This window comes from Halomonas sp. DQ26W (assembly GCF_003339685.1).
Lineage (GTDB): Bacteria > Pseudomonadota > Gammaproteobacteria > Pseudomonadales > Halomonadaceae > Halomonas.
In genome coordinates this window covers 57,672-166,100 of record NZ_QPKI01000005.1, presented here as the reverse complement: position 1 = coordinate 166,100, position 108,429 = coordinate 57,672, and the positions used below count along the sequence as shown (strand labels likewise).

Here is a 108,429-nt window from a genome sequence, read left to right as displayed (position 1 = left end):
CAGCTGTTGGAGCGCTGCTCTGCATCGCGACTGGCGCCGGCAGGCGCCCCGGCGGAGGCCACGGCGTTGGCGGTGATCGCCAACATGGGCAACACCGCCGGGAGGCTAGCGCCTCCAGTCGTGATCTAAAGATGCTCCTACAAAGGGGAAATCGCCTGCCCGCCTCTTACCGCTGCTTCGCTAGCCACCTGTCCAGCGCATTGGCGAACTCACGTCGGTCGGTGTCGCTGTAACCCTTGGGGCCGCCGGTGTGTTCGCCGCTGGCGCGCAGCGTCTCCATGAAATCCCGCATCTGTACCCGCGCCTTGATATTGCCCTTGTCGAGCATTTCGCCACGGGTGGTCATCACCGCCGCGCCTTTTTCGATGGCCTCCAGGGCCAGCGGCAGGTCCGAGGTGAGCAGCAGGTCACCGGAGGCGAGGCGGGCGACGATCTCGTTGTCGGCGGCGTCGAAGCCTTGGCTCACCGCAAGCGATTTGACGCAGCGTGAGGGCGGCAGCGGAATCGTATGGTTGGCCACGAACCAGGTGGGGGTATCGGTACGCTCGGCGGCGCGCACGATAATCTCGCGTGCCACTTTGGGGCAGGCGTCGGCATCGACCCACAGGGTTGGCATTGGCAGGCTCCTTGATGAGGGGGCATGGCCGTTAGCGTGGAAAGTGCTGGCCAGGGGAAAGCACCGATGGTAGCATGCGCCCTCCTCGCATGTGCTGACCCCGCCATCATGACGATTCGCCGGTGCTGAAGTTGCCCGAGCCGAATCACCGAGACCTGCGGTCATCTACCGACAGTGTCCGAGATGTGAAGATGGAGCGCCACCAGATGCCGCCAACAGGCGACATCGGCGCAGAAAGGTCGCCTTAGCGGTTCGCAAGCCCCAGGGCGCGAACCGGATGCCAGGTGCGACCGGCGTCCCCGATACCGTGACTCGCTCTGCCCTTCGGCCAATGATGGCCCTCGACAAGCGCAGTGCGCCCGACCGTTGTTTTGCGTCGGGGATGCCTCAATGTGATTTTGCCGGCCACTGCCGGCCTACCAAGGTGTGATTGATGACCTCGACTTCTGTCGCTTCGCCGAGCTTCGGCGATCTTGCTCTGTTGCCTGCCGTTCTCTCCGCTGTGGAAACACTGGGCTACGAAACTCCTTCGCCCATTCAGCTGCAGACCATTCCTGCCCTGCTGGAAGGGCGTGACATGCTGGGCCAGGCCCAGACCGGCACCGGCAAGACCGCTGCCTTTGCGCTGCCGATTCTGTCTCGCCTGGAGCTGACTCGCCGTGAGCCCCAGGTATTGGTCATGGCGCCGACCCGTGAACTGGCCCAGCAGGTAGCCGTGTCGTTCAGCAAGTACGGCCAGAACCTCAAGGGCCTGGAAGTCGCTACCCTGTGCGGTGGCCAGGAATACCGTGAGCAGTTGGGCGCCCTGAAGCGCGGCGCCCAGGTCGTGGTCGGCACCCCCGGCCGCATCATCGATCACCTGGATCGCGGTAGCCTCAAGCTCGACGGCCTTTCTGCCCTGGTGCTCGACGAAGCCGATGAGATGCTGCGCATGGGCTTCATCGACGACGTCAAGCGTGTAGTCGCCGATACGCCCAAGGATGCCCAACGGGTCTTCTTCTCCGCGACGCTTCCGGCCGAAATCGAGCGCATCGTCAATCGCTACCTGGTCGATCCTGTCAAGGTCATGATCGAAGCCAGCGTGGGTACTGCCGCCAGCATCGACCAGCGTCTGGTGCGCGTCGAAGGCGGTGCCAAGCTGGAAGCGCTGTCGCGCATCCTCGAGGTCGAGCCGGTCGATGGCGCCATCGTCTTCGTGCGGACTCGTGCTGCCTGCACCACCCTGATGGAGCAGCTCTCCGCCCGCGGCGTGAACGTGGCGAGCCTCTCCGGTGACCTGGACCAGAGCCTGCGCGAGCGCACCATCACTCGTCTCAAGCGCGGCAAGGTCGATGTGCTGATCGCCACCGACGTGGCCGCCCGCGGTCTCGACGTGTCGCGGATCACGCACGTCATCAACTATGACCTGCCCCAGGACAGCGAAGCCTACACCCACCGTATCGGCCGTACTGGCCGTGCGGGCCGGACCGGCATCGCGATCACCTTCGTCGGCTCTCGCGAGCTGCGCAAGGTGCGCTGGATGGAGCAGGCCACCGGTCAGCACATGGCCGATATGCCGATCCCCGACGAAGCCGCCATCCGCGCCCATCGGGATGATGCCTTCTTCCTGCGTACCCAGGGTGCACTGACCGCCGGTGCTGAAGAGCAGCGTGCGCTGATCGAGCGCCTGGTCGCCGAAGGGCACGACCCGGTCGAGCTGGCCTGTGCCTTTGCCGCCATGGCCCGCGCCGACGAAGCACCCATCGGCCGCATGCAGCCGCCGCGCAAGGAGCGTACCGAGCGTGCACCTGTATCACGCGACGGCAAGCCGGCGCGTCGCGAGCGGGGCCCCAGCGAGGGCATGACCCGCTATCGCGTCGCTGTGGGCCACAAGGATGGCGTCAAACCGGGCCAACTGGTCGGCGCTCTGGCCAATGAGGGTGGCATCGAAGGTGCCCGTATCGGTCGCATCGACATTCGCAACGCCTTCTCCGTGGTGGAGTTGCCGAGCTCGCTGCCGGCCAGCATCCTCGACAAGATGGCACGGGCCCGTGTCGCCGGTCGTCCGCTGGAAATCAGCGAAGATGCCGGTGCTACTGCCGAGCGTGCTCCGCGCCGCCGCCAGGACGGTGACGCTCCGATCCGCCGCCGCACCAGCGCCTGATCGCTGCCGGGCACAGGTCCGGCAGGCGTGAAAGACGAAGCCCTCGTACCGTTCCGGTACGAGGGCTTTCTTTTGGTTCTTCACACTTTGGCGTGAATCTGCTCTGCACAGACTGCATTGTGGAAGGACGCTTCGGCGATAGCGACGCAGGCGCTCCTTGTTGGAGCGCTCGGTTCGGCGCCCCGACTCTGCACCGCGACTGGCGCCGATAGGCGCCTTGGCGGGCACCACCGGCGCATGAACGTTTCACTGTTGGAGCGCTGCTCCGCATCGCGACTGGCACCGATAGGCGCCTCAGCGGAGGCCACGGCGTTGGCGATGGTCGCTGGCACTGGCAACCCCGCCGGGAGGCCTACGGCCTCTTCACGCCAGTCTGCGTAGAACCTTTCTTTTATGCGCAGGTTCGTGAAATGCTGCTCAGGCCCGACGACTTTCCAGCCGCGTGCCCAGGGCCCGCATGAACTCGCTGCCCGCCACAAGCTGTTCGCTCTCGATATACTCGTCGGGCTGGTGTGCCTGGGCGATGCTGCCTGGGCCACAGATCAGCGTGGGTAGGCCGACGCGCTGGAACTGGCCGGCCTCGGTGGCATAGGCCACGGCGCCGCTGGGCCGTTCGCCGAGCAGCTCGCGACACAAACCGAGCACCTCGGCATTGTTGTCGTCAGCCAGCGCCGGCACCGTGACGTTGAGCGCCTCTGTGACGATGCTCGTTTCCGGGGCGATGCGCTGCATTTCAGCCTCGAGCTTTGCGGCAGAGGCATTCACACGGCTGAGCAGATCCTCGAAGCGGTCCTGGGGCAGGTGACGGATTTCCCAGTCGAAGGTGCATTCGCGGGCCATGATGTTGATCGCGGTCCCGCCGGCAATCTTGCCCACGTGCAGGCTGGAGTGGACGACGTTGAAGGCTTCGTCCACGCGCCCCTCGGCACGCAGCTCGGCCATCACATCCTCGATCTTCGTCACCAGCCGGGCAGCCACATGGATGGCCGAGACACCCTGGTTGACCTGGCTGGAGTGAGAGGCAAGGCCGGTCACGGTGGTACGCAGGTTGGTGGCGCCCTTGTGAGCCACCACCGGCTGCATCAGGGTCGGCTCACCGACGATCACCGCGATGGGGCGCGGATGGTTGGCCATCAGTTGGTCGATCATGCGCGGGGCACCGAGGCAGCCGACCTCCTCGTCATAGGAGAAGGCGAGGTAAATCGGCTTCGTGAGCTCCTGCTGCACCCAGCTCGGCACCTCGGCCAGGGCGCAGGCGATAAAGCCTTTCATGTCGCAGGTGCCGCGTCCGTAGAGACGCCCATCCTCCTTGTCGACCAGAGTGAAGGGGTCTGTGCTCCAGGGCTGGCCCACTACTGGCACCACATCGGTATGGCCGGACAGAACAACACCGCCTTCCACCGCAGGGCCAACGCGCGCCAGCAGGTTGGCCTTGCTGCCGTCATCGTTAACGATCCGCCAATGCTCGACATCGTGTTCGTCGAGATAGGCCTCTACGAAACGAATCAGGTCGAGATTGGATTCGCGGGAAACGGTGGCAAAGCCCACCAGGCGTTCAAGCAGCTCGGCTGCTGTCATGATGCTCTCCTGTCCTTGTATTGCCGTTAGCCTACCACGCTCGTGTTTAGCGGACAGGCCAATGGTGGTTGGCCGCGTGCCGATCATTTCTGCTATTCCGAGGCACATCAGGAGGATTCTGCCAGCAGGCTATAGAATTCTAGTATCTAATTAAGAATAGCTATCGATAGATTGTTGAAAATCAAATCCCGTACCATCTGATAAAGCTGTTATACCTGTAATACCTGTTCTTACATTAAGGAAAGGCCAAATATTTGCCTCACTGACCATCATGGAGCGATAGATTTTTTTCATTGAGGCTGCAGCCAAAAGACGTAGTAATACGTGGAGAGCGATATGGATCAGAAAGTCGACAGCACCGGGGGCAAGTGCCCCGTCATGCATGGATCTCGAACCAAGCCAGGAGACTCGGGCAAGTCGATCCATGACTGGTGGCCCAATCTGCTGAATCTGAATATTCTTCATCAGCACCCCCCGAAATCCAACCCGTTGGGCGGGGAGTTCAACTATGCCGAGGCGTTTGAGCAACTCGATCTGGCAGCGGTGAAGAGGGACCTCGAGACCCTGATGACCGACTCCCAGGAGTGGTGGCCGGCTGACTACGGGCACTATGGCCCGTTCTTTATCCGCATGGCGTGGCACAGCGCGGGCACCTACCGTGTGGGGGACGGCCGGGGTGGAGCCGGCACCGGCTCACAGCGTTTTGCTCCGATCAACAGCTGGCCGGATAACGGCAACCTGGACAAGGCGCGTCGGCTGCTGTGGCCGATCAAGCAGAAGTATGGCAACAAGCTCTCCTGGGCCGATCTCTATATCCTCACAGGCAACGTCGCCCTGGAGTCAATGGGCTTCAAGACATTTGGCTTCGCTGGTGGCCGCGAGGACATCTATCAGCCGGAAGAAGACATTTACTGGGGGGCCGAGGAGGAGTGGCTGGCTACGAGTGACAAGGCCAACAGCCGTTACAGCGGTGAGCGCGAACTCGAAAACCCCCTGGCCGCGGTGCAGATGGGCCTCATCTATGTGAACCCGGAAGGCCCGGATGGGAATCCGGATCCTCTGTTATCGGCCAGAGACATTCGCGACACCTTCGCGCGCATGGCCATGAACGACTACGAGACAGTAGCGCTGACCGCCGGCGGCCACACTTTCGGCAAGACACATGGCGCCGGTGATCCCGGTCACGTAGGCCCGGAGCCCGAAGCTGCCCCTATTGAAGCCATGGGGTTAGGCTGGAAGAGCGACCACGGCAGTGGCAAGGGCCGCGACACCATCACCAGTGGCCTGGAAGGAGCCTGGACCCCGACGCCTACCCGTTGGGACATGAGCTACTTCGATGTGCTGTTCGGCTATGAATGGGAGTTGACCAAGAGCCCGGCCGGCGCTCAGCAGTGGCAGCCGAAGGGTCTTGCCGAGAAGGACATGGCGCCGGATGCCGAAGACGCCTCCCAGCGTGTGCCGATCATGATGTCCACTGCGGACATGGCCATGCGCGAAGATCCGGAGTATCGCAAGATCTCCGAACACTTCCACAGGAATCCTGAAGCGTTCGCTGACGCCTTCGCCCGCGCCTGGTTCAAGCTGACCCACCGCGACATGGGACCGAAGGCGCGCTATCTCGGCCCGGAAGTGCCGGCGGAGGACCTGATCTGGCAGGACCCGGTACCCGCTGTCGATCATGAGCTGATCAATGCACGGGACATTGCCGACCTGAAGGGCAAGATCCTGGGCTCCGGGCTCTCCGCTGACGAACTGGTGTATACCGCCTGGTCGTCGGCCTCTACCTTCCGCGGCTCCGACATGCGTGGCGGCGCCAATGGCGCGCGTATCCGCCTGGCCCCGCAGAAGGATTGGGAGGTCAACCAGCCCGAGCAACTGGCCAGGGTGCTGAAGACCCTTGGCGGTATCCAGAACGACTTCAATTCAGCCCAGGCAGGCAGCAAGAAGGTGTCGTTGGCCGACCTTATCGTGCTGGGCGGCTGTGCCGCCATCGAGAAGGCAGCGAAGGATGCCGGTCACGACATCGAGGTACCGTTTACGCCGGGTCGCACTGACGCCACCGATGAGCAGACCGACGCCGAGTCCTTCGAGTGGCTGCGCCCCGAGGCCGATGGCTTCCGTAATTACTACCGGGCACGGTTTACCGTCTCTGACGAGGAGATGCTGGTCGACAAGGCCCAGCTGTTGGGGCTCTCCGCACCTGAAATGACCGTGCTGGTGGGGGGCATGCGTGTGCTGGATGCCAATTACGGCAAGTCACGCCACGGCGTATTCACCAGCAGCCCCGGCACGCTGAACAACGACTTCTTCGTCAACCTGGTCGACATGAGCACGGAGTGGCAGCCGTCCTCGACCGATGCCGATGTATTCGAGGGCCGCGATCGCAGCAGTGGCGAGTTGAAGTGGACGGGAACGCGCGTGGACCTGGTGTTCGGCTCCAACTCCCAACTGCGAGCCATCGCCGAGATCTACGCCCAGGACGATGCCAAGGAGAAGTTCGTCAAGGACTTCGTCTCGGCATGGAGCAAAGTGATGAACGCGGACCGCTTCGACCTCGCCTGATAGCAGTCAAGCGAGAGGTGACAGGGGTGCCCCGGCAACGGGGCGCTTTTTTAATTTGAAAGGGAACTGCCAGGGAGGTCACCTACATGGTCTATGCTGAATGTGAATCCTTGAGCAGATTGAGGAGATGGGCATGCTGAACAAGCTGGGAATAGCCTTGTACTTTCTCTTTTGGGCAGCAGCCATCGTTGTGCTTTTCGCTCTGATGGCTGGCCTGGTCTATCTGATCGCTATCGATCAACAGCCCATAAGCTGGAATCTTGTCTCAGGCAGCCTGTTCTTTATCATACTTGCCGGAATTTTCTGGGTCTGCGCCCAGGTAGCAAGGCACTGTCTGACAGATGGAAGCTCAGCGCCACCGGACAGGCATGCATCGCCTTGATGAGAGCGTTCAAGGCCTGGAGGCCGATAGATAGAACGAAGGCCGAGTGAAGTGTCACTCGGCCTTTGTCATTTTGGCTGTAGGGTTACGGCTCATAGTGCTTCATGAGCTGGCTCCTGAAAGTGTTTGATGGCAGGCTAGGCAGGCACCAGTAAAAAGCTGCCGGTAGAGCAGCCCCTGGCACGGGGTCGGGAATACGCATGCAGGGATAACAAGACCGTAGCAATAGCGGAAACTTCGCTTTCCTGGCCGGGCACGATCCAGTCTTTCTTGATCTTTCCTCAAGTGCAGAGCATGCCTTTGTGCATGACCCCAATACCACCCTGATCAAACTTCGCCAGCTCGGCGAGGCAGTAGCCCAGGACATCGCCGTCAGCATCGTCGGCCACAGTCGCCGTGCCGCCCTGGGCGAGGCGTTGATTCCCTTCGAGCAGCGGGTGCGCGACGCCATGCGGCGCATCTACGCCCTGCATGCCTGGACACCCAGCCAGCGCAAGTGGCTCGACCGCCTGGCCAGGCAGCTGACTCACGAAGTGGTGCTCGACCGAGCCTTAATCAACCATCGCTTCGCCGATCATGGTGGCCTGAAGCAGCTCGATGCCCTCAACGACGCCCTCTGGGAAGCGAGCTGACGTGTCCATGGCGTCGACATGTCGCAGTGACATGTTCGCGAAACGCGATTTTTTCGACACGTCCCCAGAGCATGTCGATGGCACGAACATATCGGCAGGCAAGGAGAGCGCGAAAGTAAAATAGCGCAGGGCCTTATTTTATTTTCAGCTACAAATTAAAATAAGCCGCATCCTTATTTTAATCGAACCTCAGGTGAATCCATGGATCGCGGGCTGACAGGCCACTACGTAGACAGTATTGCTGGTGGGGTGCGCTGCGAAGCGTTCCTGCCCGATCCGCTGCCACCCCAGCCGCCCCTGACGCTGGATGGCAAGCTACAGCAGCGCATCAACCACGCCATGCTCTCCCTTGGGCGCCTCGACGCCATCAGCACCCTGCTGCCTGAAGCCTCGCTGTTTCTTTACAGCTATGTGCGCAAGGAAGCGGTCATGTCGTCGCAAATCGAGGGCACCCAGTCCTCTCTCAGCGACCTGATGCTTTACGAGATGGAGGGCATGCCGGGCGTGCCCATGGATGATGTGCAGGAAGTCTCCTGCTACGTGAATGCGCTGACGCTCGGCGTGCAGCGCATACGCGAGGGATTTCCCATCAGCCATCGACTGGCCATGGAGATGCACACCGCCCTCATGAAGTCGGGACGCGGTATACACCGGGGGCCGGGCGTGTTTCGCAGCAACCAGGCCTGGCTGGGGGGGCATCGCCCCGACGAGGCGGTTTTCGTTCCGCCGCCGCCTCAGCATCTCGCCGAATGTTGGGCGGCGCTCGAGCGCTTCATCAACGACATTCCCGAAGCGACGGACCCATTGCTCAAGGCCGCCCTGACCCATGTGCAGTTCGAGACCATCCACCCCTTCATGGATGGCAATGGGCGCCTGGGGCGCCTGCTGATTCCGTTGATCCTGGTAGAGGCCGGCATTCTCAAGGAGCCGCTGCTTTATCTCTCCGTATTCTTCAAGCAGCATCGGCAGACCTACTACGAGCGGCTACAGCAGGTAAGGGTGACCGGCGACTGGGAGGCTTGGCTGCTTTTCTTCGTGGATGCCGTTGCGTATACGGCCACTCAGGCAGTGGCCACTGCCCAGCAGCTCAACAAGCTGCGCGAGCAGGACAAGGCCCGCCTGGCAGAGCTGGGTCGTCAGGCTGGTTCGGCAGGTCTCTTGCTGGATGCGCTATTCCAGCAACCCATCGCCAACATCAATCATCTATGCCAGCGCACAGGTCTGACACCTGCGACAGTCGGCAAGTTGCTCACCGCATTGGAAAAAGAGTTCGGGATCGTTAACGAGCTTACCGGGCAGAAGCGTAATCGAATCTACGCCTATCGTGCCTATATCGACATTCTCAATCAGGATCCCTTATGACCCAGAGCGACATCGTTCAGAAGCTGTGGAACCTCTGTTTCCGCCGAAGCGCTGCTGGGCGGATCAAGGTGGAGAAGGCCAGGCAGAAGCCCGCGGACCGGCGGCGGAAGAAGAGTGCAGCGGAAACGACAGGCTAGTCGCCATATCTAGAAATCAACCTGTCGAATGGAGGGGAGGGAAAACCTATGTTGAATCGATCAGCTCTATTACTGCGCTACAAGGCCCCTGCCGTGCAGTGGATCAATGACGCCGACCCTGCCCCAAGTGGCAGGGCAATAACGGCTGAAGAGGTCAATCGCGACCGCACCGTCTATCTGGTCAGTGATGAGGTATCCGCATCGCCGACGAAGGTCAGGCAGTGGGTCAAGGCCAACTGGCGCAACCTGTTCGAGTCGGAGCTGGAGGCGTGGTACACCGCCCCTTCGCTTTGGCCAAAGCGTACCCTGAAACGTTTCGATGAGTGGTTTGAGGTCGAGTGTCACAGCATGATGATCGATACGCTGGGTACGCCCATCGTCGACGATGAGGCGGCAGAATAACCGGGAGACGCCATGAAGCCCTTTTCCATCCTGCTGATCCGAGTGCTGGGCCTTTACCTCTTTCTGAAGACACTGTTCTCGGTGCTACCAGCGCTGATCGGGCCCATGGGCAGCGAGTTCTGGTCTGCGGCGATGTTACCGATGCTGATTGCCACGGTGGCCGTGCCAATGGTGGGGGGCGTATTGCTGTGGTGCTTCGCCGGCCGCCTGGCGGGCAGGCTGCATGGCGATGGCGAGGTTCGTGTCAAGGATGACGACCTGGTGCGGGCCGGTACCTTCCTGATTGGCGTCTATCTGGTGGTGCGCCACGTCGGCGTGTTGGTGGGGGTGTACTCTACGTCCGGTGCCGTGGCCTATGACGCCTTGGTCGTCGTGGTCGCGGGCCTGGGCATGATGCTGGGCGGAGGTGAGAGACCGGGTGGAGGGAAGGCACCTTCGGTAGCGATGGCGCACTCGCTGATCGCATCAGATGCCTGACATAAGGAAATCGATGGAAGCAATTATCTGCTCTCTATAGCTGCCAAGATCATGAACGGCTTTGCCGAGACGTTTCCTTTCGATACCTGCAAGCTCCTGTGTCATGGCGACATAGCGCCTGCCGTCGATTTCGAGGCTTGGATTCAGATAAGAAAGGCGCATGTTTTCGGCTAGGTCGGCAGGGCAAAGAGGTACGACCACGGTCGTTCGGAGTTCGCCAAGCAAGTCACTCTGGATATCGAGAAGGTAGGGGTAACGTTCACGCGAGGCCGGGTTGCGGTTCTGGTAGGCGTGGAACTGGGTCATCAGAATTGCCGCTCGTTATCACCGAAGGTGCCGTGCTCCTCCGTGTATTGATTGTAGGCACTGATGGCGTCAGCGTTTTCTCGCCGCCACCGCTCGCGCTGCTCCGCACGCACCTTTTCAGATAGGGCGTTTTCGAACGTCGCTGACAGGTTGACCCCGAGATGCCTCGCCTGCTGAAGCAGGTCGCTGTTGATGCTCACGTTGGTGGCCTTCTTAGGGGCTTGTACATCGTAGGGCTGGCTCATTGAAATGGCCTCGCAGGGACTATGCGCATAAGATATGCGCATAGTGTTCGTTCGGCAAGGTTGGATGTCGTATCTTGTAGCGTGGTGCTATGAAACTTTCCAGCCTGGTAGCTAACATTCTTGCCAGCGAGCTCTGCTGGCTCTGGACCTGGCCCCCTCGGCTGTCTCATGGTGGTGTGCCGATCATCCGTTCCAGCTCACGGTTGAAGGCCTCCGGCCTGGCCATGTGCAGGAAGTGGTCGGTATCTTCCATGATCACGGCGTCGAACTCGGGCAGCAACTGCCGGTTGGCTTCGGTGTCGGTCGGCCACAGGTCGGAGTTGATCGCCATCACGGGTATCGTCAGCTCCCTGAAATGCCGTGCCGCTTCACCATCGGCATGCCGCGCCAGCATAGCTTCCATGGCACTGATGGCCACCTCCGGCGGAGCGGCCGCCATGTCATGCATGACCCAGTCGCGGAGCTTGGGGTCGGTGCTCTCGATGAACATCGATGCCACGAACTGGCTCGCGGCCGGTGCAAAGTCTTGCTGTAGCGGGTCCAGCGTCCCGTCGCGCTGCTCCTGACTGATCTCCGCAGCCACTTGGTGGAAGGTGTCGACGCCGACGATTCCGATCACGCGCTCCGGCAACAGGCGTGCCGCTTCCACGCTGATCGGCCCGCCCATGGAGTGTCCGATGAGGATCGCCTGTTCCACTTCCAGGTCGTCCAGTACCGCCTTCATGTCCTCCCCGAAGGCCGGCGTAGTGAAGGACTCACGCTCCAGGCCAGAGTGGCCGTGCCCGGCAAGGTCGAGCGTCACCACTCTATGAGTCTGCGAAAAGTACGGTAGCTGCCCGCGCCAGTACCGCCCGTCGCAGCCCCAGCCATGAATGAAGACGAGCGTCGGTTCGCCGCTGCCCTGCACCTCGTAGGCAATCGGTACTCCGTCCGCCGACTCGGCCATCCGCGGCCAGTTGACTTCGTCTGCCAGCGCCGTGCTGGCAAGCGCCAACAGCAGCACCAGGCCCAGGTAACGCATGCCGTGCAATGCAAATCCCCTCATGACGCCTCCCTCGAGTTTTACCTGACTCATCCAGCATAGCCGAGCCAGCCGCGTCGTTTCGCGGAACTTGCGATCTGCTACCCCCCGATCGAAAACAGGCCGCCGATCATGGATCGGCGGCCTGGGATGTGGCGTCATCGTGGCCCCCGGCGGGGGCAAAGGCTTACTTGGCCTTGGGAGTGGCTTCCTTGACGGCCTTGGTGGCGGTCTCGGTAGTCTCTTTGGCGCTTTCCTTGGCCTGCTCGACGCTGTTTTCGGTCAGCTTCTGGCTTTCCTGAGCGAATTCCTGCTGCAGGGTTACTACCTTCTCGGCATCGCCCTTCAGGCGCTCAGTCAGGTCCTGGACCACCTGCTGCTGGCCTTCCAGATAGCTCTTCAGGCCTTCGGCGTCCTTGACCTCTGTCAGGCTGCGCAGTTGCGTCAGGTTGATGTCGGCATAGGCTTTGGTGGCCTCAAGCTGGGTATTGATCAGCTTTTCGGTGAAGTCGACGGAGAGGGCGGCGAAGGCGCGCGCCGGGGCGAAGAAAACGGACTCAAGCTGGGCGGTGTCAAATTGCTTGGCGTCGAATGCGAATGCGTTGGTCATGATGAGAACCTCCGGGGTTCTGAATGCGATGGAACGGGAGATTTCCGTTATGCTGCATTGCACAATAACAGGAATTTTTGTGCAATGCAACATAGTCCGGGAATGACGCCCCACTGACTCGTCCGAGGATGGCGCCCCACCCTGGTCCAGCTCATGGGCCGAATTCCACAACCAGCGACGAAGAAGCCGAAAAATATAGCCGATTACCATGCAAGGCGTTTGCTGCTGGCCCCCTCATCGCGCTGGTTTCAAGGTATGGTGGTGGTAGCACGAAGACGCACCGAGCCGGCCTTGGCAGGTGTTGTTCTGTTTTCTTTGATATAGGAGAAGCCCATGCAAGATATAAGACGTCTTGAGGTTGGCATGACCACAAAGATTGGTACTGATCAGGTGAAGGAGCCTGAGGTGGGCAGGGAATATGTCCGGGGGCTCGATTCCAATAGCTGGCTCCTGTTTACCGAAGATCCGGCTGAGGATCGCCCAGTTGTTGTTCGCATTGATAGCATTGACGGTGATGTGTGCCACTGCACGGTCACAAGAAAGCTAAGTTGATTGCAATTGTCCTGATGCATATTGAAAAATGTCTATCGGGGTAGGGAGTTGGAGGAAGTGAGTCGGCTGCCGGGTCAACTCCCGGCGCACCGAGCTATTCTCTTCAAGCACTCACCAGTCTTGCCCGGCTGGCGCCGTTGCCCAGCGGCTCCACCTTAATCTGCACCGGTATGCGTTCATGCATCTCCTGGATGTGAGAGATCACGCCGACGCGCCGTCCCTGGGCCTGCAGGCCGTCGAGGGCGTCCATGGCGAGTGCCAGCGACTGCGGGTCGAGGCTGCCGAAGCCTTCGTCGATGAACAGCGACTCGATCACCAGGTTACCCGAGGCCATCGAGGCCAGGCCCAGGGCCAGTGCCAGGGAGACGAGGAAGGTTTCGCCGCCGGAGAGGGAGTGCGCGGAGCGCTGCTCGTCGCCCATGTCATGATCGATGACCAGCATGCCCAGCGGGCTGCCGCCCCGCGCCAGGCGATAGCGTGGGGCGAGGTTGGCCAGGTGGGCGTTGGCGTGGTCGAGCAGCAGTTCCAGGTTGTAGGCCTGGGCGATGCGGCGGAAGGCTTTGCCGTCGGCGGATCCGATCAGTTCGCTGATGCGCCCCCAGCGGTGATGCTCGGTGCGCGCCGCTTCCAGTTCGGCCTGGCCAGCCTGTTGGCGTGCCCGGCGGCGGTCGTCGTCGCGCAGGGCGTGAACGGCGTCGTCCCGCCTTCGTTGGGCCTCCTGCAGTCCGGGCTCAAGGGCTTCCCGTTCAGCGGCCAGGGCTTCCCGGCGTCTGGCGATCCTCGCTTCGCACGCTTCGCCCAGTAGCTCTTCGTCGCTTTCGTCATCGGCCAGCCCCTGGGCGCGGCGGTGGCGAAGCAGGGCGGTGCGGCGTTCGGCCAGGGTGGCGGCGGCGCGCTGTCTGGCCTCGTCCGCTGCCTGCAGCCGGGCTTCGTAGCGGTCGGCTTCCTCCTGAGGCTGGGCCAGCAGGCGGGCGAGGGTGGTGTCGTCCAGCTCGGGGTGCGCCTGGCGCCACTCGCCGAGTGAGCGGGCGAGCTGGTCGCTCTCTTGCTGCAAGGTGCCGAGCTGCTGCTCCTGGTGGTCGAGTAGCTGAGTCAGGCGCTGCAGCTTTCGTTCAGCAGCATGTTGGCGGCTTAAGGCGGCATCCAGGGCCTGACGGGCCTGGGTCTCGGTGTGGTCGAGTCGTTGCTGCCAGGCCTCTGGCGTGGCGTAGTCGCCGAGCAGGGTGCGCAGGGCGGCGGCGGTCTCGTCATGCTGGCGCTGCAGGGCGGGGCGGCGTGCGTCCAGGTCGGCCAGCCGTGCCTCGGCGTTGGTCTTCTCGGTCGTCAGGCGCGTCAGCGCCAGCTCACCCTGGCGCAGCGACTCCTCCAGCGGTGCCAGTTCGGCCTCGGCGCGATGGAGCCGTTCAAGGGTGGCCTGGTGGGTATGGCGCTCGTTGCTGCTGTTCTGGCGCTGCAGGTTCAGCCAGGCGTCACGCTCGTCCGCCGCCACGGGGGTCAGTTCCTCCGTCAACGGGTGGGTATCGAGTGCCCGGCGAGCCGCTTGAAGACGCGCCTGTCCTGCCGGCTGCTCGTTCTGGTGCTGCTGCAGGGTATCCCGCACCACCTTGTACTGCGCCTGCAGCTCCTGGTGGGCATTCAGTGCCTGCTCGCAGTTTTTCCGGGCGTCATCGAGCTCGCGCTCCTCTTCGGCCTGTTGGGCGGCGAGCTGGGCCGCCTCGGGGGTGGCAGGGGGATGCTGGCGCCAGGGGTGGTCGCGCCCACCGCATACCGGACAGGGCTCGCCTTCCTGCAGGCCTTCACGAAGCATCACCACGCTGTCGCTCCGGGCGGCCCGGGCCCGTTCGATAAAGGCGCTCAGGCTGTCGTGGTGTGACTTTCGCGCTTCCAGGCGCTGGCGGGCGGCCTGACCCTCCCGGGTCAGCACCTCCAGGCATTCATGGGCTTCGGCAAGGCGCGTTTCGCGCTGCCGATGAGCGCGCTCGGCCTCGTGATATTCGCGCCAGACGCCCTGCAGTTCGCCCAGGGCCAGCTGGCGGCTGGCGGCCCTGTCGTGGGCCTGCTGAATGGCCTGGCGGGCGGCAGGCTGGTAGGTGTGGCACCCCATCAATTCGGCCAGGGTGGCCTGCCACTGGCGCTGCTGCTCGAGCCGCTGCTGCTGCTTTTCATGCTCCTGGCGGTGCTGCTCGCGGTGCCGAGCGGCCTGCTCCCGAGCACGCTCGCATTCGGCAGTCAGCTCAGCCAGTTCGCGCCGCCGCTGGGTCAGGGCGTGGTGCTGTTCACGTGCATGGTTCAGGTCGGGCTCGGCCTTGCGGCGCGCTTCGTTGGCCGCCTCCAGGGCCAGGGCGGCCTGGCGGTGGAGGCCGGTAGCGTCCTGTGCCTCCTGCTGGGCCCGAGCCAGGGCCTGGCGGGTGGTGTCGCGGGCATGCTCTGCCTCGGCGATCAGCCCGGGCAGGCGGGCCTGACGGGAGAGGTCCTGGCGGTGGGGAGCCATCAGGCGGCGCCACTGGTGGTCGGCACGCTGCTCAGCCAGCGCTTGCCAATGGGTGTCGGCTGCCTGCTGCTGGTCCAATCCCTCGACATGGGCCGCCTTGAGGTGGGCGTCGTCGCTGTGCCAGCGCTGCAGTGCCTTGAGCGACTCCTCCTGCCTTTGCAGGTGAGTGAGGGCTTGCTGGGTGGTCTCGGAGTCGTGTTCCAGCTCGGTTCGCAGCTCAGGGGCCGCGGGCAGATCGTCGGCCAGCCTGGCCTGCAGGGCATCGACGACGCCCTTCGCCTCCTTGGCGCGGCGATAGGCGGCCATGGAGATGGCGGAGTACTCGGTGGTGCCGGTCAGGCGCTCCAGCAGGTCGCTGCGGTCGTTGTCGTCGGCCTTGAGGAAGGCGGAAAATTCGCTCTGGGCCAGCAGCACGGCACGGGTGAACTGCTCGAAGCTGAGCCCCAGCACCTCGGGCAGGAGGCGGTCGAACTCCCGCTTCTGTGCGGTGAGAAGACGCCCGTCCTCGAGGTTGGTGAGCGATTGCTCCGCCGCCTGCAGGCGGCCTTCGGCCTTGTCGCGTGCCCGGCGCACCGCCCAGCGTGCGCGATAGCGATGGCCATCCCGGCCGAGGAAATCGACCTCGGCGTAGCCGCCAGCCGCACCGCGACGCAGCAGGGTGCGCGGGTCGAAGCTGGTCACGTCGCTGTCGCCGACGTCGGGCAGGCGCGTCTGGTCCTGGCGTGCCCCACGCAGCCGCGGGGTATTGCCGTAGAGCGCCAGGCAGAGGGCGTCGAGCAGGGTGCTCTTGCCGGCGCCGGTGGGGCCGGTGATGGCAAAGAGACCGGCGTCGGCCAGCGGCGGCTGAGTAAAGTCCAGCTCGTGGCTGCCGGCCAGGGAAGCGAGGTTCTCGAGGCGAATGGCAAGGATCTTCATGGCGTGCCTTCCTCCTCGGGTGACGTGTGATGCAGCACTTCCTGGCACAGGGCGTCGAAGTCGCGCAGGGTGTCGGCGTCCGGCATTGCGCCGTAGCTCTCCTGCCAGGCACGTTCGAACAGGGCGCGGGGGCCCAGGCTTTCCAGCGTTACCCGTGCCTCATGGCCGGTGCCGGTAGCGGCGGGAAAGCGGGTGTGGATACGCAGCAGGCGCACCGGGCAGTCGGCCAGCGCCGTCTCGATACGGTGGCGCAGGTCGGGGCGTGGAGCGTCGAGGTCGACGCGCACCTCGAGCCAGGGCCAGCGCTCGCGGGGAAGGGTGCTCTCGGCCGAGGCTTCATGCTCCTCTTCCTGCTCCGGCAGCGCTTCTTGTCCTTCACGTGGCAGGGCCTCCAGCTCGGTCAATACCTGGTCCAGGGGGGCGGGGCCGACACGCAGGAGTTCCACCGCGCGGGGAATGGCAATCGACTCGCTGCCGACCAGTGACTCGCCCTCGAGGGTGACCTCCACCACCTGGTGTGGATAGTTCACCTCGCTGAAGTCCATCGGCAGGGGGCTGCCGCTGTAGCGGATGCGCGGCTCGCCGACCTGCTGCGGACGGTGCAGGTGGCCCAGTGCCACGTAGGCGATGTCGTCGGGAAACAGCGCCGCCGAGATCGACTCCTCGCCGCCGATCACGATGGGCCGCTCGCTGTGTTCGGAGACCTTGGCGCCGCGCAGATGAGCATGGCTCATGGCCACCAGCGCCTGACCCGGGCGGCGCTGCCGACGGGCGGCGTCGATCAGCTCACGATGGACGCGCTGGATGCCGGCGATATAGTCGCCTTCGTGTTCGCCGTCGGCGGCATTCTGGCGTCGGTTGCCGGTGACCTCTGCGGGGCGCAGGAACGGCAGCGCTAGGCACCAGGCGCGTGTCTCGCCGTCGGCGTCGGTCAGTGGCACCAGCAGGCGCTCGGCGTCGAGGCTGCCGTCGTCGCACCAGCTGACCCGGCCGAGGGCATGGGCATTGAGGCGACGCATCAGCGGGCCGGGCAGTTCGATGCGGCTGCCGCTGTCGTGGTTGCCGGCGATCATCACGATATCGAGCCGTGGCAGGCGGCGGTGCGCCTCGACGATGAAGCCGTAGAGCTGCTCCTGGGCGCGCAGGGAGGGGTTGACCACATCGAACACATCGCCGGCGACCAGCAGGGCGTCGGGCTTTCGCGCCTCCAGGGTCTGGAGCAGCCAGTCGAGGAAGGCACTATGCTCGACATGGCGCTCCTGGCCGTGGAAGGTCTGGCCCAGGTGCCAGTCGGCGGTGTGGATCAGTTTCATCGAGCCTCTTCCCTGCTATGGTGACCAGCGACATGGAAGCGACAGTCTACGCGAGACGCAAGGACGAATCAGGAGGCTCGAGCATGTCCGTCGTAGCGCTGCATGACTGGAATCTGACCCCGGAGGAAGCCATTGCCCTGCAGAAGCGCCTGACCGATCGGCTGGCCTCGAGGCGTGAAGAAAAAAGCCACTGATTGCCGCGTTGGCTTTGCATTGCGTGTCGCCGCGTTCGACCATGGGACTCCCTTACCTGCCGAGCTCTGCCATGACCACCACGACCAGCCCCGCCCTTGCCGCGACCCGTACCTGGGTCGAGAGCTTCGTGGTCGCCCACGACGTCTGCCCCTTCGCCGGGCGCGAACTTGCCCGTGACACGATTCGCTATACGGAAGAGGAGGCCAGCGAGTGGGAGCCTGCCTTGCTGGCGCTGATCGAGGAGTGCCATCGCCTCGACGAGATCCCGGCGATCGAGACCACTTTGCTGGTGCTACGACATGGCCTGGGGGATTTCGACGACTATCTCGATTTCCTGGCCGTCGCCGAGGCGTTGATGGCCGATCAGGGCTATGCGGGCATCTACCAGCTGGCCAGCTTCCATCCCGACTACTGTTTCGAGGATGCCGAGCCTGACGATCCTGCCAACTACACCAATCGCTCCCCATGGCCGATGCTGCACCTGCTGCGGGAGGCGAGCCTCGAACAGGTGCTGGCGCACTATGCCGACCCCGAGGCCATTCCCGAGCGCAACATCGAGGTGATGCGCCACCTTGGACCGGCTCACCTGGCCGCCAACCTGGCGAAGCTGCGTGACAAGAACGCTATCTGAACAGCATTCTGGCAAAGAGATGTATTTGGAAATAATTTCCATGTAATTGCGCAAAAGGGATGGCGAAGACAAGCCCATGCGCTATGGTGAGGGATGGTGGCGGCAGCCTCTGTCGTTCTCGCCATTCTTAATTGACCAGTTCCCATCATCGCAAGGAGTCGACATGAGCATGAAGAAATCCGCTAGCGCTGTCTGGCAGGGTAGTCTCAAAGAGGGACGCGGTCAGGTTTCGACCGAGAGCGGTGCACTCAAGGAGGTGCCCTACAATTTCGGCCAGCGTTTCGAGGGCAAGCCGGGGGCCAATCCGGAAGAACTGATCGGGGCGGCCCACGCCAGTTGCTATTCGATGGCGCTGTCAATGATCATGGGTGAGGCAGGTCTCGAGCCCGAGAAGATCGAGACCGAAGCGACCGTTACGCTGAGCCAGGACGATGGTGGTTTCAGCATCAGCGCCGTCCACCTCAATACCCGGGTGCGCAGCCCCGGTGCCGATCAGGCCGCTTTCCAGGAGGCCGCCGACAAGGCCAAGGCGGGCTGCCCGGTCTCCAAGCTGCTGAATGCCGAAATCACCCTGGATGCCAAGCTGGAAAATTGATACCTCCCTGACAATGACGACTGCCAGCGGCCACCTTCGGGTGGCCGCTGTCGTTCGGCTTCCTGATTAAGCATAAGGCTCAGCAGACGCCTTGGCGGAGACGGCAAGGTTGTTGGGTATCGCCAGCGCCGGCAACACCGCCGGGAGGCCTTTGGCCTCCAGTCGTGATCTAAAGATTCTCCTACAGGGTGGTAGTCGCCAACCTTGTTGGAGCGCTGCTCCGCATCGCGACTGGCGCCGACAGGCGCCTCGGCTGAGGCGGCAGCGTCAGTGGTGATCGCCAGCCCATGGCAACACCGCCGGGAGGCCTGCGGCCTCCAGTCGTGAGCTGAAGCTACTCCTACAGTGAGGAAGTCGCCAACCTTGTTGGAACGCTGGTTCCCATCGCGACTGGCGCCGTCAGGCGCCCGCTGTCGTTTGACTATCATTCGGCTTTCATTAAGCGCTCAGGCGCGGACATGCCGCGACGGGCTGCCTCGACCAGGGCATGAATTAGTCGCTGCTGGGGCCGGTTGAAGATCAACCACTCCGGATGCCATTGCACGCCGATCAAAAAATCGTGCTCCCGGGATTCGATGCCCTGGACCAGGCCGTCCCGATCGCGGGCCACGATTTCAATGCCCGGCCCGGTCCGCTGAACGGCCTGGTGGTGAAGGCTGTTGATCCGGCACCAGCTTACCTTGAGGATTCGATGCAGCTGGCTATCGGCGACGATGTCCACCGTCTTGCGGGGCAATACGGTGCGGCGCCGCTTCAGCCCTTCATGGGTGGTATAGATATCCGGATCAAGGGTCCCACCTAGATGCACATTGAGCAGCTGGGCACCCCGACAGATACCCAGTACCGGCTTGCCCAGGGGGACGAAACGTTCGATGAGCTCCAGTTCCAGTTCGTCCCGCTGAGGATCGACCCGGACATCGAGCTGGACCTCACCGCCGTAGAGGTGAGCCTGGATATCGTCACCGCCGCCGATGATCAGGCCGTCGAGGTGCGCTGGCTGCGGGCGCGAGGGCGAAAGCCTCAGCGGGTGGCCTCCGTGGCGCCATACGGCGAACCAATCGAACCACCAGGCGATGCGACTTTTGTAATCCGAGGTCGTGATTCCGATGAGGGGGCGGGTCATGAGGGGGTGCGGGCCTCCCGGATCCAGTCTCGCAGCTTGCCAGCCCAGCGGGTCAGCCGCGACCGAGTGTGATAGATGACGTAGGCCTCGGCCCGCCTGGTGAGTTCGTCATGGTCGGCAGCGAGGCGCTCGACTTCTACCCAGCGATTCCATTCCACTACGGCACCCCAGCCGAACTGTGACAGCTGAGCATTGGGCAGGCGGTAGTGGAAGGTCGGGCGCGCCTTGACCAGTTTGTTGTGGAGCAGTTCGTGCGGGTAATCGGGCCTGAGATAGGCGAACAGAGGGTAGAGGTCCAGCTCTCGGTTGCGGGTCGGGTTGAACTCGATATAGTCGGCGATCAGGCCATCGAGATCCGGGGCATAGCCTAGAGCCAGCACCTTGAGAGCGTAGGGCTTGGGAAAGGGGTTGGCATGGGGCAGCACCTCGCGGGTGATATCAATATCGATCTCTTGGCGCAGCCACTCGGCCATCAGCAGGTAAGCTCGAAGTTGGCGTAGAATGTCAGCGACGTCCAGTCTGGCCACTTCGGGGTTGAGGTGCAGGCCGAAGCCATAGAGCAGGCTGGCATCGGTGCCCTTGGCACCATGGCTGTAGAGCGCCTTGAAGAGAGCGTCCAATTCGCCGAGCTCGTCCCAGGGCACTGGTGGACAGACGATTTCAGTCGGCACCAGGCCGGTGACCACATCGCCGATCAGTTGACGTGTCCGGTTATGGAAATCCACTCGCATCTGATGGCGTTGCCGCTCCCACTCGCTGTCCATGCGCGGCACTTCCTCGAGCAGCTTTGCATCGGGGTGGGCATATTGTGTGTCGAGCTCAATGACGAAGGTGCCCCAGCGTGTCCCTTCCACCTTGAATCGATGGGGGCTCACCACACTGATCTCGCCTCCGAAGAGGTTGAGTACCAGCTTGGCGGTTTCCTGGGGTGGTAGGCCGGCAAATTCGATTTCGACACCCACACGTCGAGTTCTACCCTGGTAACTCTGTGGTGTGGGTGGTGATTGAGGCAGCATGGAGGCATCCTGTGCGAGTCGCGCGATCTAGGCCGCCAGCCTAGCATAGTGCTGAGCAGGCTCGGAGGAATCGGTGCTGGCTGGCTGATGTCACAGGGCGGGACCGCGAACATGGACAAGGAGTGGAGACGTAATGCCAGGTGGTTTCTTTCAGGCGGTGGCGAGTGTCAGGCGAGGTGGCAGCAGCTGGATCTGGTTGCCGCTCATGTTTGCCTTTTTCGCCCTTGCCCTCGGTGGTCCGCTGAATGCACAGACCCTGCCGCTTGGCGGGCTGGGGGCAGGCGAAGATGCCGCGGCCCATGACCCCGAGGCGTTCCAGCAGTCGCTTAACGATGTGATCGGCACGCTTGAGGATGCCCAGCAGCGCGAGGCGCTGCTCGAGAGCCTTCGCGAGCTGCAGCAGGTACATGCAGAGCGGGCCGATGAGGTCGGCGGACAGCGTCAGGGGCTGCTCGGTGCCTTGGCGGAGACGTTCAGCGAATTGGGCGAGCAGGCAGAAGCGGGCGAATCGCCGATCGACGACTGGCGACGTCAGCTGGAGCAGGGCTGGGGGGACCTCCGTGACTTGATGGTCGAGACCGGCAGTGCTGAGACGGCGCGGTTCATGATCGAGAGTGCCGTGTTGCTGGCGATCTGGGTGGGGCTGCTGGTTATCCTGATCGCCCTGGGCAGGCTGCTGTTCGTGAGGCGTGGGCTACCCCTCGATCTGCCGCGGGATCCGCGCGGCTGGGTGCTGGCGCTGCACTTTCTGCGGCGCATGCTGCCCTGGGCGCTCGCCTTCGTCCTGATCATGGGCCTGGCCCAGGTGTTGCCGCCCAGCTCCGGTCGAACCCTGGCGGTGATCGTCGCCTACCTGGCGTTGTGCGGTCGCACCCTGTCGGTGATCGTGGAGAGCGTGGTATCGGTCTTTACCAGGGGGCATCGTTTCATTGCGGTGCTGATCCTGCAGCAGCGTGCCCTGCGGATGCTGTTCGTGATCGGTGCACTGATCGCCCTTGGCGATGCGCTAAATTCGGCCCGCTTGTCGCTGATGGTGGGCGATGAGCTGGCGGCGCTAGGCTCGGTGCTGGCCAATATGCTCGCGGCCATGCTCAGCATTCGCTTCATTTTCAAATTCAAGCGCCCGATAAAGCACTTGATCCGCAATCGCTCCTGGCGAGTACGCCGTGATGGCGGCACCACCATCGAGCTGGCGCGTATCGTCGGTGGGCTGTGGCATGTGCCGGCACTGTTGATCGTGGTCGGCTCGCTGTTGGCGATCTTTGTCACCGTTGGCGATGTCGGTGCCGCACTGGCCCGCTCGATCGTCTCTGCCGCTCTACTGGTGTTGACGCTGGTGATCACTGGCTTGATTCAGCGCCACGCCGAGCGTCGCACCAAGCGCCGCATCAGCGAGTACCAGCGTCGCCTCGAACGATTCGGATATGCGCTTTCGCATGTGGTTGCCTGGATCGTCTTTGTCGAACTCTCGCTGCAGGTGTGGGGTGGCTCGTTGTTCGGCATAGGTCAGGAGGGGGTGGCCGGCATGCGTATCGGCCAGGCGCTGCTGGCGCTGGGTTTCACCGTGCTGCTGGCGTGGTTGGTGTGGATATTTGCCGATACCGCGATCCAGCGGGCACTGGTCTCCTCGGGGCGTTCCCGTGGCCGCCGGGTCAACCAGGCACGAGCCCAGACCATCACGCCGATGATCCGCAACGTGATCTTCGCCACCATCGTCATCATTACCGGTATCGTGGGGCTGGCCAACCTGGGGGTGAACGTCACGCCGTTGCTGGCCGGTGCCGGTGTTATCGGCCTGGCGGTGGGCTTCGGTGCCCAGACCCTGGTTCAGGACCTGATCACCGGGATATTCATCATCATCGAGGATTCGCTGGCGGTGGATGACTTCGTCCAGATCAATGGTCACATGGGTACCGTCGAGGGGCTTACCCTGCGCACCGTCAGGCTGCGAGACCTGGACGGTATCCTGCATATCATCACCTTCAGCGCCATCCAATCTATCCACAACATGTCACGGCATTTCGGTATCGCGCTGATGCGCATCCGCATACCGCACACCATGAAGATCGACGGTGCCATCACCTTGATGCATGACACTGCCCAGGAGCTGCGCCAGGACCCGATGATGCGTCACCATATATGGTCGCCGCTGGAGATGCAGGGTGTCGACCGCTTCGATGAGGGTGCTGCGGTGCTGCGCATGCGCCTTCGTACCGCGCCGGCCATGCAGTGGGACGTGTCACGTGCCTTCAACCTGCTGCTCAAGCAACGCATGGAGGCCCAGGAGATCGATCTGGGCATGCCACGGCTCAGCGTCAGCATGGAAGGTCACCCCGGCGATGACATGTCCGCCGTGACAGAGTCGAGCGGTAACGGCATGCAGGGACGCTTCCGTGATGCCAAGGGGCGCGAGCCCGGCGAGGCGAGTATCGCCGACCCGCTGGGTGACAAGAGCCCTCAGAAGGCCTCCCCCGAATAATGCCCCATGCGTTGACGAACAGGCGTATCGTCAGCGCAGGGCGTTGGGTGGAGCCGTGGCAAGGAGTCCACGTTCCGCCGTACTATGAAACTAGATTCAGTGAAACCAGATTCGGCCACCATCGAAGCCAGATACGGCCCCCATCGGCCCCTGTACCAGGAGCAGCGACGACGTGATCACCGTCGAGCGCAAGGATAGCTTCCATCTAAAGATTTCCCGCGTACTGCGGGAGGAGACCTCGCACCGAGTGGACGTCTTCCTGTTCGTGCCTGGCGAGCTGGGACTGAACGTTCACGTCATTTCCGAGGAGGCCTTCTACCACAGCGCCATTCACAGTAAGCGCACCTATTACAGCGACAAACACCACCTGCCGCTGGTGCTCAGTCGGCTGGCCAGCCGTGGCAAGCTGACCAGTGACCAGTACCGGTTGAGCCTCAGCCTCTACGCCTACCAGTACGTCATCGCACTGGAGCGCTCAACCCAGACCCTGCTGGACACTGCTCGAAAAGTGAAGGAGGAGGCAAAGCGCCAGGACAGCCGGGAAGAGACGGTCGCTGAAGGCGAACCGGCTGCTGCGGAGGGTGAGCGAGCAGAAGAGACGATGACCCTTGCGGTGCGTCTGAGTGAACAGCTCGAGGAGCTGTGTGAACTTGCCCAGGGCATACTTCGCCGCCTGCGTCGCAACCGGCCCGGCAGTGAGAAGTTGTACAAGTATTACGCCAATATCGACAATTACCTTTCCTGGTTCACTGAGCAGCAGCTGCTGGCACTGGTGGCCAACCTGCCTCGGGGCAAGGGCTTCCGTTCGATTCGCAAGCGGCTGCTGGCGATCTGCACTGCCGAGAGCGACTATCGCGAGCAGGAGGAGTACAACTCCCGACGCGTCACCCATGATCCCACCCGGATGTCCAACAAGATGCGGCTGCTGCGGCGGCTGATTGAACACCCGGTGACGCTGAAGCAGCAGAGTCAGGAACTGGGTGGTGGCGAGCAGAAGGCGGTCAAGGGGCTGGCCACGGCTGTGGTGATGATCTTCGTTTCGCTGGGGCTGCTCCAGGCTCGTGCCACCCTCGGTGACATCACGGCCCTGCTCGTGCTGGTGATAGCCGTTCTCTATGCCATGCGCGAGGTGTTCAAGGACGACCTTCGCAATACGCTGTGGCGCTGGTTGCGCAAGGGTCGTCCGAAGTGGCGACGCCAGTACCTGGACGCCACCAGCGGGGCGCTGGTGGGGCGACAGCTCGAATGGTTCGACTACAAGCGATTCGGCAAGCTCGATGAAGATATCCAAAGGGTGCGCAAGCGCAATGTGGCACAACGCGAGGAGGTGGTGCTCCACTATCGATCGAGTTCACGCATGTCCCCCACCCGTTTTCTCAGTGGCTATGAGAAGACCCGTGAAACACTGTCGCTGGATCTATCGCTGCTGGCACGTCTGATGGACAAGGGCGAGCACCATGTCTATCGCCTCAAGGAGGGACAGGTGACCCACGAGTCGGTCGAGAAACGTCATCTGCTTAACCTGGTCATACGTGAGGAGGGCGTCAATACCCGCCCCGTCATTCAGCGCTGGAAGATCGTCATGAGCCGTTCCCGGATCGTCGATGTCGAGCAGGTTCATCATGAAGGTGGAGAGAAGGGGGAGTGATGCTTAGGCCATGGCGGCATCGGTTTATGAAAGGAGGGTTGCTGCACATCTAGTCGCTGAAAATTCTTGTCTGCTAATGTAACTGTCAGAGTGTGGTTTGTGAGAGCCGCTGTGTCAGACTAGATTCTTGATAATATCGTCCCGTTTTCCTTGTTCGGAGATGCCACTATGCAAGCCGTTGATGTCATGACCGCAAAGGTCATTACCGTATCGCCCGATGCCGATGTTCGCGAAATCGCACAGTTGCTGCTGGACAACAACATCAGCGCCCTGCCCGTGGTGGATGCGGACCAGAAGGTGCTGGGGATTGTCAGTGAGGGCGATCTGATGCGACGGGTCGAGAACGGCACCGACCAGCGCAAGTCCTGGTGGCTGAAGTCGATCTTCGCCGGCGCCAACAACGCCAGTGAGTACATCAAGTCCCACGCGCGCAGGGCGCACGAAATCATGACCCCCAAGCCGGTGACCGTCACCGAAGACGAGTCACTGCGACGCATCGCCAAGCTGCTGGAACGTCACCATATCAAGCGGGTACCGGTGGTTCGCGATGGTCGTCTCGTCGGTATCGTCAGTCGCGCCAATCTGTTGCGTGGTTTTTCAGCCCACACCGGGGAGGGTGAGCCTTCTGTCACTGCCGATGACCGGGAGATCCGCGACGCCATTATCAAGGAAATCGATGAACATACCGGAGTCTGGGTCGACCGTATCAACGTCATCGTGACCGATGGCGAGGTGCAACTCTGGGGGCTGGTCGAAAGTCAGGAAGAGAAGATGGCAGCGCAGGTGGCTGCCGAGAACATGAGGGGAGTGAAGACGGTGGAGAATAACCTGGGCATGGTGCCTCGGGGTGTCGGCGGCTACTGACCCGGCGGGCGACCGGCAAGCGCCCTGAACAAACGGGGCGGCCTCATGGCCGCCCCGTTCGATTCATCCATTCCATTCATCGTCGCCTGTATCCGTCAGTCGACCTGCCGGAGCGCAGCTTCCAGGCTGGCCAGGCTGCGTTCGAGATGGTGCAGCTTGTCCAGGCCGAACAGACCGATGCGAAAGGCTTGATAGCCCTCGCCTTCGTCACACATCAGCGGCACCCCGCCCGCCACCTGGACACCGGCGGCGGCAAACTTGCCGACGATGCTCGTATCACGGGTGTAGTAGACCACGACACCGGGGGCCTCGAACCCGGGAGCTGCCACGCTGCGGAAGCCGTACTTGGCCATCAGCGAACGTACACCCTCACCCAGCACCCATTGCTCCTCGCGGACCTTGTCGAAGCCGTAGGCGGCGGTCTCCGCCATGATGTCGCGAAGTCGTGCCAGGCCGTCGGTGGGCATGGTGGCGTGGTAGGCGTGGCCGCCGTTCTCGTAGGTTTCCATGATGGTGAGCCACTTGCGCAGGTCACAGGCAAAGCTGGTGCTGGTGGTTTCCTCGATCCGCTCCCGGGCCAGTTCGGAGAGCATGACCATGCCACAGCAAGGCAGGCCGCTCCATCCCTTCTGGGGCGCGCTTAACAACACGTCGACACCCGTCTCGCGCATATCCACCCAGAGCGTGCCGGAGGCGATACAGTCGAGGACGAAGAGTCCACCCACGGCATGCACGGCTGCTGCGATACGCTTGAGATAGTCGTCCGGTAACAGGATGCCGGCAGAAGTCTCGACGTGAGGGGCGAAGACGACGGCAGGGCGCTCGTCGTAAATGGTGCGTTCGACTTCCTCGATAGGCGCCGGGGCAAAGGGCGACCGTGGATCGGCCGGGTCCACTCGGCGTGCCTTGAGTACCGTGATGGAGTCCGGAATGGCGCCCATTTCGAGGATCTGTGACCAGCGGTAGCTGAACTGGCCGTTGCGCACGATCAGGCAGTGCTTGCCGGTAGCGAACTGGCGCGCCGCGGCTTCCATGCCGAAGGTACCGCTGCCGGGTACAATCACGGCACTACGCGCCCGGTAAACTTCCTTGAGGGTTGTGGAAATGTCTCGCATCACGCCTTGAAAGCGCTGTGACATGTGATTCAGCGAACGGTCGGTATAAACCACCGAGTACTCGAGCAGGCCATCGGGATCGACATCGGGTAGCAAGCCGGGCATTTCTTTCTCCCTGTGTACAGTTCGGGTCATCTGAGTATGCAAACTCTAGAGGATATTCCCATTGACGGCCATGAACCAGCACCGGTGACAGCGGTGGCCCGTTGTGTACAGGGAGGGGTTGCCTAGCCGGGACGCACATTTACATGCCGCCCCGGTGTGAGGCCGGGTCAGGGGCGGCAGAAGTAGACTTTCGCCGGTGGGATATTGATGGGCTCGAAGCCGCACTCCACGGCGGAGAAGACCTGACGCAAGTCAGGCAGGACCTTGGGTGAAAATTGATAGACCAGCATGGCCCCCTCCGGCAGCAGTGCTTCCCGGCTTCCCTCGAGGATGCGTTCGCGTACCTCCGCGGGCATGGTGCTGAAGGGAATGCCCGCCACCACGTAGTCGGCGGCGGGCAGGCCGAGTCGATCCAGTTCTGCCTGGATCGTTTCGGCAGAGCCACTAATTATTTGCAGGCGGGGATCGAAAATGGAGCGCTGCAGGAAGTCGACGAATTCTTCGTTGGTCTCCAGTACCACCAGTGTCGCTTCCGGATGCAAGCGACTCAGGATCTCGCGGGTGATCGTGCCGACGCCGGGACCGTACTCGACGATGACACGAGCGCGCTCCCAGTCTACCGGTTCGAGCAATCGCCTCACCAGATAGGGTGAACTGGGAATGATCGAGCCCAGCATGCGGGGGTGCTTGAAGAAGTTGCGTGCGAATAGCGACAGCTGAGCGCGTCGCTCGGATCCTGCCATGACCGAGGGTCGGTCTTGAGCCGTCATGGGCTAGCCTCCTGATTTCCTGCGTAACATGACTCCACTCTAGGCTAGCGGGCGCACGTGGGAAAGGACGCTTTGTCTTGCGGCTCCGTTCGACACGCTTCGGCCGGGATTTTCCAGCGGCGTGGCATGGTCAGGACAGGCGCTGGAAAAAGTGTCTACGTCTAAAGATGATGTGAAATATACTTGACGGAAGGTTGGTAGATGCATAGCGTGGAATATGGATATTTCTTGTGAACGTCGGTAATTATTGTCGTCACAGCACCCATTTCTAACCGCGGGTGAACCCATGCCAAACAACAAGACTAGCGAGACGTCCCACTCGGCGTCACCACTGGTTCGTTTCGAAGCGGTACAGAAGACCTTCGATGGCGAGAACCTGGTGGTGAAGGATCTCAACCTCACCATCAATCAGGGGGAGTTCGTTACCCTGTTGGGGCCTTCCGGCTCCGGCAAGACAACCTGCCTAATGATGCTCGCGGGCTTCGAGGTGCCCACCAATGGCGACATCTACCTGGGCACCCAGCGCCTCAACAGTGTGCCTCCCCACAAACGCAACTTTGGCATGGTCTTCCAGAACTATGCGCTCTTCCCCCATATGACGGTGGAAGAGAACATCCGCTACCCGCTCAAGACGCGCAAGATGCCCGTTGCCGAGGCCGACCGCAAGGTGGCCGAGATACTCGACATGATCAAATTGGGCGAATTCGCCCGGCGCCGCCCGACACAGCTTTCAGGTGGACAGCAGCAGCGTGTCGCCCTGGCGCGCGCCCTGGTCTTCGAGCCGCAGCTGATACTGATGGATGAGCCCCTCGGTGCGCTCGACAAGCAGCTGCGCGAGCACATGCAACTGGAGATCAAGCAACTGCATGAGCAGCTCGGACTGACGGTGGTGTTCGTCACCCATGACCAGAGTGAAGCACTGACCATGTCAGATCGCGTGGCGGTATTCGACGACGGCATCATCCAGCAGATTGACACCCCCAGCAATCTCTACGAATACCCGGCGAACGCTTTCGTTGCTCAGTTCATTGGTGAAAACAATACCCTGCCTGGCCGCATCGAGTCGGTGGAAGGGCGCCAATGCCGGGTCAACTTCGGCGAGGGTTTGAATACCGGTGCGCTGATCGGTCCGAACCTGAGGGCTGGCGATGCCACTCGTCTGTCGATACGTCCCGAGCGCATCAAGCTCAATGGTGCGTCACGGCAATTACCCAATCGCTTGCAGGCCCGGGTACGAGAGTTCATCTACCTCGGTGACCACCTGCGGGTGCGGTGTGAAGTTGCCGGCAACGACGACTTCGTCGCCCGCGTCCCCGTGGATGATTTCACCAGCAGCATGCAGTCGGGCGATGTGGTGGAGCTCGGCTGGCGAGACGAGGACGTTCGCGCGTTGGACGCCTCATGACTGCATTGGCCGTGCCGTGTGCAGGCAATGCTTCATACCAACAACAAGGTCCTAGTGACCGGGAGAAAGATATGACTCACAGCCGATTCCCACTTTCGCGCCTTGGCCGCAGCGTTGCCATCGGCAGCCTGCTGACGGCAGGGCTGGCCGTTTCCACCGGTGCCCAGGCATTGACCGTCATCTCCTTCGGCGGTGCTTCTGGCGATGCCATGCAGAAGGCCTACTATGGCCCCTTCCAGGAGAGCACGGGCATTAGCCTCACGCCGGGGGACTACAACGGTGAGCTTTCGCGAATTCGTGCCATGGTCGAGACCGGCAATGTCAGCTGGGACCTCGTGGAGATGGAGTCTCCCGAGTTGGTCCGCGGTTGTTTCGAAGGACTGTTCGAACCCATCGACTGGGGGCGACTTGGCCTGGGCAACGAGCTGATCGATGCTGCCTTCGATGAGTGCGGCGTGGGTACCTTCGTCTGGTCCACGGTGCTCGCCTACGATGCCGACGCGCTGGATACCGCACCTACCTCCTGGGTCGATTTCTGGGACGTGGAGCAGTTCCCTGGCACCCGTGGCCTGCGCCGCGGCGCCAAGTACACTCTGGAGTTCGCGCTCATGGCCGATGGTGTGCCGGCCGGCGATGTCTATGAGGTACTCGAATCGCCGGAAGGCGTCGATCGCGCCTTCGCCAAGCTCGATGAGATCAAGGAGCACATCCAGTGGTGGGAAGCAGGTGCACAGCCGCCCCAGTGGCTGGTTGCCGGTGACGTGGTCATGACCTCTTCCTATAACGGACGCATTGCCGCCGCGCAGGAAGAGGGCAGCAACCTGGAGATCGTCTGGAACGAGAGCATCTACGACCTCGACTACTGGGCTATCGTGTCGGGCAGCGAGTATGTCGACGAAGCTTACGACTTCATCACCTTCGCCAGCCAGCCCGAGAACCAGGCCGTCTACTCCAGCGAAATTCCCTATGGTCCGGTGCATCCCGACGCCATCGCCCAGCTCGATGAGGAGCAGGCGCGGCGCATGCCCACCCATGAAGAAAACATGCAAGGCGCACTGGCTGTGGATACCGCCTTCTGGGTCGACTACGGCGAAGAGCTGGAGCAACGCTTCAACGCCTGGGCGGCACGCTGATCCCACGACTACGGCAGCGGCTTTCCGGCCGCTGCCCCGCTTTCTGCCGGCGTCTCCCGGCAATTAGGGTCACGCTGGCTATCATCAGTGGGAGAGGGTCATGACCACGACCATTGCTGCTTCGGAGTCACCGCCCAGACCGGCAGGCACTCTCAAGGCACAACTGCGACGCGCAGAACGTCTGCGTAAATGGAAGGCATTTGGCCTGGTTGCACCGCTGGCACTATTCTTGATTGTCGTCTTCGTCATGCCTATCGGCAGTATGTTGTGGCGTAGCGTCGACAACAGCGAACTGGAATCGGTCATGCCGCTTACCACGGCCGGCCTGCAGCGGTGGGACGGAACCGGCCTGCCCGATGAGTCCACCATGGCAGCTTTCGCCGAAGAGTTGCGTGATTCGCGTCAGGGCGGCGGGCTGGGGCGCATCGGTCGCCGCCTGAACTATGAGGATACCCAGTACCGCAGCCTGCTGATGCGTACGCTGCGCGGCCTGCCTGCGAGTATCGATGCCGATGACAATTGGACCGCCACCCTGATCGAGATAGATGAGGCCTGGGGCGAAACCGCGACGTGGCTCGGTATCCAGCGTGCGGCACCGCCGACCACGGACCGCTATCTGCTGGCGTCGGTCGATCTCGAACGAGGCGAGTCAGGCCAGATCCAACGTATCAGTGAAGGCGATCGTCTCTATCAGACGGTATTCCAGCGCACCATGGTGATTGCCGGCGGTGTTACCCTGATCTGCCTGGCGCTCGGGTTTCCCTTGGCTTACTTGTTGGCCACGCTGCCGGCGAAGACCAGCAACCTGCTGATGATATTCGTGCTATTGCCATTCTGGACGTCGCTGCTGGTACGCACCGCTGCCTGGATCATACTGCTGCAGTCCAATGGCCTGGTGAACCAGTCGCTGATAGCTACTGGGGTGATCGACTCTCCGCTGCAGTTGGTTTTCAACCGCATCGGCGTGTTCTTTGCCATGGTGCATATTCTGCTGCCGTTCATGGTGCTGCCGCTCTACAGCGTGATGAAAGGCATTTCGCCCAGCTACCAGCGTGCCGCCGTGTCGCTGGGGGCACACCCCTTTGCCGCCTTCTGGCAGGTCTATGTTCCTCAGACGGTTTCCGGCATTGCGGCAGGGACTATCCTCGTTTTCATCATGGCGCTGGGCTACTACATCACTCCGGCACTGGTAGGCGGACCGGCCGACCAGATGGTCAGCTACTACGTGGCCTATTACACCAACAGCACCAATAACTGGGGTATGGCAGCGGCACTGGGCAGCATCCTGCTGGTGGTCACGCTGATGCTCTACCTGGTTTACCACCGTCTGGTGAACCGCAAGCAGCTGATCAGGAGCTGAATCCATGGCACTGCCTCCCTATGCATCAACGGTGGAAAGGATCTGGTTCTGGGTCTTCCGCGGCTTCTGCGGCCTGGTCCTGCTGTTTCTGATCACGCCGGTGCTGGTGATCATTCCGCTATCGTTCAGCAGCAGCTCCTTCCTGACCTATCCGCTGCCGGGCTTCTCGCTGCGCTGGTATGAGGCCATCTTCAACCCATCCGGCCCTTGGATGGACTCGTTGAAGAACAGCCTGATCGTGGCACCATTGGCTACCCTGCTGGCGATGACCTTCGGTACCCTGGCTGCGGTAGGACTTAACCGCGCCGATTTTCCCGGCAAGGGCCTCCTCATTGCGCTGTTGATCTCGCCCATGGTGGTGCCGCTGGTGATCGTCGCCGTGGGGATGTATTTCTTCTTTGCCCAGGTGGGCCTGCTCAACTCCTATGCAGGGCTGGTCCTGGCACACACGGTGCTGGGTGTGCCCTTCGTGGTGATCACCGTGAACGCCACCCTGCAGGGCTTCGACTTCAACCAGATGCGCGCTGGGGCCAGCCTTGGCGCGAATCCGCTGCGGGTGTTTTTCACCGTGGTGCTGCCGCAGATCGTGCCCGGAGTGGTCTCCGGTGGGCTGTTTGCCTTTGCCACCTCCTTCGACGAGGTGGTGGTGGCGCTGTTCATCGCCAGTCCCACCGAGCGCACCCTGCCAATCCAGATGTTCTCCGGTATTCGCGAGAACATCAGCCCGGCCATCGCCGCCATGGCCACCATCCTGATCCTGCTGTCGACCCTGCTGCTGGTGACCATGGAGCTGCTGCGTCGGCGCAGTGAGCGGCTGAAAGGGGCAGTATGATCAGCGAATCCAGGAATTCCGTTTCGACACCCACAGCGCCCCGCCTTGCGGGGCGTATTTCGCTTGGATCGTATGTGACGGTCTGACAGGTCGCTCAAGCCGGGCATGCCCTCACCCCGGTGGAGCAAGGAAAGTGCGGGCAGGAGGCGACATGGGCCGGGCTACGACCTGCGGCGGCGGATGGCATTCCGTTTATTAGAGCCGTTCCCGGTATCCATGGCCTGCACGTCAATGCGGGCCACTCGCAATGGACTTATGCTGCGCCGCCTGGATCGCCGTGAGGGCGATGGTATAGACGATGTCGTCCACCAGGGCGCCGCGGGAGAGGTCGTTCACCGGCTTGTTCAGCCCCTGTAGCATCGGCCCCACGCTAACGACGCGGGCGCTGCGCTGCACCGCCTTGTAGGTGGTGTTGCCGGTGTTGAGGTCGGGGAAGACGAACACCGTGGCGCGCCCGGCTACCAGTGAGTCGGGCGCTTTCTGGCGGCCGACACTCTCGATGGCGGCGGCGTCGTATTGTAGCGGCCCGTCGATCAGCAGGTCTGGTGCCTGCTGGCGTGCCAGTTGGGTGGCCTGGCGCACCTTTTCCACGTCGACCCCGCTGCCCGACTCGCCGGTGGAGTAGCTGATCATGGCGACCCGGGGCTCGATACCGAAGGCCTGGGCGGAGCGGGCGCTCTGGATGGCGATCTCGGCCAGCGCCTCGGCGTCGGGATCGGGATTGACCGCGCAGTCACCATAGACCACCACCTGCTCCGGCAGCAGCATGAAGAAGATTGACGATACCTGGCGATAGTCGGGTGCAGTCTTGATCAATTGGAAGGCCGGGCGCACCGTATTGGCTGTGGTATGGATCGCGCCCGAGACCAGGCCGTCGACCTCGTCGAGCTGCAGCATCATGGTGCCCAGTACCACGTTGTCCTGCAGCTGATCCTCTGCTGTCAGTGCGTTCACCTTACCGCCGCGCCGTTCGACCATGGGTGCCACGTAGCGAGAGCGAACCGACTCCGGGTCGATGAACTCCAGCCCGTCGGGAAGCTCGATGCCGCGATTACGCGCGACCTCCTCGACCTCCTCGCGACGGGCCAGCAGCACGCAGCGGGCGATCCCACGCTGCTGACAGATGGCGGCTGCCTCCACGGTGCGCGGCTCGCTGCCCTCGGGCAGGACGATACGGCGGTCTGCCTGCTGGGCGAGCTTGACCAGTTGGAAGCGGAAGGCCGAAGGCGACAGCCGGCTGGTATAACCCTGGCTCAGATGATCCTTGAGCCACTGAAGATCGATGTGCTCGGCCACGAAACGTGTTACCTGTTCAGCGCGCTCAAGGTCGTCCATGGGAATGTCGTTACCCATGCGACCCAGGTCCTTGGCCGTGGTGAAGCTGTCGGTATCTACCGCCAGCACCGGCATGCCGGTCTTCAAGGCAGGACGACACATCTCGATCATGTTGTCGTTGGGCATGTAGCTGTTGGTCAGCAGCACACCGGCCATGGGTACACCGTTCATGGTGGCCAGCGCCGAGGCCAGCACGATGTCATCACGGTCTCCCGAAGTGACGATCAGGTTGCCGGGGCGGAAGGCGTGGAGGGCGTTGGCGGCACTTCGAGCGCAAAGGCTGGTGGAGAGCACCCGGCGGTTGGCGGCGTCGCCTTCGCTGAGGAAGCGAGCGTTCAGGGCACGGGCCACGTCGATGACCCGCGGGGCGATCAGGGCGGCGTTATACGGCACCACGCCGATCAGGTGGAAGCGGTCGGTAGCCAGGGCTGGCGAATAGCGGCGCAGCTCTGCCAGCAGGCACTCATCGACATGCATGCCGCCGCCGGGAGCGAGCACCGGCGGCGCTTCGCTGTCGTGCAGGTTGCGCATGCGCATCAGGATGCAGCCCAGCGTCCGAGTGGAGCCGATGCCACCGAAGGCCTGGGCATGCATGTCTAGTTGCTCGGCCAGGGCCTGGGGTTCGACCGTGTCTCCGCTACCTACCAGGATGATGCGGGCATTTAGGGCGTGGGCCAGTTGGGTGTTTAGCTGGGTGGCGTAGGTGCCGTGAGCCGTCGGCACCACTCCTTCCACCACGATCAGCTCCGGTGCCGAGCCCGCCTGGCGCTCGATTGCCTGGTCATGCAGCTCGATCACCTGCTCCATCAGCACATCGAGCCTGTCCTGGCGCAGCAGCCGCTCCATCTCGGCCTGGGGCATGGGTGGCGGTGCATCCAGCCCTAGGGTGCTGCTGACCAGGGCGGTGGAGCGGTCGGGCCCGGGACCGTTGAGCTCGTCCTGGCGAAACGGTTTGAGGAAGCCGGCCTTGAGGCCGATGGTGTCGAGGGCTTGCATCAGGCCCAGGCTGGCCGATGTCAGGCCGACACCGATGCTGGTCGGCACCATCAGCAGGACCTGGGGTTGCGGGTTGGCATTGCGAGGTGTCATGGGGTGGTCTCGTCCAGTAGCTGGCGGGTTTCCGCGGCAATGCGGCCCTCTTCATCGGTGGGGATGACCCAGAGACGCGGTGCCGCCAAGTGTCCGCTATCGATGCGTCCCTCGCGTCCGCGCACCGTCTCGGTGTTGGCGTTGCGATCCAGGACCAGGCCGAAGTGGGGCAGGTGGCCGATTACATTTTCACGTACCAGCGCCGAGTTCTCGCCGATGCCGCCGGTAAAGACGATACCGTCGAGGCGGGGCAGGGCGCAGGAGAGTGCGGCAAGGGACTTGGCAATGCGATAGCAGAACACTTCGATGGATAGCCGGGCATTCTCGTGCCCCGCCTGGGCAGCGGCCTCCAGTTCGCGCATGTCGTTGGTCAGTCCGGAGAGCCCCAGCAGGCCGCTGCCACGGTTGAGGACCTCATCGATCCGTTGCAGGCTCCAGCCGAGTTGACGTGCCAGGTGTGCGTGCAAACCGGGGTCTACATCGCCACTGCGGGTGCCCATCGTCAGCCCCTCCAGGGGAGTCAAGCCCATGCTGGTGTCAAGGCTGCGACCCTCCCAGACGGCGCAAGTGGAGCAGCCATTGCCCAGATGCGCCGTCAGCCAGCCCCCCGCGATGCCGCTCAGGGCATCGGCACGTGCGCTGACGAAGGCGTGACTGGTGCCATGGAAGCCGTAGCGGCGTATGCCATGGTCGCGGTAGAGCGCTTCCGGCAGGGCGTAGCGAAAGGCGCGTGGTGGCATGGACTGATGAAAGGCGGTATCGAATACGGCCACCTGAGGAAGGTCGGGAAACAACGCGCGCGTGGCCGCGATACCCTCCAGATTGGCGGAATTGTGCAACGGGGCCAGGGCGGCGGTTTGATCGATGGCGGTAACCACGTCGTCGTTGATCAGCGCAGCCCGTGTGAAGTGCTCGCCACCGTGGACGATGCGGTGGCCGACGACATCAGGTCGGCGGCCCTCCAGGTGCTCGAAAATGGCTTCGAGCGCCCGAGTATGATCGGCACCGGGAAGGATCTCTTCGAAGTGCTCGCCGCGGCTGTCAATGCCTTTCAGGAAGGCGTCGCTGCTCCCCACCCGCTCAGCAACGCCGGCGAGACGCGGCTGGCCCTCGGCACCAGGCACCAGGGCGTACTTGATCGAGGATGAACCACAGTTGATGACCAGTACCGAAGACTTCATCGGCTCTCCGTTGGAAGTGGATAGGGGGGTGGCGTAGGTGCTAGACCTTAGTCTATCACGTGCTCCTTTGCAGGCTATCTTTCCATTTCTCCATTGACTGGGGCAAAATCGGCGTGTCTTTATGTAATGTTGCTTCATCGAGCGTGTCTGCATCAAGCGCAGCCAGAGTCGAATGAGCTCCAGCTTAAAAACGCTGGCTTGCTGAACCTGCTTCTTTAACCTCAGGAAAAACCTCGATGGCGACACCGTCCTCGACGCTGGCCGTACCCGATTTGTTGCCCCGTCATGTTGCCGTCTTGCTTCTGGCCGGTGTCGCCACACTGTTTGCCGGCAATCATGTGGCCGCCCGGCTGGCCTTCGATGAGGGTACCGGGCTGTTGCTGGCCGTGCTCGTCCGCTCCAGCGTTGCGCTTGCCGTGCTCCTGGTGTTGTTCCTTGCCCAGGGCAAGCGCCTGGCTCTGCCTGCGGGGGCAAGGCGCTGGCAGCTGCTGGCGGGGCTGATGGTGGCGGTACAGAGCCTGTGCCTCTACTCGTCGGTGGCTCGCATACCGGTTGTGGTGGCGTTGCTGCTGATGAACACCTTCCCCATTCAGCTGGCACTGCTGACCTGGGTGCTGGGAGGGCTGCGTCCCACGCTGTGGGCGGCATTGATCATGGCCGTGATACTGGCAGGACTGGTGGTGGTGCTCGATGTGCCTGGCCTGGTGGCTTCACCCCAGGCCCTGGGAGAAGAGTGGCTGGCCGGCGTGGCTTTCGGTCTCGGCGCCGCAACCGCCTTTTCTTTTGCGTTGTGGCTCACCGAGCATCGCCTTGCCGAGGTGGGCAGCACCTTGCGCAGCCTGCTCACCATGCTGACGGTGCTTGTCGCTATGCTGATGGCTGGTGCAATCGACCTGGTACCCGGCGGCATGGCGCTGCCGGCGAGCACGACCGGCTGGGTGGGGCTGGTGGCACTGGCCGTGCTTTACAGCGTGGCGTTTTCGGTACTCTTCATCAGCGTGCCGCGGTTGGAGATGGCCCGTAACGCCCCGGTCATGAACGTCGAACCGGTTGCCTCGCTGGTGCTGGGCTACCTGGTGCTGGGGCAGATGCTTTCCGGCGTGCAGTTGATCGGTGGTGGTATTGTGCTGGGCGGCATCGTGCTGCTGAGTGTGTCACGTACCCAATAATGCTCGGCTTGGTCTGCAGAGCAGGCGACCGCAGCCGGTTTCCTGGCAGAGCCCAGGCTATATGGTTCAGCTCGCCATATAGGGAAGCAATGTGGCAAGGGAAAACAGCAGTCCGCTGGTGGCAAAAACCGAACAGAATGCCCAGTGAAACCAGTTACGGCCGGTACGTTGGCGCTTGATTGCCTGAGTGATCGCGATATAACTGAAAATAGCTGAAAGTGTAATCAACCAGATCATGATGCTCCTCCTGTCGATATTTTTCGGCTTCGCGACGGTGAAGCCGAAAAGAGTCTGATCACCGCCTCTGCTCGGTCGGCAAGCAATTCGGGACATTCGCTTAGTGCGGCTTCGAGTTCCATGGGTCTGCTGCTAAGGGGAAAGGCGGCGGTGACGCCTTCTGCATAGCTGTCCTTCCAGCCACCATCCAAACAGCCGGCAAGAATCACGACCGGAACATGGTGGCGCTTGGCCGCTCGAGCGATGCCGATGGGTGTCTTGCCAGCGAGGCTCTGGCCATCGAGTCGACCCTCGCCGGTAATGACGAGATCAGCTTTGTCCAGGAGTTCTTCGAAGTCGACCTGCTCCATCACCAGTTCTATACCTGGGCGCAGGCTGGCGTTGAGAAGTGCGCGGGCGGCGAACCCCATGCCACCAGCGGCGCCGGCACCGGGCACATCGCGATAATCCTTTCCCAGGGCTTGTGCTACGTGGTCGGCAAAGTGCCCGAGCGCGGCATCGAGGCGTTCCACATCCTGTGACGTCGCCCCTTTCTGTGGGCCGAACACTGCGCTGGCGCCCCGACTACCTGTCAGTGGATTATCGACATCCACAGCCGTTTCCACGGTCAGTCTTTTCAATCTCGGGTCGAGGCCCGAGAGGTCAAGACAAGCGAGGTCTGCCAGGGCGGCACCACCAGGCGGAAGAGGTTGGCCTCGGGAGTCCAACAGGCGCGCGCCCAATGCCGTAAGCATGCCCGCACCACCATCATTGGTGGCGCTGCCGCCAAGCATGAGCAGCAAGCGTTCCGCCCCAGCATCCAGCGCCGCGACAATCAGTTCTCCGACTCCCATGGTGGTACTATGCAGGGCCGTTCGTTCATCAAGGGATAGCGCTTGCAGCCCACTCGTCTCGGCGAGTTCGATGTACGCCGTTCGATCGCTTTCCTGCCAGCCCCATTCCGCCTTGGCGGGTCTGCCTAGTGCATCATGGGCATCGGCTTCGCAGCGTTGCGCGCCGGTAGCGGCCACCAGGGCGTCAAGGGTGCCTTCGCCACCGTCTCCCATAGGGCATGAGACAATTTCGGCGTCCGGCATTGCACGCCGTAGCCCTGCTGCCATGGCCGTAGCGGCATGGCGTGCACTCAGTGCGTCCTTATAACTATCCGGTGCAAGGACAACTCTCATACCACCTCCGGGTCATAGGCCAAACAGGTCTGCCTTGGGAGGCATACCCACCTCTTCGACCAGCGCATGGACGCTGTCGAGCAGCTCGCGGGAGGGGTACTGGCCGTCGCAGGCCTCCAGCAGTGCCTCGACCTGAGCGACGCTGTTGCCGCTGGCCACCAGCGAGGTCACGGCCTCATGGGCGAGGGCAAACTTCAGCGCGAAGCGGGTCCAGGGTTCGTTCGGTTCGCCGATGCGCTCGCGGATCTTCTCGAGCAGCGCATAGCGGGAATCCCAGCCGGCACGGAGCTTGAGGTCAGTCTCGGGCAGCCCCTTACGGTCGATGCGCTTGTCGGTCAGCATGCCCTGCAGCAGGGGGCGAATGGCGAGAAAGCCCTTGCCCTCGCGCTTTAGTCGGTCGAGCAGCGGCAGGGCCTCCGGCTCGATAAGGTTGAAGAAGTGGGCCACTCCGTCGTAGACGCCGGTATCGAGCGCCGCTGTGGCGTACCCCGTGGTATGGGGGAAGGTGATCAGGTGCCCGACCTTGCCCTCCTGCCTGAGCGCCTCAAAGGTCTCCTGCAGCGGGCCCACCATGTCGGGAAGGGCGTCGATCCGTCGCTGGTCCCCGGCTTCTGCATAGGCTTCCGCCTTGGGCACATGGGGGCCACGCTGGAGATGCTGGACGATGGCAATGCGGTCGGCGTGCAGGTCCCGCAGTGCGTCCTCCACGCTATCGCGCAGCACCTGGGGGTCGAACCCGCCCTCTTCGTAATCCGGGCTGGTCATCTTGATGACGTGGTGGATCTCCTTGCGCTTCGGATGCTGGGCCAAAATGTCGCTGAGCATCCAGCGGGTGCCGTAGTCGCCGCTGGAGTGGATGCAGTTCACCCCGCCGGCCAGTGCCGCCTCCAGTGCACGGCGTCCCTCGCGATTCTGTGCTTCCTCCTGCTCACGGTCGTGGGACTCGGTGAGGGTGACATGGGAGGCGGTGCTGGTGAATCGCATGGCACCAAAACAGATTTCCGATAGCTGAAGGTCGCTGTTACCGAACTGTCGATAGCGCATCATGACCTCGATATTGTCGTTGTGTACGAGTGTAGTGAAAGGCCGGCATTGACTAGCCGGTCAGCGGGTTTGCTTGAGGTACTTGTAGACCGTGCTGCGCGATACTCCGACTTCCCGCGCCACTTTCGATACGTTGTAGAGGTGCTGCACGCAGGCCCGCTGGATCCGCTCGGCCAGCAAGCGCTGCCTGGCCAGGTGCGTGGACTGACCCGATTCCGGCGTCGAGGATGCCGCAGCCGGCCGCTCCGGGGAGGGCGACGACGCAGGATCCGCCGGTGGCTGGCGATGTGGTTCGGGTATCCCGATCAGATCGGCCATCTCGAAGGTGGCCTGGACCTCCTTGCGGGTGATTTTTTCACCGTCGTTGAGCACGACCATGCGGGTGAGAAAGTTGCGCAGCTCGCGGATATTCCCCGGCCAGTCGTGTTGCAGCAGCTCATCCAGCCCGCAGCGGGTCAGCCTCACCCCGGGGTCGACCTTGGCGAGGATGTACTCGGCCAGGTCCACGAAGTCGGAGCGCTCGCGGATGTTGGGCAGCTGGATCGAGATTGTGCTGAGGCGATAGAACAGGTCGGAGCGGAAGGCACCCATCTGCACGGCTTGCTGAAGGTTGGCATTGGTGGCCGCCACCAACTGAATATCCACCTTGACGTCCTGGGCACCCCCCACCGGGCGGTAGCGACGGGTGTCTAGTACCCGTAGCAGCTTGACCTGGGACGCGAGCGGCAGTTCGCCCAACTCATCCAGGAAGATGGTGCCGCCGTGGGCCTGATGGAAGAGGCCGTCGGCACCACCCTTGCGCGAGCCAGTGTAGGCGCCATCCACGTAGCCGAACAGCTCCGCTTCCACCAGGTTTTCCGGAATGGCACCGCAGTTGACCGGCACGAAATTTCCCGCCCGTCCGCTGGTCTGGTGAATGTGCTTGGCGAAGACCTCCTTGCCGGTGCCGGTCTCCCCGGTGATGAGGATTGGCAGGGAGCGTTTCACGGCATTGGTGAGGTATTTGAGTCGTTCGATCAGGTGGGGATCGTTGGCCACGAAACGAGACCCATGGCAGGGGTCTTGTGCAGTGGAGACGCCGGAGCGGGCGGTAGCCACCTCGGAGTTGTCCTCGCCAAGCGTGGGCGATGGATCTTCCCCCGGCTGGGGCTGAAGGGTATGCGTGGTCTGCAGGCGGTTGGTATTCTCGATGGTCAGAAAATAGTGGCTTCCCACATGGTCCGCCACCATGACCTCCCCCTCGGCCAGCACCCGGTCGATTACAGTGCCGAAGGGAGTGGTGAAGATGTCGTTGAAATGATTGCCCTCCGCAAGCTGCATACCATCCAGGATGAACAGGGCTTGTCGGTTGGCGGCCAGCAGCTGGCCACTGGTGTCCAGGGCAATCAGGCCCGCACTCACCGTATAGCGGTACTCGCGCCGGCTGTGGAAGGAGAGGATCAGCTGATCTTGATAGTGATCGCGGAAATACCCCATCTCGATAGTCTTGGCGGAGAAGTTCACCAGTGCCAGGGTGTGGGGCGGCCGCGGGCAGGAGTCCGATGAGGCATCGAGAATGGCGATGATGCGCCCGGCAGGGTCGAAAACCGGCGCCGCCGCGCAGGTCAGAGTCTTGTAGCGGTCCAGATAGTGCTCGCCGGCATGCACCAGCACCGGGTGCCGGGCCAGCGCACAGGTACCCAGCGCATTGGTGCCCTGCAGCGATTCGCGCCACAGTGAACCGAGCCGGATATTGCGCTCGCGGGCCACGCGCTTGAAGTCTTGATCGGCCCGGGCATCCATGATCAAGCCATTTTCATTGGCCAATGCCACGGCGAAGCGCGTGCCGGCGATCTGGCCGTAGAGCAGGTCGAGTTCGGCGCGGGCGATGCGACGAATGACGTCGAGGCGCTCGCGCTCCTGGCGCAGCTCCACCTGGCTGACGTAATCCAGGTCGGGCTGATCGCTGGGTGACAGGCCAGCCTCACGGCACCGCTCCCAGGAGCGCTCGATCAGTTCCTGCTGCGACAGACCTCGTGCCGCAAGCTTGCTCGTTGAGCCGCTGGAAATAAGCGACAGCCGCTCGCTATCATCCGCGAAAAGCATGGCGTGCTCCTCTTCACTGGGCAGCACAACAGCCGACTGCCCAATATCTTTGTTATTATGTAACAATACATAGAAGGGTTTGCTCTTGGGAAGTTAACCATGCATGAAGTTTAGGTGTATACGTAAGATATTTGCCATGTCATGTGTTTGTAATATCCCTTTTATCGCATCATCGTCTTATTGATCCGCCCACGACATACTCGAATTACCTAAGTGGCATCGGTGCTTGGTCCCCTTCAGTGCCAACGGAGAAAACATCGTACTCCCGGGTGCCTGACTCTTTCTGTCCGGTAATCCCTACCCAGCCGTTGGCGCCCACGTGCTCCGGCTCGATATCCTCCACGTCGTAGTGCCACCAGTCCGGCTCTGTCTCGCCGTCCCGCCATGCTCTGGCCTTCACCTGCAGCGCACCGTCAACCGCCTCGACGCGAACGCGCAGCCAGCACCAGGCGTTGGGCTCCCAGGGAAAGAAGCTCTCTCCCCAGATTCGCGCCACGCCATGGGGCCGCTCGGGGCCACGTTGGGCTTCACCCTCCGGGTTATAGACGATAAGGAACAGGGTCTGGCGTTGTTCGAGCTTGGGCGCTTCGTGCATCACCAGGCCATGATTGGCGCCCTTGAACAATTCGCAGGTCACGCCCTGCTCGGTACCACGTACGCCTTCGCCATCGCCCCGCACGATGACCCCAAGCCGCGCATCGCCGCTGGTGCTGCGCATGCGGGTCAGCACCTCATAGCTCGCGGCTCCCCGAGGCACCCGCTCCCAGGCCCAGGCGCGTCGGTTATTGGTATTTATCTGATGCCTCAGCAGCTTGCCACCGATGGCATCTGGCGCTTCCAGGACCTCGATTCGATGCTCACCGGGAATCCAGGCATCTCGCCAGTCGGCCGGCGCCTCGCCGGTGGGGTAGTCGGAAAAATCTGTCAGATATTGCGCCATGGCGTCAGTGTCCTAATTGCTGGCAGGAAAAGACCTGCAGAGGGAAAAACCCTGCCACAGCTGGAATGGCGCGATGGCAGGTTCAGGTCTGAAACAGCTGACTCGCTGTCGACCACGACATCAGGGCGCGTCGAACGCCTCAATGAATCGATCGATCTCGTCATCGCCGACGTCCGCCTCGGCAATGATGCCGAACAGGGCGCCTACCTTTATCTCGTCGCCCTCCTTGGCGAGCCGGCGGCGCAGTACACCGCTGGCTGGCGCTTCAAAGGTGTTGTTGATCTTCTCGGTCTCGATGTCGACGATCTCGTCGCCACGCGACACTTCGGCACCCTCTTCGACGTGCCAGGTGGAAATGCAGCCATCCTGCATCGACAGGCCCCATTTGGGCAGCGTCAGGGCAGTAATTCGTTCCGACATCATGCACCCTCTACCAGTGACCGGGCCGTATCGCGGATGCGCTCAACGGACGGGATGTAGTGGGCTTCCAGTGCCGGTGAGAACGGCACGGGCGTATGCGGGGGCGAGACCAGGCGTATCGGTCCCTTGAGCGCGTCGAAGGCCTGCTCCGCCACCAGCGCCGAGATATCGGTGCCGATATTGCAGCGCGGCGAGGCCTCGTCGACTACCACCAGGCGACCGGTGCGACGCACGCTGGTCAGAATTGCTTCTTCGTCTAGCGGCGACGTGGTGCGGGGGTCGAGCACCGTGCAGTGAATGCCTTGGTCGGCGAGTTGGTCGGCTGCTTCATTGGCCAGCTTCACCATGCGCCCGAGGGCCACGATGGTCACGTCATCACCTTCGCGGGTGAGGTTCGCCTCTCCGAAGGGGATCGTATAGGGCTCATCGGGGACTTCGCCCTTGTCGTCATACAGGAACTTGTGTTCAAAGAAGATGACCGGGTCGTCATCGCGGATCGCCTGGGTCAGCAGACCCTTGGCGTCATGTGGCGAGGAAGGGATCACCACCTTGATGCCCGGCACATGGGTGAAGATGGGGTAGAGACACTGGCTATGCTGTGCTGCCGCACTCAAGCCGGCGCCATACATGGTGCGAATCACCATTGGGGTCTTGGCCTTGCCACCGAACATGTAGCGGAACTTCGCCGCCTGGTTCAGCACCTGGTCGAAGCAGGTTCCCATGAAATCCACGAACATTAGCTCGGCGACCGGGCGCGTACCGGTGGCCGCTGCTCCCGCTGCCGCCCCGATATAGGCCATCTCGCTGATCGGGGTATCCATGACGCGCTCGCGACCGAATTCCGGTGCCAGCCCCTTGGTCACCCCCAGTACGCCCCCCCAGGCATCCTGGTCACCCGGGGCGCCCATGCCACCGACGATATCCTCGCCGATCACGAAGACCGTGGGATCGCGACGCATCTCGTCGCGCAGCGCCTCGTTGATCGCTTGGCGATAACTTTTTCTGGACATGATGCCCCCTCAATAGGATACGTAGACGTTGGTGTGGAGATCCTCTTCCCGCGGCGGCTCGGCCTGGCGGGCATCGTCTACCGATTGCTTGATCAGTGAGGCGATCTCAGCGTCGATCTGCTCGAGGTCCGAATCGGCTATGCCGTGCTCGCTGGTCAAGTCGTTACGGAAGCGAACCAGGCAATCCTTGGTATCCTTGACCTTGTCCAGTTCCCCCTTGCCACGATAGGTGGTGGCATCGCCCTCGAAGTGGCCATAGTAGCGATAGAGCTTGATATGCAGAAGCTGGGGCCCGTCGCCGCTGCGCGCCTTGTCGATCGCTGCCCCCGCCGCCTGGTGGACGTCGAAGAAGTCAAAGCCATCTACCAGGGTGGTGGGGATATCGAAGCCTGCGGCACGTTTTGTCATGCTGCCGGCTACCGACCAGGCGCTGGCGGTGGCCTGCCCGTACTCGTTGTCTTCGATGGCAAAGATCACCGGCAGGTTGAAGACCTTGGCCATGTTCATGGCCTCCATGGTCGAGCCCTCATTGATGGCGCCGTCGCCCAGAAAGGAGACCACCACGCCATTGGTCTTCAGCATTCTGGCGCTGAAGGCTGCGCCACAGGCCAGTGGCGGGCCACCGCCGACGATGCCGTTGGCACCCATCATGCCCTTGTCGAGGTCGGCTATGTGCATGGACCCACCCTTGCCCAGGCACAGGCCGGTTCGCTTGCCATAGAGCTCAGCCATCATGGCGGGAACGTCGCAGCCCTTGGCGATGGCATGCCCGTGACCCCGGTGGGTGCTGGTGATGTAGTCCGCATCGTTGAGATGCAGGCATATACCGACGCCGGACGCCTCCTCGCCTGCATAGAGGTGGGCAAAGCCGGGGATTTCGCCTTTGGCAAAGACCTCATGCACCTTCTCCTCGAAGGCGCGGATGGTGGCCATGCTCCGGTAAGCGGTCAGCAGGGTTTGTTTGTCGAGCTGCATACTAGGTCCTCTTGTCATGGCCACCCCTGTGGAGTGGCCACCTTGTTGTCAGCCGAGACGACAGGCTCGAGGGGAACAGCCATCAGGCCATTTGCGGCATCTCCCGAAGCTCCAGCTTGTAGCCCGTCGGGTCGACGGCAAAGGCGATGCGCATCCCGTTCTGCATGGTCTTGGGCGATAGCGAGAACTCGACGCCACGCGACTTCCACTCTTCATAGGTGTCGTCGACGCTGACCACATCGAAGGCCATGTGACCGTAGCCGTCGCCGAGGTCATAGGAGCGGCCGTCATGGTTGTAGGTCAGTTCGATCTCATGGCCGCTGTTGGGCTCGCGCAGGAAGGCGATGGTGGCATCGTTGCCGGGCAGTTCCTCCCTGGCCACGAGCTCCAGTCCGATCTTCTGGGTATAGAAGTCGATGGACTCGTCGAGGTTTTCCACGCGGATCATGGTGTGTACCAGTCGCATTGCTTGCTCCTCATGTGGATTGCAGTAGCGGCAGGGAATTGGCCACTACTTGATATTCTCGTTGGCCCACTTCTTGTGCACCGCCAGGGCCATCAGCCGGCGGTCACGCCATTGCTGACGTGCCTTGTGCTGGTCCATCGGCACCCGCTCGCGAAAATTCTTGTCGATGTAGTCCAGCAGCGGGCCGGCCCAGGGCACCAGGTCGCGCTGCTCCATGGCGATGTTGCGGTTCATGGCCTCATATTTTTCGGCGTACTCCTTGAAGCCGTTGGGCGCATTGAGATCGCCAACTTCCAGTGGACCGATGAACGACCACCTCTGGCTGATGCCTTCCGACATCGCCTTATCCACATCTTCGGGAGACACCACACCCATCGCGACAAGGCGAAATGCCTCCTGGAGAATCGGCGATTGGAAGCGATTCATGATGAAGCCAGTGACCTCCTTGTGCAGGGTAATGGGTGACATGCCCATCGCTTCGAGGCGCTCGCGGGTCTTCTGGGTAACCTCAGGGTCTGTCCAGGGAGCAGGAACCAGCTCGAGAATCGTCACCACATAGGGCGGGTTGGTGGGATGGACGATCATGCAGCGGTGACGGCCCTCGAGTTCCTCGGTGAACTTGGAGGTCACGATGGAAGAGGACGAGCTGGCCAGTACGGCATCCTTGGGAGCGATCTTGTCGAGCGTGGCGAACAGCTCACGCTTGAGCTCCAGCACTTCCGGAGCGTTTTCCTGGACATGGATCGCCCCTTCAACGGCTTCCTCCATGGTCTTGACCGGGATCATCCGGCTCATCACATCATCGGTGGTGCGACCGTTGAGCAGACCATTCTGCTCAAGGTCGGCCACCGTCTCGCGCATCAGCGGGATGGCTTTCTCTGCCACGCCATCCGTGGGGTCATAAAGGGTGACTTCGTAGCCACCACGCGAAAAGCAGATGGCAAAGGCACGTCCGATAATGCCGCTTCCGATCATTGCTACACGTTCCGCCATGATCTTTCTCCTTGGTCTGTCTTGTGGTTGTTTGACGCTTCGGATCCGTTCAACGATTCACGACCCTAGGATCCAGCAGGGTATAGAGCATGTCGGCCAGCAGATTGAGGCCAATGTAGAGTGCTGCGACAGTCGTCAGGCCTGCCGCCACGACGGGAATGTCGAGCATGCGGATGGAATCCATCAGCAGGCGCCCGAAGCCGGGCCAGGCAAAGACGGTCTCGATGACCATGGAACCGGCGAGGATCCAGCCAAACTGCAGGGCATAGAGAGTGATGTAGGGAATCAGTGCATTGCGCAGGGCGTGCACGTATATGACCTTGGTTTCGCTGAGCCCCTTGGCGCGCGCCGTGCGCACATAATCCTCGTTGATCACCTCCAACACGGTGGAGCGCATCATCCGGGTCAGGTAGGCCATGGGCATCAACGACAGGATGATCATGGGCATCAGGATGTGGCGGGACTGCACCAGGATCGACGAGCCGGGATCGGCGCGGCCGGATGAGGGCAGGATGCCCAGGTAGGACGAGAAGAACAGGATGGCCATGATGCCGACCCAGAAGTTGGGAGCGGCCTGACCGATCAGGGCAGTGAAACGGGCCACATAGTCGATCCAGGAGTTGCGATGTACGGCGCTGATCACTCCGACGGGGATCGAAACGAGAGCGGCGAGAAACATGGCGGGAAGGGCCAGTTCCGCAGAGCGCAGCAGGCGTTCACCGATGATCGGCACGACATCGACCCGGTGACGGTAGGAAACGCCGAAGTCCAGCTGTACGGCACTGCGCATGAATTCGAAGTATTGCACGATCAGCGGGCGATCGAAGCCTAGCGAAACCCGGTAGGCTTCCAGGACCTCTGCCGACGCATCGGGGCCGACATACATCAGCGCCGGATCACCGATGACGAACATCATCAGAAAGGCCAGGGTCAGGGCAGCCAGGATCACGATCAGGCCCTGCACCAGGCGGTTGGCTAAATAGAACATCGAAGGCGCTCCCGGAAATCTGTCTTGTTATGGTGACCATGGGGCAACCGGCCAGAGGCCGGCTGACCCATGACGGGTTACTCCTTTACGTAAATGGAGGCCCAGTCTTCCAGCAGCATTGACGGATGCGGGTAGTAGCCACCGATACGCTCATTGAGCCCCATGGGGATTGGCATCAGGTAGGTGTAGAGCCACGGCGGATCCTCGTGGAGGATCTCCTGCATGGCATAGTTGAGCTCCTGGCGACGGTGCTCATCGATGGTCGAGGAGAGCTCCTCATACATCTCCTCCCACTCCTGGTAGCGATCGCTGTAGGTGGCCCAGTGGGTGGAGTTGGTCTGACGGCCATCGTGCACCGCCCACATGTCGGTCTCCGGCGTATTCTCTGCGGCCGACCAGGCGAACGCATGCACGCTCAAAGTCCGCTGTGCCCAACGCTCACGAACCACGCTCCAGTCGAGCTGACGCACTTCGCCGACGTTCACACCGATCGCGCTCCAGTAGGCTGCGGCGATCTCGGCGTAGTTGAAGGATTCGGGCGTCATGACATCGATGGTGTCGATGGTGAAGCCCTGCGGGTAACCCGCCTCGGCGAGCAGTTCCATCGCTTTTTCGAGGTCGAACGGGTACGGCTCCAGGTCAGGATTGACATTAGGCGGGTTGACCACGTTGACCATCTGCAGATCCTGATTGCCGAAGGCCAGAGCATCAATCATCTCTTCACGGTTGATGGCGTAGTTCAGCGCCTGACGGACACGTGGATCGCGCAGTTCCTCGTACATGTCCATGTTCAAGCCGAGCATGCCACGCACCAGGCTAGGTCCGACGATGGTGGTCACCCCATCGGCATTTTCAGCCGAATCGACCAGGTCGGGCCGCAGGCGAATGATATCGACATTGCCGTCGATCAGTTCGGCCAGCGCCGTCGATTCCTCGGGAATATTGCGGAAGACCAACTGCTCGACGTTGCTGTTGTCGTGCCAGCCCCAGTAGTCATCATGGCGATCGAGGATCACTCGGTCATCGGCGCGATATTCGTTCAGGCTGAACGGCCCTGTACCCATCGGCTGGAAACGCATGTCATCGATCTCGCCGATGGCTTGGTAGTGCCCCGGTTCCATGATGAAGGCCCCGTTGCGCGAAAGCTGGCTGGGCAGGATTGGCGCCGGCTCGGTGGTATGGATGATCACCTCGTGGTCGTTGACGATCTCCACATGGTCGATGGGTACATCCAGGAACTTGTCCCCGCTGGGGAAGCCCTCTTCGTGTACCCGCTCGATGCTGTACTTGACGGCCGCGGCGGTGAAGGGCTCGCCGTTGTGGAAGGTCACACCCTCGCGTAACTTGAAGCGCCAGGCATTCTCACCTTCTACTGGCTCCCACTCGGTGGCCAGAGCCGGGCGCAGGCCGCTCCTTTCCCCTTCGGGAGCCCGGGCATCGAAGTCCCAGACGAGAGGCTCGAAGAGCGCCTTCGAGACCATCTGCTCCGAATAGTTGACGTTCATCACCGGGTCTCCGATGACGTCGATGGTTTCGTAGAGCACATAGGTGACGGTATTGGCCTGGACCGCACTGGCGATCGCGGTGAGCGCCAGTGACGGTAGCAGGGCCCGGCGTATTATCTTGGATGGCATTTTCATTGTTGTCTCCAGACTGTTTGGCGTGTTTTGGCGTGTTGTGTGTATAACCTTGTAGTTAAGACTCCTATTCCGCTTTGACATCGAAGTGATCCCGCACCCAATCCCCGAGAAGATTGAAAGCGAGGACGGTGAACGTAATGGCCAGACCAGGGAAGAAGGCGAACCACCAGTTGCGCAGCATGATGTTTCGCGCATCGGCGATCATGTTTCCCCATGTGGGAATCGCCGGGGGAATCCCCAGACCGAAGAAGCTCAGTGACGCTTCGTAATAGATGGCGATGGCCAGGGTGAAGCTGGCCACCACCAGCATGGATGCCAGTGCATTAGGGAGCACATGCTTGAAGATCAGGCGCATATTGCCGGCACCCAGCGCCCGTGAGGCTTGAACGTATTCTGTTTCCCTGACCTTGATGACTTCAGAACGCACGATACGCGCGTAATAGGCCCACTGGGTGAGCGCAATCACGAAGATCAACTCGACGACGCCAGAGCCGATCAGGGCCATGACGATCAGGCCGATCAGCAGGCTGGGGAAGGCCAGTTGCAGGTCGGCGAGGCGCATGATCACAGCGTCCATCCAGCTGCCGAAGAAGCCGCTGATCAGTCCCATGAAGATGCCCACCAGACCGCTGACGATAACTGCCGAAATGGCGACGACCAGGGTCATCTGGGAGGCGAAGATCAGGCGGCTGAGGATGTCGCGGCCGAGGGCATCGGTCCCCAGCAGATAGATGGGATTGGAGTTAGAAGCTGACCAAACCGGCCAGAGCATACGATTGCCGATGTCGATCCCCTGTGGGTCATGTGGCGCGATCCATTGGGCAGTCAATGCGATGAAAATCATCAAGAGTAGAAAAATGGCTGATCCGAATGCCGCCTTGGACCGATACAGGGATCGCAAGGCAGCCTTCCACATGCTGCGCCTGGCGGCGACGACCTGCGTGTCCTTTCTCTCGCCTGAGGGTGGTTGTTGGGATGCTTCAGCGGTTGTTGTCATTGTCTTGACTCCCGTTCGTTTCATTCCGGCTTTAATCAGCGATGTATGCAGGCCTTGAAATGCCCTGGACTCGTTTCTTCCAGCGGCGGCACGACCTCGGCACACTCCTTGGTGGCTATCGGGCAGCGGGTACGGAACACGCAGCCGGAGGGTGGGCTGATCGGGCTGGGAATGTCCCCCTTGAGGATGATGCGAGTCTTGTCGTCGCGGCGACGCGGGTCGGGGATCGGCATCGCCGAGAGCAGCGACTGAGTGTATGGATGGGTAGGGTTGGCATAGAGCTTGCCGGCCGGCGCCATCTCCATGACCCTGCCCAGATAGAGCACGATGACCTTGTCGCAGGCATGCTCGACCACGCCCAGGTCGTGGGAGATCATCAGCATGGAGAAGTTGTATTCCTCCTTGAGATCCTGAAGCAGGTTCAGTACCTGGGCCTGGACCGACACGTCCAAGGCTGAGACCGGTTCGTCGGCGACCAGCAGCTGAGGACTGACCGCCAGGGCCCGGGCAATGCCGATGCGCTGGCGCTGTCCACCGGAAAACTCGTGGGGGTGGCGGTTGACGTGGGCGGCGCCCAGGCCAACCGTTTCGAGCAGCTTGGCGATGCGCTCGTTACGCTCGGCCATGCTGTACATGCGGTGGACATCCAGGCCTTCGCGAATGATAGGGCCGACCTTCATCCGCGGGTTGAGGCTGCCGTAGGGGTCCTGGAAGATGATCTGGATGGCCTTGCGCATGGCCATCAGCTCCTTGCCTTCTGCCGTGGCCACGTCGGTTTCACCGAACTCCATGCTGCCCGAGGTGGGGTCGATCAGGCGCATGATCATGCGCCCGATGGTGGTCTTGCCAGAGCCGGATTCGCCGACCAGGCCCACCACTTCCCCCTTGTTGACGGTAAAGGAGACGTCGTCGATGGCCTTGACCACGCGCTGGTTCTTCTTGAAAAAGGTCTTGCCGACCGGAAAATATTTCTTCAGGTTCGATACGCGTAGTACCACGTCATCCGGCAAGGCACCGATTTCCTGCTTAAGCGCGGTATTTCCCATGATCAAGACCTCCCCGCCTGAGCGTCATTTTCGATTTCCTTCCAGCGCACGCAGCGCACCCGATGGTCACCGCCGATCGACTCCAGCGGCGGAACATTTTTCGTACAGATATCCTTGGCGTATTGACAGCGAGGCTCGAAACTGCAGCCCGGCGGCAGGTCGAGTGGGCTGGGCACATTGCCGGGGATCGCCACCAGGCGATCCTTCTTGCCCTGCTTGTTACCCGCCCAGGAGGGAATGGAGTTGAGCAGACCCTTGGTGTAGGGCATGGTCGGCCGCTCGTAGAGATCGAAGACGCCGGATTCCTCGACGGCGCGGCCGGTATACATCACCACCACGCGGTCGGCCATCTCCGCGACTACGGCCAGGTCATGGGTGATAAACAGGATGCTGGTGCCGATCTCCTTCTGCAGGTTGCGCATCAGGTCGAGGATCTGGGCCTGGATGGTCACATCCAGCGCCGTGGTTGGCTCATCGGCGATCAGCAGCCGTGGATTGCATGACAGGGCGATGGCAATCATGACACGTTGGCGCATGCCGCCTGAGAGCTGATGGGGATACTCCTTGGCACGCTGGGCCGGCTCGGGAATGCTGACCAGGTCGAGCATTTCGATGGCCCGGTTCCAAGCCGCCTTCTTGTCGAGTTTCTGGTGCAGGGCTACTGCTTCGGCGATCTGGTAACCACAGGTGAACACCGGGTTGAGACTGGTCATCGGCTCCTGGAAGATCATCGAGATGCGATTGCCACGCAGCGCCTGGCGCTTCTGCTTCTCCATCTTGACCAGGTCATCGCCTTCGAACAGCATCTCGCCCCCGGCCACATAGCCCTTGCCCTTGGGCAACAGATCCATGATCGCCAGGCTGGTGACCGATTTGCCGGACCCGGACTCACCCACCACGGCCAGGGTCTCGCCTTCATTGATATCGAAACTGACGCCGTCCACGGCAGGCACGATGCCGTCGTCGGTCTTGAAGTGGACCTGCAGGTCCTTGACGCTGAGAAGCGGTTTGTTTGCTGTCATCGGTAAGTGCTCTCACTAGCAAGAGAAATGTCGCGACCCGCCAGGGCAGGCCACTGAAAAGGGCTAGGGAATCAGGACGGCACGTCCTGGCACTCTTCCATGATGCAGGTCATGAAGCGCCTGGTTGGCGTCTTTCAGGGCGTACTCGCGGGTGGCCAGTTCCACGGCGCCACGGTCGGCCAGGGCCATCAGCTCGACGAGTTCCGGGTAGGTGCCCACCAGATTGCCGATGATGCTCTTCTCGGTGACGACCATGTCGATGGTGGGAATCTCGATCTTGCCGCCATAGCCGATCACGTAATAGCTGCCGTTGGCGCGGGTCATGGCCAGGCCCTTGCTGACCGCATCGCCCTCGCCGACGAAGTCGAGCACCGCCTCGGCGCCATGGCCGTTGGTCAGCGACATCACCGCGTCGACTTCACCGCCGTCGGCCTTGATGGCGTGGTGGGCACCGCCTGACTCGGCCAGTTTCAGGGCACTCTCGGCACGATCGATGGCGATGATCTCGGCTCCGCACAGCGCCGCCAGGACCTGCACGCCGATATGGCCGAGACCGCCCACCCCCAGCACCACCACCTTCTGGCCGGGCACCAGATGCTGGGCGGCCTTCTTGGCCGCGTGGTAGGCGGTGAGGCCTGCATCGGTGTAGGGCGCAACGTCCTTGGGGGCCAGGCTACCGGGTAGCTTTATCAGCGCCCGCTCGTTCGTGTAGAGGTAGTCGGCGTAACCGCCCTGGGCGTTGATGCCAGGAAAGCTGCTCTCCTCAGCGTGCATGTCATTGCCGCGCCGGCAGGCCAGGCAGTGGCCGTTGGTTGCCAGGGGGTGGCAGATCACCGCGTCGCCCGGCTTGACGCTGGTGACGCCGGGGCCTACCTCCTCGACCCAACCGGCATTTTCATGTCCCATCACGAAGGGCAGTTCGATTGGTGCATGCTCGCGCCAGAGCCCTTCGATGATGTGCAGGTCGGTGCGACACACGCCGGCGCCACCGATCCTTACGATGACGTCATCGGCCTTCTCGATCTTGGGGTCCGGCCAATCTTCGTAGGTGACCAGGTCAGAGCGTTCGACCTTCTCGTCGTAGGCATGAAGCACGGCTGCTTTCATGGGTTTCTCCTTGTCATTGTTGTAAGCACGGCATGACGCTATCGAGCCTGTATGGATACTACTGGCAACTCTCATGCCAACTCTTGCATATCAATCGCTTAGCAATATTTTTGTCAATTGTGGTGTTTGGGGGTGTCGAGTTTTTCCAGCCGGAAGGACACATTTGGACAGTTCTGTACAGTGTCGTGAATGTACAGCCGGCTAGTTGCTGACGACGCGAACTGACCGGCCTTGCTGCCAGCCCAGAATATTTTCGACCAATTGTCCGACAATGCGCTGGCGAGCCTCCCTGGCACCCCAGGCGTTGTGAGGGGTCACGATGAGATTGGGTATGTCGCCTGTGAACAGCGGGTTGTCTGCTGCGGGGGGCTCGCCATCGACGACATCGATTCCGGCACCACCGATCTCTCCACGACGCAGGGCCGATGCCAGCGCGGCTTCATTCACCAGCCCTCCGCGTGCGGTATTGATCAGAAGCGCGGTCGGCTTCATGGCAGCCAGTTCGGGGCTGTCGATCAGGCCTTGGGTGGCTTCGTTCAAGGGGCAGTGCAGGCTCACTACATCGGCTAGAGGGAGCAGTTCGCTCAGGGGCTGCCTATCGTCCCCGGAGGTGTTTCCCGGCCTGGCGGCGATCCGCACATGCATACCAAAGGCTTTTGCCAGGTCTGCGACACGACGCCCCAAGGTGCCATGGCCGACGATAACCAGGGTCTTACCGGCGAGTTCCTGAATGGGATAGTCGAGCAGACAGAATTGCGTACTCCGTTGCCAGTCGCCCCGCTTGATGGTCTGGTGATAATCGAGGAGTCGGGTGGAAAGCGCCAGCATCAAGCTGAGGCTGTGCTGGGCCACGGAATCAGTACCATAGCCGCGGCTATTACATACGGTTATATTAAGATCGCGACAGGCATCAAGATCGATATTGTTGACGCCGGTGGCGACGACACAGATCAAGCGTGGTGGGTGGGCTTCCAATGCTTCGCGATCGAGCACCACCTTGTTGACGATGACGATATCCTGACCCTTTAGCCGCTCCTGCACCTGATCTGGTGTGGTTTGTGGGTGCGTCATGAGTTGCTCGACGGAGTTCTCCACGGCTGCCAGGTCGAGGTCGTTGCGGTCAAGTGACTCTCTATCTAGAAAGACAGCTTTCATGCGTACTCCTTGTTTTTGAATGACATCTCGGGCTCGAGAAAATACCTGGTTTACGATCCATGAGCATTTTTTATGCCATGATGCTCAATTAACTGAAAAATAAGGTTTTGCTCTAGTCATTCTTGCTTAGTGAAAAGTCGTGTTGTCGTTAATCGAACAGCAGTTGGGTTGTTGAATTGACAAATCTGAACACTTTCCGGAAACGTTGGGCTTGAACAGCCATGTTTCGTGGGCCACACTTGCTTTGCATGTAAGGAAACGCTGTTTCTTAATTGGAGGTGCTTCATGAAACTGCTAGCCATCCCCGCTGTTCTATTGGTCACCGGCGCCTTCGCAACCGCAGCGCAGGCCCAGTACCAGACACCGATGTTTCCTCAAGGGTATGTCGGTGGCGATGCCATGTTCTGGGATCTCAATCCCGATGGTGCTTCGTCCGCCAACTCGACAGGGCTACGCGTTAGAGGTGGCGCCCAATTCAACGAATTCTTCGCTGCGGAGGCCCATCTCGGCACTGGCGGATCCGATGGTGATGTCGAACTGGACCACCTGATAGGCGCCTACGCCAAGGGCATTGCACCCATTTCCCAGGAATTCCGGCTTTACGGCCTGGTTGGCATGACCGAAGTGGATTTCGACGTGGACCGTGAGAACGGCTTCTCCTATGGAGCCGGCGCCGAGTTCGACGTGGCGCCCAACCTGGCGGTCGGTGCCGACTACATGCGCTACCTGGACGAGTCCGACCACACCTTCGATGCGGCAAGCGTCGGTGTGCGCTTTCGTTTCTGATCGGTGGCCGTCGACCCGCTGGCGGGATCGGCCCGGGTCCCGACGTTGACTCGGGTCCGTATGTAAAACGTTTCTCGCCCCTGTCGCCTGACGGGGGCTTTTTTGTTAGCGGGTTCAGGGCGTTCCACAAGCTCAGGGCTGTCTACACCGCTCAGGGCTGTCTACACCGCTCAGGGCTGTCTACACCGCTCAGGGCTGTCTACACTACACCGCTCAGGGCTGTCTACACCGCTCAGGGCTGTGGCCAGCGGCCAGTCTCCATCCAGTGACGAAGATAGACGGGCAGCTGTTTCAGGTCGTCGCACTCGATCACCGCTACCTCTAGCCCTTGGCTGTGCTGTAGGTCGGTCAGGCGCTGGCGTGAGCGGTCGAATTCTCCGCAGGCCAGCAGCAGGCGGGTACTCGCCAGCCCGGCTGAGTGGTCTAGCAGGTCGTGCAATTGCTTTAGCCCCTGCTGAAGGCAGGCTTCTGGGCCGGGCAGTGTGGTCAGACACTCGATGAACAGCAGTTGGTTGTGGTGCACGGCCAGGCAGTCGGAGACTACGGGTTCGCCGTTGTGATGTCCGCTGAGATCGAGCACATGGGCCCCGCAGCAGGCCTGGTGCAGCCCGACTTCCTGGGCACAGAGCCAGGCGTATTCGGTTAGCCACCCGCCGCCGAGGTAGAGCGCACCCGCCAGGGAGGAAAAGCTTACCCGCTGAGGGTCGGAGCTTGACCACTCGAGCATCCCGGTCGCATTCAACTCGCTCAGCGCGTCAGTACAGGGAAAGTGTGGTACGTGACTCAGCCGCTGCTGGCGGGCGGATGGGGCGAGGCGTGGGCCTTCGCGCGGGTCGGTCGTGACCAGTACGCCGTGCGAACCGTGAACCCGTTCATGGAGCTCGCTCAACAGCCACGCCAGCTTGTCGGTTTGGTGGCCCAGGTAGCGGGTCAGCGTCTTGTGCCGCTTGGCGGCGCTGCGCCAGGCCGGGTTGTCGGACAGCGCCTTGATGCGCTTGCGACCATTGGCCTGCAGGAAGGTATCGACATCGAGCACGGGCTCGATGGCCACGGCCTCCAGCGTCGAAGGGTTTAATCCTGGTCCCATGCGGTAGAGCGCGCCGGCACGGCTATCGACATAGAGCCAGTCGGCCTTGCAGTGGCTCATGGCCTTCTGGAATAGCAGGGCGGTGAGCTTGTCACTGTCGGCAAGGTCATAAGTGACCTCGAGTTCAGCGGTGTCATGTTGTTGCTGAGATAGCCATTGGGCTAAACGAGTGGCGAACTCGCTGAGGCGCTGTGGGTCGCGCTCCGGCATTTTGTCCCACCGATGGATCTCGATATGGGAGGACAGCTCGTGCTGCAGCAGGATCTGCAGCCGCTCGGCGGTCTGTTGCTGCTGCCGTCCGGCAACCAGCACGACCCGCTGGGGTCGAAGCTGCAGCAGGGGGATCAGGCTGGCTTCGGGACGCTCTGTCACTAGCGCTACATGCAGGTGGGGCATTGTCTTGTCCTTCTGCACCGGGTCCTAGGCATTGTCCGAAAACTGGCTGCGCTCGCCGACTTTTCAGACAGTGCCTTGCACAAGGGGTGGCATAAGCAGTTACCGGCCACTGTCATGGCTACAGGCTACATCCGCACCTTCTTCGCTGTCGCCATGGGACGAAAAAAAAACACGCCGGCCATTGGCCGGCGTGCAACGTTTTCCAAGCATCGGGAAAGAAAGCATCGGGAAAGATCAGACTTCCTTGTAGAGCTCGGCACCCTCCTTCCTGAATTTTTCCGCCTGCTCCTCCATGCCTTTCATCACCGCTTCCTGATCGCCATCGAGGCCGTTGTCCCTAGCGTAGTCGCGGACCTCCTGGCTGATCTTCATGGAGCAGAACTTCGGCCCGCACATGGAGCAGAAGTGGGCCACCTTGGCGGAGTCCTTGGGCAGGGTCTCGTCGTGGTACTCCCGGGCGGTATCCGGGTCCAGGCCGAGATTGAACTGGTCCTCCCAGCGGAACTCGAAGCGCGCCTTGGAGAGGGCGTTGTCGCGGCGCTGGGCGGCCGGGTGCCCCTTGGCGAGGTCGGCGGCGTGGGCGGCGATCTTGTAGGTGATGATGCCGGTCTTGACGTCGTCCTTGTTGGGCAGGCCCAGGTGCTCCTTGGGCGTCACGTAGCAGAGCATGGCGCAGCCGAACCAGCCGATCATCGCCGCGCCGATGCCGGAGGTGATGTGGTCGTAGCCCGGGGCGATATCGGTGACCAGCGGGCCGAGGGTGTAGAAGGGCGCCTCGTCACAGTACTCGAGCTGCTTGTCCATGTTCTCCTTCACCAGGTGCATGGGCACGTGGCCGGGGCCCTCGATCATCACCTGGACGTCGTGCTTCCAGGCGATGTGGGTCAGCTCGCCCAGGGTCTTGAGTTCGGCCATCTGGGCCTCGTCGTTGGCGTCGGCCACCGAGCCGGGACGCAGGCCGTCACCCAGGGAGAACGCCACGTCGTACTGCTTGCAGATCTCGCAGATCTCCTCGAAGTGGGTGTAGAGGAAGCTCTCCCGGTGATGGAACAGGCACCACTTGGCCATGATCGAGCCGCCGCGGGAGACGATGCCGGTGACACGCTTGGCGGTGAGCGGCACGTAGCGCAGTAGCACCCCGGCGTGGATGGTGAAGTAGTCCACGCCCTGCTCGGCCTGCTCGATCAAGGTGTCGCGGAAGACCTCCCAGGTGAGGTCCTCGGCGACGCTGTTGACCTTCTCCAGGGCCTGGTAGATCGGCACGGTGCCGATGGGCACCGGCGCGTTGCGGATGATCCACTCGCGGGTCTCGTGGATGTTCTGGCCGGTGGAGAGGTCCATGATGGTATCCGAGCCCCAGCGGATGCCCCAGGTCATCTTGTCGACCTCCTCCTCGATGGAGGAGGTGACCGCCGAGTTGCCCAGGTTGCCGTTGATCTTCACCAGGAAGTTGCGGCCGATGATCATCGGCTCCGATTCAGGGTGGTTGATGTTACAGGGGATGATCGCTCGGCCGGCGGCGACTTCGGCGCGCACGAACTCCGGGGTGATCTCTTCCGGCAGGCGGGCACCGAAGCCCTGGCCGGGATGCTGATGGCCGAGGATACGCTCGACTTCTGCCGTGCCCAGCGCTTGGCGCCGCTGGTTCTCGCGGATGGCGATAAATTCCATCTCCGGCGTGACGATCCCCTGGCGAGCGTAGTGCAGCTGGGTGACGTTCATTCCGGCTCTTGCGCGGCGTGGCGTGCGTTTCAGGTCGAAGCGCAGCTGGGCGAGCATGGGGTCGTTGGCACGGCGCTGCCCGTATTCAGAGGTGGGCCCATCGAGGAATTCGGTGTCGCCGCGCTCTTCAATCCAGGTACGGCGCAGCTCCGGCAGGCCACGGCGCAGATCGACACTGATCTCGGGGTCGGTATAGGGGCCAGAGGTATCGTAGACCAGTAGCGGCGGGTTCTCTTCGTCCGCAGCGGAGGTTTTCGTTGGCGACAGCGATATCTCGCGGAAGGGTACGCGAATGTCGGGGCGTGAGCCTTCGATGTGGACCTTGCGCGAGCCGGGCAGCGGCTGGATGGCGGCCTCGTCGACCATGGCGGTATCGGCGAGGAAGTGCTGAGTCTTGCTCATGGGTGGAAATCCTTGTTGCGTTTGTTGTCGTTGGGGAAGGCTCAGAGGCTGCGGTCCAGCCCCATCTGCCAGAAGTCGATCTCTAGTCGCGTGGCGTCGCGAAATACGTCGGTAAGCTCTTTGAGGCGCGTCGGGGTGACGTCGGCCAGGCGCGCATCGAGCCATTCCAGTTCGGCGCGCATGGCGCCCTGAAACTCGTCGCCCTCATACATGCCGATCCAGGCGTCATAGGGGTTGGCATCACCGCGGACGGTGTCCGGCCGGCCATTCAGCCAGTTGGCGATCTCGCCATAGCCGATCAGGCAGGGTGCCAGGGCCACGTGAAGGTCGAGCAGGTCGCCGCGATTGCCGGTATCCAGCACATAGCGGGTATAAGCCATGGTGGCTCGCGCCTCGGGCAGCCGGGCCAACTCCTCTTCGCTGATGCCCCATTCGCGGCAGTAGCCCACGTGCAGACCCAGCTCCACGTCGACGATGGCCTTCAAACCTTCATGTGCCTGGCGCAGGTCGGCCAGGGTGCGGCTCTTGTAGGCGGCCAGCGCATAGGCTCGGGCAAAGTGGATAAGGAACAGGTAGTCCTGCTGCAGGTAGTGGCGGAAAGCATCCTCGGCCAGGGTGCCGTTCCCGAGAGCGCGCACGAAGTCGTGCTCGATATAGGCGCGCCAGTCGTCCTGGCAGGCGGCGGTGAGGTCGGTAAAGCGATAGCCCATCTTGCCTCCGGTAGTGAGGGGATCCGGAGTGTGGGCGGGGGAAGGAAGAGGTGGCTGGGGTCAGGCGACGGTAGGTGCCGCGAAGGGGGCCACCGCTTGATCCCTACGCCGGTACGAGCCGGATCAGGTTCTACGGGCCCCGCCGTGACGACTGCTCAAAAAGCAATGTCGTATGGCGATCTCAGCCGGTTCCACCGGCACCCCGTCAAGCGTCTGCACCAGTCTAGCAGGCTGGCAGCGTGGTGCCAGCCATCAAGAAGACAAAATCATGGAAACTATTTCTAATAAATTCATAAGATATTCTAGTAAAGCCGGAAGGAGCCATGCTCCGGATGCCCTTGCTGCTCCTCGATCACCTTGCGGTATCGCTTGTACTCCCACTGGTACTGGGCAGGGTCCAGCGCGATGGCATCCTCGACGCAGGCATTAACGCCGGTGGCCGAGGCGGTCTCGTCGGTCTCGTAGACGCGTGCGTCGGCGGCCAGGAAGTGAATGGCGAAGCCGCGGCCGGGGGTGCGCTTGGCCACGCCGGTGACGACCCGTGCGTCGGTGCGGGCCACGAGCTTGGGGAGCAGGGTCGCGGTGTAGGCCAGGCGGCCGTAGAAGGGGGCGAAGACGCCGCTGCCCCAGCTGGGTTCCTGGTCAGGCAGGATGCCGATGGCTTCGCAGCGCTTGAGGGCCTTGAGCAGTGCCGCCACGCCGCGGGGGTTGGTGGGTACCAGCTTGGCGCCCATGCGCTCGCGGCCTTCACGGGTCACGGGGTCGAGTTCGTCGACCTTGGGCGGCTCATACATGGCGGTGAAGGGGAAGTGGCTGGAGAGCCAGAAGTTGAGCACCTCCCAGTTGCCGAAATGCGGCGCCAGCACGATGACGCCTCGTCCCTGGGCGCGGGCCTCGTCGAGCAGTTCCCGGCCGTGGACTTCGACGATGGCGGCCTCGACCCGGGCCGGGTCGGCCATCCAGGCGAAGCCCAGTTCGAGCATGGTGGCGGTGGAGTGCGTGAGGCTTTCGCGGGCCAGGCCACGACGCGCTGCCGCGCTCTGGTCGGGGTAGACCTGGGCCAGATTGATCTCGGTGACGTCTCGCTCGCGCCGACTGAAGCGATACACCAGTGGGCCGACCAGGCGGGAAAGACGCCACAGGCTGGCGAGGCGACGACCGGCGAGGGTTCGCCACAGCGTGGTGGCGAGACGCGCCTGAATGGCGCTGGAACGGGATCGTGATGCGCTCATGAGCCTCAGAACAGCCAGGTGTCCACGTTATCGGGCGCGCGCTTCTCCTGCAGGCTCTTGAGCCCTTTTACGCAGCGAATCACCAGCCAGATCACCGCCAGCAGCCAGGTGACGAAGCCGATCATGATAAGCGTCAGCAGGCCGGAGACCGCAAAATAGAGCATCGACATCCAGAAGGTGCGGATCTGATAGCGGTAGTGCTCGTCGAGCCAGTGTGGCCCCTTGCCGCGGTAGACATAGGCGATAACCACACCGATCACCTGTGTCAGCCCGCCGCTGACGATGCCGGCCAGAAACAGCGCATAGATGACGATGGGTATGGTGGTGTCGGGTGAGCCCGGGTCGGTCACGGCCCGGTGGTCACGGTCATCATCGGGGTGCAGATTATCGGTCATGTCACGTCCAGCAAGTGAATGGCGAGGTGTCTTGCTAAGTTGGCCAACTCCAATGATACCGGCCAGACGGGACAATGCCAGTCGGCGGTTATTCGCTGGCCGTCTTCAGCGGCCGGCTGATCTCCAGCAGGTTGCCGTCCGGGTCGCGCAGGTAGAGCGACTCGATGGGCCCGGTGGCGCCCTGGCGGTCGACCGGACCGAGCTCCACCGCAACATCGAGCGCTTCCAGGTGTCGCTGCACTTCGTCCAGCGGCAGCAGGCTGCGCAGGCAAAGGTCGAGGCTCCCCGGCGTGGGGGTGGCGGCACGGGGCTCGATGTCGGTAGCTGTCCATTGCAGTCGCAGGGCCACGTCGCCGAGGATCAGGTCGACGCGTTCACGGTCGCGATAGCGCACTTCGAGCCCCAGCACCCGCGAATAGAAGTCGACAGCGCGGGAAATGTCGGTCACGGTGATGACCAGGTGGTCCAGACCTGACAGCATTCACATCTCCTTGAAAGGTTGTACTGGCACAGAGGATACGATGATGCTGACCTGCCCGCTATGCGGATCTTGCGATACGCGCCACTACCATCGCGATGTCCGACGTGACTACCACCAGTGTGAACAGTGCGAGCTGGTCTTCGTGCCGCCTGCTCAGCGCCTTGCTCCTGACGCGGAGAAAGCGGTCTACGATCAGCACCGGAACAGTCCCGGCGACACCGGTTATCGGCAGTTCCTGTCACGGCTTTACACGCCGCTGCGCGCTCGGCTGGCACCGGGTGCCTGCGGCCTCGATTTCGGTGCCGGCCCCGGCCCGACCCTCTCGGTCATGTTCGAGGAGGCGGGACACCCCATGGCGATCTTCGATCCCTTCTACGCACCCGACCCCGCGGCCCTGCAGCGTAAATACGATTTCGTCACCGCCACCGAAGTGGCCGAGCACCTCTTCGAACCGGGGCGTGAGCTCAAGCGACTGGCGAGCGTGCTGCGGCCCGCTGGCTGGCTGGGGCTGATGACCAAGCGGGTCACCACCCAGCAAGCCTTTGCCCGTTGGCACTATATTCTCGACCCCACTCATGTGGTTTTCTTCAGCGAGGCCACCTTCGTGTGGTTGGCCCGCCATCTCGACATGCGCCTCGAGCTGCCTGCCGCCGATGTGGCCCTCTTGCAGTGCAAGCGAAGGTAAGCGCACCCAAAGCCAACGTCCAGCAGGGGTACTGCTTGTTTTTCGATAAGTCTCTGTTATGCAGGCATGAAAGTGCTGTTTCTGCGTTGACTTATGGGGATGGCGGCGTATGATTTGCGCCGCGACATCCCGCCTCACGGACGCTTGTGTATCGTGAGAAGCCTGGCGGGCATTCTCGGCAGGTCCTGCCACACTGTTACCCATCGTTGCCTTACTTGCTGTTTCTTCCACCGCTGTCGAGAGGCCCTTCATGTCGCGGCAATTGTTGGCCATGGCCCTGGCGCCCCTGTTGGGACTTTTCATTCTGGGGATCGGTAATGGCTTCCTGGCCACGCTGATCACCCTGCGTCTGGACGCAGCGGGCGAGTCTCCGGTGGTGATCGGCTGGGTCTCGTCGGCCTACTTCATTGGTCTGGCGCTGGGCGCGATGTTCAACGACCGGCTGCTGCTGCGTATCGGCCATATTCGCGCCTATGGGAGTTTCGCGTCACTGGTTGCGGTCACCGTGTTGCTTCAAGGGCTGTGGCTTGACCCCATCTCCTGGTTCGGGCTTCGCTTGATCGGCGGCTGGGCCACGGTGGGAGTCTATCTGGTCATCGAGAGCTGGCTGCTCACCTCCGGAGACCAAAAGGTTCGCGGCCGCCTGCTGGCACTCTACATGATCTCGCTATATGCCGCCGGTGTCCTCGGCCAGTTGCTGCTGGGCGTGACTGATGCCATGGGTGTCACCGCGCCGTTCATGGTGATCGGTATGCTGGCGTCGCTGTCGGTGCTGCCCATGGCCATGATCCCACGGGTGTCACCACTGATCGAGCATGCCGAGCCGCTCTCGCCGATGCGCCTGATCACCCTTACGCCGACCGGGGTGATGGGTAGCTTCGGCTCGGGGTTGGCGGTGGCTGCCGTCTATTCACTACTGCCGCTTTACCTGCAGCGCATCGGCCTGACGGTGAACCAGATTGGCCAGATGATGGCGGTGGTGATCCTGGGGGCGATGTTGCTGCAATACCCCATCGGCCGCTGGTCCGATCGCCACGATCGTCAGATGGTACTGATCCTGATCGGCACCTTCTGTACGCTGATTTCGGCTGGCATGCTGCTGTTGCCGCTGAATACCTGGATATTGGCGAGTTTGCTCTTCCTGCTCGGTGGCGGCGTCTTCGCGCTTTACCCGGTTGCGGTAGGCCATGCCGCTGACCGTGCCCCGGCGGGAGCTCTCGTACGCATGAGCCAGGGCCTGCTGCTCATCAATGCCATAGGCTCCACCGTGAGCCCGCCGCTGATTTCGCCGATCATGGCGGCGGTGGGCGATACTGGCCTGTTCTGGGCCTTTGGTGCCATGAGCATCAGCATGGTGGTCTTCTTCGGTTGGCGGCGAAGCGTTCGACCGGCGCCGCTGCCGGTGGCTCCGTTCTCGCCTTCTACGCCCATGTCGTCGGCCGGTGCCGAGCTGGCTGTGACCGAGGAGCTGATGCAAGGCGCAACCGAACACGAGCACGTAGAGGATCTGTCCGGTGCGGTGCCGGAGGTGGATACGGTCGAGCCGCTGGTTGGTCCGCCGCCCCCCGATGAGTCGCATATCGCCTACTACGAGGATGGGGAGGCGCCCCCCACGGCGCCCGACAAGCAGCGGTTGCCAGATGACACGGCGAGTGCCTCCCGCGGCTGAAGCGGATGGCTTTTTCCCCCTCGTTTTCTGCGCCCGATGTCTTGTGTATCGGGCGCATTGCCTTTGGCTGGCGAATCGCCTGCAACCTAGGGATAATGGTTAACGAAAAGTAGTGCATCTACTATTCCGGCTATCATTTTCCCGAGGTACTGTCATGTTTCCCTACACTGCCCCTGTTCGTGACCTTCGATTCGTGCTCGAGGAGCTGCTCGAGCATCGCTCGCTGGCCCTGCCTGGCTTCGAGGAGGTCAGCCCGGACCTGGTCGAAGCGGTACTTGAGGAAGCCGCCAAGCTGGCGGGCGGGGTGTGGGGGCCGTTGAATGCCAGCGGTGACCAGCAGGGCTGTACCCGCCATGAAGATGGTGGCGTGACCCTGCCCGATGGCTTCATCGAAGCGTACCGGGCCTATGTCGAGGGCGGCTGGAACGGTATTGGTGTGTCCGAGGCACTGGGTGGCCAGGGGCTGCCCGAGGTGGTGGCAAGCAGCGTGCAGGAGATGCTTCACGGCGCCAACATGGCATTGGGGCTTTGCCCGATGCTAACCGCCGGCGCCATCGAGGCGCTGGCGCACCACGGTAGCCACGCGCTCAAGGAGACCTACCTGCCCAAGCTGGTCGAGGGCAGCTGGACCGGCACCATGAATCTCACCGAGCCCCAGGCCGGATCCGACCTTTCCAAGGTGCGTACCCGTGCGGTGCCATGCCCTGATGAAGAGGGTGATCACTATCGGCTGTTTGGTCAGAAGATCTTCATCACCTGGGGCGAGCACGAAGCCGCCGAGAATATCATCCACCTGGTACTAGCCCGTACCCCGGACGCCCCCGAGGGCAACAAGGGCATCTCGCTGTTCCTGGTGCCGAAGTACTTGGTAACTGAGCCCCTGATCAATGACGACGGTTCCCTGGGTGAGCGTAACGACGTGGTCTGTGCCTCCATCGAGCACAAGCTTGGCATTCATGGCTCACCCACCTGCACCCTGAGCTTCGGCGAGAGCGAAGGCGCCATCGGCTACCTGGTGGGCGAGAAGGGGCGTGGCCTCAACCACATGTTCACCATGATGAACGAGGCTCGCCACAAGGTTGGTATCCAGGGTATCGGTGTGGCCGAGCGTGCCAGCCAACACGCCTTTGCCTATGCGCTGGATCGCGTGCAGGGCAAGGCACGGGGCACTGAAGTCACCATCAGCGAGCATCTCGATGTGCGTCGCATGCTGTTGTCGATGCGTGCCCGTACCGACGCCCTGCGCGCCCTGGCGCTTTACTGTGCGGCTCAGCTCGACGTGGCGCGCCATGGAGGTGCTGGAGAGCGCGAGGTCGCTCAGGCTCGGGCTGACGTGCTGATTCCGGTGGTCAAGAGTTTCTCCACCGATCAGGCGGTGGATATCGCCTCCATGGGGGTGCAGGTTCACGGCGGCATGGGCTTCATTGAGGAGACCGGTGCCGCTCAGTTGTTGCGCGATGCCCGCATCGCACCGATCTACGAAGGCACCAACGGCATTCAGGCGCTCGACCTGGCCGGCCGCAAGTTACAGCGTGACGGCGGTGCGGCTCTGGCTGGCTTGATCGAGGAGGTCGAGGCCACGGCCAGCGAACTGCGTGACAGTAGCGAGCTTGCAACCATGGGTGAAAGCCTTGCCGCCGGTGCCGCCGACCTGCAAGCGGCCATGGCTGTCGTGCTTGAACAGGGCCGCGACCCCCAGCGGGGTCCGGACGCCATCCAGGCCTACGCCACGCCTTTCCTCAACCTGGCTGGCCATGTGCTGTGCGCCTGGCAGATGGGGCAGTCCGCCCTTAAGGCCAGCGCCGCCCAGGCCGCCGGTAGCAACGAACCGTTCTACCAGGCCAAGCTGGCCGCCGCCGACTTCGCCCTGCGCCAGTGGTTGCCGGTAGGCCGCGCCAACCGCAGCGTGATCGAAGCGGGAATGGCGAGCCTGCAAGACTTCGACGTCACGCTTCCCTGAGTAGCATTTGCACCGGCCGTCAAAGCGGTGGCCGGTGCGCTAGACTTCTGCATCCCCATAAAAACGACACTCACTCGGAGCCCACCATGAACAACAGCATCTTCGAACAGGGCCTGCCCAAGAGGCAGGCCAACCACGTACCGCTGTCGCCGCTGACCTTTATCGAGCGTAGCGCTTCTGTTTACCCGGACTACCCGGCGGTCATCCACGGTGATATCCGCCGTAACTGGGCCGAGACCTGGGCGCGCTGCCGCCGGCTCGCCTCGGCGCTGGAAAAGCGCGGTATCAAGCCCGGCGAAACGGTAGCCGCCATGCTCCCCAACGTGCCGGCAATGTTCGAGGCCCACTTTGGCGTACCGCTGGCAGGCTGCGTGCTCAATACCCTGAACATTCGGCTGGATGTGGAGGCCATCGCCTACATGCTCGAACATGGTGAGGCCCAAGCGGTTCTGGTGGATCCAGAGTTTGCCGACGTCATCGAGGAGGCCGTCTCGCGGCTGGCGATCAAGCCGCTGATGATCGACGTGGACGATGCCCTCTTCGATGGCGAAGCCCGTCATATCGGTGAGCTGGAGTATGAGGCCCTGCTGTCGGAGGGCGACCCCGACTACGCCTACCGGTTGCCCGAGGACGAGTGGCAGGCAATCTCGCTCAACTACACCTCCGGTACCACCGGCAAGCCAAAGGGTGTGGTGTATCACCATCGGGGGGCCTACCTGAATGCCGTGAGCAACATCCTCGAATGGGCCATGCCGCATCATCCGATCTATCTGTGGACACTGCCAATGTTTCATTGCAATGGTTGGTGCTTCCCATGGACCATTGCCGCCAATGCCGGTACCAGCGTGTGCCTGCGCAGGGTCGACCCGAAGAAGATCATGGACCTTATCGCTGACGAGGGTGTGACCCACTTCAGCGGCGCCCCCATCGTGCTCAACGGCCTGGTCAATCTTCCTGTGGAGCAGAAGCGCGTGTTCGACCACCCGGTGAAGGTCACCACCGCCGGTGCTGCGCCACCAGCTTCGGTGATCGCCGGGGTCGAGAAGCTCGGTATCGAGGTGACGCATGTCTATGGTCTCACTGAGGTCTACGGGCCGGTGACCGTATGCGCCTGGCGCGAGGCGTGGAATGAGCTGCCGGTGGAGGAGCGGGCGAAGATCAAATCGCGCCAGGGCGTACGCTACCATATGCTCGAAGCCCTCTGTGTCGCCGATGCCAATACCCTTGAGCCTGTACCCAAGGATGGCGAGACGGTTGGCGAAATATTGATGCGTGGTAATAACGTAATGAAGGGCTACCTCAAGAACGAGGCGGCAACCGAGCAGTCTCTGGAGGGTGGCTGGTATCACACTGGCGATCTGGCAGTATGGCATGCGGATGGTTACATCGAGATCAAGGACCGCTCCAAGGACATCATCATTTCCGGTGGCGAAAACATCTCCACCATCGAAGTGGAAAATGCCATCTATACACATCCGGCCGTGGAAGAGGCTGCCGTGGTGGCGAAGCCCGACGAGAAGTGGGGTGAGACACCCTGTGCCTTCGTCAAGCTCAAGGTGGGTTACGGCGAGGTTTCTGAAGCGGACATCATCGAGCATTGCCGCGAGCACCTGGCCCGCTTCAAGGTGCCCAAGACGGTGATCTTCAGCGAACTGCCCAAGACCTCCACCGGCAAAATTCAGAAATTCGTGCTGCGTGAAGAAGCGCGCAAGTCGTAACGCCTCACAGGAGAGTGACATATATGAACTCACAGCAGATTGGTGTGGTTGGCGCGGGAACCATGGGGCAGGGCATCGCACAAGTCCTGGCGACAAGCGGCTTCTCGGTCCAGCTTTATGACGTGGCCGATGAGCAGCTCACCCGTGCTCAAGCGGGTATCGACAAAGGGCTGAGCAAGCTGGTGGCCAAGGAGAAACTCTCCGAGGCCGACAAGGCGTCGGCCATGGAGCGGCTTGCGGTGACCACAGCACTGGACGCCCTGTGTGACTGCAGCGTAATCATCGAGGCAGCACCGGAGCAGCCGGCACTTAAGGAAAAACTGTTCCGCGACCTCAGTCGGCTGAGCTTTGATGCGATTCTTGCCTCCAATACCTCATCGTTGTCGCTGACCCGTCTTGCCGCGGTGTGCGAGCGTCCCGAGCGGGTGGTCGGTATGCACTTCTTCAACCCGGTGCCGGTGCTCAAGTTGGTCGAAGTGATTCGTGCCGAGCAGACCAGTGACGCCACCGTGGTGCAGATCGAGACATTGGCCGAGGCCTTGGGCAAGACCGCGGTGGCCATCGCCGACTCGCCTGGGTTCGCCGTCAACCGCCTGCTGGTGCCGATGATCAACGAGGCGGCCTTCCTGCTGCAGGAAGGGGCCGCGACCGCCGAGGACATCGACCAGTCGATGAAACTCGGGGCCGCCCATCCCATGGGGCCGCTGGCATTGGGCGACCTGATTGGCTTGGATGTCTGCCTGGCGATCATGGAGGTGCTGCAGGAGGGCTTCGGTGACCCCAAGTACCGGCCCTGTCCGCTACTCAAGCGCATGGTCGCTGCCGGCTACTTGGGCAGAAAGGCGGGCCGCGGCTTTCACGTCTACGAGTAACGAGACCATCAAGATTCTTCTCAGGAGGTGAGCAATGTTCAAGGCGATCTTGATCGAGAAGCAGGAGGCAAATCAGCGGGTCGGCATCCAGACACTGGATGATTCGCAGCTACCGGACGGCGATGTGACCGTTCGGGTCGACTGCAGCACGCTCAACTACAAGGATGCGCTCGCCATCACCGGCAAGGGTCCGGTGGTCAGGAATTTTCCCATGGTGCCGGGGATAGACCTGGCAGGGACGGTGGAAGAATCTTCTTCCGCTGACTACCAGCCGGGTGACCGTGTCCTGCTCAACGGCTGGGGTGTAGGCGAGACGCATTGGGGCGGTTTGGCCGAAAAGGCGCGCCTGGAGAGTCGTTGGCTGATTCCTCTTCCCTCTGCCTTCAGCGCTCGCCAAACCATGGCCATAGGCACTGCCGGCTACACGGCGATGCTCGCCGTCATGACGCTGGAGCGTCAGGGCGTCGCTCCGGACCAGGGAGATGTGCTGGTGACCGGCGCAAACGGCGGTGTCGGGAGCTATGCCATTGCACTGCTGTCGCGACTGGGTTATCGCGTCATCGCCGCAACCGGGCGGCCGCAGGAAGCGGCGTACCTGCGAGAGCTGGGTGCGCAGCAGATCATTGACCGCGGAGAACTGTCGGCGCCCGGCCGGCCACTAGCCAAGGAGCGCTGGGCCGGTGCCATCGACTCGGTGGGCAGTCATACGCTGGCCAACGTCCTGGCAGCGACACGCTACGGTGGCACGGTGGCGGCCTGTGGATTGGCGCAAGGCATGGATCTCCCTTCCAGTGTCGCCCCGTTCATCCTTCGAGGTGTGACGCTCGCTGGCATCGACAGTGTCATGAAACCCTACTCGGAGCGTATCGAGGCCTGGCGTCGGCTGGGCGAACTGCTAGATCCCGGACAGCTGGATGCCATTACCCAGACCATTGGCCTTGATGATGCCATCAAACAGGCTGAGGAGCTGCTGAAGGGCAAGGTGCGCGGAAGAATCGTTGTCAGCATGTAGTAATGCTTCACTGGCTTGTCTGCGTCCGAATCATGTGCGGGCATATCTCGACAAAAAAGGGGATTGCCGGCCTACCAAGCGTTCGCTAGGGTAGACTGGTGTCCCTTCAACAAGACAGCATTTGTACTGATCAGGAGTCCCACATGAGCGAGAAGCTGATCGACATCGACGATCTTGATGGCGTCGTACGCCTGACCATCACCCGGCCCAAGGCATTGAACGCGCTGAACAGCGCCGTGCTCGCTGAACTGGAAGCGATTCTTGAAGACCTGGAGAAGCGCGACGACCTGCGTGCCTTGCTGATAACCGGCTCGGGGGAGAAGTCCTTCGTTGCCGGTGCCGACATTGCTGAGATGCGCGACAAGACCCCGGAGGAGGCGCGTGCCTTCGCCGGACAGGCACTGCGCACCATCAAGCGACTGGAAGCGCTACCGGTGCCGGTGGTCGCCCTGGTTAACGGCTTTTGTCTTGGCGGCGGCTGCGAACTGGCGTTGGCCTGCGACTGGGCCGTAGCCAGCGATAATGCCGTCTTCGGTCAGCCCGAGGTGCTGCTGGGCGTGATCCCCGGATTTGGCGGCACCCAGCGCCTACCACGGCGTGTCGGCCCGGCCATGGCGCTGGACCTGGTTACCACTGGCCGCAAGATCGACGCCAACGAGGCCCTGCGCATCGGCCTGGTCAACCGCGTCATGCCCCAGGCCGAACTCGTGGCCTACGCCGATGAATTGACCAAGCAGCTGTCCGGCAACGGCCCGCTAGCGGTGCGCGGTGCCAAGCAGGCGGTTCACGACGGCATGGAGCAGGATCTGGACAGCGCCCTGGCGCTGGAAACGGCCCTGTTTGCCTGCTGCTTCGCCGGTGACGAGCAGAGCGAAGGCATGAGCGCCTTCGTCGAGAAGCGCAAGCCGAACTTCTGAGGCCATCAGTAGCGCATAGAGGCGGTAGTGGCTATCTGGCCGCTACCGCCTTTTTTTCTCCGCTGCCAGACAATTACTCAGGCCACATTGCGTTGGCGCAGCCGGATCATCCGCGTGGCGATGGCGGTGCCGACCAGGGTGATTGCCATGCCGACCAGCATTTGCAGGCTGAGTCGCTCCTCGAGCAGCAGATAGCCCCACAACAGCGCACTGATCGGCACCAGGAAGGTGACCGTAGAGGTGGCGGTGGCACCGGCACTGGATATCAATCCGAAATAGAGCAGGAATGCCACTGTGGTGCTGAACACCGCCAGGCCAAGGCCATTGGCCCAGGCCAGCCCGCTGATGGGCTCCGAGGGCCATAGTAGCAGGCCGGGAATCAGCAGGATCAGCGCCGACATCGCGGTGCTGCCGGCGGCAAGCACTGGTACCGGTAGATGTGACATGTAGGTCTTGGAATAATTGCTCGCCACGCCATAGCAGAAGGTGGCCCCAAGCGCTGAAACAATGAACCAGCCGTCGCCACCCAGTGTGAAGTCCAGCCGGTTGGCCGAGAGCACGTAAACTCCGACGAAGGCGAGGGCGAGGCCCAGGTATTGCTGGCGCTGTACCGGGGTGGTGAAGAACAGCGCACCGAGCAGTGCGGTTAAGATCGGAGTAGTGGCATTGATCAGCGAGGTGAAGCCGGCCTCCAGGCGCACCGTGGCCAGGGCCAGCAGCACGAACGGCAGTACATGGTTGATCAGGCCCAGCAGCAGCAGCGCGCCCTTGTTTTCCCAGACCAGCTTGAGGTAGCGCAGGCTGAGCAGCAGTGGGATCAGCAGCAGGGCGCCGACGCCCATCCGAACCAAAATCAGCGGCACGGGGCCGAACTCGGGTACCGCCACCCGCATGAAGATGAATGACATACCCCACAGCGACGAGAGCAGAATCAGGCGCAGGGAATCGGCCGGTGTCATGCGGTGTCCTTGTACAGGCGATGGCAGAAGGGGGAGCGTAATCTATGCTGCCAGACTATGGGAAGCCTTCTACCTATCAATGATCGTGATCCCAGCCATCAAGAAAAAGCGTATTTCAAGCGCCCCACCGACGACGATCCAGCCTACTTCCTGGACGCTCACCAGTCCGGGAGTCAACGACGGTATCATCGGCTATGATGGGTTTCCATTTCCATCTACTGGAGTTCCGATGAGCTTTTATGTCTACCTTTCCGGTGAAATCCACACCGATTGGCGTGACGACATTCAGCGTGGCGCCGAGGCGGCCGGCCTGGACATCGTCTTTACCTCGGCGGTAACCGACCACGCGGCCAGCGACGCCGCCGGTGATCATCTCGGGGAGGAGAGTAATTCGTTCTGGCGTGATCATAAATCGTCCAAGGTTAATGCCATCCGCACCAAGACGCTGATCGAGCAGAGCGACCTGGTGGTGGTTCGTTTCGGAGACAAGTACAAACAGTGGAATGCCGCCTTCGATGCCGGTTACTGTGCGGCCCTGGGCAAGCCATATGTCTCCCTGCATGGCGAGGAGATAGTCCATCCGCTCAAGGAAGTCGATGCCCAGGCCATGGCCTGGGCGACCACCACCGATCAGGTGGTCGAGATCCTACGCTACGTCACCAAGGCGTGACTCTCCCAAGTCCTTTCTCACCAACTGCTTGGCTACATGGCGTGGGATGAGATACAGGGATTATTTATGGTTCTTCACACTTTGGCGTGAATCTGCTCTGCACAGACTGCATTGTGGAAGGACGCCTCGGCGATAGCGACGCTGGCGCTCCCGTTTGTTGAACGGGAACGCGTGGTGTGGGCTACAGGGTCATGAAGGGCATGGACTCCTGGTCGGTGAACTGGTAGACCTCCCAATCACCCTGCTTTGGTCCTGGCATGCCAGGCGATCCGATGGGCATGCCGGCGAGGCCGATACCGCTGATTTTTGGCTGCTCCTGGAACAGTTGCTCCACCGCCTCGAAGGGTACGTGGCCCTCGATGGCATAGTCACCCATCAGGATGGTGTGACAAGACCCCTTGCCATAGGGCAATCCGACCTGCTGCTTGATCTTGCCAACCTCCACATCGTCGATGACGGTGACTGCGACGCCTCGCTCCTCCAGCTGGCGAGCGTATTCGTGGCAGCAGCCGCATTCCGGGTTCATGTAGAGCGTGGCTTCGTCAGGCATTGCGGCCTGTGCGGTGGCGGCCCCACCCAGTAGCAGGGCGGAGGAGAGCATAAGTGAGGTAATTGAACGGTTCATGAGCTTGCTCCGGTTGCGGACTTGGCAGAGGTAAACAGGTACTTGAGCAGGGCGGCGGTACCCAGGCCCAGCAGGGAAAGGATCGCCAGCGGTATCAGCCAGCCAAGCCAGCTCATGTTGCCCATCAGGGCGAGGCAGTTGGTCATCATGTCAGTCACTCCTGACGAATGGTTGGGTGTCGAGCCGAGAGGGCTCGTCGGGCATTCGTTCAGGCTCTGGGAGGACGCAGAGGGGGCAGGAAAGTGCGCTTCACGTAGGCCACCGCGGGCGCAGTGGCCGAGACGGCGGGCTCGACAGTAGACAGTGAGAATGACGGCATCAGCGCCGAGCAGGCGGAGCAGCGATGATCATCCGTATCGGCTGCGTCGAGCTGCATCGCTGCCTGGGGCGTCAGCAGGCAGTCGGCCTGTTCGGCCTGCCTTGCGCCATGACTCGACAGGCTGGTCATCGCCAGCAGCAGCGCGAGCAGCAGGGCCAGGAACCGGCCTCTTGCTCGTCCGTGCTGTGATGTATCGATCTGCCGTGTCATGGAGACCCCCTTTATGGTGTTGCCTCTATATTGAAACCGATCCAGCGCGTTATTTCATTGACGTGGCGCAAAGAGCGCATAGCGATCAGTCATCGCCATGTCGGTGGCCATGGCGGTGCATCAGGAAATGCATGCCAAGGCACAGCAACATCGGCAGAACCAGCAGCCAGGTGCCGCCACCCAGGGTTTGGCCGCGCCACATGACAAAGAGCAGGACGCCACCCATCGCCACCAGGCAGAAGGTCATCATCCAGCGGTGCAGGGTGCTGGAATGCTCGTCTTTATCCGACGTTTTATCCGGCTCGCTGTTTGGTTGTGCGACAGCATCTTTTGTTGGATCTTCTTGGGCACGCTGGTTGGGCAGGTGAGTTCGAGTCATGCGTGGTCTCCTGAGGGTTGTTCTCTCGCATAGCGCCGCTTGAGCAGCAGCGAGTTACCGATTACCGAAAGTGAACTGGCCGTCATGGCGATGACACCGATCATGGGGTGCAGCAGGCCAGTGGCGGCGATGGGGATGGCGGCCAGGTTGTAGCCGCTGGCCCAGACCAGGTTCTGTACGATCTTGCCGAAGGTCGCCTTGGAGAGATGCATGGCATCCACCACGGCTGTCAGTTCGCCGCGCACCAGGGTCACATCGGCAGCCTCGATAGCGACATCGGCACCGGCACCGATGGCAATACCCACGTTGGCCTGCTTCAGCGCGGGGGCATCGTTGATGCCGTCGCCGACCATGGCGACATGATCACCGTGCTTTTCTTGAAGCTTCTTGATGGCGTCCACCTTGCCATCGGGAAGCACCTCGGCTTGCACTTCGTCGATGCCCACTTCATCTGCCACGGCGCGGGCGGCGCGTTCGTTGTCGCCGGTGATCATCACCACATGCAGCCCAAGGTCATGCATCCCGCGAATGGCGTCCTTGGACTTCTCCTTCAGTGTGTCGGCTACGGCCACAAGACCCACCGCTTGGCCGTCGGCAGCCACGATGACAACCGTGCGCCCCTTCTCCTCGAGTTGCTGCTTGGTCTTTACCAGCGCCTCGAGGCCGCTTATGCCTTCTTCTTCCAGTAACTTTTGATTACCAATCAATACCTTTTCGTCACCCACCTTGCCGGATACGCCTCGTGCACCGGTGGACTTGAAGTCGCTGACCTGTTCGGGTGTTACATCGCGCTCCTTGGCCCCGTCCACGATGGCTCTCGCAATGGGGTGCTCCGAAGCGTCTTCAACGCTTGCCGCCAAGGTCAGGAGTCGCTTCTCTTCTACCCCTTCGACGGGAACGACATCGGTGAGCTTCGGTTCGCCGCGGGTGATGGTGCCGGTCTTGTCGAGCACGATCACCTTGATGTCCTTGAAGGTCTGGATCGCCTCACCCGAGCGGATCAGGATGCCGCGCTCGGCGCCGATGCCGGAGCCCACCATCAGCGCCGTGGGGGTGGCAAGGCCCAGGGCGCAGGGACAGGCGATGACCAGTACGGCAATGGCAGCCAAAATGGCGAGGATTGGCGTGGAGGCTGTCGGATCGACCCAGGGCAGGAAGTTGGCGCCCCATTCAAGGATCGGTCGCAGGGCATCGCCCGCGAGTAGCCAGGCCAGGAAACTGACCAAGGCGATCACCAGGACTGCCGGTACGAATCGGCCGGTCATGCGATCGGCGAACTCCTGGATCGGCACCCGGGAGCCCTGGGCCTCATCGATCAGCTTGACCACCTGAGACAGGAAGGTATCGCCGCCCACCCGGGTGGCCTCGACTCGCAATCGCCCCTCCTTGTTGATGGTGGCGCCGATGACGCTGTCGCCCTCGCTCTTGTAGACCGGCACCGATTCGCCGGTGGCGATGGATTCGTCGAGGTGACTCTCGCCTTCCACCACCTTGCCGTCGGTGGGAATCTTGTCGCCGGGGCGAACGATCATGATATCGCCGGCTTCCAGCTCTTTTACGGAGACTTCCACCTCTTCACCGTCGCGATCGACCCGGGCGGTCTTGGCGCTCATGTCCATCATGCGGCGAATCGCTTCGGAAGCCCGGCCTTTTGCCATTGCCTCCAGATAGCGACCCACGAGATGGAAGGTCATAATCGTGGCCGCCATCTCGATAAAGGAGGTCATGGGAAAGAAGAAGCCGAGCAGCCCCAGCAGGTAGGGGGGCAGGCTGCCCATGGAAATCAGCACGTCCATGTTGAAAGTGCCGTTTTTCAGCGAGCGCCACGAGGCCTTGTGGGTTGCCGCTCCGCCGTAGAGGAAGACCACTGGAAAGGCGAGCACGGCAATGATGGCCAGGTAACCGGGAATCGGCTGCCAGAACATGTGCGGCATCATCAGGATCATGATCAGGGTGGTGGGAACCGCCGCGATGATCAGCCGCTTGCGTGCTTCCTGAAGATAGTCCTTCTCGATCTGGCTATCGTCATCGCCCTCTACGTCGCTCTCGTCATGAACGCCCTTGACGTCATACCCGGCTCCCTCGATGGCCTGCTTCAGGGCGTCGCCACCGGGGCCGCCCTTGCCCAGCGTGACGGTGACCCGGTGACTGGCGATATTGGTCTGGACGTCTTCGACTCCTTCCAGGCGCTCCAGTGTCTTGCGTACGATGCCGGCGCAATGATCCGAGCCCATGCCCGGGACGTTGAGGCGGATCTTGCGTTGGGTGGCACCGCCGCGAATGGCCTTGACGTCGTAACCGGCGCCTTCGATTGCCTGCTTGAGCGCTTCGCCATCGGGGCCGTTGTCCTCGTCGACACTGACGCGTACCCGGTGGCTGGCAATATTGGTCTGGATCTCTTCCACGCCGTCCATTCGCTCGATCGTTTCGCGAACAATACCGGCGCAGTGATCGCTGCCCATGCCAGGCACCGTCAGGGTTATCTGTTTCATGCTCGTGTCCGTCATTGCATTACCTCTAGCGGGTGGCGTCGAGCGGGCAGCCCTATCTGGCCTCCCGCCATGGCGTCAACTCAGCAATGCCGGTCAGTGGTGGACGGCATGATCGTCCGGATCGTCGGCCTCGGGCGTGGTTTGCTGCAGCTGTTCCCGCTGCTCATCGGTCATGAGATCGTGCATGGCGTTACGCATACGCACCATCTCGGCCATCATTGCCCCATGCAATTCAGCCATCCGTCCATGTAGAGCCTGTACTTCATCGGGATCGGGCCGCTCCTCGTGCATTTCTGCCATCAGGTCATCGCGCAGGTTCATCAGGCGACCCATACGTTCGAACTGGGCAGGGCGGTGCTCCTGCATCAGCCCACGCATTTCGCTGCGCTGATCGGGATCAAGCATGCTCATCATGCCTTTACCGCTGCCCATCATCGGGCAGGGCATCATGCCGCCACCCATCATCATGCCTGGACCCATGCCGCTCTGACCGCCACCCATCATCATGCCTGGGCCCATGCCGCTCTGACCGCCACCGATCATCATGCCAGGGCCCATGCCGCCCTGGCCGCCACCCATCATCATGCCTGGGCCCATGCCACCCTGGCCGCTACCCATCATGGAGTCTTGGTTCTGGTCCATGCCTTGGGCGAGAGCCAGAGCGGGAACGGAAATACCGACGGCCAGGGCTAGGCCCATGGCAATAGCGTGCTTGCGAAGTGTCATGATCGTTCTCCTGAAGGCTTTTAGCCCTGCAACTGCTATTGAAAGGATGACTGTCCTAGGGGACATCACCGGGACCGCAAAGGGGGAGAGGAGGCGCTTGCCTCAGGCCTGAAAGCTCAGTGGCGCAGGCGCTGTGTCAGCAGATAGATAGGTAGGGCGTTGGAATCAGGTCGGCCATGCGGCGTACCCGAAATGATGAGGACAGCAGGAGGGGCCAACTGAGCCAAACTGCAAAGCGCCACGCCATGTTCGATATCCTGGCGTTCGGTGCGCAGGAGTGTATGGGTCACGAGGGGGGCATGGTCGGCATGACAGCGCGGTCCCCGATGAGGGTCGCCGACGAAGGCGGTAGTCGGTACCGCGTCATGTACATGGCCGGTAGCGCCATGGTGTGTCTCGGGAGAAAGAGTGACATGCGCCGCCGCTCCATAGGCGAAGAGCAGCAATGTCAGGCACAGGAGTACCAATAGTCCATGGCGCTGCCATGCCGCAACGGGCAGGGTCTGGCATGCTGTGGTCGCTTCCTGCTCAGCCATGAATGGGACTCCTGAGGTGTATCCTACTCACACCATAGAACATTAATGCGCCAGCACACTTGATGCATGTCAAATGAGCCAGATCAGGAAAATCTATCCGCCCCATGGGTTGCCGGCTGCCTTGGCTGCGTGAAATACTCCGTCCCAGGTTAGATCCTTACGGCAATAAAGCGACGCAAATGACCCGTTCCATCGCGACCTGGCTGCTTTTCCTGCTGGCTATCACTCTGGTGATACCCATGGGCGCCGTGGCGGGTGTTTCTCATTATGGTCATGATGAAGCCTGTTTCAGCATGAGCGCGCTAGAGCCGGCCCCAGCAAGCCATGTCGCCGAAGCGGCGACGGAGGATCATGAGCGCCAATCGCTGAGTTGTTCATCGGCCGGGTTCTGTGCCGCCCTGGTGCCTCAGGCCGCCGGCATGTCCGCTGCATCGGCGCCACCGCGACCGAGGTCTTTCCAATCTTGGCCCTCGTCCCCCAGCGATCGACTCGATCGCCCTCCTCGCGTTTGAACAGACTTCCCTGACCCAATCTCCCGCCCGAAGCGGGTGGTGGTCGCTGTTCAAATAATGAGGAAACCGATTCCATGAAGCGTCGTAACTTTCCGCTCCATTCCACACTGGGCGGGCTGGCTCTTTCGACTTCAGGCCTGTTCACCTATGCCATGGCGAGTCGCCATGGTGGTTACGCCAATCCTTCACTGCTCTCCCCCTCGGCCCTGCCCGACGGGCAGTCGCTTCAGCCATTGCCTCTAATCATCAACCTGAGCGATCGCTCCGGCCTGTTCCGCAGCGCTCTGACGGCAGCGCCCAGTGAGGTTGCGCTGGGCGAAGACCGGCAGGCCCTGCTGTGGCTGTACAATCACAAGGTGGCCCCCCTGATCGAAGTACGGGAAGGGGATGATTTCGACATCACGCTGATCCATGGTCGCACCTTCGTCATGGACGAGGTGCTCTTCGAAGGCCGGCTTGGTGACGTCGAGGAGTGGGAGATTTTCAATAACTCGCACATGGACCATCCTTTCCACGTGCACGGCACCCATTTCCAGATGATCGCCAGCCACCTGGGCGACGGGGAGTGGCAGGATTCGCCCTGGATGGCCTGGATGGCCTGGATGGCCTGGATGGCCTGGAAGGACACCGTCAATCTGGCACCCTACCAGCGACTGCGCCTGCGTATGGTCTTTCGGGAGCCCGGCGATTGGTTGTTCCACTGCCATATCAACGAGCATGAAGAGTTGGGCATGATGGCCACGGTTCGGATTCACTGATTTTTCAACTTATTCGCTGGCGGCCTGCACTCTTCAGGTCGCCGGTGAAGCAACGAGTCAATGCATATGACACACTATCGTTTTATCCTGCCCCTGCTGCTGGCACTGCCACTCACCGGCTGCTCCGGTGAGCCCGAAGGCGTCAGCCTCGAGGAGTTGCGCCAGAAGACTCATATTCATGGTGTGGCCTTCGACCGCTCCGACAGTCAGCGGATCCAACTGGCGACTCACCATGGCTTCCATGTCGTCGATGCTGACGGAAGGGCGCGCCAGGTCTCCAGCGAGTCCCATGATTTCATGGGCTTTTCACCCCACCCGCGGGAGACCGAGGTGCTCTTCGCCAGCGGACACCCGGCACGCGGTGGTAACCTCGGCGTCATGGTTTCCTTCGATGGCGGCAGTTCCTGGGAGCAGCGTTCCGCTGGCGCCAATGGGCCGGTCGACTTCCATCAGATGACGGTCAGCGAGGCTGACCCCGACGTACTCTACGGTACCTATGCCGGCCGGCTTCAGGTAAGTCGTGACGGGGGTCATGAATGGCAAGTGCAGACCGCGGTACCGGAAGGGCTGATCGACTTGGCGGCCTCGAGTCGAGACCCGGATCACCTGTATGCTGCTACCCAGACGGGGCTATTGATGAGCCCCAATGGCGGGCAGCGCTGGCGCCAGGTCCATCCCCAGCGCAACCCAGTCAGTGTCGTTGTTGCGAGTGGGGGCCAGCTGTATGCCTTCATGCTTGGCCTGGGGCTGATCAAGGCCGATGAAGCGACCCGGGAGTGGGAGCCGCTGAGCGACGGCTGGGGCGAGCGCTACTTTACCCACCTGGCGGTGGATTCCAAGGACCCGCAGCGTCTCGTGGCAGCCGACAACCAGGGCGTGCTGCTGCTCAGCGAGGATGGCGGCAGGGAGTGGTCAAGCCTATGACGCCCTCGCTTACACTGATTACCGACATGGATGACGCATGATGGACTATCCCCAGATCGACCCGGTGGCCATCGCCATCGGACCGCTTCAGATTCACTGGTATGGCCTGATGTACGTCGTCGGCTTCGTTGCCGCCTGGCTGCTGGGGCGCTACCGCGCCCATCGCCTGGGATTGAGCCACGACGATATCGGCGATCTGCTCTTCTATGCGGCCATCGGTGTCGTTGCTGGTGGGCGCCTGGGTTATGTGCTGTTCTACGGCATGGATCAGTTTTTTGCCAATCCGCTGTGGTTGTTCAGCATCTGGGACGGCGGCATGAGCTTCCACGGTGGCTTGATCGGGGTGCTTCTGGCAGCGTTGCTGTTTGCTCGCAAGAAGCGCCTGGCCTTCTTCCAACTGACCGACTTTATTGCTCCTCTGGTGCCAATTGGCCTGGGAGCCGGACGTATTGGCAACTTTATCAATCACGAGCTGCCGGGCAGGGTCAGCGAACTGCCCTGGGCTATGCCGTTTCCCCACATGGGGCCGGAGCCGCGTCATCCGTCGGCACTCTACGAATTCGTGCTGGAGGGGGTCGTGCTGTTCGTGGTGCTCTGGTGGTTGTCGAGCCAGCCACGCCGCCGTGGCTTGATCTCCGGCATGTTTCTGTTGCTGTATGGGACGTTCCGCTTTGCCGTCGAGTTTGTGCGCCTGCCCGATCCGCATATCGGCTTTATCGCCTTCGACTGGGTGACCATGGGTATGCTGCTGACCATGCCGATGATCATTGGCGGTGTCGCACTGATACTATGGTCCCGACACCAGGCCCGAGACACGAAAGCGGTATTGATGTCGAGCCGAGAATCCTGACGGTGGGCGATATGGCCTGGCGTCGTGGGTCTAAGGAGTAGCAACGCCATTGAGGGAGAGCCACCCCATGCAGGGAAGCCGCGATGCCGGGCAGCCGGAGGAAAGGGCAGACGACACCAAGGAACACAGCGTGTCGACATCATCAAAGCGTGGCCCTGGCAGGCGCCGCCGCTGGAGCAAGCTCGTCGTCTTCATGGTTCTCGCCCACCTGGTGGGCCTGGCTTCATCGGTCGAAGCCCTGATGTCGAGCCGTACGTCAGAAGGGGCCATTGCCTGGATCGTGTCCCTCAATACCGTGCCCTATGTGGCAGTGCCTACCTATTGGGTATTCGGACGCAACAAGTTCGAGGGTTATGCGATGTCTCGTCGCGATGAGGATTCAGAGATCAGGCGGGCATTGTCCGACCAATTGTTGGAGCTGCAATCTCATCGCGTCGAGTCGGCGCGAAGTAACCACTATCTGGATGGCGTGGAGCGTCTGGCCAAGTTGCCGCTGATGGGCGGTAACGAGACGACACTGCTGATCGACGGTGAAGAGACATTCGCGAGCCTTTTCGCCGGAATAGAGGCTGCAGAGCGATATCTGCTGGTGCAGTTCTACATTGTCAGGGATGACGATATCGGCACCCAGCTTCAGCAGCGCCTGATCGAGAAGGCGCAGGAAGGGGTGGCAGTCTATTTCCTCTATGACGAGATTGGCAGCTACGCCTTGCCGAGTTCTTATGTGAAGGAGCTGGAGGAGGCGGGTGTCAATGTCCACCCTTTTCACTCGACTCGTGGGCCGGGGAACCGCTTCCAACTTAACTTCCGCAACCATCGCAAGGTCATGGTGGCCGACGGAGCCACGGCGTGGCTCGGCGGGTTTAATATCGGTGACGAGTATCTGGTAGGGGAAAAAGGTATCGGGCCCTGGAGAGACACCCATCTCAAGATCGAGGGACCTGCGGCATTGGCCATGCAGCTGGTGTTTCTCGAGGACTGGCACTGGGCCACGGAAGAGCTGCCCGAGCTGCCCTGGGAGCCTGTGGTGCGTTCTAGCCAGGGTGCGCCGGTACTGATTCTGCCCTCCGGCCCGGCGGATCGCTTCGAGACCGCCAGCCTGATGGTTCAGCAGGCCATCCATTCCGCCCAGGAGCGAATCTGGTTCTCGAGCCCCTATTTCGTGCCGGACGAAGGGGTGCAGTCGATGCTCAAGCTGGCGGCTATCAATGGGGTGGACGTACGGATACTGATCCCGGAACAGCCCGACAATATTCTGCTCTACTATGCGGCGTATGCCTTTCTGGGGCCGCTGCTGGATGCCGGCGTCGAGATCCATCGCTATCAGGAAGGTTTTTTGCACGGCAAGGCTTACCTGGTTGATGATGCCAGCGCTGCGGTGGGAACCGTCAACCTGGATAACCGTTCTTTCCGGCTGAATTTCGAAATCACTGCGCTGGTCATGGACCCGTCGTTTGCGGCTGATGTCGAAGCGATGTTCGAGGCGGATTTTGCGCGTTCTCGCCGAATGGAGCTCGACGAGGTCGAGCAGCAGCCGCTGTGGCATCGTGTGGCCGCTCGGGGTGCCTATCTGTTTTCCCCCGTACTCTAGATATTTTCCCAGGCAGTCGAAGCCTGGTCGATGATGCGTGTCAGGTATATTGCTGTAGAAGTGTAAGGTGGTCGATACGGTGACGACTAACGTTTCAATGACCTTGCACCCCTGTGGTGGAGGTTGCGCAAGAGGCAGCGAAGAATGAGACACAATGGCAGCAATAGCGCACGGCCATCGCCGGTTCACGCCCGTCCTGCGGTATGGGCTGCTTTACTGAGCCTGGTGTTCACAGGTGCCTTGTTGATATCGGTCGCTGCAGTGGCCGACGAAGCCGACGAGGAAGCGGCCTCTGAATGGCCCAAGGGGCACTACCCGTTGCCGGAGTCGGGTGATGTCATTGGAGAGAACTACATCGTCGAGGCGCGGGAGGAGGAGACGCTACTCGATATCGCCCGTGACCACAACGTGGGTTACGAGGAGATCCGCCTCGCCAATCCTGAGGTGAGCGTATGGCTACCTGGAGAAGGTACCGAAGTGGTCATCCCGGGGCGGCATATACTGCCCCATGTGGCTCGGGAAGGCATCGTGATCAATATTGCTGAACTGAGGCTCTATTACTATCCGCCGGTCTCCGGTGATGAGACGCCACGGGTCGAGACCTACCCGATCGGCATCGGGAGAGAGGGGTATAACACGCCCCTGGGCAAGACCGAGACCACCATGCGTCTGAAGGACCCAGCCTGGTATCCTCCTCGATCCATGCGTGAAGAGGCGGCCGAAAGAGGCGAACCGGCTCCTGCCGTAGTGCCGCCGGGGCCGGATAATCCGCTGGGTAGCCATGCCATCCTGCTGGACATCCCGGGCTACCTCATTCATGGGACCAACGATCCGGATGGCATCGGCATGCGTGCCAGCCGGGGCTGTATCCGCATGTTCCCCGAAGATATCGAGTCGATCTTCGATCGCGTGCCTGTGGGTATGCAGGTCAATATCGTCAACCAGCCGATCAAGGCCGGCTGGGATGGCGATATACCCTATGTTCAGGTCTTCGAGACACTGGAGGAGCAGGAGTACGGCATGGCGGCTCTGATGCAAACCTTGTCGCTTCTGGAACGCAACAGCGACGATGTCTCGGTGCCGTTGAACTACGAGAAGTTGCGCTTCCTGCTGGAAAACCCCAATGGCGCGGTTGTCGCACTGGAGCAGTCGCCGGAGCCGGAAGCGGATCCTGAAGCGAAGCCGGAAGAGCCGGACGCGGAAGGATTGTATGACGAGCTTGCCGCTCGATAGGGCTCAGGGCTGGAAAACATGATTGGGAAGATGGCGGGCGCCCCTGGCGCCCGTTTTTTTCGACATCGACTAATGCTGGTGGTCAACGTCCTGCCCGTCCGCCAGGGTATGGCAGATATAGAGCGCCACGGACCAGATCTGCTCGTCATCTAGCTTGTACTGTAAGCGGGGCAGGGCGATTGCCGCATTGGTGCCCATGGTGCTTAGCCAGGGCATCCAGCCCGCGCGCATGAAAGCCACTGGCAGGCGATGGTCCAGTAGAAACAGGTACGCCGGGCCGAGGCCAAACAGCACCAGTGGGTGCCGGTACAGGCGATAGCGGAGCTGCTGTCGTCTTGGCAAGTCCCGGAACTCGCGCACGGTCAGGGTATCGATGCCACCGATACGCGGGCGATCGAGGTTGCCGGAACTCGCATGATGAAGAGCATGACTGTGTCGCCGTAGATCGTGGGGTGTCAGGGTCAACACGCCGATGGCTAGGCCGACCCAGTTATTGGCTGAGCGAGAAGGGAAAATGCCCCGTGGCTGCAGTCATGCTGAATCATGAATAAGCGCACGAGAAAGCCCGAGGCCATAAGTTCCACCACGCTGCGCGCCAGGTACACTGTCTGTACGGCACCGTACACATATTGGGAAGATCGTCGGCGCGAGCCTGAGGCGACCTGCCTACCGCTGCCGAGGTTTCGTTGGCAGCGGCTCGACCAGCGCCAGCGCCACGCAGATGCGAACCAGTTCAGCCAGGTTGTGCGCACCCAGTGCCTTCATGGCCCGCAGCCGGTAGACCTCCACTGTCTTGGCGCTGACATCGAGATACTCGGCGATTTCGCGGCTGGTCATGCCCTCCGCCACATGCACCAGTATCTGTCTTTCCTTGGGGCGCAGGGCGGCGTAGCGGGCCTGTACGGCTTCGAGTCTGGCTCTGGCCTGGTGCAGTTGCTGGTGCTTCGCCAGGGCCTGCTGCACGGCATCGATCAACTGCTGATGATTGAAGGGTTTTTCGATGAAGTCGAAGGCACCGGCCTTGAGTGCCGTTACCGCCATGGGCACGTCGCCGTGTCCGGTCATGAAGATGATCGGCGTGCTGTCGCCGCGCTCGTTCAGGCGCTGCTGGACTTGCAGGCCGCTTAGGCCGGGCATGCGCACATCGAGCAGTACGGCAGTAAAGCTGTCGGGTTCTGCGCCGAGGAAGGCATCTCCGTCGGCGAAGGCGTGGGTAGTCAGGCCCACGGAATCGAGCAGCCAGGACAGGGAATCGCGCAGCGCCTCGTCGTCGTCTACCACGGCGACACAGGGGGCGGCAGTGGGCTTGGTCACGGCTGACTCCGGGGCGGCGTACTGCGGTGGATGGGATTCGGCTCCGCCTGCAGTGTACCGGTAAAAGTAGCGCCATCGGAACCGTCGATCAGCGCCAGGCTGCCGCCCATGGCTTCCATCAAAGAGCGGCTGATGGCGAGGCCCATGCCGAGTCCTTCCGGGCGGGTGGAATGGAAGGGGGTGAAGACAGTCGACGCCACGTCAACGGAGATGCCGGGCCCCTGGTCGCTGACACTGAAAGTGACTTCGCGGTGGCCGCTGCGTCGTGCACGGATCTCCACCCGCAGGGCAGCAGGCTGCTCTCGACTTGCCTCCAGGGCATTGAGCATCAGGTTGACCAGTACCTGTTCCAGTGCGATCGGGTCGGCCATGACACGGGGCAGCGTTTCCGGTAAATCGATACCGAGGGTGATGCTGGTCTGTTGGTACTGCCACTCGCACAGTTGGCAGGCAGCATCCACCACGTCGCCCAGGGACACCGGGCGCGGGCGGGTCTGGCCCTTGCGAACGAAGGTGCGAATATGTCGCAGCCGTTCGCCCAGCCGCTGTACCTGCTGGTCGATGCGCTCGAGGGGCAGGGCCAGTTCGCTTGCTGGGCGGCTGGGGTTTTCGCGTAGCTGAATCAGCGCGCCGCTGGCATAGTTAGCGATGGCGCCCAAGGGTTGGTTGAGTTCATGAGCGATGTTGGAGGCGAGCTCACCGGTAGTGGCCAGACGATTGGCATGGGCAATCTGCTCCTGGTGGCGCCTTGCCTGGGATTCGGCTGCCTTGCGTAGGCCAATATCGCGATTGAGCAGCGAAAGATGATCGGGTTCGGCGCCGGGGCCGTGGTGGGCCAGTACCACGCTGAGCACCGGTACCGGACCTTGCGGCCCCGGCATCTCAAGCTCACCGCTCCAGGAGCCGTAGCGCGTCACGGCCGGGAGTACGACGTCACGCAGGATGGCGACTGAGGGCGGCGTGTAGGCCTGGTCCAGCCGGGCGGCGAGCCCCTCTCGGGGAAGGCTCAGCAGCCGACGTGCGGCTTCGTTGGAGTAGAAGAGCCGCTCGCTCCCGTCGGCAAATAGTACATAGTCGGTGGTCGACTCCACCACGCGGGCCAAGCGCTCCCGGATGGCCTCGGCGCGAATGCGCCGGCCCACGTCCCGGGAGACGCAGAGGATATCGAGCAGTTCGCCGGTTGCCGGGTCGCGGCGGGTGCGGCTGGTGGTCTCGAACCAGACATAGCGACCATCCTTGGCCCGGAAGCGATAGGTCTGTTGGTAGAAGCCATCGTGGTAGTAGACCCGGGGTGACTTGTTGAGCAGGTCGGCCAGGTCGGCCGGATGAAAGTGGTCGTAGGCGGAGACGCCGATCAGCTCCACGGGCTCGAAGCCGATCAGCTCACGCGACGCTTGGGAGGCGTAGAGGAAGGTGCCGTCGCGGGCGTGGCGGGAGATAAGGTCGGTGGTGCTCTCCGCCAGCCATTGGTAGTGGCGCTTTTCTTCCTCGAGCTTGGCGTTGTGCGCCTCTAGCTCGGCGCAGTGGGCCTCCAGGGCGGCAAAGCGCTGGTGCAGGCGGGCAGCGTCATCGCCAGCCATCAGCGTGCCGGATCCACCAGGCCGTCCAGCGAGGTGTTGCGTCTAAACCACCCGGCAATGCTGGCGCGGGGCAGGCGGGTCGGCAGTACCTCGTGGGCAATGCTCTCGGAGAGAAAGCAGGCGAAATTGCCGGCGGCGGGCGGCACGCGGGCCACTTCACGCTGCGGGTCGTCGTCGGCGAAGATCACCATCTCGCCGCCGCCATCGACGGGCCAGGCGGGGTTGAGGTAGCCCACCGTGGAGATCACCCGATTGGCCCGCCCTTGGAAACTGTCCAGGTGCCTCTTGTAGAAGGCCCCGGGCGGGTAGTGGGCGAAATGGGCCTCGTACTCGAAGAGCCCCAGGAACAGCGCCTGATTGAGCTCACGTTGCAGTTCGGCCATGGCCTCTAGGTAGCGTCGCTGGGCTAGGCTGGCGCGGTCGAGCCAATGGATGGCATCGCCGCGGATATCGCGGCGCAACGTATGCTGCTGACCTCGGCCGATGCCGGCCGACTCGAGCGCTTCGCTTTCGGCCAGGGTCATCAGTTCCCGGTACAGGTCGTGACACAACTCGGTGTCGAGTATGCCCAGGCCAAGATACCAGCCCTGATCGACCAGGGCGTCGACCAGCTGGGGGAGGGCGCTGACATCGAGGACCGGTCGGGTGGCTGAGTGCATCGGGGCGTCTCTTCTTCGTGGCGGAAGCGGTGGTCAGGGCGTGTGTGTCTCGCTATGCAGCGTGCGTAGCAGTCGTTCGGGAAAATAGCACAGGCGGCCGGTCGGGGGCTCCTCCAGCAGGCTCACGTGGCGTCCGAAGCCCTCGGCCAGAAGCTCGACCAGCATCATCGACGACAGTCCCCAGATCACCTGGCCGGCGGCATGATAGCTGGGTACATAGTGAGGGCGCCCATCGACCGTGATGACATCGGTATGGTGCCGCCTGTCCTCGAGAAACAGTGATAGTTCCACCTCGAAGATGGCATCGAGCTCGCTGGGGTCTGGCACCAGCGGCAGGTCGGGAGGAATCAGGCCGACATAGGGCGTGACCAGGATGCCGTGCAGCGATATCACGTCCGAGAGCCGTCCCAGCAGTTCGACCCGCTCCGGAGGCAGGGCGATCTCCTCCCGGGATTCCCGCAGCGCGGTGAACAGCAGGTCGGGGTCGGCCTCCTCGCGCTTGCCGCCGGGGAAGGCGACCTGGCCGCTGTGGGTGCTGAGATGGGTGGCGCGGCGGGTGAAGAGCAGCGTCGGCTCGGGGCGGTCGACGATAGGCAACAGCACCGCCGCCTGCGGCATGTCGAGTCGCATGCGACACGGGGTATGTGCTTGCAGGCGTTTGCGGAGTTTCTCTAACATGGGGTTTCCATCGGGTTTGATTCGTTCTACCGGCCACCATTGCCACCGTCAAGCCCGAAGCCGGGCGGTATCGCACCGCTCGTCAGCCTGCCAGGGAGCCCCATGAACTTCTGCAGCCATTGTGGTCATACCGTGCGTTTCGCGATTCCGGAAGGGGATGACCGGCCAAGATACCTGTGCGATGCCTGCGGGGCCATCCATTACCAGAATCCGCGTATCGTTGCCGGCACACTGCCGGTGAGCGGTTCGCAGGTATTGCTGTGCCGACGTGCCATCTCCCCGCGCAAGGGCTTCTGGACCCTGCCCGCCGGCTTCATGGAGAACGCCGAGACCACCGTCGAGGCCGCCGTACGGGAGACCCTCGAGGAGGCCTGCGCCGACGTCAGCATTCACGGCCTGTATACCCTGATCAACCTACCCCATATCAATCAGGTCTACATGATCTTTCGGGCCGATCTGGCGGGCGGCTTTGCCGCCGGGCCCGAGAGCCTGGAAGTGGCGCTTTTCGAGGAGCACGAGATCCCCTGGGACGAGCTGGCCTTCCCCACCATCGAGCGTACGCTTCGCCATTTCTATGCCGACCGTGGCGGCAACGACTTTCCGCTGCATATCAGCGATATTACCGCCGAGGATCGCGAGCGTTACTTTGGCTCGGCCTGATGAGCAAGTGTGGTTACTAAGGTCATTGGTGATAGGCATATCGGCGTGATGATGTCCATGATCTGGATCAGTTTTTTGATGTGGGTGGTGCGCCGTTGGTGGCCCATATCCGGTTGCGACCTGCAGGCGTGTGCCGGCGACATCGGAGCCGGCAGCGTTGCTGATGGCTGTTTCGGTGCTTCGCCCCGTTCGTGGTGGTTCTCAAGTCGCATGCTGTATTGTGATAGAGATATTTCACGCTGATGGTTATCTTCTAGGTTTTTTTTACCAAATATACTGCCGAGATGGGTAAATTGACCGCTGTTCGGGCGGGATGTAAACAGGATCTCTCCAAACACAACAACCCAAGAGAGACTGTCATGACACTCGAGCACAAGGGCACCATCCTGCCCGTCGTCACCGCCCTGTCTGCCGCCATCTTCCTGATGGGAGCATCGATGAGTGCCGATGCCACCACCCTGCGCCTGGCCACCGATTCCGGCACCAGGGGCTCGCCTGCCGGCGATGCCCTGGATCGCTGGGGGCAGTTGATCGAGGAGAATTCCGACGGGGAGATCAAGGTCAATATCTTCTATCAGAATGAGCTGGGCGGGCAACAGGAGCTCTTCGACCTGCTGGTTTCAGGTGACGTACACATGATGCTCAACTGGCCGATGACCTCTTATGATCGCCGCATCGGGGTTATTTATACGCCCTACATGACGCTCTCCTGGGAGGAGGCCTTCAATGCCTACAGCCCCGGGGGCTGGGTCAACGAGCTTCTCGGTGATATCTATGCCGATATCGGCCTCAAGTTCTTTGGTCCCTGGCCGGAGGGCTTCAACGGTGTGGCTTCCCGCGGCAAGTACGCGCTGACCATGGAAGAGGCGGGTGACCTGGCAGTGCGAACCATGACCGTGTTCCCCGCCCCGCAGACCATGCAGGCGTTGGGCTACCAGACTGCGGCTATTGATTGGGGCGAAGTTTATACTGCACTGCAGACCGGAGTGGTCGATGGTGAGGCGGGCAACGTCATCTACTGGCCTTACGAGTACTTCCGCGACATTCTCGATTACTACGTTCACACCAAGCACTTCTTCATGACCGGCATCCTGACCATGAACATGGATGCCTTTGAATCGCTAAGCGAACCCCACCAGCAGGTAGTGACCGAGGCGGCCGAGGCGATCATGAACCAGCAGTTCGTAGCCGCTCAGGAGCAGGATGAGTATTACATCGCCAAGGCACAGGAAGACGGCATGCAGTACTTCGAACTCTCCGATGAACAGCTTCACGAATTCGCGCTGCGTGCTCGTGAGCAGGTGTGGCCGCTGATGGATCGTGAAATCGGCCAAGAGATCATGGATGTAATCCGCACCAATGCCACGCCGCTCTGAGCGGTGCTGGTGACTAGATGTCAACGCAGGTCGGCTCGGACCCGGGTCGGCCTGCCCGGTGTGGGGGCTTTACCATGACGATATTTCTGGCCGGGCTGGACCGGGCGGTCGGCGGACTGCTCAACTTTATTGCCTTTGTCGCAAGCTTGCTGGTCGTGGGCCTGATGATCTTCCTGATCCTGGCGCGCTATGTATTCGGTTGGTCGCTGGTCGGTACCCTGGAGCTGGTCATGCTGGCCGGAATGTGGCTGTACATGACCGGTGCATTGATCGCCAGTCGCAAGAATGAGCACCTAGTGGTGGACTTTCTCGAGTTGCAGATCCGTGATTCGCGCATTCGCGCGCTGCACAAGGTTCTGGTGTCGGTGATCGTGGCGGTGATCTGCGCCTGCTTCGTCTACTGGGCCTACCGGATGCTCGCCTGGGGGCTGGTTCGCCCGCAGCGCACCCCGGAGCTGGCCATTCCGCTGTGGATTTCTCAGGCGTCGATCATGGTCGCGAGCGTTGGCTGTTTTTGCTACGCGCTGCGCGATGTGCTCGTTGGTATTCGCGTGTTCCAAGACGTATCGCGCGGGCCCCGGTTGGAAGCGGAAGGAGAGCGGTAATGGAAGGTTTGTTTGCGATTCTTCTGCTGCTGGTGCTGATGGGGCTGGGTGTGCCCATCGCCTGGTCTTTTGCCGGGGTGCTGGCATACCTGGCGTTCGTCTACGACGCCAATTTCAATACCTTGATGATGCAGGGCTTCCGCTCGGTGGATTCGGTGATTTTGATCGCACTGCCGCTGTTCGTGCTGACTGGTTATCTAATGCAAAGTGGTGGCATCGCCGCGCGACTGGTGGTGTTCATCGAAACCCTGGTGGGCAAACGGCGTGGGGGGATGGGGGCCTCGCTGGTGCTGGCCTCGGGCATCTTCGGCGCCATTGCCGGGACTGCCACCGCGGCGGTTGCGTCGATCGGCACCATCATGATCGGGCCTCTGGAGCAGCGTGGCTATCCGCGCGGCTACTCTTCCGCGCTGCTGGGCATCTCGTCGCTGCTGGGCATCCTGATTCCGCCGTCGATCACCATGATTCTGTTTGCAGTGGTCACACGGCAATCGGTGGCAGCGCTGTTTGCCGCTACAGTGGGTCCGGCACTGCTGCTGATCATCGGGCTGATCTTGGTCAATCGCTTCGTTTGCGGGCGGTTGTTCAAGGAGGTGGCGGGTCAGAAGAGCCTCACCGGGGCCGAGCCTGTCACGCGCACCCGCGCCAGCCTCAACGCCTTTCCGGCGCTGTGTCTGCCGGTGATCATTCTCGGTGGCATCTACGGTGGGGTCTTCACGCCCACCGAGGCGGCGGCGGTGGCGGCCTTTGCAGCCATCGTCATCGGTTTTCTGGTCTACCGTGACCAGTCGCTGATGAGCTTCTATCGTAGCGTGATCGCCGCCTCGGAGACCACCGGCTCGATCATCCTGATCCTGCTATTCTCCTTCATGATCGGGCGAATACTGGCCGCCGAGCGGGTACCCCAAGAGCTCACCGAGATGATCACTCTGCTGATCAGCGACCCGCTGCTGATCCTGATCACGGTGAACATCTTCCTGATTCTCGCCGGGGCCATGCTCGACGACGTCTCGGTGACGGTGGTCATCGCGCCGCTGTTCCTGCCGCTGATGGTACAGACCGGCGTCGACCCGGTGCACTATGCCGCCATCGTCGCTTGTTCGGTGGTGATTGGTGCCAACAGCCCGCCGGTGGCGCCGATCCTCTACATGGCCTGTCGTATCGGTCGGGTGTCGATCCACAAGACCTTCTCGCCAGCGCTGATGCTGATTGCCGTGGTGGGTATTCCGGTGATGCTGATTACCACCTTTGTGCCTGAACTGTCGCTGTTCCTGCCGCGCCAGCTAGGCTTCATCCGCTGAACTGGAGGCCGCAAGTGCCGCAGTGGGTCTGTCCCCCGGTGGCGCTTGCGCTTCAGGGCGTTTCCAGCTTCCACACATCAAAGGCGGGTTCCTCATAGGGATGAGCAGCTCTCAGCGCATCTACCGCTTCCCCAATGAGGTCATCCTCGCAGACCAGCTCCACCTTTAGCTCCTCTACATGCTCAAGCTCGCCGATCCGGCCGAGATGTGGGTTGGCACCGTCCAGGGGGCGAAACTGCCCGGTGCCCGGCGTCTGGAAGCAGCACGCCTCGTAGTTGCCGATTCGACCGGCACCAGTCGCGAACACGGCTTCCTTGACGGCCTCGGCGTCCTCGACGGGGACGTAGAACGCTAATTTGTACATTGTGACCTCCTCTCTATCTTTTGTGCTCATTAGCCTATCGATGCGTTTAGGAGCCTGTCGAGATTCGCAGTCGATGAGCATCAAGTCCGGCTGGTGTCGAGGTCTGGTTCGCCGGATTCCGCCACGATGAACGCGCGGGCCTCATTGCGTAGCCTGACCGCTTCGGACCAGTCCGGGCTGCGGGGCTGTAGCGGGATACCGACTACGACACTCACCTCCCCGGGGTGAGGCAGCCACTCCTTGCCGCGCAGCAGCATGCGGCTGCCTCGAATGGCCACCGGTACCACCGGCACCTGGGCCTTGGCCGCCGAGACGAAGGCGCCCATATGGAATTCTTGTACACCGGGTTCGGGGCGAAATGTCCCTTCGGGAAAGAATGCCGGTGAGGCGCCTTCCCGGGCGGTTTGAAGAACCTTCTCGGTGGTGTGGCTGGCCTCGCGGGTATTGTCGCGCTCGACGAACAGTACGCCCATGCGCTGGAGTAGGAATCGTGTCAGAAACGGCTGGCGGAGTTCTGCCTTGGCCAGGTAGCGAAAGCTGCAGGGGAACACTGCCGTAAGAATCAGCGCATCCAGGTAGCTGGCGTGATTGGCTACCAGCACGCAGGGCTCGCGGTGGGGAAAGCGGGCCAGGCCCTCTCCTCGGATACGGATAGCTGTCAACAGCGCAGTGCCGCGGGCAATATGGTGGGCCACTCGCCAGCGCCAGGCGAGCCGTGGCTGGGGCAGTGCGAGCAGGGCCACCAGGACCATGGCGATGGCGAAGATGCTCCAGGCATAGCCGGCATAGAGCCATTCGACGGCACGGGCGGTGCCATGGCGCCAGCGCTGGAAGGCCGAGCGTAGCGCCAGTTCGGTAACCTGGCGCCATACGGGCGCCTGGCCCTTTCCCAGATGCCCACTGCGATAGTGCTCTGCTGTGGCCCCACGACGAATCTTGCCGCTCGAGGTCTTCAGTACGCTATGGGGCGGTACCAGGCGTATGTCATCGGGTGGGAGATTGACGATATCCACCGTCACGCTGGCGATCTCGTGGGTGATGGCCTCGCGCTGCACCGCGACGTCGACATGGGTCTCGGCCACCACGACCAGTTCCTCGATGCCGCTTTCGGCATTGGGATTGCCGAATACCGCCACGCAGCCCTTTCTGACTCCCTCGAGACCGCCGATGGCCTCCTCGAGATCGTAGGGATAGATGTTGCGCCCACCGCGAACCAGGACATCCTTTCGCCGGCCACTGAGGTGGATGTCACCATCGGCGAGATAGCCCCTGTCCCCGGTGCGCAGCCACTCACCGTGGTACAGCTTGCGGCTCTCCTCGGCGTTATTGAAGTAGCCTTCCGTGGCCGATGGGCCGCGAAATTCGATGTCGCCTTCATGGCGCTCGGCCAGCGCCTCCCCCTGCGGGCCGACGATACGAACCGAGTAGCCGGGCAGGGGCGGGCCGCAGTTGACGAAGGTCTGGGCGGCTTCGGGATCCGGTTCCGGCCGGGCCTCCCCGGTGGTGGCGAAGACCTCGCGGTTGACGGCGTCGAGAACCACGCCGCGGCCGGGCGCGGCCACGCAGAGCCCGACGGCGGCCTCGGCCAGCCCGTATACCGGCATCAGGGCCTCCTGGCGCAGCCCGCAGGGCGCCAGCGCCTCGGCAAAACGCTCGAAGGTGCGAGCGCTGACCGGCTCGGCACCGTTGAAGGCGATGCGCCAACTGCTCAGGTCCAGCGCCTCCAGCTGTTCCGGGCGTGCTGCCCGAAGGCAGAGTTCGTAGCCGAAATTGGGCGACCCGGCGATCGTGCCCCGGTGGCGCTGGATCAGCTCGAGCCAGCGCAGCGGATGCGACAGGAACGAGAGCGGCGACATCACCACCAGCGGGATGGCGTAATAGAGGCTGGCGAGCCAGGCCGCGATCAGCCCCATGTCATGGTAGAGCGGCAACCAGCTGACGAACACGTCCTCGGGCGTGGCTTCCAGCCGCTTGCCCATGGCGCGGATGTTGGCCAGCAGCTGCGCATGGGTCAGCATGACCCCCTTGGGATCGCCGGTACTGCCTGAGGTGTACTGCAGTAACGCAAGGTTCTCCCCTTGAGGAGTCGCCGCGGCCGCGGTGTCCACTCCGTCGCAGAGCTCCGCCACCGTCACGATGGCTTCGAGATGCGGCGCGTCTGCGCGCAGCAGGTGGGCGACACGTCGCGCCTCGGGGACGGTGACAAGAATCTCGGCCCCGGCGTTGGTCAGGATTCGACCATGGCGCCGCAGGTGCTCCTCGAGCTGTGCCGGCCGTGCCGGCGGGTAGATGGGTACGGGTACCGCACCGACGCGAAGGATCCCCAGGAAGGCGATGAAGTAATCCGGTGACGTCGGCAGCATCAGGGCGACCCGGTCGCCGGCCTCGACGCCCCGGGCCAGCAGCGCCGCGGCGATGTCTCGGCCGCCCCGGTCGAGTTCACCGTAGCTCAGCGTCCGGGGGTGGTCATCATCGCCGTAGATGAACAAATGTGGACGCTCGGGGTGGCGCTCCAGGTGCCAGTCCATGGCCGCATTCAGCGTCTCGGCGCTTTCCGGCTCGCCCTCCACCGGTGCCAGCGGGGTGGCAGGGGTGGTATTGGCTGCTGCTTGCGTTATCTCCGCTGCTGGATCGACGGGGGAGACACGCGCGGTGGTTACGGTACCCCTGGCTCTTTGCAGCGCCTCGAGCAGTGCGGCGGGTGTCTCCGCCATCAGGGTCTCTTCGGGTAGCTTGACGTCGAAGGCGTGTTCGATGCGCAGCAGCAGCTCTGAGCGGGCCAGGCTATCCAGGCCGAGATCCCGGTCCAGCCGCGACTGCAATGACGGGGAGCGTGGTGCAGTCCGGTCCGGCTGCAATTCGCGGGCCATCTCTTCAACGATGGCGAGCAGCCGCTGCGAAGGCTCGGTGTCTGGCGTCTCGCGGTTAGAATGCTCCGTCATTAGGTACCTCTCATCATGCCTCTCATGCCTCCCGGGTGTACTGTGCGGCAGGGGTAACTTCACTGTAGGCGTTCAGGCGGCGGGTTGTATAACGCGTATCTCTAGTGGCATGGCCTGGAGCAGACCGAATGGCTGTGCGGGACAGGCTTTGACAGTCGACGCGTTGCCGATGAGGCTGTAGGCAATCGTGAAACAGGCGAGAAGCAAAGCCGATAAACAAGGCTTAAACATAGGCACTGGAAAGAGCACCGCAACATCAACTGCGGGAGAGAAGGGTCATGGAAGCTGCACTGTCGTTGCTGTTGCAAAACGTCGGGCTTGAACCCCGGGGATGGCCCTTGGGAGAGCCCCGCCCCCTGGGTGGAGGCGATATCGCCGCCGTCTACTGGCTGGAAACTCATCAGGGCTCCGTGGTGATCAAGCGTGACGACCCCGCCCGGCTGGCCGGCGAGGCCGATGGGTTGCAAGCCTTGCACGAGGCGGGTACGTCGTTGGTCGTGCCCTGGGTGCTCGGGCTTGCCGAGGGCTGGTTGGTGATGGAGGCGCTGGAGGGTACATCGCGTTTGACGGCCAGTGCCGCAGCCCTGGGAGAGGGGCTGCGCCAATTGCATGCCCATACCGCCGCCGAGCACGGTTGGCCGCGGGACAATGCCTGCGGCCGCACGCCCCAGCCCAACGCCCCCCCCCCTGGCCGACGGCCGTGTCTTTCAGCGTGAGCGGCGCCTGCTGCCGTTGGTGGCGGCCTGTCATGAGCGCGGGCTGCTGGATGCCAGCCTGCGCGAACGGATCGAGCGTATTGCCCATGAACTGGAGGCGTGGCTACCCGATGTGCCGGCGAGCCTGGTGCATGGCGACCTCTGGTCGGGCAATGTGCTGTACACCCCGCGGGGGCCGGCGATCATCGACCCGGCGGTCTATTGCCACTATTCCGAAGTGGATCTGGCCATGCTGACGCTGTTCGGCTCGCCTCCTGACGCCTTCTACGAGGCCTACTGGGATGCCTCGCCTCCCGACGACTGGCCGCGGCGCGAGGCGTTGTTTCAGCTCTACCCGCTACTCAACCACCTGTTGCTGTTCGGCGGGGGGTATCGCAATGCGGTAAACGCCGCCGTGGCGACGGATTACGGTCTATGGGCTATAGGGCTACCCGCTACCAGGCCTTGTAGGGCAGAAACTTGCCGTTGAGGGTCAGCAGTACTCGGTCGCCCTTCGGGTTCTCGATCTTGTCGACTTCCATGGTGAAGTCGATGGCGCTCATGATGCCGTCGCCGAACTTCTCCTGGACCACGTCCTTGAGGGTCTCTCCATAGACGCCGACGACCTCATATAGGCGATAGATGAAGGGGTCCTGGGGAATGGCCTCGTCCCAGGCCTTGGTCGGGAAAGCAACCAGCGCCTCGGCGACATCGGTGTCAACCGCGAGGGCATCGCAGAGCTTGTGGGCGACCTCGGCGCTGGCACTGTTCATGCCGTAGCAGGTCGAGGCGACCCATACCGGTGACATGCCGACGGCCTTGCCGATCTCGTCCCAGCTCATCTTCTTGCGTGCCTTGGCGGCGAGCAGGGTATGGCGCATTTCGAGCTTATCCATGGTGGGTCTCCTTGGGAGTGAATCTGACCAGCTTCTGGTCTGTATCGATGGCGGCGGGGTCGCCTGCCACCGGGGTATCTAGCGCATCGTCCTCGGCCGCCTTCAGGGCGACCGGGTCGACCGGCCTGGGGTAGTGCAGTCCGTTTCCGTCCAGTTCGCTGGTGGTCATGATGGCTGAACGGGTCACCAGGAAATCCACCAGGTAGTTGCGGATGGTGTAGAAGTGGCGGTGCTTGACGATCTCGGCACGGTTGCGTGGCCGGGGCAGGTCGATCTCCACCGCCTCGGCGATGCGGGCCTCCGGGCCGTTGGTCATCAGGAAGATGCGGTCGGCGAGCAGGATCGCCTCGTCGACGTCATGGGTGATCATGAATACCGTCTGGCGGTCCTGACTCCAGATCTTGATCAACTCGTCCTGGATCACGCCGCGGGTCAGCGCATCCAGTGCCCCGAAGGGTTCATCGAGCAGCAGCAGCATAGGCTTGGTGGCGAAGGCGCGGGCGATGCTGACCCGCTGGCGCATGCCGCCAGAGAGCTGGGCCGGCCTGCGGTCGACCACATCCTTGAGGCCCACCATCTCCAGGTATTTCAGGCTGTGCGCGGTTACCTTGGCCTCGTCCCATGCCTTCCAGCGGGCGCGCACGCCGAAGCGCACGTTCTCCAGCGCCGACAGCCATGGCAGCAGGCTGTAGTTCTGGAACACCACGCCACGCTCCAGGCCGGGGCCGTCGATCTCCTTGCCCTCCATGATCATGGCCCCGTCGCTGAACCGGTCCAGTCCGGCCAGGGCATTCATGATGGTCGACTTGCCGCAGCCGGAGTGGCCGATGATGCAGACGAACTCGCCCTTACCCAGTTGAAAGCTGACATTCTCGAATACGGTCAGGTCGTCGGTGCCCTTGGCGCCGGGGAAGCGCTTGGCCGCCTGTTGGACTTCCACGAAGGCATGACTCATGGGGTTCTCCTCGGATTATTCTTCATAGGTGACCAGGCGGGCGATCATCGACAGCGCCATGTCCAGCAACATTCCCACCACGCCGATCATCAGGATCGAAAAGATCACGCTGGTCAGGTCGAGGTTGTTCCACTCGTTCCACACGTAGTAGCCGATGCCGGTACCGCCCACGAGCATCTCGGCGGCGACGATCACCAGCCAGGCGATTCCGATGGAAATGCGCATGCCGGTGAGGATGGTCGGCGCCGCGGCGGGCAGAATCACCTTGAATGCGGTTGCAAGCGGCGACAGTTCGTGGGTGCGGGCCACGTTGACCCAGTCCTCCCTGACGCCGGCCACACCGAACGCCGTATTCAGCAGCATCGGCCAGATCGAGCAGATGAAGATGACGAAGATCGCCGAGGCCTCGGAGTCCTGGATGATGAACAGCGCCAGTGGCATCCAGGCCAGTGGCGAGATCGGGCGTAGCACCTGAATGAAGGGATTGAGCGCCTTGTACATCAGTGGCGACATGCCTATCAGAAAGCCCAGCGGAATCGCGATCGCCGCCGCCAGCAGGTAGCCTGTGAGCACGCGATACAGCGAATATCCCAACTGGATGGCGATGCCCTTGTCGTTGGGACCGGCATCATAGAAGGGGTTGGACAGTTCCTCCCAGGCGCGCACCAGAACCTCCGACGGTGGCGGCACCTTGGCGGTCTGGTCGGCACCGGCCATCAGCTGTTCGTACTCGCTCAGCTCGCCCCCGCCGCCGCCCAATATCGGCACCTGATTGAGCCCCTCCCAGAGCCCCAGACCGATGACCAGGAGTACCACGGCCAGCAGGCTGGCGCGTACGTTGAGGCTGAAGTTCCACTCGGTCGTCGTGCGGTCCATGGTTTAGCTCCTGCGGATATCGAAGCTTTCGAGGTAGGCTTCCGGCTGGGTGTAGTCGAAGGTCTTGCCCATGATCTCGTAGTTGCGTGAGTTCTCCTCCGGCGCCTCGTAGCCCAGTTCGCGCATCACCTCACGGGCATCGCTGGCGAGATAGACGTCTCGCGCGACTTGCTGGTAGTCCACATGGCCGTCGATGTAGCCCCAGCGCTTCATCTGGGTAAGGATCCACACCGCCATGGAGTGCCAGGGGAAGGGGTCGAAGTCGATGCGATCGGGCACCCGTTGGACTTCACCCAGGCCGTCGGCAAAGGTGCCTGTCAGGACCTGCTCGATGACCGTGACCGGCTGGTTGAGGTAATTGGTCGGGGCGATGGCCTCGGCGATCTCCGAGCGATTCTCGGGATTCGAGGAGTACTGGGTGGCATCGATGATCGCCCGCAGCAGGGCGCCATAGGTGTTGGGATTCTCCCGGGCGAATTGGGCGCTGGTGGCGAAGGCACAGCATGGGTGGCCCTCCCAGATTTCCTTGGTCAGCAGGTGGATGAAGCCGATACGCTCGTAGACGGCTCGCTGGTTGAAGGGGTCCGGCGAGAGGAAGCCGTCGATATTGCCGGCGCGCAGGTTGGCGACCATCTCGGGCGGCGGGATCACCCGGATCTGAATGTCCTGGTCGGGGTCGAGACCATGCTCGGCGACGTAGTAGCGCAGCAGGAAGTTGTGCATCGAGTACTCGAAAGGCACGCCGAAGGTGAAGCCCTTCCACTGCTGAGGGTCGCGCTTGTCCTGATGGTCGTTGTGCAGGACGATCGCCTGGCCGTTGATGTTCTCTACGGCGGGCATGATGAAGTGCTCGGGGTTGGAGCCCGCGCCGAGTGTCATGGCCAGCGGCATCGGGGTCAGCATATGGGCGGCGTCGTACTCGCGGTTGAGCGACTTGTCCCGGGCCACTGCCCAGCCGGCGGTCTTGATCAGCGAGACGTCCAGGCCGTAGCGCTCATAGAAGCCCATGGGGTGGGCCATGATGATCGGCGTGGCGCAGGTGATCGGCACGAAGCCGATATCCAGCCGGGTCTTCTCCAGCGGGCCCAGGTCCTCCTTGACGGCCGCCTTGATGGCATCCATGGGGAACAGGCTCGCCAGCACGGCGGCCGCGGTACCGCCACCCACCAGCTTCATGAACTGGCGGCGATGGATATCGCTATGGCCGAAGATGCCGCGTACCAGGGCACTTTCGACCACACGATCCATCATGTCATCGCTGTTGACCTGGGTGCTGGGCCGCTCGCCGGGCTGTGCCGCCGAGTGGGCCGGCATGGTGCGTGGAGCGTCGTCGGCCAGGCAGGTCTGGCAGTCGCAGTGGCGTCCATGGACCAGCGACTGCCTGTGATCGAAGGGGTTGCCCAGGCTGTTGTGATCGTTGTGGTTGGTCATGTTGTTATTCACCTCGCGGGAGCATTGGGACGATGCGCTGTGCCGGTTTGGTGCATCCACGGAAGAAGCCAGCCCGACTTCTTATATCTATACGAATCCCGTGCCAATCGGAGGTATGGGAGGAATAAGCCTTTATCCTCAATAGTCTGCGGCTAATCGTGGCGGGTTCTATTGGAGGCTGGATGAGTGACGGGATTTCGTATTCGACGATATTTCGTTGAATAAATGGCGGATTTTCGTATATGGCGCGGGTCTTGTATGGAAAGGGAGGAGAAGAGGTTCCATTGAGGATGTGCCACGATGAACACTGACTCACGCGCGTTGCCCAGGGCGGATGGCTTCCGAGCATCGCCTGCGCTCTCCGACCGGATATTTACTCTGTCGCCCCAGGCCATGCTGGTCGTCGATCCATTTAGCGACAGGCTGATCGATGCCAACGCGGCAGCCTGTGAACTGCTGGGCGGTGAACCGCATCTGCTGTCGGCACGACCCTTCAGCCATTTCCTGGGCGCCTCGCTTCCGCTATGGGTCAGCTTTACCGATGAGGCGCTGCACCGGTCGCCGGCCTGGTCCGACGACCTGGTGCTGCTCGACCTGACCCGCCAGCCACACCATGTCGAGAGCTTCGCCCAGGTGCTGGATGGTCATAGCGAACTGCTGCTGACCCTGGTCGATCGCGACAAGGCCGAGCAGCGGCGCGCCAAGGCCGATCTGGGGCGTCAGCATCGTCGCGGCCATGTGGGCTGGCAGCGTGTCGAGCAGGTCTTCGAGCGTATCGAGCGCCAGAATCAGTTGATCCTGGGGGCCGCGGGAGAGGGCATCTATGGCCTTGATGCAGAAGGCAGGACCACCTTCGTCAATCCGGCGGCCGAGCGCATCCTGGGCTGGAGCAGTGATGACATGGTAGGGCATGACGCGCACCTCCTGTTTCACCATACCCGCGGCGACGGCAGCCACTTTCCCGTTCAACAGTGTTCGATTCATGCTTCATTCAGCGATGGCCAGGTACACCGGGTCGATGATGAAGTCTTCTGGCACAAGAACGGCGAGGCGATACCGGTGGAATATACCAGCACTCCTATATTCGAAATGGGGCGGCTGGTGGGTGCGGTGGTGCTGTTTCGTGATATTCGTGAGCGCAAGCGGGCCGAGCAGCAGCTGCGCGATGCGCTCACCGAAGTGGAGTCTCTCAAGCAGCGCCTCGAACTCGAGAACCAGTATCTGCAGGAAGAGATCAAGGCCGAACTCAATCACCGGGAGATCGTCGGCGAGAGCCCGGCTGTCGCCCAGTTGATCCGCCAGATCGCACTGGTTGCCCCCACGGACGCCAACGTGCTGATCAGCGGTGAGTCGGGCACCGGCAAGGAGCTGATTGCCCGTGCGATCCATGTCGGTAGCGAACGCAGTGACCGGCCGCTGATACGGGTGAACTGTGCGGCGATTCCCCGCGACCTGTTCGAAAGCGAGTTCTTCGGTCACGTGAAGGGGGCCTTCACCGGGGCGGTGAACGACCGTCCCGGCCGCTTCGAACTGGCCGATGGCGGTACCCTCTTCCTCGATGAGGTGGGGGAAATTCCGCTGGAGCTGCAAAGCAAGCTGCTCCGAGTGCTCCAGGATCAGCAGTTCGAGCGGGTGGGCGACAATCTCACGCGGGAAGTGGATGTGCGGGTCATCGCCGCGACCAATCGCGAGTTGCGCGAGATGATCGAAGAGGGCAGCTTTCGTGAGGACCTGTACTTCCGCCTCAATGTCTTTCCCATCGACTCCGTGCCACTGCGCAGTCGTATCGGCGACGTGCCGCTGCTGGCGCATCATTTCCTGCAGCGTGCCTGCCAGAAATTCAACAAGCCGGGGGTGCGTATCCCCCCGGCTCAGCTCGAGATCCTCCAGCGTTATAGCTGGCCGGGGAACATTCGCGAGTTGGAGAACGTCATCGAGCGCCAGGTGATCGTCACCCAGGACCGGCGTCTGATGTTCGACGATCTTCTGGCCGGGAAGTCGCCCTCGCCTCGGGGCGAGATGAGCACTGAGCCCGAAGAACAGGGGCCGCTTCCCGAGCAGGAGCTTTGCCGACGCCAGCGCGACAACGCCATAGCGGCGCTGAGGCAGTGTGCGGGCAAGGTGTCGGGGGAGGGCGGGGCCGCCGAGCTGCTGGGGCTGAAGCCGACCACCCTTTTCTCCCGGCTGAAGGGCTGGGGGGTGATGCCGCGGGATTTTCGCCGCTAGTCGGTCTCCCTTAGGCGGCTTTCCCGCCTCACCCAACTGAGCATGCGCTGCCACCAGGAGCTCCCGAGGCGCTGTGGCTGGAGCGGCAGTCGTTGCCGGTGGGGGCGGGCGAGAAACTCGGCGATGGGGGCGACCTGGCTGTCACGGTCGAGCATCGGGGCATGGCCGCAGCCGGGCACCTCCAGGGTGACCAGACCGGGCTGTGCCTCGGCCATGCTCAGGACGCTGTCGGCGTCCAGAAGGGGCGATTCCGCGCCACGTATCACCATCAGCGGGCAGCGGATCGCCCGCCAGTCGGCCCAGCTGTTGCGGGGCGTGTCATGGATGAATTGTTCGCCGATTCGTGGATCGTAGTGGTAGGTCCAGCTGCCGTCGGGCAGGCGTCGGGCGCTGCCCAGTGCCAGCCGGCGCCAGGCGTCGTCGCTTTCGATGCCGAAGCCGCCATAGTGGCTGCGCAGCTCCGTCTCCAACTGGCTGAAGGTGGCGAAGCGATGCGGCCTGCCGAAATAGAGGGCCAGTTGCGTCAGGCCGTCGGTATTCAGCTCGGGACCCACGTCGTTGAGCACCAGGCGTTCGATGCGATGGGCGCTGTCGGCCTCGGCCGCCAGCAGCATTCCCAATAGCCCGCCCATGGAAGTGCCCACCCAGGGAACCTGTTCCAGCGAGAAGTGATCCAGCACGGATAGGGCCACTGTCTTGTAGCGGCGATAGAGATAGTCCTGAGCCGGAATGGGCGACCAGCTCGAGAGTCCGCGTCCCGGGGTGTCCGGCGCCAGGACTCGCCATTCGGGACCAAGCGCACGGGCGAAGCCTTCGAAATCGCCTCCGTGGCGTGCCAGACCATGCCAGGCGACCACGGTTTTCGGTGCGTCGGGGTGCCAGATGCGTACCGCTACTTCCAGTCCTCGCAGCGGAACCAGTTCCAGTGCATCCATGGGTGTCTCCGTGAAATCAGCTATGCTGCTATGCAGCATAGCCTGTTTCCCCTTCACTTACCTCACTTGAGGCGAGGCACCGGAGTATTTCGCCAAGTCACGGGAGAACTTGTGCAAGGCTAGTATACATACAAGGTTGTAGCTATAATCCGTTGCACGCTAACAACCCGCCATGCGACCCCCTGCTGTTGGGCGTGTTGCCCCTGACGAACCACGATATGCAGCGGAGACTCTATATGCTTCTGTCACCTCCGAGAGGGCAGCTTGCCGTGAAATGGATTCTGGCGCTTGGCTTTCTGGCTACTCTGCTGGCGGGCTGTGAGCCGGACGACAACGCCGGTAGCGCCGCCATGGGAGGCGGCGAACGTCCCCCGTCCCAGGTCAGCGTGCTGGGAGTCGAGCCACGCTCGGTCGATGTGGTCGAGGAGTATGCCGCCCGTGTGCGTGGCTCCCGGGAGGTGGAAGTGCGGGCGCGGGTGCAGGGCATCCTCGAGGAGCGCCTCTATACGGAGGGTCAGATGGTCGAGGAGGGCGAGCCGCTGTTTCACATCGACCGCGAGCCCTATGAGATCGAGCTTCAGCGGGCACAGGCGGAGCGGGCCAATGCCCAGGCGGAGCTGAACCAGGCCCGGCGCGAGTGGCAGCGTATCTCGACGCTCTACAACCAGAATGCGGTCAGCGAGCGGGAGCGTGACACGGCGCTGTCGGCTCGCGAACTGGCCGAGGCGCGCTTCGCACTCACCGAGACGGGGGTGGCAAATGCCGAGCTCAACCTCGATTACACCGAGGTGCGGGCCCCCCTGGCTGGAATGACCGGACTCGAGAGCTTCCCGGAAGGTAGCCTGATCGAGCGGGGCACGCTGTTGACTACCGTGACCCAGCAGGACCCCATCCATGTACGCTTCTCGCTGCCCGAGGGCGACGCCGCCCTGCAGCGCACCGCCCGCCGGGCCATGGCCGCCAATGGCGAATCGCATCAACGTGAGGCGCTGTTGATCCTTCCCGATGGCAGCGAGTATACCGAGACCGGCATCGTCGATTTCACCGCCAGCACCATCGACCCCCGCACCGGCAGCGTCTCGGCCCGGGCCGTGTTTCCCAACGCCGACGGGGACGTGGTGCCCGGGCAGTTCGTGCGTATCAAACTGAAGGCCCAGACCCTCGACGATGTCTTCCTGATTCCTCAGGAGGCGGTGGGTCAGGGGCCCGAAGGGGCGCGTGTCTTCGTGGTGGTCGACAATACCGCCGAATCGCGCACCGTCAAACTGGGTCCCATCGTCGACAGCCATCAGGTGGTGTTGGCGGGGCTCGAAGCGGGCGATCGGCTCGTGGTCAACGGCCAGGTTGCCCTGCACAACGGCATGCCGGTCCAGGCCCATGAGGTAGAGAGCCGCGAAGCGTCCTTGGAAGAAGCGGCGAACCCTGAGGCTTCTGCCGCCCAAATTGAGCCTGACACCGCCGCGGCCAATCTCCAGGCCGACGAGGAGGGATGATGTTAAGGCTATTCATCGATCGGCCGATCTTTGCCTCGGTCATCTCGCTGGTCATCGTGCTGGCTGGCCTCGCCGCCCTGAGGGCGCTTCCGGTGGAGCAGTATCCTGACGTGGTGCCGCCCCAGGTGGTGGTCCAGGCCCAGTACCCCGGTGCCAGCGCAGAGGTGCTGGCCGAGGCCGTGGCCGCGCCGTTGGAGCAGGAGATCAATGGCGTCGACAACATGCTCTACATGGAGTCGAGCGCCACCGACGCTGGCAGCCTGCAGATCACCGTCTCCTTCGAGATGGGCACCGACCCCGACCAGGCGGCGATCAACGTCAATAATCGCGTACAGGCCGCGACTGCCCGGCTGCCCCAGCAGGTGCGCAATCAAGGGGTAAGGGTCGAGGCGCGCTCCACCAATCTTCTGATGGTGCCGGTGATGTACTCGCCGGATGGCAGCCAGGACCCGCTGTTCATCTCCAACTATGCACTGCTCAACGTACTCGATGAGCTGGTTCGGATCCCGGGCGTGGGCGACGCCTCGCTGTTCGGCGCCCAGGACTATTCGATGCGCATCTGGCTCTCTCCGGACAAGCTGGCCCAGTATGATCTGACGCCTTCCGAGGTGGCCGGTGCGATTCGCGAGCAGAACGCCCAGTTCGCCGCCGGCCGGCTGGGGGCCGAGCCGTCGCCCGAGAATCAGGCCTTCACCTTCACGGTGACCACGCGTGGCCAGCTTTCCCACCCCGAGGAGTTCGAGCGCATCATCCTGCGCGCCGATGAGGAGGGTGGCACCTTGCGCCTTGGTGACGTGGCGCGTGCTGAACTGGGGGCCCAGAACTACGCCTTTACCGCCACCTACAATGGCCAGGCGGCGGTGCCTATGGGTGTCTACCTGCAGCCGGGCGCCAATGCCCTGGAAACCGCCACTGCGGTGCGCCAGGCGCTGGACAACGTGGCCGAGCGCTTCCCCGAGGGCGTCGAGTACACCGTGCCTTACGACACCACCGAGTTCGTCGAAATCTCCATCCGCGAGGTGTTCATCACCCTGCTGATGGCCGTCGGGCTGGTGGTACTGGTCACCTTCCTGTTTCTGCAGCACCTGCGTGCCACCTTGATCCCCGTAGTGGCCATCCCGGTGTCGCTGATCGGCACATTCGCCGGCATGCTGGCCTTTGGTTTCTCGGTCAATCTCCTGACCCTGTTCGGCCTGGTGCTGGCCATCGGAATCGTGGTCGACAATTCCATCATCGTGCTGGAAAACGTCGATCGCCTGATCAACGAAAAGGGCATGCGGGCCCGTGAAGCCTCCATCGAGACCATGAAGCAGGTGGCCGGTGCGGTGGTGTCCTCGACGCTGGTGCTGGTGGCGGTGTTTGCACCGGTCACTTTCCTGGGTGGCCTGACCGGTGAACTCTATCGCCAGTTTGCGGTGACCATCGCCATTTCGGTGGTGTTGTCCGGCGTGGTGGCACTGACGTTGACACCTGCCATGTGTGCCATGCTGCTCGACAAGCAATCGCACACGGTGGCCAAGCCGTTTCAGTGGTTCAACGCCGGCTTCGACCACTTGACCCGTGGCTTCAGCTGGCTCGTTGCCAAGCTGCTGCGCCATGCGGTGATCGGCATGCTGCTGTTCGTCGGTGTGCTTGCCCTGACGCTGTTTTCGCTGACCCGCCTGCCGCCGGGCCTGGTGCCCCAGGAGGATCAGGGCGTAGCGCTGGTGGTCTATCAGCTGCCGGCCGTCTCGGCACTGGGCCGCACGGAGGCGGTGCGTGACCGGATATCGGCCATGCTCACCGACATGGACGAAGTCGATGAATTCACCAGCTTCGCCGGCTTCGACATCATCGCGGGCTCGCTGCGCAGCAATACCGGGGTGGGCTTCGCCAACCTGGCGGACTGGGATGACCGCCGCGGACCGGGGCAGGACGCGCAGTCGCTCACCGGGCGAATCATGGGCATGGGTGCCGGTATTTCGGAAGCCAATGTGTTCGCATTCACCCCACCGCCGATCATGGGGCTGTCGTTGACCGGGGGCGTGGAGGGCTACCTGCAGGTTCGCGGTGATGCCACGCCCCAGGAGATCCAGGCGATGGCCGGCGAGCTGGCAGCAGCAGCCAACGAGCGGCCGGAGCTTGCCAATGCGCGTACCACCCTGGATACCAGCATTCCCCGCTTCACTGCCGAGGTGGATCGCGAGAAGGCGCGGGCCATGGGCGTGCCGATCAACCAGATATTCGAGACCATGCAGAGCACCTTCGGTGCGCTCTACGTCAACGACTTCACCCTGGCCGGTCGCAACTGGCAGGTGAACCTGCAGTCGGAGGGTGAGTTCCGCAGCAAGCCGGAGGACCTCAACAAGGTCTTCGTGCGCTCGGAATATGGCGAGATGCTGCCGCTGAGTTCGCTGGTCACCCTCGAGCGCGCGCCGGGGCCGGATATCATCAACCGTTTCAATGTCTATGCGGCGGCCAAGTTCATGGCCGATGCCGCACCGGGCTACACCACTGGCCAGGCCAAGGCGGCCATGGATGAGGTGGCGGCCCAGGTGCTAACTGATGCCAACACTCAACTGGGTTGGATCGGTGAGGCTTTCCAGCTCGATGATGCAGCAGGTGCCGGCGGATTGGCCTTTGGCCTCGGCATGATCATGGTGCTGCTGATCCTGGCAGCCCAGTACGAGCGTCTGAGCCTGCCGCTGGCGGTGGTGACGGCGGTGCCCTTCGGGGTGCTGGGGGCGGCACTGGCGGCAATGCTGCGTGGCTTTCCCAACGACATCTATTTCCAGGTCGGCCTGCTGGTGCTGATCGGCCTGGCCGCCAAGAACGCCATCCTTATCGTTGAGTTTGCCGCCCAGAACCGGCGTGCCGGGATGAGCTCGACCGATGCGGCCCTGGCCGCGGCCCAGCAGCGTTTTCGCGCGATCCTGATGACCGCCTTGACCTTCATTATCGGCTCGCTGCCACTGGTCTTCGCCACCGGGGCGGGGGCCGCCAGCCGACAGGAAATCGGCACCGTGGTGGTAGGGGGCATGCTGATGGCAAGCTCCCTGGCCCTGATATTCGTGCCGCTGGCCTACAAGCTGCTGGAAGACCTGGCCACCTGGCGTAGCGATCGCAAGGCGAGCCGTCAAGACGAGGAGCCGACCCATGCGTAACCGCTCACTGCTTCGCTCCGGTCTGGATGGCGGTTGGGAAGCCGGGGCCTGAAAGCTGCTAAGGCGTGAAAGGTAGCGTGCCGGATCCTGTAGGGGGCCAGTACGTTGTCGGCCCAGCGCCGCCAAGGTCAGCGTTCGCGCGCGAGCAGTTTCACGTCCTTGCCTACCGTTCTGGCAATGTCATCGTGCCAAGGTCAGCGTTCGCGCGCGAGCAGTTTCAGCAGCGTATCGACCAGTTCCATGCCACGTTCGCGGATCGAGAAGTGTTCGTGGTTGCGCAGCCAGTCGTGAAAAAGCCCACCCAGGCTTGACTGCAGCAGTCTCGCTGCCAGTTCCGGGGTGATGTCGGGGCGCAGCAGACGATACTCGCAGGCGACCGTGAAGTATTCGAT

The 108,429-nt window shown here is 62.2% G+C and carries 97 protein-coding genes, 1 pseudogene and 1 riboswitch (1 of these 99 cut by a window edge); of the genes and pseudogenes, 40 read left to right on the top strand and 58 right to left on the bottom strand.

The window, feature by feature from the left end:
• Positions 1-166: 166 nt before the first annotated feature.
• On the bottom strand, positions 167-616 hold the full coding sequence (locus tag DU490_RS04375) for a YaiI/YqxD family protein (RefSeq protein ID WP_114573118.1): 450 nt from the start codon (positions 614-616) through the stop codon (positions 167-169).
• Between the two features lie 433 nt (positions 617-1,049).
• On the opposite strand from DU490_RS04375, the gene DU490_RS04370 reads away from it, so the two are divergent.
• A complete protein-coding gene (locus tag DU490_RS04370; protein WP_114573117.1) occupies positions 1,050-2,759 on the top strand; it encodes a DEAD/DEAH box helicase in 1,710 nt (569 codons plus the stop codon).
• A gap of 417 nt (positions 2,760-3,176) precedes the next feature.
• On the opposite strand, the gene argE is transcribed toward DU490_RS04370, so the two are convergent.
• Positions 3,177-4,337, bottom strand: coding sequence for an acetylornithine deacetylase (gene argE, locus DU490_RS04365; RefSeq protein ID WP_114573116.1), 1,161 nt, complete (start codon positions 4,335-4,337; stop codon positions 3,177-3,179).
• A gap of 336 nt (positions 4,338-4,673) precedes the next feature.
• Here argE and katG point away from each other — a divergent pair, with 336 nt between their 5' ends.
• The 6 genes from katG to DU490_RS04335 all read left to right on the top strand — a co-directional run bounded on the left by katG (position 4,674) and on the right by DU490_RS04335 (position 10,291).
• On the top strand, positions 4,674-6,899 hold the full coding sequence (gene katG / locus DU490_RS04360; protein WP_181869955.1) for a catalase/peroxidase HPI: 2,226 nt from the start codon (positions 4,674-4,676) through the stop codon (positions 6,897-6,899).
• A 133-nt stretch (positions 6,900-7,032) separates the two neighbouring features.
• Positions 7,033-7,281: a hypothetical protein gene (locus tag DU490_RS04355; protein ID WP_114573115.1), complete on the top strand. Its 249-nt coding sequence runs from the start codon at positions 7,033-7,035 to the stop codon at positions 7,279-7,281.
• A 302-nt stretch (positions 7,282-7,583) separates the two neighbouring features.
• Entirely contained in the window at positions 7,584-7,913 is a 330-nt protein-coding gene (locus tag DU490_RS04350; RefSeq protein ID WP_258801264.1) for a type I restriction-modification enzyme R subunit C-terminal domain-containing protein, read from the top strand.
• Positions 7,914-8,114: 201 nt separating this feature from the next.
• On the top strand, positions 8,115-9,275 hold the full coding sequence (locus DU490_RS04345; protein WP_114573113.1) for a Fic family protein: 1,161 nt from the start codon (positions 8,115-8,117) through the stop codon (positions 9,273-9,275).
• Positions 9,276-9,460: 185 nt separating this feature from the next.
• A complete protein-coding gene (locus DU490_RS04340; protein WP_114573112.1) occupies positions 9,461-9,814 on the top strand; it encodes a hypothetical protein in 354 nt (117 codons plus the stop codon).
• A 12-nt stretch (positions 9,815-9,826) separates the two neighbouring features.
• Positions 9,827-10,291: a hypothetical protein gene (locus DU490_RS04335; RefSeq protein ID WP_114573111.1), complete on the top strand. Its 465-nt coding sequence runs from the start codon at positions 9,827-9,829 to the stop codon at positions 10,289-10,291.
• On the opposite strand, the gene DU490_RS04330 is transcribed toward DU490_RS04335, so the two are convergent.
• From DU490_RS04330 to DU490_RS04315, 4 genes are all read right to left on the bottom strand, one after another.
• Positions 10,280-10,597 carry a CcdB family protein gene (locus DU490_RS04330; RefSeq protein WP_114573110.1) on the bottom strand — a complete coding sequence of 106 codons (318 nt, stop codon included), beginning with the start codon at positions 10,595-10,597 and terminating at the stop codon, positions 10,280-10,282. The genes DU490_RS04335 and DU490_RS04330 overlap by 12 nt on opposite strands.
• Positions 10,597-10,842, bottom strand: a complete 246-nt coding sequence (locus DU490_RS04325; protein ID WP_114573109.1) for a type II toxin-antitoxin system CcdA family antitoxin — start codon at positions 10,840-10,842, stop codon at positions 10,597-10,599. Before DU490_RS04325 ends, DU490_RS04330 begins: the two co-directional genes overlap by 1 nt.
• Before the next feature lie 166 nt (positions 10,843-11,008).
• On the bottom strand, positions 11,009-11,887 hold the full coding sequence (locus DU490_RS04320; RefSeq protein WP_181869954.1) for an alpha/beta fold hydrolase: 879 nt from the start codon (positions 11,885-11,887) through the stop codon (positions 11,009-11,011).
• 163 nt (positions 11,888-12,050) lie between these two features.
• Entirely contained in the window at positions 12,051-12,473 is a 423-nt protein-coding gene (locus DU490_RS04315) for a phasin family protein (protein WP_114573107.1), read from the bottom strand.
• A 333-nt stretch (positions 12,474-12,806) separates the two neighbouring features.
• Here DU490_RS04315 and DU490_RS04310 point away from each other — a divergent pair, with 333 nt between their 5' ends.
• A complete protein-coding gene (locus DU490_RS04310; RefSeq protein ID WP_027962492.1) occupies positions 12,807-13,025 on the top strand; it encodes a hypothetical protein in 219 nt (72 codons plus the stop codon).
• Between the two features lie 103 nt (positions 13,026-13,128).
• Here the strand turns inward: DU490_RS04310 and DU490_RS04305 are convergent, their stop codons facing one another.
• A complete protein-coding gene (locus DU490_RS04305) occupies positions 13,129-16,431 on the bottom strand; it encodes an AAA family ATPase (RefSeq protein WP_114573106.1) in 3,303 nt (1,100 codons plus the stop codon).
• Positions 16,428-17,744 (bottom strand): exonuclease SbcCD subunit D C-terminal domain-containing protein, encoded by a 1,317-nt coding sequence (locus tag DU490_RS04300; RefSeq protein ID WP_114573105.1) that lies wholly within the window; start codon positions 17,742-17,744, stop codon positions 16,428-16,430. The genes DU490_RS04305 and DU490_RS04300 overlap by 4 nt, the downstream gene beginning before the upstream one ends.
• 265 nt (positions 17,745-18,009) lie before the next feature.
• On the opposite strand from DU490_RS04300, the gene DU490_RS04295 reads away from it, so the two are divergent.
• Both DU490_RS04295 and DU490_RS04290 read left to right on the top strand, forming a co-directional pair.
• The gene (locus DU490_RS04295; protein ID WP_114573104.1) at positions 18,010-18,570 is read left to right on the top strand and encodes a DUF1415 domain-containing protein; all 561 of its coding nucleotides are present in this window, start codon (positions 18,010-18,012) and stop codon (positions 18,568-18,570) included.
• A gap of 163 nt (positions 18,571-18,733) precedes the next feature.
• Positions 18,734-19,165 carry an OsmC family protein gene (locus tag DU490_RS04290; protein ID WP_114573103.1) on the top strand — a complete coding sequence of 144 codons (432 nt, stop codon included), beginning with the start codon at positions 18,734-18,736 and terminating at the stop codon, positions 19,163-19,165.
• A gap of 424 nt (positions 19,166-19,589) precedes the next feature.
• Here the strand turns inward: DU490_RS04290 and DU490_RS04285 are convergent, their stop codons facing one another.
• A complete protein-coding gene (locus tag DU490_RS04285; RefSeq protein WP_114573102.1) occupies positions 19,590-20,288 on the bottom strand; it encodes a gamma-glutamyl-gamma-aminobutyrate hydrolase family protein in 699 nt (232 codons plus the stop codon).
• Positions 20,285-21,304, bottom strand: a complete 1,020-nt coding sequence (locus tag DU490_RS04280; RefSeq protein ID WP_114573101.1) for an amidoligase family protein — start codon at positions 21,302-21,304, stop codon at positions 20,285-20,287. Before DU490_RS04280 ends, DU490_RS04285 begins: the two co-directional genes overlap by 4 nt.
• Before the next feature lie 205 nt (positions 21,305-21,509).
• On the opposite strand from DU490_RS04280, the gene DU490_RS04275 reads away from it, so the two are divergent.
• From DU490_RS04275 to DU490_RS04265, 3 genes are all read left to right on the top strand, one after another.
• Entirely contained in the window at positions 21,510-23,783 is a 2,274-nt protein-coding gene (locus DU490_RS04275; protein WP_114573125.1) for a mechanosensitive ion channel domain-containing protein, read from the top strand.
• A gap of 172 nt (positions 23,784-23,955) precedes the next feature.
• Positions 23,956-25,431, top strand: a complete 1,476-nt coding sequence (locus tag DU490_RS04270; RefSeq protein ID WP_114573100.1) for a hypothetical protein — start codon at positions 23,956-23,958, stop codon at positions 25,429-25,431.
• A 168-nt stretch (positions 25,432-25,599) separates the two neighbouring features.
• Positions 25,600-26,295: a CBS domain-containing protein gene (locus DU490_RS04265; protein ID WP_114573099.1), complete on the top strand. Its 696-nt coding sequence runs from the start codon at positions 25,600-25,602 to the stop codon at positions 26,293-26,295.
• A gap of 95 nt (positions 26,296-26,390) precedes the next feature.
• On the opposite strand, the gene DU490_RS04260 is transcribed toward DU490_RS04265, so the two are convergent.
• Together DU490_RS04260 and DU490_RS04255 are read right to left on the bottom strand one after the other, a co-directional pair.
• On the bottom strand, positions 26,391-27,515 hold the full coding sequence (locus tag DU490_RS04260) for an aminotransferase class V-fold PLP-dependent enzyme (RefSeq protein ID WP_114573098.1): 1,125 nt from the start codon (positions 27,513-27,515) through the stop codon (positions 26,391-26,393).
• A gap of 167 nt (positions 27,516-27,682) precedes the next feature.
• Positions 27,683-28,285: a class I SAM-dependent methyltransferase gene (locus DU490_RS04255; RefSeq protein ID WP_114573097.1), complete on the bottom strand. Its 603-nt coding sequence runs from the start codon at positions 28,283-28,285 to the stop codon at positions 27,683-27,685.
• A gap of 286 nt (positions 28,286-28,571) precedes the next feature.
• Here DU490_RS04255 and DU490_RS04250 point away from each other — a divergent pair, with 286 nt between their 5' ends.
• From DU490_RS04250 to DU490_RS04235, 4 genes are all read left to right on the top strand, one after another.
• Entirely contained in the window at positions 28,572-29,690 is a 1,119-nt protein-coding gene (locus DU490_RS04250; RefSeq protein ID WP_114573096.1) for an ABC transporter ATP-binding protein, read from the top strand.
• 71 nt (positions 29,691-29,761) lie between these two features.
• Positions 29,762-30,823 (top strand): ABC transporter substrate-binding protein, encoded by a 1,062-nt coding sequence (locus DU490_RS04245; RefSeq protein WP_114573095.1) that lies wholly within the window; start codon positions 29,762-29,764, stop codon positions 30,821-30,823.
• 100 nt (positions 30,824-30,923) lie between these two features.
• Positions 30,924-32,183 carry an ABC transporter permease gene (locus DU490_RS04240; protein WP_114573094.1) on the top strand — a complete coding sequence of 420 codons (1,260 nt, stop codon included), beginning with the start codon at positions 30,924-30,926 and terminating at the stop codon, positions 32,181-32,183.
• Positions 32,184-32,187: 4 nt separating this feature from the next.
• Positions 32,188-33,015, top strand: coding sequence for an ABC transporter permease (locus DU490_RS04235; protein ID WP_114573093.1), 828 nt, complete (start codon positions 32,188-32,190; stop codon positions 33,013-33,015).
• A gap of 228 nt (positions 33,016-33,243) precedes the next feature.
• On the opposite strand, the gene pta is transcribed toward DU490_RS04235, so the two are convergent.
• Both pta and DU490_RS04220 read right to left on the bottom strand, forming a co-directional pair.
• Positions 33,244-35,439: a phosphate acetyltransferase gene (gene pta, locus DU490_RS04225; protein ID WP_114573091.1), complete on the bottom strand. Its 2,196-nt coding sequence runs from the start codon at positions 35,437-35,439 to the stop codon at positions 33,244-33,246.
• Positions 35,436-36,620, bottom strand: a complete 1,185-nt coding sequence (locus tag DU490_RS04220; RefSeq protein WP_114573090.1) for an acetate/propionate family kinase — start codon at positions 36,618-36,620, stop codon at positions 35,436-35,438. The genes pta and DU490_RS04220 overlap by 4 nt, the downstream gene beginning before the upstream one ends.
• A 236-nt stretch (positions 36,621-36,856) precedes the next feature.
• Between DU490_RS04220 and DU490_RS04215 the strand changes: the two genes are divergently transcribed.
• Positions 36,857-37,789: an EamA family transporter gene (locus DU490_RS04215; RefSeq protein ID WP_114573089.1), complete on the top strand. Its 933-nt coding sequence runs from the start codon at positions 36,857-36,859 to the stop codon at positions 37,787-37,789.
• A 66-nt stretch (positions 37,790-37,855) separates the two neighbouring features.
• Here the strand turns inward: DU490_RS04215 and DU490_RS17130 are convergent, their stop codons facing one another.
• The 17 genes from DU490_RS17130 to DU490_RS04135 all read right to left on the bottom strand — a co-directional run bounded on the left by DU490_RS17130 (position 37,856) and on the right by DU490_RS04135 (position 55,080).
• Complete coding sequence (locus tag DU490_RS17130) at positions 37,856-38,026, bottom strand: hypothetical protein (RefSeq protein WP_181869953.1); 171 nt, start codon at positions 38,024-38,026, stop codon at positions 37,856-37,858.
• Positions 38,023-39,192 (bottom strand): glycerate kinase, encoded by a 1,170-nt coding sequence (locus tag DU490_RS04210; protein ID WP_114573088.1) that lies wholly within the window; start codon positions 39,190-39,192, stop codon positions 38,023-38,025. The genes DU490_RS17130 and DU490_RS04210 overlap by 4 nt, the downstream gene beginning before the upstream one ends.
• A 12-nt stretch (positions 39,193-39,204) precedes the next feature.
• Positions 39,205-40,239 (bottom strand): aldo/keto reductase, encoded by a 1,035-nt coding sequence (locus DU490_RS04205; RefSeq protein WP_114573087.1) that lies wholly within the window; start codon positions 40,237-40,239, stop codon positions 39,205-39,207.
• Between the two features lie 57 nt (positions 40,240-40,296).
• A complete protein-coding gene (locus DU490_RS04200) occupies positions 40,297-42,321 on the bottom strand; it encodes a sigma-54-dependent Fis family transcriptional regulator (RefSeq protein WP_114573086.1) in 2,025 nt (674 codons plus the stop codon).
• Positions 42,322-42,526: 205 nt separating this feature from the next.
• Positions 42,527-43,261 (bottom strand): hypothetical protein, encoded by a 735-nt coding sequence (locus tag DU490_RS04195; protein WP_114573085.1) that lies wholly within the window; start codon positions 43,259-43,261, stop codon positions 42,527-42,529.
• Between the two features lie 120 nt (positions 43,262-43,381).
• On the bottom strand, positions 43,382-43,684 hold the full coding sequence (locus tag DU490_RS04190) for a biotin/lipoyl-containing protein (protein WP_114573084.1): 303 nt from the start codon (positions 43,682-43,684) through the stop codon (positions 43,382-43,384).
• Positions 43,681-44,691, bottom strand: a complete 1,011-nt coding sequence (locus DU490_RS04185) for an alpha-ketoacid dehydrogenase subunit beta (RefSeq protein WP_114573083.1) — start codon at positions 44,689-44,691, stop codon at positions 43,681-43,683. Before DU490_RS04185 ends, DU490_RS04190 begins: the two co-directional genes overlap by 4 nt.
• Before the next feature lie 9 nt (positions 44,692-44,700).
• Positions 44,701-45,666, bottom strand: coding sequence for a thiamine pyrophosphate-dependent dehydrogenase E1 component subunit alpha (locus DU490_RS04180; protein WP_114573082.1), 966 nt, complete (start codon positions 45,664-45,666; stop codon positions 44,701-44,703).
• 82 nt (positions 45,667-45,748) lie between these two features.
• Complete coding sequence (locus DU490_RS04175) at positions 45,749-46,132, bottom strand: VOC family protein (protein WP_114573081.1); 384 nt, start codon at positions 46,130-46,132, stop codon at positions 45,749-45,751.
• 45 nt (positions 46,133-46,177) lie between these two features.
• Positions 46,178-47,125, bottom strand: a complete 948-nt coding sequence (locus DU490_RS04170) for a 3-hydroxyacyl-CoA dehydrogenase (protein WP_114573080.1) — start codon at positions 47,123-47,125, stop codon at positions 46,178-46,180.
• 49 nt (positions 47,126-47,174) lie between these two features.
• Entirely contained in the window at positions 47,175-48,113 is a 939-nt protein-coding gene (locus DU490_RS04165) for an ABC transporter permease (RefSeq protein ID WP_114573079.1), read from the bottom strand.
• A 77-nt stretch (positions 48,114-48,190) separates the two neighbouring features.
• The gene (locus DU490_RS04160; protein WP_181869952.1) at positions 48,191-49,753 is read right to left on the bottom strand and encodes an ABC transporter substrate-binding protein; all 1,563 of its coding nucleotides are present in this window, start codon (positions 49,751-49,753) and stop codon (positions 48,191-48,193) included.
• A 64-nt stretch (positions 49,754-49,817) separates the two neighbouring features.
• Complete coding sequence (locus DU490_RS04155; protein ID WP_114573077.1) at positions 49,818-50,774, bottom strand: ABC transporter permease; 957 nt, start codon at positions 50,772-50,774, stop codon at positions 49,818-49,820.
• A gap of 11 nt (positions 50,775-50,785) precedes the next feature.
• Positions 50,786-51,760: an ABC transporter ATP-binding protein gene (locus DU490_RS04150; RefSeq protein ID WP_404872830.1), complete on the bottom strand. Its 975-nt coding sequence runs from the start codon at positions 51,758-51,760 to the stop codon at positions 50,786-50,788.
• A gap of 38 nt (positions 51,761-51,798) precedes the next feature.
• A complete protein-coding gene (locus tag DU490_RS04145) occupies positions 51,799-52,818 on the bottom strand; it encodes an ABC transporter ATP-binding protein (RefSeq protein ID WP_114573075.1) in 1,020 nt (339 codons plus the stop codon).
• A 63-nt stretch (positions 52,819-52,881) separates the two neighbouring features.
• Positions 52,882-53,925, bottom strand: coding sequence for an NAD(P)-dependent alcohol dehydrogenase (locus DU490_RS04140; RefSeq protein WP_114573074.1), 1,044 nt, complete (start codon positions 53,923-53,925; stop codon positions 52,882-52,884).
• A 201-nt stretch (positions 53,926-54,126) separates the two neighbouring features.
• Complete coding sequence (locus tag DU490_RS04135) at positions 54,127-55,080, bottom strand: 2-hydroxyacid dehydrogenase (protein WP_114573073.1); 954 nt, start codon at positions 55,078-55,080, stop codon at positions 54,127-54,129.
• A 285-nt stretch (positions 55,081-55,365) separates the two neighbouring features.
• Here DU490_RS04135 and DU490_RS04130 point away from each other — a divergent pair, with 285 nt between their 5' ends.
• Positions 55,366-55,866 (top strand): porin family protein, encoded by a 501-nt coding sequence (locus DU490_RS04130; protein ID WP_114573072.1) that lies wholly within the window; start codon positions 55,366-55,368, stop codon positions 55,864-55,866.
• Between the two features lie 232 nt (positions 55,867-56,098).
• Here the strand turns inward: DU490_RS04130 and DU490_RS04125 are convergent, their stop codons facing one another.
• From DU490_RS04125 to DU490_RS04100, 6 genes are all read right to left on the bottom strand, one after another.
• A complete protein-coding gene (locus DU490_RS04125; RefSeq protein ID WP_114573071.1) occupies positions 56,099-57,349 on the bottom strand; it encodes a Card1-like endonuclease domain-containing protein in 1,251 nt (416 codons plus the stop codon).
• A 234-nt stretch (positions 57,350-57,583) separates the two neighbouring features.
• Positions 57,584-59,473: a phosphomethylpyrimidine synthase ThiC gene (gene thiC, locus DU490_RS04120; protein ID WP_114573070.1), complete on the bottom strand. Its 1,890-nt coding sequence runs from the start codon at positions 59,471-59,473 to the stop codon at positions 57,584-57,586.
• Between the two features lie 41 nt (positions 59,474-59,514).
• Positions 59,515-60,183 carry a thiaminase II gene (tenA, locus tag DU490_RS04115; protein ID WP_114573069.1) on the bottom strand — a complete coding sequence of 223 codons (669 nt, stop codon included), beginning with the start codon at positions 60,181-60,183 and terminating at the stop codon, positions 59,515-59,517.
• A gap of 83 nt (positions 60,184-60,266) precedes the next feature.
• Positions 60,267-60,398, bottom strand: a riboswitch (TPP riboswitch).
• Between the two features lie 87 nt (positions 60,399-60,485).
• Positions 60,486-61,415, bottom strand: coding sequence for a lysophospholipid acyltransferase family protein (locus DU490_RS04110; protein WP_114573068.1), 930 nt, complete (start codon positions 61,413-61,415; stop codon positions 60,486-60,488).
• Positions 61,416-61,420: 5 nt separating this feature from the next.
• Positions 61,421-61,810, bottom strand: coding sequence for a hypothetical protein (locus DU490_RS04105; RefSeq protein WP_181869951.1), 390 nt, complete (start codon positions 61,808-61,810; stop codon positions 61,421-61,423).
• Between the two features lie 88 nt (positions 61,811-61,898).
• Positions 61,899-62,291, bottom strand: a complete 393-nt coding sequence (locus tag DU490_RS04100) for a VOC family protein (protein ID WP_114573067.1) — start codon at positions 62,289-62,291, stop codon at positions 61,899-61,901.
• A 40-nt stretch (positions 62,292-62,331) separates the two neighbouring features.
• Here DU490_RS04100 and DU490_RS04095 point away from each other — a divergent pair, with 40 nt between their 5' ends.
• The 7 genes from DU490_RS04095 to DU490_RS04065 all read left to right on the top strand — a co-directional run bounded on the left by DU490_RS04095 (position 62,332) and on the right by DU490_RS04065 (position 71,124).
• The gene (locus DU490_RS04095; protein WP_114573066.1) at positions 62,332-62,976 is read left to right on the top strand and encodes a class I SAM-dependent methyltransferase; all 645 of its coding nucleotides are present in this window, start codon (positions 62,332-62,334) and stop codon (positions 62,974-62,976) included.
• 250 nt (positions 62,977-63,226) lie between these two features.
• Complete coding sequence (locus DU490_RS04090) at positions 63,227-64,645, top strand: MFS transporter (protein WP_114573065.1); 1,419 nt, start codon at positions 63,227-63,229, stop codon at positions 64,643-64,645.
• A 154-nt stretch (positions 64,646-64,799) separates the two neighbouring features.
• Positions 64,800-66,605: an acyl-CoA dehydrogenase gene (locus tag DU490_RS04085; protein WP_114573064.1), complete on the top strand. Its 1,806-nt coding sequence runs from the start codon at positions 64,800-64,802 to the stop codon at positions 66,603-66,605.
• A gap of 86 nt (positions 66,606-66,691) precedes the next feature.
• Positions 66,692-68,323, top strand: a complete 1,632-nt coding sequence (locus tag DU490_RS04080; protein ID WP_114573063.1) for an acyl-CoA synthetase — start codon at positions 66,692-66,694, stop codon at positions 68,321-68,323.
• Positions 68,324-68,346: 23 nt separating this feature from the next.
• A complete protein-coding gene (locus tag DU490_RS04075; RefSeq protein WP_114573062.1) occupies positions 68,347-69,195 on the top strand; it encodes a 3-hydroxybutyryl-CoA dehydrogenase in 849 nt (282 codons plus the stop codon).
• Positions 69,196-69,229: 34 nt separating this feature from the next.
• A complete protein-coding gene (locus DU490_RS04070) occupies positions 69,230-70,207 on the top strand; it encodes an MDR family oxidoreductase (protein WP_114573061.1) in 978 nt (325 codons plus the stop codon).
• A 143-nt stretch (positions 70,208-70,350) separates the two neighbouring features.
• The gene (locus tag DU490_RS04065) at positions 70,351-71,124 is read left to right on the top strand and encodes an enoyl-CoA hydratase-related protein (protein ID WP_114573060.1); all 774 of its coding nucleotides are present in this window, start codon (positions 70,351-70,353) and stop codon (positions 71,122-71,124) included.
• Positions 71,125-71,201: 77 nt separating this feature from the next.
• On the opposite strand, the gene DU490_RS04060 is transcribed toward DU490_RS04065, so the two are convergent.
• Positions 71,202-72,083 (bottom strand): DMT family transporter, encoded by an 882-nt coding sequence (locus DU490_RS04060; protein WP_114573059.1) that lies wholly within the window; start codon positions 72,081-72,083, stop codon positions 71,202-71,204.
• A 229-nt stretch (positions 72,084-72,312) separates the two neighbouring features.
• Between DU490_RS04060 and DU490_RS04055 the strand changes: the two genes are divergently transcribed.
• A complete protein-coding gene (locus DU490_RS04055; RefSeq protein WP_114573058.1) occupies positions 72,313-72,753 on the top strand; it encodes a YtoQ family protein in 441 nt (146 codons plus the stop codon).
• 181 nt (positions 72,754-72,934) lie between these two features.
• Here DU490_RS04055 and DU490_RS04050 read toward each other — a convergent pair whose 3' ends face one another.
• The 7 genes from DU490_RS04050 to DU490_RS16975 all read right to left on the bottom strand — a co-directional run bounded on the left by DU490_RS04050 (position 72,935) and on the right by DU490_RS16975 (position 78,040).
• Positions 72,935-73,378: a DUF411 domain-containing protein gene (locus DU490_RS04050; RefSeq protein WP_114573057.1), complete on the bottom strand. Its 444-nt coding sequence runs from the start codon at positions 73,376-73,378 to the stop codon at positions 72,935-72,937.
• Positions 73,375-73,527: a hypothetical protein gene (locus DU490_RS17125; RefSeq protein ID WP_181869950.1), complete on the bottom strand. Its 153-nt coding sequence runs from the start codon at positions 73,525-73,527 to the stop codon at positions 73,375-73,377. Before DU490_RS17125 ends, DU490_RS04050 begins: the two co-directional genes overlap by 4 nt.
• 59 nt (positions 73,528-73,586) lie before the next feature.
• On the bottom strand, positions 73,587-73,907 hold the full coding sequence (locus DU490_RS04045; protein ID WP_114573056.1) for a hypothetical protein: 321 nt from the start codon (positions 73,905-73,907) through the stop codon (positions 73,587-73,589).
• A gap of 85 nt (positions 73,908-73,992) precedes the next feature.
• Positions 73,993-74,286, bottom strand: a complete 294-nt coding sequence (locus DU490_RS04040; RefSeq protein ID WP_114573055.1) for a DUF2933 domain-containing protein — start codon at positions 74,284-74,286, stop codon at positions 73,993-73,995.
• Positions 74,283-76,778 carry a heavy metal translocating P-type ATPase gene (locus tag DU490_RS04035; RefSeq protein ID WP_258801253.1) on the bottom strand — a complete coding sequence of 832 codons (2,496 nt, stop codon included), beginning with the start codon at positions 76,776-76,778 and terminating at the stop codon, positions 74,283-74,285. The genes DU490_RS04040 and DU490_RS04035 overlap by 4 nt, the downstream gene beginning before the upstream one ends.
• Before the next feature lie 93 nt (positions 76,779-76,871).
• Positions 76,872-77,504: a Spy/CpxP family protein refolding chaperone gene (locus DU490_RS04030; RefSeq protein ID WP_114573053.1), complete on the bottom strand. Its 633-nt coding sequence runs from the start codon at positions 77,502-77,504 to the stop codon at positions 76,872-76,874.
• Positions 77,505-77,620: 116 nt separating this feature from the next.
• Positions 77,621-78,040 (bottom strand): hypothetical protein, encoded by a 420-nt coding sequence (locus tag DU490_RS16975; protein ID WP_147270442.1) that lies wholly within the window; start codon positions 78,038-78,040, stop codon positions 77,621-77,623.
• Positions 78,041-78,626: 586 nt separating this feature from the next.
• Here DU490_RS16975 and DU490_RS04020 point away from each other — a divergent pair.
• From DU490_RS04020 to DU490_RS04000, 5 genes are all read left to right on the top strand, one after another.
• Positions 78,627-79,310: a multicopper oxidase domain-containing protein gene (locus tag DU490_RS04020; protein ID WP_114573051.1), complete on the top strand. Its 684-nt coding sequence runs from the start codon at positions 78,627-78,629 to the stop codon at positions 79,308-79,310.
• A gap of 66 nt (positions 79,311-79,376) precedes the next feature.
• The gene (locus DU490_RS04015; RefSeq protein WP_114573050.1) at positions 79,377-80,234 is read left to right on the top strand and encodes an exo-alpha-sialidase; all 858 of its coding nucleotides are present in this window, start codon (positions 79,377-79,379) and stop codon (positions 80,232-80,234) included.
• A gap of 37 nt (positions 80,235-80,271) precedes the next feature.
• Entirely contained in the window at positions 80,272-81,084 is an 813-nt protein-coding gene (gene lgt, locus DU490_RS04010) for a prolipoprotein diacylglyceryl transferase (RefSeq protein WP_114573049.1), read from the top strand.
• A 193-nt stretch (positions 81,085-81,277) separates the two neighbouring features.
• Positions 81,278-82,675, top strand: coding sequence for a cardiolipin synthase (cls, locus tag DU490_RS04005; protein WP_220270453.1), 1,398 nt, complete (start codon positions 81,278-81,280; stop codon positions 82,673-82,675).
• A 243-nt stretch (positions 82,676-82,918) separates the two neighbouring features.
• A complete protein-coding gene (locus DU490_RS04000) occupies positions 82,919-83,908 on the top strand; it encodes a L,D-transpeptidase family protein (protein WP_309485727.1) in 990 nt (329 codons plus the stop codon).
• Between the two features lie 69 nt (positions 83,909-83,977).
• Here DU490_RS04000 and DU490_RS03995 read toward each other — a convergent pair whose 3' ends face one another.
• The 5 genes from DU490_RS03995 to DU490_RS03975 form a co-directional block, all read right to left on the bottom strand.
• Positions 83,978-84,376 carry a hypothetical protein gene (locus tag DU490_RS03995; RefSeq protein WP_220270449.1) on the bottom strand — a complete coding sequence of 133 codons (399 nt, stop codon included), beginning with the start codon at positions 84,374-84,376 and terminating at the stop codon, positions 83,978-83,980.
• A gap of 198 nt (positions 84,377-84,574) precedes the next feature.
• Positions 84,575-85,222: a response regulator transcription factor gene (locus DU490_RS03990; RefSeq protein WP_114573046.1), complete on the bottom strand. Its 648-nt coding sequence runs from the start codon at positions 85,220-85,222 to the stop codon at positions 84,575-84,577.
• Positions 85,219-86,802, bottom strand: coding sequence for an ATP-binding protein (locus DU490_RS03985; protein WP_114573045.1), 1,584 nt, complete (start codon positions 86,800-86,802; stop codon positions 85,219-85,221). The genes DU490_RS03990 and DU490_RS03985 overlap by 4 nt, the downstream gene beginning before the upstream one ends.
• The gene (locus tag DU490_RS03980) at positions 86,802-87,461 is read right to left on the bottom strand and encodes a 2OG-Fe(II) oxygenase (RefSeq protein WP_114573044.1); all 660 of its coding nucleotides are present in this window, start codon (positions 87,459-87,461) and stop codon (positions 86,802-86,804) included. The genes DU490_RS03985 and DU490_RS03980 overlap by 1 nt, the downstream gene beginning before the upstream one ends.
• Before the next feature lie 33 nt (positions 87,462-87,494).
• A complete protein-coding gene (locus DU490_RS03975) occupies positions 87,495-88,139 on the bottom strand; it encodes a CoA pyrophosphatase (protein ID WP_114573043.1) in 645 nt (214 codons plus the stop codon).
• 102 nt (positions 88,140-88,241) lie between these two features.
• Here DU490_RS03975 and DU490_RS03970 point away from each other — a divergent pair, with 102 nt between their 5' ends.
• The 4 genes from DU490_RS03970 (at position 88,242) to DU490_RS03955 (ending at position 92,081) form a co-directional block, all read left to right on the top strand.
• Positions 88,242-88,799, top strand: coding sequence for an NUDIX hydrolase (locus DU490_RS03970; RefSeq protein WP_114573042.1), 558 nt, complete (start codon positions 88,242-88,244; stop codon positions 88,797-88,799).
• Between the two features lie 359 nt (positions 88,800-89,158).
• Positions 89,159-90,175 (top strand): TRAP transporter substrate-binding protein DctP, encoded by a 1,017-nt coding sequence (gene dctP, locus DU490_RS03965; RefSeq protein ID WP_114573041.1) that lies wholly within the window; start codon positions 89,159-89,161, stop codon positions 90,173-90,175.
• Between the two features lie 74 nt (positions 90,176-90,249).
• Complete coding sequence (locus DU490_RS03960) at positions 90,250-90,780, top strand: TRAP transporter small permease (RefSeq protein WP_114573040.1); 531 nt, start codon at positions 90,250-90,252, stop codon at positions 90,778-90,780.
• Positions 90,780-92,081, top strand: a complete 1,302-nt coding sequence (locus DU490_RS03955) for a TRAP transporter large permease (RefSeq protein WP_114573039.1) — start codon at positions 90,780-90,782, stop codon at positions 92,079-92,081. The genes DU490_RS03960 and DU490_RS03955 overlap by 1 nt, the downstream gene beginning before the upstream one ends.
• Before the next feature lie 52 nt (positions 92,082-92,133).
• Here the strand turns inward: DU490_RS03955 and DU490_RS03950 are convergent, their stop codons facing one another.
• Positions 92,134-92,445 (bottom strand): YqfO family protein, encoded by a 312-nt coding sequence (locus DU490_RS03950; RefSeq protein ID WP_114573038.1) that lies wholly within the window; start codon positions 92,443-92,445, stop codon positions 92,134-92,136.
• An 80-nt stretch (positions 92,446-92,525) separates the two neighbouring features.
• The gene (locus tag DU490_RS03945; protein ID WP_114573037.1) at positions 92,526-95,387 is read right to left on the bottom strand and encodes an AMP-binding protein; all 2,862 of its coding nucleotides are present in this window, start codon (positions 95,385-95,387) and stop codon (positions 92,526-92,528) included.
• 278 nt (positions 95,388-95,665) lie between these two features.
• Here DU490_RS03945 and DU490_RS03940 point away from each other — a divergent pair.
• Positions 95,666-96,572: pseudogene (locus DU490_RS03940) on the top strand (fructosamine kinase family protein).
• On the opposite strand, the gene cynS reads toward DU490_RS03940, so the two are convergent.
• From cynS to DU490_RS03920, 4 genes are read right to left on the bottom strand one after another with little or no spacing between them, the layout of a single operon-like run.
• Complete coding sequence (gene cynS, locus DU490_RS03935; RefSeq protein ID WP_114573036.1) at positions 96,538-96,978, bottom strand: cyanase; 441 nt, start codon at positions 96,976-96,978, stop codon at positions 96,538-96,540. The pseudogene DU490_RS03940 and the gene cynS sit on opposite strands and share 35 nt — an antisense overlap.
• Positions 96,971-97,933 carry an ABC transporter ATP-binding protein gene (locus DU490_RS03930; protein ID WP_114573035.1) on the bottom strand — a complete coding sequence of 321 codons (963 nt, stop codon included), beginning with the start codon at positions 97,931-97,933 and terminating at the stop codon, positions 96,971-96,973. The genes cynS and DU490_RS03930 overlap by 8 nt, the downstream gene beginning before the upstream one ends.
• 15 nt (positions 97,934-97,948) lie before the next feature.
• Complete coding sequence (gene ntrB / locus DU490_RS03925; RefSeq protein WP_114573034.1) at positions 97,949-98,809, bottom strand: nitrate ABC transporter permease; 861 nt, start codon at positions 98,807-98,809, stop codon at positions 97,949-97,951.
• A 3-nt stretch (positions 98,810-98,812) separates the two neighbouring features.
• Positions 98,813-100,240, bottom strand: a complete 1,428-nt coding sequence (locus tag DU490_RS03920; RefSeq protein ID WP_114573033.1) for an ABC transporter substrate-binding protein — start codon at positions 100,238-100,240, stop codon at positions 98,813-98,815.
• A 393-nt stretch (positions 100,241-100,633) separates the two neighbouring features.
• On the opposite strand from DU490_RS03920, the gene DU490_RS03915 reads away from it, so the two are divergent.
• On the top strand, positions 100,634-102,466 hold the full coding sequence (locus tag DU490_RS03915; RefSeq protein ID WP_404872829.1) for a sigma 54-interacting transcriptional regulator: 1,833 nt from the start codon (positions 100,634-100,636) through the stop codon (positions 102,464-102,466).
• Here DU490_RS03915 and DU490_RS03910 read toward each other — a convergent pair.
• Positions 102,463-103,401, bottom strand: a complete 939-nt coding sequence (locus DU490_RS03910) for an alpha/beta fold hydrolase (protein ID WP_114573031.1) — start codon at positions 103,399-103,401, stop codon at positions 102,463-102,465. The two genes, DU490_RS03915 and DU490_RS03910, sit on opposite strands and share 4 nt — an antisense overlap.
• A 236-nt stretch (positions 103,402-103,637) precedes the next feature.
• On the opposite strand from DU490_RS03910, the gene DU490_RS03905 reads away from it, so the two are divergent.
• Both DU490_RS03905 and DU490_RS03900 read left to right on the top strand, forming a co-directional pair.
• On the top strand, positions 103,638-104,894 hold the full coding sequence (locus DU490_RS03905) for an efflux RND transporter periplasmic adaptor subunit (RefSeq protein WP_114573030.1): 1,257 nt from the start codon (positions 103,638-103,640) through the stop codon (positions 104,892-104,894).
• Entirely contained in the window at positions 104,894-108,037 is a 3,144-nt protein-coding gene (locus tag DU490_RS03900) for an efflux RND transporter permease subunit (protein WP_114573029.1), read from the top strand. Before DU490_RS03905 ends, DU490_RS03900 begins: the two co-directional genes overlap by 1 nt.
• Before the next feature lie 194 nt (positions 108,038-108,231).
• On the opposite strand, the gene DU490_RS03895 is transcribed toward DU490_RS03900, so the two are convergent.
• On the bottom strand, positions 108,232-108,429 hold the end of the coding sequence (locus DU490_RS03895; protein ID WP_114573028.1) for a TetR family transcriptional regulator. The gene runs 420 nt beyond the window's last position; 198 of the gene's 618 nt are visible here — the last part of the coding sequence; its start codon lies off the right edge, out of view; the stop codon is at positions 108,232-108,234.

What these genes read in the sequence shown, in the direction of transcription:
- DU490_RS04060 (WP_114573059.1), bottom strand. Translation starts at nt 72,083, where the DNA reads ATGACACCGGCCGATTCCCTGCGCCTGATTCTGCTCTCGTCGCTGTGG.
- DU490_RS04175 (WP_114573081.1), bottom strand. Translation starts at nt 46,132, where the DNA reads ATGCGACTGGTACACACCATGATCCGCGTGGAAAACCTCGACGAGTCC.
- DU490_RS03975 (WP_114573043.1), bottom strand. Translation starts at nt 88,139, where the DNA reads ATGTTAGAGAAACTCCGCAAACGCCTGCAAGCACATACCCCGTGTCGC.
- DU490_RS04315 (WP_114573107.1), bottom strand. Translation starts at nt 12,473, where the DNA reads ATGACCAACGCATTCGCATTCGACGCCAAGCAATTTGACACCGCCCAG.
- DU490_RS04280 (WP_114573101.1), bottom strand. Translation starts at nt 21,304, where the DNA reads ATGCTGCCTCAATCACCACCCACACCACAGAGTTACCAGGGTAGAACT.
- DU490_RS04370 (WP_114573117.1), top strand. Translation starts at nt 1,050, where the DNA reads ATGACCTCGACTTCTGTCGCTTCGCCGAGCTTCGGCGATCTTGCTCTG.
- DU490_RS03955 (WP_114573039.1), top strand. Translation starts at nt 90,780, where the DNA reads ATGGAAGGTTTGTTTGCGATTCTTCTGCTGCTGGTGCTGATGGGGCTG.
- DU490_RS04050 (WP_114573057.1), bottom strand. Translation starts at nt 73,378, where the DNA reads ATGAACCGTTCAATTACCTCACTTATGCTCTCCTCCGCCCTGCTACTG.
- DU490_RS04205 (WP_114573087.1), bottom strand. Translation starts at nt 40,239, where the DNA reads ATGATGCGCTATCGACAGTTCGGTAACAGCGACCTTCAGCTATCGGAA.
- DU490_RS04235 (WP_114573093.1), top strand. Translation starts at nt 32,188, where the DNA reads ATGGCACTGCCTCCCTATGCATCAACGGTGGAAAGGATCTGGTTCTGG.
- DU490_RS04015 (WP_114573050.1), top strand. Translation starts at nt 79,377, where the DNA reads ATGACACACTATCGTTTTATCCTGCCCCTGCTGCTGGCACTGCCACTC.
- DU490_RS04275 (WP_114573125.1), top strand. Translation starts at nt 21,510, where the DNA reads ATGTTTGCCTTTTTCGCCCTTGCCCTCGGTGGTCCGCTGAATGCACAG.
- DU490_RS04185 (WP_114573083.1), bottom strand. Translation starts at nt 44,691, where the DNA reads ATGTCCAGAAAAAGTTATCGCCAAGCGATCAACGAGGCGCTGCGCGAC.
- DU490_RS04245 (WP_114573095.1), top strand. Translation starts at nt 29,762, where the DNA reads ATGACTCACAGCCGATTCCCACTTTCGCGCCTTGGCCGCAGCGTTGCC.
- DU490_RS04170 (WP_114573080.1), bottom strand. Translation starts at nt 47,125, where the DNA reads ATGGCGGAACGTGTAGCAATGATCGGAAGCGGCATTATCGGACGTGCC.
- DU490_RS04190 (WP_114573084.1), bottom strand. Translation starts at nt 43,684, where the DNA reads ATGATGTCGGAACGAATTACTGCCCTGACGCTGCCCAAATGGGGCCTG.
- DU490_RS04080 (WP_114573063.1), top strand. Translation starts at nt 66,692, where the DNA reads ATGAACAACAGCATCTTCGAACAGGGCCTGCCCAAGAGGCAGGCCAAC.
- DU490_RS04030 (WP_114573053.1), bottom strand. Translation starts at nt 77,504, where the DNA reads ATGACACTTCGCAAGCACGCTATTGCCATGGGCCTAGCCCTGGCCGTC.
- DU490_RS04045 (WP_114573056.1), bottom strand. Translation starts at nt 73,907, where the DNA reads ATGACACGGCAGATCGATACATCACAGCACGGACGAGCAAGAGGCCGG.
- DU490_RS04155 (WP_114573077.1), bottom strand. Translation starts at nt 50,774, where the DNA reads ATGAAACGAACGGGAGTCAAGACAATGACAACAACCGCTGAAGCATCC.
- DU490_RS03945 (WP_114573037.1), bottom strand. Translation starts at nt 95,387, where the DNA reads ATGACGGAGCATTCTAACCGCGAGACGCCAGACACCGAGCCTTCGCAG.
- DU490_RS04095 (WP_114573066.1), top strand. Translation starts at nt 62,332, where the DNA reads ATGATGCTGACCTGCCCGCTATGCGGATCTTGCGATACGCGCCACTAC.
- DU490_RS04345 (WP_114573113.1), top strand. Translation starts at nt 8,115, where the DNA reads ATGGATCGCGGGCTGACAGGCCACTACGTAGACAGTATTGCTGGTGGG.
- DU490_RS04035 (WP_258801253.1), bottom strand. Translation starts at nt 76,778, where the DNA reads ATGAAACAGATAACCCTGACGGTGCCTGGCATGGGCAGCGATCACTGC.
- DU490_RS04090 (WP_114573065.1), top strand. Translation starts at nt 63,227, where the DNA reads ATGTCGCGGCAATTGTTGGCCATGGCCCTGGCGCCCCTGTTGGGACTT.
- DU490_RS03930 (WP_114573035.1), bottom strand. Translation starts at nt 97,933, where the DNA reads ATGAGTCATGCCTTCGTGGAAGTCCAACAGGCGGCCAAGCGCTTCCCC.
- DU490_RS04165 (WP_114573079.1), bottom strand. Translation starts at nt 48,113, where the DNA reads ATGTTCTATTTAGCCAACCGCCTGGTGCAGGGCCTGATCGTGATCCTG.
- DU490_RS04265 (WP_114573099.1), top strand. Translation starts at nt 25,600, where the DNA reads ATGCAAGCCGTTGATGTCATGACCGCAAAGGTCATTACCGTATCGCCC.
- DU490_RS03985 (WP_114573045.1), bottom strand. Translation starts at nt 86,802, where the DNA reads ATGGCTGGCGATGACGCTGCCCGCCTGCACCAGCGCTTTGCCGCCCTG.
- DU490_RS03915 (WP_404872829.1), top strand. Translation starts at nt 100,634, where the DNA reads ATGCTGGTCGTCGATCCATTTAGCGACAGGCTGATCGATGCCAACGCG.
- DU490_RS03980 (WP_114573044.1), bottom strand. Translation starts at nt 87,461, where the DNA reads ATGCACTCAGCCACCCGACCGGTCCTCGATGTCAGCGCCCTCCCCCAG.
- DU490_RS03905 (WP_114573030.1), top strand. Translation starts at nt 103,638, where the DNA reads ATGCTTCTGTCACCTCCGAGAGGGCAGCTTGCCGTGAAATGGATTCTG.
- DU490_RS04020 (WP_114573051.1), top strand. Translation starts at nt 78,627, where the DNA reads ATGAAGCGTCGTAACTTTCCGCTCCATTCCACACTGGGCGGGCTGGCT.
- DU490_RS16975 (WP_147270442.1), bottom strand. Translation starts at nt 78,040, where the DNA reads ATGGCTGAGCAGGAAGCGACCACAGCATGCCAGACCCTGCCCGTTGCG.
- DU490_RS03970 (WP_114573042.1), top strand. Translation starts at nt 88,242, where the DNA reads ATGAACTTCTGCAGCCATTGTGGTCATACCGTGCGTTTCGCGATTCCG.
- DU490_RS04260 (WP_114573098.1), bottom strand. Translation starts at nt 27,515, where the DNA reads ATGCCCGGCTTGCTACCCGATGTCGATCCCGATGGCCTGCTCGAGTAC.
- cls (WP_220270453.1), top strand. Translation starts at nt 81,278, where the DNA reads ATGGTTCTCGCCCACCTGGTGGGCCTGGCTTCATCGGTCGAAGCCCTG.
- ntrB (WP_114573034.1), bottom strand. Translation starts at nt 98,809, where the DNA reads ATGGACCGCACGACGACCGAGTGGAACTTCAGCCTCAACGTACGCGCC.
- DU490_RS04135 (WP_114573073.1), bottom strand. Translation starts at nt 55,080, where the DNA reads ATGAAAGCTGTCTTTCTAGATAGAGAGTCACTTGACCGCAACGACCTC.
- tenA (WP_114573069.1), bottom strand. Translation starts at nt 60,183, where the DNA reads ATGGGCTATCGCTTTACCGACCTCACCGCCGCCTGCCAGGACGACTGG.
- DU490_RS04290 (WP_114573103.1), top strand. Translation starts at nt 18,734, where the DNA reads ATGAGCATGAAGAAATCCGCTAGCGCTGTCTGGCAGGGTAGTCTCAAA.
- DU490_RS04295 (WP_114573104.1), top strand. Translation starts at nt 18,010, where the DNA reads ATGACCACCACGACCAGCCCCGCCCTTGCCGCGACCCGTACCTGGGTC.
- DU490_RS04340 (WP_114573112.1), top strand. Translation starts at nt 9,461, where the DNA reads ATGTTGAATCGATCAGCTCTATTACTGCGCTACAAGGCCCCTGCCGTG.
- DU490_RS03920 (WP_114573033.1), bottom strand. Translation starts at nt 100,240, where the DNA reads ATGACCAACCACAACGATCACAACAGCCTGGGCAACCCCTTCGATCAC.
- DU490_RS04140 (WP_114573074.1), bottom strand. Translation starts at nt 53,925, where the DNA reads ATGAAAGCAGCCGTGCTTCATGCCTACGACGAGAAGGTCGAACGCTCT.
- DU490_RS04335 (WP_114573111.1), top strand. Translation starts at nt 9,827, where the DNA reads ATGAAGCCCTTTTCCATCCTGCTGATCCGAGTGCTGGGCCTTTACCTC.
- DU490_RS04145 (WP_114573075.1), bottom strand. Translation starts at nt 52,818, where the DNA reads ATGACAGCAAACAAACCGCTTCTCAGCGTCAAGGACCTGCAGGTCCAC.
- DU490_RS04255 (WP_114573097.1), bottom strand. Translation starts at nt 28,285, where the DNA reads ATGACGGCTCAAGACCGACCCTCGGTCATGGCAGGATCCGAGCGACGC.
- DU490_RS04210 (WP_114573088.1), bottom strand. Translation starts at nt 39,192, where the DNA reads ATGAGAGTTGTCCTTGCACCGGATAGTTATAAGGACGCACTGAGTGCA.
- DU490_RS04040 (WP_114573055.1), bottom strand. Translation starts at nt 74,286, where the DNA reads ATGACTCGAACTCACCTGCCCAACCAGCGTGCCCAAGAAGATCCAACA.
- DU490_RS04110 (WP_114573068.1), bottom strand. Translation starts at nt 61,415, where the DNA reads ATGAGCGCATCACGATCCCGTTCCAGCGCCATTCAGGCGCGTCTCGCC.
- DU490_RS04355 (WP_114573115.1), top strand. Translation starts at nt 7,033, where the DNA reads ATGCTGAACAAGCTGGGAATAGCCTTGTACTTTCTCTTTTGGGCAGCA.
- DU490_RS04160 (WP_181869952.1), bottom strand. Translation starts at nt 49,753, where the DNA reads ATGAAAATGCCATCCAAGATAATACGCCGGGCCCTGCTACCGTCACTG.
- DU490_RS04180 (WP_114573082.1), bottom strand. Translation starts at nt 45,666, where the DNA reads ATGCAGCTCGACAAACAAACCCTGCTGACCGCTTACCGGAGCATGGCC.
- DU490_RS04125 (WP_114573071.1), bottom strand. Translation starts at nt 57,349, where the DNA reads ATGCCCCACCTGCATGTAGCGCTAGTGACAGAGCGTCCCGAAGCCAGC.
- DU490_RS04240 (WP_114573094.1), top strand. Translation starts at nt 30,924, where the DNA reads ATGACCACGACCATTGCTGCTTCGGAGTCACCGCCCAGACCGGCAGGC.
- DU490_RS04055 (WP_114573058.1), top strand. Translation starts at nt 72,313, where the DNA reads ATGAGCTTTTATGTCTACCTTTCCGGTGAAATCCACACCGATTGGCGT.
- DU490_RS03900 (WP_114573029.1), top strand. Translation starts at nt 104,894, where the DNA reads ATGTTAAGGCTATTCATCGATCGGCCGATCTTTGCCTCGGTCATCTCG.
- cynS (WP_114573036.1), bottom strand. Translation starts at nt 96,978, where the DNA reads ATGGATAAGCTCGAAATGCGCCATACCCTGCTCGCCGCCAAGGCACGC.
- argE (WP_114573116.1), bottom strand. Translation starts at nt 4,337, where the DNA reads ATGACAGCAGCCGAGCTGCTTGAACGCCTGGTGGGCTTTGCCACCGTT.
- DU490_RS04215 (WP_114573089.1), top strand. Translation starts at nt 36,857, where the DNA reads ATGGCGACACCGTCCTCGACGCTGGCCGTACCCGATTTGTTGCCCCGT.
- DU490_RS04065 (WP_114573060.1), top strand. Translation starts at nt 70,351, where the DNA reads ATGAGCGAGAAGCTGATCGACATCGACGATCTTGATGGCGTCGTACGC.
- DU490_RS03910 (WP_114573031.1), bottom strand. Translation starts at nt 103,401, where the DNA reads ATGGATGCACTGGAACTGGTTCCGCTGCGAGGACTGGAAGTAGCGGTA.
- lgt (WP_114573049.1), top strand. Translation starts at nt 80,272, where the DNA reads ATGATGGACTATCCCCAGATCGACCCGGTGGCCATCGCCATCGGACCG.
- DU490_RS04070 (WP_114573061.1), top strand. Translation starts at nt 69,230, where the DNA reads ATGTTCAAGGCGATCTTGATCGAGAAGCAGGAGGCAAATCAGCGGGTC.
- DU490_RS04320 (WP_181869954.1), bottom strand. Translation starts at nt 11,887, where the DNA reads ATGAGGGGATTTGCATTGCACGGCATGCGTTACCTGGGCCTGGTGCTG.
- DU490_RS04085 (WP_114573064.1), top strand. Translation starts at nt 64,800, where the DNA reads ATGTTTCCCTACACTGCCCCTGTTCGTGACCTTCGATTCGTGCTCGAG.
- DU490_RS04325 (WP_114573109.1), bottom strand. Translation starts at nt 10,842, where the DNA reads ATGAGCCAGCCCTACGATGTACAAGCCCCTAAGAAGGCCACCAACGTG.
- DU490_RS04375 (WP_114573118.1), bottom strand. Translation starts at nt 616, where the DNA reads ATGCCAACCCTGTGGGTCGATGCCGACGCCTGCCCCAAAGTGGCACGC.
- DU490_RS04200 (WP_114573086.1), bottom strand. Translation starts at nt 42,321, where the DNA reads ATGCTTTTCGCGGATGATAGCGAGCGGCTGTCGCTTATTTCCAGCGGC.
- thiC (WP_114573070.1), bottom strand. Translation starts at nt 59,473, where the DNA reads ATGAGCAAGACTCAGCACTTCCTCGCCGATACCGCCATGGTCGACGAG.
- DU490_RS04130 (WP_114573072.1), top strand. Translation starts at nt 55,366, where the DNA reads ATGAAACTGCTAGCCATCCCCGCTGTTCTATTGGTCACCGGCGCCTTC.
- DU490_RS03950 (WP_114573038.1), bottom strand. Translation starts at nt 92,445, where the DNA reads ATGTACAAATTAGCGTTCTACGTCCCCGTCGAGGACGCCGAGGCCGTC.
- pta (WP_114573091.1), bottom strand. Translation starts at nt 35,439, where the DNA reads ATGACACCTCGCAATGCCAACCCGCAACCCCAGGTCCTGCTGATGGTG.
- DU490_RS17130 (WP_181869953.1), bottom strand. Translation starts at nt 38,026, where the DNA reads ATGATCTGGTTGATTACACTTTCAGCTATTTTCAGTTATATCGCGATC.
- DU490_RS04305 (WP_114573106.1), bottom strand. Translation starts at nt 16,431, where the DNA reads ATGAAGATCCTTGCCATTCGCCTCGAGAACCTCGCTTCCCTGGCCGGC.
- DU490_RS04075 (WP_114573062.1), top strand. Translation starts at nt 68,347, where the DNA reads ATGAACTCACAGCAGATTGGTGTGGTTGGCGCGGGAACCATGGGGCAG.
- DU490_RS04300 (WP_114573105.1), bottom strand. Translation starts at nt 17,744, where the DNA reads ATGAAACTGATCCACACCGCCGACTGGCACCTGGGCCAGACCTTCCAC.
- DU490_RS17125 (WP_181869950.1), bottom strand. Translation starts at nt 73,527, where the DNA reads ATGATGACCAACTGCCTCGCCCTGATGGGCAACATGAGCTGGCTTGGC.
- DU490_RS04105 (WP_181869951.1), bottom strand. Translation starts at nt 61,810, where the DNA reads ATGACCGATAATCTGCACCCCGATGATGACCGTGACCACCGGGCCGTG.
- DU490_RS03960 (WP_114573040.1), top strand. Translation starts at nt 90,250, where the DNA reads ATGACGATATTTCTGGCCGGGCTGGACCGGGCGGTCGGCGGACTGCTC.
- DU490_RS04330 (WP_114573110.1), bottom strand. Translation starts at nt 10,597, where the DNA reads ATGACCCAGTTCCACGCCTACCAGAACCGCAACCCGGCCTCGCGTGAA.
- DU490_RS04100 (WP_114573067.1), bottom strand. Translation starts at nt 62,291, where the DNA reads ATGCTGTCAGGTCTGGACCACCTGGTCATCACCGTGACCGACATTTCC.
- DU490_RS04285 (WP_114573102.1), bottom strand. Translation starts at nt 20,288, where the DNA reads ATGACCCGCCCCCTCATCGGAATCACGACCTCGGATTACAAAAGTCGC.
- DU490_RS04310 (WP_027962492.1), top strand. Translation starts at nt 12,807, where the DNA reads ATGCAAGATATAAGACGTCTTGAGGTTGGCATGACCACAAAGATTGGT.
- dctP (WP_114573041.1), top strand. Translation starts at nt 89,159, where the DNA reads ATGACACTCGAGCACAAGGGCACCATCCTGCCCGTCGTCACCGCCCTG.
- DU490_RS04220 (WP_114573090.1), bottom strand. Translation starts at nt 36,620, where the DNA reads ATGAAGTCTTCGGTACTGGTCATCAACTGTGGTTCATCCTCGATCAAG.
- DU490_RS04250 (WP_114573096.1), top strand. Translation starts at nt 28,572, where the DNA reads ATGCCAAACAACAAGACTAGCGAGACGTCCCACTCGGCGTCACCACTG.
- DU490_RS04195 (WP_114573085.1), bottom strand. Translation starts at nt 43,261, where the DNA reads ATGGCGCAATATCTGACAGATTTTTCCGACTACCCCACCGGCGAGGCG.
- katG (WP_181869955.1), top strand. Translation starts at nt 4,674, where the DNA reads ATGGATCAGAAAGTCGACAGCACCGGGGGCAAGTGCCCCGTCATGCAT.